Raw genomic sequence first — 115343 nt, 5'->3', positions numbered from 1 at the left:
CAGACTAATTTTAATCCAGCACGTTCTCGCACAATTGAGTTACGACCATCCGCCCCAATCACCAAATCAGCCGTCAGTGGTCGCCCATCACTGAGTATAACACCAGCAACACGCTCATTACTCCAAAATAAATCTTTTACAGAAACACCCTGGATAAATTCAAATCCATCATAGGTTTGAGCTTCCCCAATCAAAGCTTTCAGTAATGGCGGTTGTGAAACCAGTGTACAGGGACGAGTAGACCCCATTGGCTCCTCGACGCGAAATAACTGTTTTCCCTGAATAATAAACTCCCACCCATCGAGTTTTCGAGCCGGAATATCTTCCAACAGCGCAGATAGTCCCATTTGTTCCAGCGCATCTAACCCACTAGGCATTAAACCCTCACCGCGAAATACCCGATGAAAGTCTTTTGCAGCTTCAATGAGTGTGACATTAATCCCAGCTTTTACCAGGAGTAAAGCCAGTGCTGCGCCTGTGGGACCAGCGCCTACAATGATAATTTGTGCCATTCCATACCTCAAATATGTATTGATGTGAAAATGTCAGGACTAAAATCTTGGATAACAACGCTTAACTAACAGGACTTACGCAAATTTATGGAAAAAAAACCACTCCAGGCACAGAGTACACTGAGTCAAGAGGGTTTCAGAGAGTTTTTGCGTAAGTTCTATATTACTATCATGCTATACCAAGTAATATCAAAATTCTGGTTTTGTAGCGAAGGTTACTATCCGCCCCTAAACACAAATATTTTCTCGCCGCATATGACTTGTTAGATACTGATAATTTGTAGCGAATTTATTCAAACAGCTGTAGAGTAGTTGAGGTCATGTAACTCATCCTCACCTTTAAAGCATCCATCTATGGATAGAAAAACCAAGCGCCTGCTAATGCTCGTTTTTTCCTGTAGTCTAACTGGTGTAATTCTAGGCGGTACATCCAGTTGGGCAGAAAGTAATCTTTGCTTGCAATCTGAGACAGTTACAAGCGATTGTCTAAAACAAGAACCCATACAGAAAACTATACAAGGAATGAGTACCGGTTTGGTAGCAGGCGTAGGTGCAGCTGGCGGCGCAGCATGGAATATCCGCGATCAAGATTAATTTGTAACACAGCATTCCTATTTTAGATATAGAATTTGAGCAACGCCTGGGCGTTGCTCTGTTCTGAGAGTAAACAACTTCTAACCTATGGGCATTTTTGCCAAATCAGGGTTAAAAACTATAATTGCGATAGTTACGCTCGTCGAAAGCATCGCGCACCCACAAACTAACGGGTACAGCATTACCTTGAGGATCTACTTTGACTCTCACCGTAATCGGTCGAATTTGTCTTCCTCTATTTCCTCTAGTTTGCTGAACGCTTTGGAAGATATCGTTACTAATTTGCTGCCGTTGTTGTTCTGGAAGGTAATATGTTTCTACCCCATAAATAATGGCATTATCTTGATACACGCCTTTTAAGGCTACTTGATTACTGGGAAGAGATTCGGGCAGAATGCTACTGACTCTGACTGGTCTCCAAGCTCTGGGAACACCACGACCAGAGGAAATTTGTTGCTCTTGCAAAATCACATACAAATTGGTTCCAGATAACAGTTGTCTGTTTCGCCCCTGATTTCTCCTGAGTAAATCATCCCAACCGGGAAGCCTTCGCAAATTTTCCACACGGGATATATTGTATTCCAGTTGTAGGGAAAAATCTTGAACAACATTCTGAGGGTCTTGAGGCACTGTTTCCAAAATTACATTCCTACCCGCTATATTAGTATACATTGCTTGGGTAGGAACTGCTAGAATTATTCCGGCTTGAATTAACAGGGGAACTAATAGCCGCCAAAAAGGTAGAGGTTGGTTAGCTTTTTGTTCAGTAGCAATCAGGTAATCTCGAAAAGTCAGCTTCTCGGAGAATTCGACTTCAGGGGATAATGTTCTAAATGATTGATTTCCACTCGATTCAGAGGAATTACTGCTCATACTCGTAGTCCTAAAATGAAGAGTTATTTATCACAAATGTGTCTGGTTCAATTACCAGAATTAGGACTGACGCAGAGATTCTCTAAACAGAGTAAAACACAGAGATTTTCCTAGTATAAGTCAGCTTAAACAATTCACCCACTTAAAATGTCTCCAACCCTGACATAACTCTCATTGCGAATTAGAATTAGAGCCAGCAGGTAAGCGACGTTCAAACCACAGCCCAGCGCTAATTAATGCTGAACCGCATAGAACAAAGACAAGGGACTGAAAGAGTCGGTCGGTGTCGTATTCTATCGCCCGACTAATAATTTGCAGTGTTAACAATAGCATACCTCCCCAGAAGGTGCTTCTGTTATTTAACTTTAATCCTTCTCGCATTAGCCCGAATGCTAAAAATGCCAAAAGGACATTGAAAATGAAACTACCTAATTCATCAATGCGGGTAATACCTAGATGCCAGAAAGGTGTAATAATGATGAAAGCCAAAAAGGTAGTTACAACAGCAATTGTGAAAATCACTTCCCGGCGAGGCGGGTTATTTCTCAGACGCAGCAGCGACAACCATTGTAATACAGCTAAACCACTGAGAATTCCTAAATCGATCACAGGCAGAGACATGAATAGGTTATTTGTGGTAGTTGGCACAACAGAATTAAATGTTGGGGCTACCCATTGCCAACGAAAAGACAAGGCATAAAACACCAGTCCAAAAAATATCAATGCTAAGTTACGGGCGAGAGGTTGAAATAGCCTGTAATTGATTGTCGGGAACAGCAAATCGTCATAACTCCAGAATAATGCAGGAGGCAGTGCAAAAGCAAAAGATGCCAGCCAAGGAGCCATATTAGCAAAATTCAGCAGTGGTAGAGGATTGAGATTCAACTGCAACGTACCAGTAAAAACTAAGGCTGCTAAGGTGAAAATCCAGCGTGAGCGACAAAAGTATGCTAAGGGTACAAATAGTAACCACGATAACAAGGGCATATGTCGAACTACCAAACGTACCCAATTCCAGTCGCCCGCAGAAACCAAAAATTCTCCTCTTCCTATCCAATAACCGATTTGGATGAGAATAATTGCCATAATTCCCAGGGAACTTAAGGACAGACTATAAGCCATGACCAAAACACCAAATCCCCAGGCAAAAAACAGTCCGGGAGTGGAACCGTTAATATTGAAAATCTGTGCCATTAGCACGATATTTGCGCCTAAAATAAAAGCGCTTAAAATTAGTAGGGCTTCTCCCAGGATGCGTTTGCTTTGTTGCTGTTTATTTTGTTGATTGTTGCCTAATTTACTTTCTCTCCATGTATAAAAACCAGTGATACTAGTTGATAGAAACAAACTCATCATTAAGATGAATTTAACTTCTCGTGACCATAATTGCCAGTTTGCTGCTACAAAGGTAATTATACCTAAACACAAAAGGATACTACCTATAGAAATCACAATTACCACAAAGCGATCGCGTGCAGCAGCTTCGAGGTTATTAAATCGATAACGTTGTGCTAGGTCTTGGTACTGCGAAGCGCTAATTAGTCCTTCATCTCGCCACAATTGTGCTTCTCGGCGTAATTTTTGCGGAAAATTATCTAACATTTATGACCATCTCCGGTGCAGTGGGTTAACTGAGCAATCATTATCAGAATGGCGGTCATTATACTTTTAGTATGCAGCCAAAACCCTGAATAGCATTGTTCTTCTGTAACAGTTTTATTAATGGAAAAACCATCAAATTTATTACTCAAACTCTCGCGGCGTTTGTTTGAAAACCCTGATAAACAAGAAAAATTTATTGATTCATTAATTAATCCTCAGCCTTTTAATCCTGCTATTCTTTGGTGTCAAAATAAGCCAGACATACTGCCTTTTCCCGTAGAATTACCAACAAATTGGCAACCAGATTTTGTAGACCGTTTATTATTAGGAGAAAAGCCCGGTAAACATCCCCTACATCAACAAGGTTATTTTTATTGTTTAGATTTCTCTTCAGTTTTTGCAGCTTCAGTTTTATTAACAATTCCTCAGCCGGTGGGTTTAGTTTTTGATATGTGTGCTTCCCCAGGTGGGAAGAGTGTGTTTGCTTGGAAAGCTTTGCAACCTGATTTACTAATTAGTAATGAAGTGATTGGTAAACGTTTGGGGATGCTGATTTCTAATTTAAAACGCTGTGATATTAGCCCTTGTACTGTGGTTAATCGAGATTCTAGTATTTTTGCCGAAAATATGCCTTTATGCAGCGATTTAGTCATGGTAGATGCTCCTTGTACTGGGCAATCTTTACTGGCTAAAGGTGAAAAAGCTCCTGGATGTTTTCATCCTACAGCTATTAATAGAAGTGCTAATCGGCAAAAAAGAATTATCGCTAATTCGGCTCAATTAGTTGCACCACAAGGCTATCTGGTTTATATGACTTGTACTTATTCTGCTGAGGAAAATGAGCAGGTTTGTGAATGGTTTTTGTCAAAATTTCCTCAGTTTCAAGCAGTGCGTGTGAGTTATTTAGATGAATATCAGTCTCATTTAAGTAATATTTTTTGTTATCGCATTTTTCCCCAAGATAGGCTGGGTGCGGGTGCATTTACGGTGCTGTTTCAAAATACTGAAGTGGGTAAACCGCAGGAGGTAGATTTGGATGCTTTGTCTGGGGTTTGGATGAATAAGAACCACAGAGGCGCAGAGAACACAGAGAATTTTTAAATGAATTAACTAGGGATATACATAGAATATGCTCAAGCGCATCTATCAGGAGAAATAGTCCGTTAGAGAGATTTAAAGAGAAATCGGGAGATTTTTCCGTAAATTTACTGGAGTATATATCTAGATTTAATTTTAGAATACCCTGAGATATTTAGGGTGAGTTTATCATGTCAGATGTGCCTATTCAGTGTGAGAATTTAGCAGAGCAAGTTGAGTCTATATTAAAACTTTTACAACAAGAACCATCTTTACGTTCTCAAGATGTTATCCCTGTGCGGACTTCTTTGGGTAAAGTGATTTCTCCGAAGTTTGAGATTGTGTTTGCTGGTGCTTTTAGTGCGGGTAAGTCGATGCTGATTAATGCCCTACTAGAACGGGAGTTATTATATAGTGCAGAAGGACACGCTACAGGTACAGAATGCAAAATTGAATATGCAGAACCAAATAATGAACGGGTGGTTTTAACATTTTTAAGTGAAGCAGAAATTCGGGAACAAGCTAGTTTTTTATGTGAAAAGTTGGGATTTAAGAAAACCCTTAATATTAATGAATCTGAAGTAATTAATTTATTGCTTCAAGGTTGTGAAACGATTATTCAAAAGGAAGGTGGAGAAAGTAGATCGGAACGTGCAAAACAAGCGAAGGCTTTAATATTGCTGCTTGATGGGTATGAAGCAAATCGTCAACATATTCATACTATGAATAATGCTACATATTCGATGGAGCAATTTAATTTCTCTAATCTCAAGGAAGCTGCTGGATATGCGCGACGTGGTAGCAATAGCGCTGTTTTAAAACGAATTGAATATTATTGCAACCATCCCCTTTTGGAAGATGGTAATGTCATCATCGACACACCAGGAATTGATGCACCAGTGGCAAAGGATGCACAGTTAACTTACGATAAGATTCAAGATCCCGATACATCGGCGGTTGTATGTGTGTTGAAATCTGCTTCTGCTGGTGATATGACGAAGGAAGAAACGGAACTATTGGAAACAATGCGAGGGAATTCGGGAATACGCGATCGCATTTTCTACACCTTCAACCGCATTGACGAAACTTGGTATAATACCCAGTTAAGGCAGCGTTTAGATGATTTAATTAATCAACAGTTTCGGGATACGAGTAGGGTTTATAAAACCAGTGGATTACTGGGATTTTACGGGAGTCAGATTAAACAGACAAGTATCCAGGATAGATTTGGTTTAGATTCGATTTTTGCGGAGAGTATTAAAAGTCTCAATGGTACAGAAGAAACCCCGCAATTTATTCATGAGTTTAACAAATACTGTATTTCCGGTAAGCTGTCATCCAGTCAGTTCGACATTTCTGTCAAAAATGAAGGTCCCAATAAAAATTATGTGCGGATTTTATCTGAGCATGGAACGCCTTTAATTAATCAGCTAATTAAAGATAGCGGTATTGAGGAATTTAGCACAGCTATTACTAAATATTTGGCTGAAGAAAAGCGTCCACAGTTGTTTAAAAGCCTGGCTGATGATTTGCAAGAAATTTGTATTAAATTACAAAAACATTATCAAGATGAACAAAGATATTTAGATAGTCAACCGCGAGAAATTGAGGCGATGAAGGCGCAAGAATTACAACGCCTGAATCAGCAATTACAGCAAGTTGGTAAAGATTTTCACGATCATATCAAAGATGAAGTCAACCAAATAATTAATAATTACTGTGATGCTTTTGAAGCAGATTTTAAACTACTACAATCACGGATGATTAGGCGTTTAGATGAGTTGCTACATACTTTTTCTGCACTTGATGCTCATGGACGCGCTACTCGCAGTCATCCCCGGAATTCCACTGCGCCTTTACTAGCTATTTTAGTGGAAGCATTATATTATTTCGCGAATCAATTAGAAGATATTTTGATAGATTCTTCCCAACAATTAGTTACTAATTTGTTTGAGAGATTAATCGAGAAGATTCGCAGGTCAGAATACTATCGTCAATTGTATCGGTTATTAGGTAATGATGGCGGTATTGAACAAAAGGTAAAAAATGTAGAAAAAATAGTCTCTCAGGTTTTAATAAGTGATGCTCGTGTAGAATGCGATCGCTACGTCAAAGAAAGTCCTAGATTTTATGATGAAGGCACTTTTTCCATATATCAATTTCGTCAGACATTGCTGCAAACATCCCAAGGTTATGATTCCCAAAGCATAGTAGAAGCAGAACCAGCAATTAGACAATTGTTAAAGTTAGATTTTGAACCGAAGATTCAGAAAACAATTCGCCAAACCTTCCGCCAAACCATCAACCAAACTATCAATACTCAGTTGTTACCAATGGTAGAACAGCAAGCAGATGATATTTTGCAGCAGTACCCCCAAGCGCGTGCTTATTTAGAGCAAAGTCTACAACAAGAAGCGGAAGAAAAAATACTCAAAAATCAACGCTTATTGAGTATTGTTGAACAAAAAATCACAGCTTATAATTCAGCCGTTTCTCAAATCAATAATTGCTTACAGTCCATGCATTTATATGAATTATTACCTGTAATTGGGAAAGAAAATGTGCAGCCTTTGGAAACTGATGCAGAAATTATAGAAGACAATGTGAACGTGAACAATATTTGGGATTCCGAAGATTTAATGGATGTTCTAAATTAATTGAACATGGTAAATAATTAAAACCTTGTAGTGAGGACTTTAATCCTCACTCTCTCCTGTAGCCTAATCTTAGAGGTAAGCGCAACTATTTACAAATTCATCTGTGTTTATCTGTGGTTAAATAATCTTCCCGTACCCCAATCAAGAGAGAAATACGATAGATAATTACTGTAGTAATTTTGTAAAATAAAAATTAATATGCCAGAAAACTTTAGCCTAAAAAACTGTAGTGAATAAAACACGCCGTATTCCCATACCACCCTCAGTCAGGAAATATGTATTTGAACGTGACAAATACCAATGTCAAAGCTGTGGAAAAACTAAATTAGAAACTAACCTCACCATTGATCATATTATCCCCCTAGCCCGTGGCGGTCAAAATGATTTGAGCAATTTACACACACTCTGCTTTACTTGTAATCGGCAAAAAACAGACAACCTCGACCCCCGATTCCGGCGACATTTTGAGGATTTCTAATCAGTGCTGGTAAGATAGATAAAGAAATTATGAACCACAGATAAGAGGAAATAAGAGGTAATTTAAGTGGCAGTAAAAAACTAAATCCATTTAATCAAAAAGCATCCTCTCTCTCCCCTCTTAAACCTCCGCGAACCTTTGCGCGAACCTTTGCGAACCTTTGCGTTAAAAAAAAAGGTGCATTGTCTCCACAACAACACACCCTACCAACTTCATACTCAGTTAACCAAACTTACTCAAAACCTTACTGACATCAACAGCTAATTTTTGTCCTAACTTCAGCAATTGACGACATTGATTATTGTCTTCTTTATCAGCAAAAGTAGTAAGACACAATGGCACAATTTGACTTTGCAAACAACTGAAATATAGCTCTTGAGATTTGTGTAGAGAAATCCCAATATTTAGTTGATAGCTAACATCAATTAGCCGTTCTAAGCACTGAATTTCTGTAGCAAAACTGCCGTTGGTATCGTGTAACAATTTCCAAAGTAATCGCATGATCAATTGTTCTAATATCTGCTTACCTTCGGGAATATTCAGCCGACAATGCAGATGTTTAGCTTCAGTAGCGATCGCCTCTAATTCTACAACATGACCTAAGCTTAACGCCGCATCAGTGATATCTTGCTCAAGCGATCGCAATGTGATCATACACCGCGATCCCAAAGCAATCTCCGCAGCTACCTGCAACTCTTGGGGAACCTCTAACTCATCCCGGTGAAACGCCATCAAAATACCGTAATTATTCCGATATACTTGGCTATAAAGTTGATCTAACCGAGTCAGTGTTTCCTGACTAAGTAGGCGCATAATCCGGTGACGTTCTTCAGCAAACAAATTCTGCAAGCTGAATGTTTCCTCTTTAAATAGCTGTGTCATCACCAAGATAGTGTGAGCCGCACTCGCCTGTTCTAAAGAACTAAACAGCTTTTCTTTCAACTTGCTGTAATTACGCCGTCCCGTAAATAATTGAGTACAGCAGTGGAAATCCCAGCCGCCTAAATGCAGCACAGCAAATACTAAACTCTCACTTTCCCAGGTAATTTCTGACACCAACTGTAAATGTCCAACCGCCAGCGTCAATGATCCCATGCGTTGCATCTGGTAATCTATCTCATTGACGGTGTAACAATAAACACGCTTTTGGTCAGGATGAGGATATTTAGCTTTTCCAGGATGAGGATTGGGCTTCTCTGTAGATTTATGATTCCCAAACAGAGAAGTAATAGCATAGTGGGCGGCTACTTGCTTTACACTAACTTGGGCAGTTTGCACCAATTGGCGATAAACTTCCCCACCATGTTTGAAACTATCCACATTACTGGGGGCTAATCCCAAGCGTTTGAGGAAATTCTTTTCCAACTGCACACCAGCCACATCTCCAGCCAATTCCAAAGCACGGGAAGCATAGCGGAGAATTTGCGTACCTTCTGGACGAGAAATTTCTTCAAAAAACCAGCCGCAACTGGTGAACATTAGCAAAGCGTGACGCTGCATTTCTAACAGACGCAAAGCATCTACTTGTTCGGCGGCGGTGAGTTTGTGAGTTTGATGGCGAGAGAGGAAGGAGTTAACATTAGCAGGAGAGCGATCGCGCATCACTTGAATATATTCATCTCGTGCTAACCAGGGATCATTAAATAGCAGCCCAGCATTTTCCTCATACACCAAAATCAGCTGATCCCGCAACCAGTTTAAAGCATCCCGCAGAGGTCGCCGCCATTTTTGATGCCAAACACCACCTTCACCACCACAACCACAATCATCTTGCCACCTATCGACACCGTGGGCGCAACTCCAAGCCGTGGCGGGTTTAATTTCCGCTTCCCAAGTGGGAGTATTTAGACTGAGATAATGAGCAAAATTCGTCACCGTCCAGCCGTGCTTAGGAAACTCACCGATAAAAGCGTAGGCTAAAGTTTTCTCGGTTCCCTTCTTATGGTGTCCGAAGGTTTCCCCATCTGTAGCCACAGAAATTAATTGGGCTGGACGATGATCCCCACGTACCGCCGAACCGATGCGGCCAGCAAAGTGACTGGAATTATAAACCACATCACTAAAACCCATATCCCGTGAAATGGGACCATCGTAGAAGAAAATATCAATGTAAGGGCGGGAGTGGCTATCAGTGCCGCTACTACCTTCTAGATAACAGCGATAAGGACGGGTAGGATCAATTTGACTACCGCCAACTTCTAGCCATTCCGGGTGGGGATCATGCTCAGTTGGTAGAGGACGGCAACGCTGCGCCTGAGATGGTGCGAGGATAATGAAGCGAATACCTTCGGCCACCAAAGCTTCTAAAGTGGCATAATCCACACCTGTCTCGGCTAACCACATCCCTTCGGGATCACGCCCAAAACGAGAGCGAAAATCCTCTTTACCCCAGCGAATTTGGGTGTATTTATCCCGTTCATTAGCCAGAGGCATAATAATGTGATTGTATACCTGTGCGATCGCATTACCATGACCATGCAAGCGCTGACAACTCTTGATGTCTGCCTCCAAAATTCGCTGATAAACCTCAAAATCGTAGCGTTCTAGCCACGACATCAGCGTTGGCCCCATATTAAAGCTGAAATATTCGTAATTATTCACAATCTCCACTATTTCACCCTGGTCATTAAAAACCCTGGCAAAAGCATTGGGGCGATAGCATTCCCAGTGAATGCGTTCATTCCAATCATGGAAAGGAGCCGCACTCGGTTGACGTTCAATCGCGTCTAAATAAGGATTTTCCCGTGGTGGCTGATAAAAATGACCATGCACAGTTACATAAACACCAGTCGCCTGTTTCAGGGGATCAGTCTGGTGAGTATCGTGGGGAGTTGAATGTGATGTAAAACTTGCGCCAGGGCTAACTGGCCTTTCAGCAGCAGAAGTCATGTATATTTATCCAAATAAAAAACTTACGTTTGCGCCGAACACTTGGATTTAAACCTTACTACAGAGGTTTGAACACCAAATCCGGTATACAGCAAAACTATGGGTATATAGTACAGTTAAATTTCCCAAAAAACTGTTTGACTGAAGCCGGAAATCTGCGTTATTGCACAGACATTAGGGTTTTTTATGAGCAGCGTCAGTCAGATATTTTCAGGTCTATGATCTATTAAACCCCATATTTCGCCGAAAATCCTAGCTCTAATTGATATTTTTGCTACGAAAGTTTGCCAAAACTCCATAAATTGCAATTTTTTTTTACATATCTCGTAAAGTCCGGCGTAAATGGCACAACCCATTAAAATCAATGAAAAGTCCATAAAATAAGACTTTTGACTTCATGGCGGTATTGATTAGTGCCAGTCTAAAGACAGTATAATTTCTAAAAAAACCGCAGACACTTGAGAGTATCCTAGTATCTGGTTGCAGATTGCCTCTACATGGCAAATAATCACACAAATCTGTGCATGATACTCTCACCTTAAGGTAGCAAATGTCAGTTAAAAACACCCTCTTTCTGGTTTTATTGCTGTTTATTCCAGTTTCCTTAGCAGCCCACATTCTAGAGTGGGGAGACTTGATAGTTTTTATCACAGCTGGTTTAGCAATTTTGCCCTTAGCCGCCTGGATGGGTACAGCTACAGAAGAAATAGCTGTAGTAGTTGGACCTTCATTAGGGGGATTACTCAACGCCACTTTTGGCAATGCCACAGAATTAATTATAGCTTTAGTTGCTCTGAATGCCGGCTTGGTGGATGTAGTCAAAGCCAGTATTACAGGTTCGATTATCGGCAACTTACTACTGGTAATGGGTTTGTCGATGTTTTTGGGTGGACTGCGTTACAAGGAACAGAAATTTCAATCAGTTGTGGCGCGGATGAATGCTTCATCCATGAATTTGGCAGTAATTGCTATTTTGTTACCAACGGCGGTAAATTACACTTCCATCGGAATTAGCGAAAAAGTTCTGCAAAATCTTTCCCTTGCGGTCGCAATTGTGTTAATTCTCGTCTATGGGCTAACCCTGCTATTTTCGATGAAAACTCACGCCTATCTATATGATGTCGGTGTTGCAGAGATAGAAGGAGAAGTAGACGTAGAAGTAGAAGACACTTCCCATAGCAAACCCAATATGTGGCTATGGAGTTGTGTATTGCTAGTATGTACTCTTTTAGTGGCACTGGAATCAGAATTGTTGGTAGGTTCTTTGGAAGTAGCCACATCTCAACTAGGTTTGACATCACTGTTTACAGGGGTAATTTTGGTTCCCATCGTTGGTAACGCTGCTGAACACGCCACCGCAGTCACCGTGGCCATGAAGAATAAAATGGATCTTTCCATCTCTGTAGCTGTGGGATCAAGTATGCAGATTGCTCTATTTGTTGCGCCTGTTTTAGTGATAGCTGGGTGGGTACTTGATAAACCGATGGATTTAGATTTTAACCCCTTTGAATTAGTGGCTGTGGCGGTGTCTGTTTTAATTGCCAATAGTATTAGTTCTGATGGTGAATCTAATTGGTTAGAAGGGGTTTTACTATTAGCTGCTTATACAGTCGTGGGGTTTGCTTTCTACTTCCATCCAGTCATCGATAGCATAGGGTAGTATTTGACTTACTGAGGAATTTGATGAGACTTTAGGAGGAAGAAAGCAAATACTAGGCTACTGTACATTTAACTCACTTAAATTCAAATATAGTAGTTCTTGCCCACAAAATCTCAGTTTTGCAAATGTATCCTCAATTGATCTCCCCTTAATCCCACGTCAGTTGCTACAAGTCAGCCAAGCCTGATCTTCAGCACACCTCCGGTGATGGCGCTAGCCTCTCCCCCTGGGAGAAGACCGGAGGGACTCACCAAGCCACTGGCTCCCCTGATGAAGATTGGGGTGAGATTTTATAGGGGTTTCTCAAAAAGTGAGAGACTCTGTTTCTCGCCTGAGTAGGTAAGGAACGATGATCTCAATAAACACGCCCCTACTGACTACAAGGTACAGAGATAATTCTGTATTTAGAAGACGAGGAAAGGTTATACTAATGGACTTAAAACTTACTAAATAAATTCATCGGGGAAAAACAATTGTCAATGAGAATGTAGCTTTAATAACAACTGCAAGAGGAGATGTTTATAAATAACACTTGCTCCAAAAATATTACATAACTTGTGGGAATTTCTCCGTACAAACCCTTCCGGACTGACAACAAGATTGTTTGTCAAATTAACAATTAGGTTATTAGTAAAATGAATGACGATGAGTGAAATTGGCCTGCTGATTACGGGTATATTAACCGCAAGACAACTATCTTTGCCCAATAAATTACCGAAGCAGCAACCATTTCAGATGGAAAATAGCTCGGAGAGGTTAACACAGAGTAACGTAACTCAATTAGCTCGCAATTCTCAAATCACACCACCGGAATTTATCCCCACAGATCAAGTTTTTGTCAGGACTTCATCCGCATATCAGCTAGCTAAAGACAAACTTTTGGATAAAATTAGAAAAAAGCATCTGTCTCCAGGTTCTTTAACCCTAGCGAAGAACCACTATACCCAAGCTAAAAGCCAGAATGGTATCAAGGTAGCAGCGAGATCATCGCCCAGGTTTAGCGGTCCTGCTCTACCAACTCTACGTTTTGGTAGTTCCGGTACTTCTGTGAGAGTTTTACAAAGACTGTTAGTTTCTAACGGCTATGCTATTCGAGTTGATGGGGCTTTTGGTCCACTGACTGAAACAGCTGTTAAAGCTTTTCAAAACCAGCGTAGTTTAGGGGTAGATGGAATAGTTGGACCAGTGACTTGGCAACAGTTGACAATATAGTCAGTTGTCAGTAGTGATAATTAACAACTAACAACTGACTAATTATAGTTCTAACGGTGCTGATGTTGCTCTAATAATTCTTGTGCTTTGGGTTTGTAAATTAAATAGAACAAAGCTTCAAGATAGCGCAACAAATCTTCCCGGTTTTCTTTGGAGGTGAAGTTCCAAAAGCCATAAATCCGGGCTAAAGATAACAGCTTTGTAGTATGGATTTTCCAGGTATATGTAGTCAATACCCGCTTAATTGCTTCCTCGGAAACGGCATCCCAATAGTGAGAACTTTGCTCACACTTGGTGACAAATTCTAAGATTTTCTCGGCTGTTTCTTCTAGATTTGTGGGGTTAATGTAAAAGCCATTCACCTTATCTTGAATAATTTCTAGTGGTCCACCAAATTGGGTAGCAAAGGTGGGGATTCCTGAAACCATAGATTCCAAGATTGTCAAACCAAAGGCTTCAAATAAAGCTGGTTGGACAAAGATACCTTTGCGATCAGCAATTACTCGGTAAATTTCACCAGAATCAGATTTGGTTAAGCGGACACCTAACCAACGAATCTTACCGTAAAGATTGTACTGTTCAATGATTTGATAGAGTTTGATAATTTCGTCGCGTTCTTCGTTGTCGCCTGAATCTTCTACACGCAACTTACCCGCTACTAAAATTAAGTTGCAATGTTCCTGTAATTCTGGACTCTTACCATAGCATTCTGCTAAACCTGTGAGGTTTTTAATCCGGTCAAGTCGCGCTACTGAGAACAGAGGGCGCTTTGTGGGATCATCCAGTTTACCAAAGATTTGGTGAGGATCTTCCAAGGTAAACAGGATATCAGCTAGGCGATCGCTATCAGCTTCTACTCGGTCTTCTTTACGTGTGTAAGGGAAGTAATAACTCTCGTTGACTCCAGGAGGTACAACGTTAAATTTGGGACTAAATAATTCAATCCCGTTGACTACGTGGTATAACTCCGGCATGGTGAAGCATTTGTACGATTCGTACTGTCCCACACTATCGGGTGTCCCGACTATTTCTTGATAGGTACTGCTAACTACGAAATTTGCAGCATTCATCGCAATCAAATCGGCTGTAAATTGTAAGGAGAAATGATATTTATCCTCTAATTCTTCCCAATAAAGGTTACTAAACAGGTATTTGGATTTTTCCAAGGCGTGGGCGATGTTACACTGAGTCACATCCATCCGCCGTGCTAAGAGAAACGCTACCAAGTTACCATCAGAGTAGTTACCCACGATTAAGTCTGGTCTACCTTGAAATTCTGCTAAAAGTTCTTTTTCAGAATCAATCGCAAAAGTTTCTAAATAAGGCCAAAATTCAAATCGGGAAATCCAGTTTTGCGTCATATTGGGATTGAAGTCCCGCAGAGGTACGCGCAAAATCCAGGCGTTTTCTGTACCGTGAACTTTTTCTAGCCGTTGATTACACAATGTCCCGTCACTATTGGGAATCAAGCGGGTGAGAATAATTACTTTTGGCTCGACGTTCAGTCCATCTAAACCAGCTAATTGAGCATCTTCTTGGAGTTGTTTTTCTAGATTCTTGGCTTGATCGAGGACATAAACCACTTGTCCACCTGTATCAGGACGACCCAAAACGCCTTCTTGACCGAACCAACCATGCGCCGATACGAGGACGATTCTAAAAATCATCGGGATGCGAGAAATAAAGGCTTCGATGGTTTGGGGGTCAGGAGAATCAATCAATTCATCTAAAATATCCAGGGTATCACCTACCCGCTTGGCTGTGTTACCCCAACCCGGCTCAAAACCGATCATTTGCAATTCAAAGCGGAATTTTTCGTAGGGTTCGTCTTTGGGGCGATCGCTCACAAAGGTGATGGCTTTTTTAATTTGGGTGGAAAGTTGCTGCTGTGTTGTGATGCGATCGTTGATTAGCAGCTGGACACCGTTATATTGGTGGAGACGCAAGAAATTTAATAAGCTGTCCAGCAACTGTTTTGAGTCTTGGAAGATTTTGCTGGATAGATAGCGGTTGAGGAATTGTACCCCTTTACCAATGTTTTTCGGGTCGCGGATGACTGGGGTGTAGTCATAAAACGGACCAAAATCTAGTTCGAGTAAATCACCTTCTAGGGGATGATATTTATTCACGAAGCGATCGCGTAGATCCAGCAGTTCCTGTACTGACATTGGCTCAACATTCAAATCCTCTGTGAGCCGATAAACTTCTTGACTAGCAATTTTAGGACGAATAATAAAGCACAGGCTGGAATCCTCTTGAATAATTTCCTGAGTATAATAAATTAGTTTGCCTAAGCGGGAAGAAGCGGCAGAAGTTTCTGACTTCTCGGACTTGGAACAATAATCAATAAATACATTCAGGATGTCGTTACGCAGCAAGTAATTTTTTTCTTCCTGGCGTAACTGACTCGCAAAGGAACGCAAATCGCTTTTTTCTTCACTATCCAGGATTGCTTGGATCAATTCAGACATGGGAACCCCTAACATTAAATTGGCATTTTTGACTGGCAAGACAAAGCTAACACCTCCCCCTTGCATCTGATTACATATAAACACAGATAAACACAGACGACTTTTCTCTCTGTGTTCCTGGGATCAGCAATGATCAGGCTTCTTAATTAGTGTTTGCCTTTAGTCAGAATATATGCTACTCAGTGTTTTTTCACTCTAACTCAGGAGTGACATTTTCTCTTCCTCTTGACACAAAATATGTAGTCAATTCTAGAAAAATAGTTGTTTGTGATTAATTATACAATTTTCACAATACCTGAGTCAAATTGAAAAAAGCCTTAATTCGTAGGTTGGGTTGAAGCATGAAACCCAACAAATGCCTTGCGTTGCGCTGTCGCTTAACCGAACCTACAAAAAATGGCTTAAATGAAATCAACATATTAAGTTAAAACAGGGCGAACGATGGGAATTGAACCCACGAATGGTGGTACCACAAACCACTGCCTTAACCACTTGGCTACGCTCGCCATTCTATATTGATGATTATAGCACCATCATAAGGAAATAATCAAGACTTTTTTTTCAAGGAACGGATTTTGTTAATTTAGAGTCTTGGGAGTCCAATAACTATAGAGAATCACAGCTAGAAGAAATGAAAGCACTTACCATTATTGCATTTTCGGGAGCAGTCGGACTAGCCGCCTTGGGGGTAGCAATGGCGACAACCAATCCTTCTCAGGTGGAATACGAAGAGTATGCAGCACAACGGCTCACAGAATATTTAAAAAAGGACGTTTGCCAAAAAACAGCAAATTTTTTAGAAAATTTAATCAAATCTCAATGCGACAATCTGGTAGATAAAGCCACGCCGCAAATGCAGGAAATTTTGGGACGCAGTACAGAACAGCAGAATTTCCTGATTTTTAGTGTTTACAAGACAGATTTAAAGCTGAGTTCCTTGATACCTATTTATAAATTTGAAACGGTGGGAGCATTTAATAACTTTTATACTTACACCGCCGAGCAGCAATAAGCCAAAAATCGGGAATACAATCAGTAAGCCTAGTCAAAGCTTAACTTGTAATGATACTCTGCCCCAAAATTCACGGTGTCTTGGAAGCGGTGGTTTTGGCAGAACTTTTTTAGCTGTGGATGAACACCTCCCCTCCAAACCCAGGTGTGTAAATAACTCCAAGCTACCAACCTGCTACTCTAAAAATAGCTACTGAGAGTGAAACTTTTTTCCATGCCATCTGCGTATTTATTAGTATCCCACGGCAGTCGTGACCCCCGTCCAGCAGTTGCTATGCAGCAATTAGCAGAATTTGTATCCCAAAAATTAGGGAATACTAAAAATCCGGTAGGTATAGCTGCTTTGGAATTACAACCTGAGCCTTTACATCAGCAGATTCAAAAATTTGCCAGTGGTGCTTTAGTAGACGGGATTGATTGCTTGCAGATTGTACCCCTATTTCTGCTACCGGGTGTCCATGTGATGACGGATATTCCTGATCAGATTACTTTGGCACAACAGGCTCTTGGTCAAGATATAATGATTAACCTGCATCCCCATCTCGGTAGTCATCCCAGTTTAATTACGTTACTGTGTGAGCAAATGGCGACGATGAAAGCTGAAACCACAATTTTGTTAGCTCACGGTAGCCGTCGTCCTGGTTCCCTGAAGCCAATTGAAACCATAGCTGCCAAATTGGGAGCAGTAACGGCTTATTGGGCTGTAGCTCCTAGTTTAGAATCACGATTACAAGATTTGGTCGCTGCTGGCAAGAGGGAAATTGCAATTTTGCCATACTTTTTATTCACAGGTGGCATCACCGATGCGATCGCTCAGTCCATAGAAAAGTTAAAATTACAATTTCCTACTGTAACTTTCCAACTGGCTGCGCCTTTGGGAGCAAGTGCAGAATTAGCTGAGATCATCGAGGATTTGATACATACATGAGCCGCACAGAGAAAGAAGCGCAAAGCTGTTGGGGTAAGGTTTATTTGCTAGGTGCGGGACCAGGAGATCCAGGACTCATGACCCTTAAAGGTAAGGGTTTATTGTCATGTGCAGATGTAGTGATCTATGATGCTTTGGTCAGTCCGGCAATTCTGGACATGATTAATCCCCAAGCTGAAAAAATCAACGCTGGTAAGCGCATGGGGAGACATTCACTGTTACAAGAAGAAACCACCCATTTGTTAATTGAAAAGGCGCAACAACACGCTGTAGTCGTGCGGCTAAAAGGCGGCGACCCGTTTATTTTTGGTCGCGGTGGCGAGGAGATGGCAGATTTAGTCCAAGCCGGGGTATCTGTGGAAGTTGTGCCGGGAATTACATCGGGAATTGCCGCTTCTGCCTATGCTGGCATACCTTTGACTCATCGGCTGTATAGCTCTTCGGTTACTTTTGTGACTGGACATGAATCTGCGGGTAAGTATAAACCGAAAGTGAATTGGCAAGCGATCGCCCACGGTTCAGAAACTATTGTAATTTATATGGGCATTCACAACCTGCCTTATATTGTGGAGCAATTCAGCCAAGCTGGGTTGGATTTAGAAACACCCATAGCCTTAGTCCGTTGGGGTACAAGACCCGAACAAGAAGAATTAATTGGCACTTTAGCAACCATTATTGAGCAAGTTGAAGAAACTGGATTTAGCGCACCGGCGATCGCAGTCATTGGCTCAGTAGTCAATCTGCATAGTATATTATCTAACTGTCGTCCTGTGTAAATTTTGGGAAGATATTTCCTGGTTCTCTGCCCGTTCAACTGGCAATTTTAAGTAAAAACACTGTAGTCGAACAAGGTTAACTAATTTACCTTAAACAGCAAGAAGGCTCACACTTACCGCGAAGCGGAAGTGTCGAGATGAATTGCGCGTGAGTTGACGACAGTCCTTTGACCAAATTTCCCCGCAGGGGAAACAGGGAAGAGGACATGGAGGAAACGAACATTTTGTATATCTTGACTCACGGCGAGATTTTCTATTATCATGAACACCGAAACACGGTAATAGGTCGATACCATGGTGTTGACCTGGGTTTAAAGAATTTTGCCATCACTTCTAATGGTTCAAAATATGACCTACCTAAGAAGCGATTAGCAAAACTAGAAAAGAACAGAAAGCGTCAACAGAAAAAACTAGCCAGAAAAAAAGATAAGGCATCTAATAAACGTCAAAAAGCTAAACGCTTAGTAGCTAAAATTTCTAGCAAAATAGCTAGAGTCAGAGAGGATTTTCTACACAAGCTATCTCGCAAAATAGCATACGAAAATCAAGTAATTTGTGTAGAAGACCTGGCAGTTAAGAACATGGTAAAAAACCCTAACCTTGCCAAAGCTATTAGTGACCAAGGATGGGGAATGTTTCTCACTATGTTGAAGTACAAAGCCGAGAGATTTGGACACACATACATTGAAATAAATCGTTTCTTTCCATCATCTCAGCTTTGTAGTCAAGCTCTGCTACTTGAGGGGGCGACAAAAATGGTAAAAGTATTACTCCCAGAGGGATTGAAGTAACAGACCCTCTCAAAAAAAACGGTTCTTATTGACAATACTATGTGGTTATTAGACAGCTAATTAAGAGGGACAGTTTGATGGTAAAAAAGAATGGTCTCGTCAAATTAACAAGACCCGAAATAAATGTTACCCTCATTCTATCAACCAATCCTATCCAAGTACCTCAGCCGTACACAATTAATTACTCTAAAAATGCTGGTATGGTTGCTACAAAGTCAGAAACAAGTAAAAATAGAAAGATTGGCTGCTACTATACCTTTACCTTGAGGGGGCGACAAAGAAGTTAAAGAGGCTGCTGTATAAGCATCATAGCCATCACCCCCTGCTGATAAAATGCCTGCTTAATTAGGAATAACACGGTAATGTTTGACATTGAATGTACAAAGTGTGGCACTTCTGCCAACAGCACAAGCAGCAATCAAGGCATCTAACAAGCCTAAATTGTCTGATAAATGGTAGGTTGTAAAGTCTGACAAGGCGCGAGTTAAATCAGCCTCACTCGGCCATACTACAGGTAGGGGTGAAACCAGTTTTAAGGCATTACGCAACTTTTGCTTGTTTTGAGAATCCTGAATTAATTCCATAACCACAAAGCCAGGTACACTAGGCAACTCTGATAGGCTGGCAAACCAATTTATTGAGGGAGAATGACCCCGTTGAATATCAATTAAAATGTCTGTATCTAGCAAATACATTAACGTTACCTATGACCTCTCACGAGTTTCAGCCTCGTGGCGTAACTGTCGAGCGTAGGCTTGACTATCTGTAATGTCGGGTCTTGAATTGATGACACCTTCATTCTGCCAATAGGCTACAAGTTCGGCTCCTGTTTTGGGAGAATTTGCTATAGTCTGTCTTACAGAGAGAAGACGAAGAATGTATTCAGAAAGAGTTAAGTTGATTTGAGAAGCTTCATTACAAAGCTCATTTTCTAGCTCTGGTGGCAAATTAAGATTAATATTCACTTTGGCTCTCCTATTTAGCTTTGATTCTAAGAGGATGTCTGAAAACTTTTTCGTGTTGCATAAAACACTTGTATATCCCCCTAAATCCCCCTTAAAAAGGGGGACTTTGATTAATTTTCCCCCCCCTTATTAAGGGGGGTAAGGGGGGATCTGGATAAAACTGATACTTATCAGACATCCTCTAAGTTTTAGATTGATAATAATTTGGATAATATAAGGAGAATTATTCTGTTAATACCTCGGCTAATCACAAACAGGACTTACGCAAAATTATGAAAAAACGAACCACACCAGACGCAGAGGACACAGAGGAATAAGCGTTTGAGAGGGTTTTTGCGTAAGTCCTAACAAATAACGCATCATGCCAAACGTCGGTAAAGTTCAGCATTTTTTTTCAGTACATAATTAGCTGCATCGGTGAAGTCGCTTTTTTGCTCACTTAACCATTTCTCGATATTAGCACTCAGTAAATCTTCAAGAGAAATGCCATGTAATTTCGCTAGTTCTTCTAGCTTTTCTAATTGGCTATCTGGAATATTGATAGTAATTGCAGCCATAACTATTCATCCTCCGAATTTGTGAGTAGAGTGTAAATTCATTGAGTTATTCCTAAATTATGGACTATTCACACAACAACCGCCTCTGCAACAGCACCTTGCATTTTATTCATTGCATCTAACAAACTTTGTAATTGTTGGTCAGCTTTTAAAACTGCTAAACCGCGCACTGTTACTTTACCAGGAGAGTAAACAAAACGCGTCTTCAAATGTTCTGGTAAATTCGCTGCTAGTAAATTCCAAGCAGGTTCTTCCATTGGCGTTTCTAAAACAATGTGTTGCTTATTCTCTGGTTTAATGCGGCTAAATCCTAACTTTTTCGCTAGCTGTTTAAGTTGCATGACTCGTAAAAGTTGATTCGCTGGAACTGGTAACGCCCCATAGCGATCGCCCCACTCAGCCGTGATATACTTTAATTCTTCTGAAGACTTCGCCGCCGCCACTGCCCGGTAAGCACTCATCTTTTGATCCACGTCGGGAATATAATCGGAAGGAATAAATGCTGTGAGGTTGAGGTCAATTTGTGTCTCATCAACTTTGGGTATTTCTTGTCCTCTAATTTCTCGAATCGCCTCTTCCAGCATTTCCATATACAAATCAAAGCCGATCGCTTCCATTTGACCAGATTGTTCTGCACCTAGCAAGTTACCCACACCCCGGATTTCCATGTCGCGCATCGCTAGCTGATATCCAGAACCGAGTTGGGTAAATTCCTGAATCGCCCGCAGTCGTTGCCGTGCGGCATCTGATAAAGTTCGTTGCTTGGGATAAAATAACCAAGCGTGTGCTTGGATTCCAGCACGTCCTACACGACCACGTAATTGGTATAATTGCGATAAACCGAAGCGGTGAGCATCTTCAATTAAGATGGTGTTGACTCGCGGAATATCTAAGCCAGATTCAATGATTGTTGTACAAACCAGAATATCGGCATCACCATTACTGAAAGTCAGCATGGTTGATTCTAACTCGCTTTCATCCAGACGACCGTGAGCGATCGCAAACTTACCCCCCGGTATCATTTCTCGTAAATTAGCTGTCAGTTCTTCAATGCCTTCCACTCGTGGAACTACATAAAAAACTTGTCCCCCTCTGTCTAATTCTTGACGAATAGCACTGCGGACAATTTCCGGGCTTAATGGCGCAAGGTGAGTTTTAATTGGTCTTCTGGTGGGGGGTGGTGTGGTAATTAAACTCATTTCCCGAATTCCCGACAAAGACATATATAAGGTACGGGGAATGGGAGTCGCGGAAAGTGTCAGCACATCAACTTGAGTTTTCAAGCTTTTAATTTTTTCCTTTTGATTCACCCCAAATCGTTGTTCTTCATCCACCACCAACAGCCCTAAATCCCGAAAGCTGACATTTTTCCCTAAAAGTTGATGTGTCCCCACGACTATATCTAATTCCCCTGTAGCTAATCGCTTTTGAATCGTGCGGCGTTCTTCAGCACTGCGAAAACGATTCAGTAAGCCGATATTTACCGGATAAGGTGCAAAGCGTTCTTTAAGGGTGTGGTAATGTTGCTGAGTCAGAATGGTAGTGGGTGCTAACAGTGCGACTTGTTTACCTGATGTCACAGCTTTGAAAATCGCGCGAATAGCTACTTCGGTTTTACCAAATCCTACATCACCACAAACTAAACGATCCATTGGGCGATCGCTTTCCATATCGCGTTTGACATCCTGCACAGCTTTTAGCTGGTCTGTAGTGGCTTGGTAGGGAAAAGAATCTTCCATTTCTTCTTGCCAAGGCATATCTTGGGGATAGGTATAGCCTTCTTGCTTGGATCTCGCTGCGTAAAGTTTCAGTAAATCCACTGCTAACTTTTTGATGGCTTTACGAACGCGGTTCTTCGTATTCTCCCAAGCCTTACCAGTCATTTTATGCAGTTCTGGGGCTTTATCTCCTGTGCGGCGAAACCGGGATAAAGAACCAACTTGATCAGCTGCAACTCTCAGAATACCATCAGCATACTGTACTACTAAATAATCACGGGTTTCGTGGTTAATCGTGAGACTTTCCAGCTTGACAAATTTACCTACTCCGTGACTTCTGTGAACGACATAATCACCTTGACGCAACTTGTTAGGGTCTACTTGTTTGGAACTGGCTTGGCGACGTTTACGTATATATCCCGGTGTAGCTAAGGAATGCTGTCCGTAAAATTCCCGGTCTGTGACGACTACCAGCCGATATGTCGGCAAAATAAAGCCTTCTAGTTCGGCTAAACCGGAATATTTCAGGGCTACAGGTGTATGGTTAATTTGTAATTTGTCAATTGCTTGGTAGTCACGGGGATTGGGGATAAATTGCGCCGGACAATCGTGTTCTTGGAGGAGAGAGACAGAACGGGAAGGTTGGGCAGAAATGAGCCAAATGGAGAAATTGCGATCGCGCTCTTGTCTAAGTGTTTGCGCGAGTTTATTAAATTGGTGCGGTGTCACAGGTAACGAACGACTCGCCAAATTTATCCCACTGTTTTCCTCAGCTAGTTCTGATAAATATATGGTGGGAAATTTAGTCACATCAACGAGACATTCATCAAAGGAACGGTGAATTTTCGGTAATTCTAAGGAAATAGAGCTAGATTCTTCCCCACTCCCTACTCCCCACTCCCTACTCCCCACTCCCCATTGTTCTTCTGCATTTTCCACCCAGCGATCGCTATGTGCATGACACTGTTCTGGTTCATCCACAGCAATCAGAGTATTTTCACCTAAGTAATCTAAAAGCGAAGCCGGTTTTGCAAAAGCCAATCCCAAAAAACGCCGGCTACCTTCTAAAAGTTCTGAATCTGTAAAATCAGCATTGTCTTTGAGTGCTTCCGAAACAATAGGCGCAAAACTAGTAGGAGTCAGGGTAACTTGGTCAACTTTGTCAAGAGCAGAACGTTGAGTTGCAGCATCAAATTCGCGGATTTTCTCAATTTCATCGCCAAACCACTCTAATCTTACGGGCATTTCCGACGAAACCGGATAAACATCGACAATATCACCGCGCCGACTCCATTGGCCTTCTGTTTCCACCAGTGGAACGCGTTCATAGCCCAAAGTCGTGATTTTTTCGCCGAAGGTATCCAAATCAAATTCCATCCCCCGCTTGACAGTCAGACAGAACGGTATAAAAGCATCTGGCGGTGGTAAATGGGGTTGTAACGCCCCAGCCGTGGCGACAATTGCCAAAGAACGCTTGGTTGTGGGATTTTGGCTTGATTCCCCGTTTTCATTCATCAAATCAGCCAGAACCTGCATCTGTCCCCAAGTCATTTCCGTTTCCGGGTCAAAGGGTTCGTAGGGAGAGGCTTCGGAAGTCGGGTAAAAATGCACTGTGTGCCATCCCATCGCTTCCAACTGTGCAAAAGCCCGTCCGGCTTCCTCCAGAGTAGGAACTACTACCAACAAATTATTGCCAGAATTTTGCGCTAACGCCGAAGCCACAAGACCTTTAGGTAGGCGAGAGATACCATTTAACCGCAATTCTTGTTGGCGATTTAGCTTAGAAAGTAATTCAGTACTCAGAGGCGATCGCGCCAAAGCACGCACAATAGAAGAAAATGCCATAAGCTTTACTAGAGGAGGAAGTCGTTAAAAATAAGAAAAATTAGAGTTAGTTTATATTCACTATTTTAAAAGCCTTATAGCCTTTCCCAATCTTCAGTGACGAATTATCCGTATACCCTACCGTTAAACAATCCATATCTACATCTGTGTAGCCTACGGCAAGCCGAATTTCGCGTCTACATCTGTGGTTAATTAATTCTGGGAATCAATTCTCCAAAATCGCGAAAACACCCACAACCACCTTATGATTACTAGATACAAAAAGGTGAAATACATTCGCTGTGATCAGTGGCACTTCTAAAAAATGTCCTCCATTACGTTTGAAATTTTGATCATTTTGGTGCTAATTATTGCCAACGGTGTATTTTCTATGTCTGAAATGGCAGTTGTCTCGGCACGCAAAGTCAGGCTACAACAGCTTGCGAATCAAGGGAATACCAAGGCATTGACAGCATTGAAGCTGGCTGAGTCGCCAAATCATTTCTTATCCACCATTCAAATCGGAATTACCCTCATCGGTATCGTTACAGGTGCTTTTGGTGGAGTCACAATTGCCACTCAACTAGCAGTATATATACGGCTAATTCCCTTCTTAGCACCTTTTAGTGAGGCGATCGCTTTCGGAATAGTAGTTCTGATTATTACCTATTTGTCCCTGATTATTGGTGAATTAGTCCCAAAACGGCTGGCATTAAATAACCCAGAAGGAATTGCCTCGTTTGTGGCTATTCCCATGAAAGCCTTAGCCGCCCTTGCCTCACCGGTGGTATATTTACTCACTACTTCTACAGATATTATAGTGCGAGGATTGGGTATGACACCCTATCTTCAGCCACCAGTTACTGAAGAAGAAATTAAAATCTTAATTGAACAAGGCACAGAAGCCGGAACCTTTGAGGAAGCGGAACAAGATATGGTTGAGCGAGTATTTCGTTTAGGCGATCGCCCTGCCAATTCCTTTATGACACCTCGACCTGATATTGTTTGGCTAGACTTAGAGGACTCTCTTGCAGAAAACCGCCAAAAGATCATCGAAAGTGCCTATTCCCGGTATCCAGTTTGTCAGGGAGGACTGGACAATGTACTCGGTATAATTGTAGTTACCGACTTATTAGCTAGATGTTTCCGCAACGAACCAATGGACTTAACAATGGGATTGCGGCAGCCCGTCTATGTGCCAGAAATCACTCGTGGTTTGAAAGTTTTAGAATTCTTCAAACAAACCATTACATACATGGCTTTGATTGTGGATGAATACGGTGTAATTCAAGGATTGGTGACTCTCAACGACATCATGAGCGAAATCGTTGGTGATGTTCCTGAAGAACCGGGGGAAGAACAACCACAAGCCGTACAACGAGAGGATGGTTCCTGGTTATTGGATGGGATGTTACAGATAGATGAGTTTTATGAACTTTTCGATTTAGAAGAGTGGGAAATTGGTGAACGAGGTAGCTATCAGACATTAGGTGGTTTTGTGATCAATCATCTTGGTCGTATCCCAGCAGCAGCCGACTATTTTCAATGGCGTGGGATGCGGATTGAAGTCATGGATATGGACGGGAACCGCGTTGATAAAGTGCTAGTAATACCAAGGGAAGAGGCAGGGGGGCAGGGAGCAGGGAGCAGGGGGGGAGAAGAGGCAGGGGGGCAGGGAGCAGGGAGCAGGGGGGGAGAAGAGGCAGGGGGGCAGGGAGCAGGGAGCAGGGGGGGAGAAGAGGCAGGGGGGCAGGGAGCAGGGAGCAGGGGGGGAGAAGAGGCAGGGGGGCAGGGAGCAGGGAGCAGGGGGGGAGAAGAGGCAGGGGGGCAGGGAGCAGGGAGCAGGGGGGGAGAAGAGGCAGGGGGGCAGGGAGCAGGGAGCAGGGGGGGAGAAGAGGCAGGGGGGCAGGGAGCAGGGAGCAGGGGGGGAGAAGAGGCAGGGGGGGAGAAGGCGGTAACTTCCCAATGACCAATGACCAATGACCAATGACCAATGACCAATGACCAATGACCAATGACCAATGACTAATGACTAAGACTTCGATAAGCGCTTAACTTCCTCCCCTGCTAACATTTGATGGGCTTTTGCTAACAGTTGAGGAATTTTCTCGGCGTGGGGACTACTCGCCAGAGATTTACTCAGGTCTAGCTCATCTAGTTGGTCTGCTTTGTTACCGGGGAACCAGTGACTACCATTACCCAATAAGTTGTAGCGCTTTTTGGCATAGTCTACTAAATCATAGGCGATCGCTAAATTCAACAACCACAAAATTACAGGAATATTTACTTCTCCCGGTGTTTCTTCCCAGGTGGGTAAATTAGTCTCCCAAGTTTTTACCCAATCTTCTCCTAAAGTGGCGATCGCTTCTTGTTCTAACTTACTCAAAATTGGCGGCAAAATTTCATCTGCCCGATCTAAATATTCTAAAGTTTTGAGATGTTCATCAAAATCTTCCGGTCTGGCTGCACCCAAACTTAAAGTATGTACGTTTCGATGACTGAGACAAAACAAATCATTAAACACCATCGGACTCAAGGGATCGCAAAGATTAACTAACTTTTGCGGTGGTTTATATAGCATCCCTCCTTTATCTGAGGGACTAATAATAAACACCCCCATATCATGATTATTAGCTGCTGTAATTGCTTCCCAATTCCATTGATTAATATAGTACCAATGTAAGTTTACATAATCAAATTGGTTAGTATTAATTGCCTTTATAATCACATCTTTAGAACCGTGAGTAGAAAAGCCGATAAATCTCACTTTTCCCTCGGCTTGCAACTGCTGCGCCACTTCTAAACAGCCACCGGTACGCATAGTATTGTCAAAAGATTCAGCATTATTGATGCCATGTATTCCCAGTAAATCAATATAATCTAACTTGAGATTTTGCAGTGATTGTTCAAATGTTTCGCGAAATTTCTGATCATCTGCAACCGGGTTAACTTTCGTCTGCACAATTAATTTTTCACGGGGAAACTTAGGCAATATTTGCCCCAATTGCATTTCCGATGTACCATAACCACGAGCAGTTTCAATGTGATTAATTCCCACTTCCAAAGATCGGCGAATAGTCGCTTCTAAATTTGCCTGATTATCCGCCGGAATTTCGGAATTAGGAACATCTTGCCATTTGAATTGGTATCTCATACCGCCACAAGAAAAAACAGGAATCTGTAACTCTGTGCGGCCAAATCTTCTATAAAGCATAAACACATAAATATAGTGAATTTTGTAGAGATACGATTAATCGCATCTCTACTTACCAAATAAATCTCACATTCCTAAGCAGGATCTTCTAACTCAGCCGTGCGGATGGAAAGCAGCTGTATCTGATTACCGCGTTGGACTTTCACTTGTAACAACTGACCCAGGCGACTATTTTCTACAAGATTCTGTAATTTATCGGCACTGGTGACAGGTTCGCGATCAATTTGCACAATTACATCACCACGGCGCACACCAGCAGATGCAGCTGGGGAATTAGGTACAACTCGCATCACCAAAACACCATTGATTTCTGGTATTTGAATCGGAGAGTTAGGATCAGTATTATTTTGTTTTGCTAGTTCGGGTGTTAAAGTTATCATCTGTACACCTAAATAGGGGTGAATAACTTTACCGTCACGTTGCAATTTCAAGGCGATCGCTTTAGCCTTATCAATAGGAATCGCAAAGCCAATACCCATCGCATCAGGACGAATCGCCGTATTAATCCCAATGACTTCGCCACGTTCATTTAAGAGCGGTCCCCCGGAATTACCAGGATTAATCGCCGCATCGGTTTGAATGAAGTCTAAGCGTTTATCAGCAATTCCCACTTGGGCGCTAGAACGTTTCAGGGTGCTGACAATTCCCAAAGTCACAGTATTATCAAATCCTAACGGATTACCGACTGCGATCGCCCAGTCTCCCACTTGTACTGTATCGGAAGAACCCAAAGGCGCAACAGGTAAATCTTTATCAGGGTTAATCTTCACCACTGCTAAATCTGTGACTTCATCAATACCTTGAACTTTACCTTCATAGGTGCGACCATCTTTCAGACGGACTGTGACTCTATCAGCTTTATCAACTACATGGGCATTGGTCAAAACCAAACCACCTTTGTCAATAATAAACCCCGAACCTAGACCGCGCAATTGTTCAGAAGGCATCTGTTGCGGGAAACCCTCACCAAAAAATCGCCGAAAGAATGGGTCTTCCATAAATGGGTCCATACGACGAGTCACGGTGCGTTCAGTATCAATCCGGACTACTGCTGTTCCCACCCGATTTACGGCTGCTGTGACAAAGCTAGTGCTACCTATAGCCGCATTTGCTGGTGATTGTTGGGCGACAGCATTCTCAGAATAGGGAGCGGGTTCTGCTTGAGAGGGTAATACCTGGAAAGTGCTGACGGTTAGCGTCACTCCGATAATTAGGGCTAACGCATATGAACTGAATTGACGTATAGAACTTGATATTTGGGAGAATCGCATCATTACAACCTAATATGGAAGTCTAGTTTTTGTCTAAAAATCTATTTACACTTATTTTTACCGAATCCAACATTATCCGTCGTAAACTACCTGTAATAAAAATTAATCTAATATTTAATATAATAGCTATTAAGGAGATTCGCCCTTTAAAGGTTCGGGTTTCACCCTGGAATCATTTAACCAAAGCTATCGTTAATTGGCAGCAATAGTTTTTCCATTACCAATTATCTTCTAGGCTAGGATCTTAATACTACCAGTGCTTTGGCAAACCATAACCATGAACGGATCAAACCGATTAGCTAAAAAATCTTTGCCGGTATCCCCGCAAGTAGAACACGCCCACCATCATGATGCAGAGGATCTGACAAATCATACTCATGAGCATGGAAATTCTGCACATCCTCACGTTCATAGTCAAGAGTCAATCCGGAAAATTGTAAATCGGCTGTCACGGATAGAAGGCCATGTTCGTGGAATTAAAACAATGGTGCAGCATGATAGCCCTTGTCCTGATGTTTTATTACAAATTGCGGCTGTGCGGGGCGCTTTGGATAAGGTGGCGAGAATTGTTTTAGATGAACATTTAACTGAGTGTATTGCAAGAGCAGCTCAAGAAGGCAATATGGAAGTGGAAATTCAACAGCTAAAGGCTGCTTTAGATCGGTTTTTGCCTTAAGACTCTAGAAAGAACAAGCGATCGCTAATTCCGCGTGTTGCTGTAAAATATTTTTATCCAGAGCATGGATCATATATTGGGGAGTTATAGCCAGTAGTTTCTCAATTCTGTCTCTAGCTGCGGTTACTACTGATTCATCCAGGCTACCTTTGCTTAAAGAATCAGCAAAATCTTCAGCCATCTGATAGGTACGTTCAATAGATAATGAATTAATATTCCGCGAGACAATAAATAAGTCACAGCCAGCATCAAAGGCTTGTGCTACTGTACCACTTTGGGTAAACATATCTGAGACAGCCTTCATATCCAAGTCGTCAGATACAACCACTCCTTCAAAACCCAATTCTTCCCGGAGTATCTTCTTCAGGATAGCTGGGGAAAGTGTCGCCGGAAAATGGGGGTCTATCAGGGGAAACAGGATATGCGCTGTCATGATTAAAGGAATTTGCTCAGATATCAGCGCTTTAAACGGTATCAATTCCCGCATCCGTAATTCTTCTACCGTAAGATTCAGTATTGGTAATTCAATATGAGAATCTTTGCTGGTGTCTCCATGTCCCGGAAAATGTTTAGCACATCCTAAAATTCCCCCTTCCCGAAGTCCTTTGTAGTATTCAAGGACACCTTCAGCTGTTGTTTCCGGGGTGCGACCAAAGGCACGAAGCCCGATAATGGGATTTTGAGGATGGGAAAAAATATCTGTGACAGGAGACCAGGAAACATTTATTCCGAGGGATTTCAACTCTAATGCTGTAGCTTCTGCTACTTGTTTTGCCTGTGATCTGCACAACAAAGCATAAGGAAATCGAGTAATTGGTAAGGGTGTTCTCACGACCCTTCCCCCTTCGTGATCTAATGTCATAAACATTGAGTCACGTTCAGTATATTTTCTAATTTCGTCGTTCAGATTTTTGAAGCTTTCCAGCCAAACTTCATAAGGCGTACCATCCCGAAAGTTTTTCGCAAAAAATATTACTCCCACTGGTTTTAACTCACTCAGTGTTCGTTTATCGTCATCACTTAAAGAAGTACCTGAAATACCAAGTATCAAGTGATGACCAAAGCGCTCTAAATTTTGCGATTTCACCATAATACTTCACCTATATTTGTCTTTTAAAAAAACTGGAATTTTTAACCAGGACTTACGCAAAAACCCTCTCAAACCCTTATTTCTCTGTGTCCTCTGCGTCTGTGTGGTTCGTTTTCCTATAAAAATGAGGCTTCTTAATGCCATTTTTAAAGATTTTACGCACTATATTTCGGAGGCTAGCGTCTCCTCTCAATATTATGTCTCTTAAATTCTGCTCTGGGCGACCTCGAAAGGAAGTAACATGATAATACTTCTCTTTATCAGCAGGTTTTGGTGAAAAGTAGTAGTTAGACACACAACAGCGCCGACCATGATGATTAATTGGGCTAACCGAATGCAAAGAACTTTTATTAGTAACCATAATAACTAGCCGATTGAACTTGCTGTGAATAGTTCTACAAGGCTGCTTTAAACCTTGATCCCAAATTTCTAGGTTACCACCATAATTTTTTTGCCAATTGGGAGTGACATAATACAGTAAATTCAAAACCCGATAGTTATTAATATCTTTATCATGAGAATTATCCAGATGAGGATTTAAAAAACAGCCATATTCCATCAGGCTAACGCCACCAGCATATAGGTATTCATCTGGCATCAATTGCTCTAATCCGGTTATTTCGGCAATTAGCTGAACTACTCTGGCATCCTGAAAAGCATAGATAATTTCTTCTAAAATAGGATTGAATTTATCTAATTGTATGCCAACATATTTATACTCTCTCAGGTCTTTTAACTGCAACAAGTTTTCTTTTTCGGGAAATACCTGATATATTTTTAATACATCATCTACATTTAATAAATCATCTAAATAACAAGTATTTATCCGATTTTCCCTGCTAAATTCTTGTTTTAAAGCCGATTTGCAATCTTGGAGTTTATTGACTATTTGCTCGGCATAATAATGTCTCGACGTTGTTTCTAGCATTTATCATTAATTCCATGTGTATTAAAAAAACCTAAGTGGTAAGGAGCGCCAAGTAAGTATAAAACTTAACTCTAAACCCTAGATATTACCTTAAGTAATTTTACTCTACAAAAATATTAATTATTTGTGTATACTTCTGGTAAATTTATCTTAACTTTATATGGCTAAGTATAAATATACATCAAGTAATGGTTTTTTGAAAATAAATAATCGCTCAAACAAAGCGTAATTTGTTATAATTTTTATTATGAAAAACAAACTTTTAAGTAAATACACGCTTAAAATTTTCGTAAATGTTAAAAGAAGTAAACACAACCTGTTATCAGTATTTTGCGCTACCAAACACAATTGATAGATGGGATGAAGATACTATTATCTGCCAGATTTCCAATCCCACACCAGCTATCCAAGCCAACAGCTACTACTTTGGGCATGCAGAATGGGGATTAAATTATTTTCAATCCTGTCATAGAGATGACAAGTTTATAGAACTTTGGCAAGCCGTGATTGGTAGTTGGCAAGATAAAGTAGTGGTGGATATTGGTTGTGGTCCGGGCAATGTGTATGCCGCTCTCAAACAGTTTTGTGGTGAACCACAGTTGTTACTGGGGGTAGATGTTTCCCTGGGCGCACTGAAAATGGCTCGTCAACTCGGATATACAACAGTGCTAGCAGATGCTCAAAATCTGCCTTTTGTCTCTGGGTTTGCTGATCTTGTCATGCTTAATGCTAGCTTGCATCATTGTGACGATATGCCAAAAGTTTTGCAAGAGGCAGCTAAATTGGTACGTCCTGGGGGGATTTTAATCACAGATCACGATCCCCAAAAAAGTGCTTATCAGTTCAAAGGTTTAGGTTCACTATTGTGGAAAATACGGTTGCCAATTTATAAGTATATGAAACGGGGGGGACATTCCACCGCAGAGGAGCAATTCTGGTCTTTAGGAACAGAGGTACATCACAAAGAGTTTGATGGTGTGACATCAGAGATGTTCGATGAAATCCTCACACCAATGGGCTTTGCAGTTAAGGTTTACCCCCATAACCATACTGTAGGTGCAGAAGCATTAAAGGGTAATTACGGTAGGCCATTTTGGAAGTATCGTCTAGCTCAGAGATTATCAGGTATAGATCCCAACTCTGTAGAAGCGGCATTGTCGTTGATGTGTGTTGCCACACGCCTGGATTGATTCTAAATATGGGTATGCTAACTTCATTAATCACGTTTTAATTTCTCCGCTTCAATTATCCGAATCGCCAGGATAGTTTCTGCTAAAACACGATGAAATACGTAATACCAACCATGCCAACCATTGAAAATCCAGCCTTCGATCATCAAGCAATAGATAAAGATCATCCAAGGTGCTAAAACTTTTTTTCGGCGGATACGATCCACCCAATCGAGTTCGTTGATGGGAGTTTCTAGTATTTTCTTGGCTTCTAGAACTGTATAGCGTTCTTGTGACCATAACCAACGACTAAATGGTTTGCGATCATCGTGGTAGAGATAACCAGAGAGTAGCGCTGATTTACCAGTTAATTGTAAAATTTGTGTATGTCCATCGTCAATATAAATAGCTTTGCTGTTTTGAAATAAAACTTGGCGGGGAGGGAGTATTCTGGTGTTGCGAACGGGTTTCCCAAACACACAATACTTGAACCTGACAAAGTAGCCATCAATTTCTCCATCCACAGGTAAGGCGGCCATTTCTGAGATTAAATCATCTGTAACTAGATAATCTGCATCTAGAGAAAGTACCCAAGGGGTTTTTACTTGTTCCAAGCCATAGTTCCATTGTTTACCGTGGGTATCAAATTCTCGTTTAAATACCTGGACTTGTGCATAAGAGTCAAGAATTTCCAGGGTTGTATCAGTACTATAACTATCAATAACTATGATTTTTTTTGCCCAAGTGAGACGCTCAAGCGTGCGTTCAATATTGACAGCTTCATTATAAGTAAGAATCAGAGGAGTAATGTGTTCTAACATGGATACAATTTTGGTGTCAGAATTATGCCAATTCTGTGTATTTGGTGTTTGCATAAGAGATGAGATAATTTATGTAGTTTGTCATTGATTCTGGCTCTTGTTAACATACATCAGTGGGAATTTGTCAATTTTTAAGCAATCATTCCGATGATTTTTATTAGTTGAGATAGTAATTTTGGTTATAACAGGAATCCTCTCTTATTAACCACTGATAATTATGGGGCATTTTGGGAGTAAGTGCTAATATCGAACTCGTCTCCATTGAGGAAAAGTATTTTCTTTGTTGACTGTAATTTGACTATATTGATAACAATAAAAACTCCTCATCATAGCACTAGATCATAAAATATACAAAATTTTACTTAAAAAGTTACATAAATTAACGTGTAATTTTCAGGATATTTGAGACTGCTGACCAAAAATTAGGATATAACTGACGAATCATGGGGTGCTTGAGTGGTAATGATGCTGGCGTTCTGCCGTTGTTTGTGTATGTCAGTAAAATTGCCTTGGAGAGAAGTTTTTGAAGAAGCGATCGCACAATCCCTGCCAAATGTAACGGATTGCAACGTATAATGAGAACGACAAAACGATCAAAAAATATTGAAAGGCAGTAAGTTTAAATGCGAGTAGCGATCGCGGGTGCTGGACTAGCAGGATTATCCTGCGCGAAATATCTCACAGACGCAGGTCACACTCCCATTGTCTTGGAGCGCCGGGATGTATTGGGTGGCAAAGTGGCGGCGTGGAAAGACTCAGATGGAGACTGGTACGAAACAGGTCTACACATCTTCTTTGGCGCATATCCCAATATGTTGCAGCTATTTAAAGAACTGGATATTGAAGATCGATTGCAGTGGAAAGAACACTCAATGATTTTCAACCAGCCCGAAGCGCCAGGAACCTACAGCCGCTTCGATTTCCCGGATTTGCCAGCCCCCTTAAATGGTGTAGTGGCAATTCTGAGAAACAACGATATGCTGACATGGCCAGAAAAAATCAAATTTGGCTTAGGTCTGATTCCCGCAATGGTTCAGGGTCAGAAATACGTCGAGGATATGGACAAATACTCATGGACAGAGTGGCTACGGAAGCAGAACATTCCTGAACGAGTCAATGACGAAGTGTTTATTGCGATGTGCAAATCACTTAACTTTATTGGCCCTGATGAAATTTCTGCCACCATCTTGCTAACTGCCCTCAATCGCTTCCTCCAGGAAAAAAACGGCTCCAAAATGGCGTTTTTAGATGGTTCACCCACAGAGCGATTATGTCAGCCCATAGTAGACCACATCACCCAGGGTGGTGGTGAAGTCCGCCTCAATGCTCCGTTAAAAGAGATTTTGCTCAATCCCGATGGCACTGTCAAAGGATTTTTGCTCAGAGGGTTAAATGGGGCAGAAGATGAAGTGTTGACGGCTGACTTGTATGTGTCGGCTATGCCAGTTGACCCCCTGAAGGTGATGCTCCCAGAACCTTGGAAGCAATTAGAGTGTTTCCAGAAGCTAGAAGGCCTCGAAGGTGTACCTGTAATTAACGTACATTTATGGTTTGACCGGAAACTCACAGAAATTGATCACCTACTATTTTCGCGATCGCCCCTCCTCAGCGTTTATGCTGATATGAGCAATGCTTGTCGTGAATATGCTAATTCTGAGCGCTCGATGCTGGAATTAGTTTTAGCTCCGGCAAAAGATTGGATTACCAAATCGGATGAGGAAATTGTTACCGCCACGATTGCTGAGTTGGAAAAACTCTTCCCTGACCATTTTGGCGGCGAAAATCCCGCGAAATTGCTGAAATTTCATGTGGTGAAAACACCGCGTTCAGTTTACAAAGCGACCCCAGGCCGCCAACAGTTCCGCCCTTCGCAAAAAACCCCCATAGCTAACTTTTATCTGACTGGGGATTACACCATGCAACGCTATTTAGCCAGTATGGAAGGTGCTGTACTTTCTGGTAAGCTGACAGCACAAGCAATTTCTGAAGCCCGCCCGGTAGCAAATTCCCCAGACGACCTGCAAACGCCAACCCGACCGCCCGCAACGAATGCTGCAACTGCCTGATTCCCCTCCGCGCATGAAAACGCTGGTCTCTGTAGACGAGTCCTACAAACTTTGTCGGCAACTTATAGCCAAGTATTCCGCGACTTTTTACCTAAGCACTTTGCTCCTGAGCGAAGAAAAACGCCCGGCTATTTGGGCGATTTACGCTTGGTGTCGCCGCACAGATGAACTGGTAGATGGCCCAGGATCTGCCATGACTACCCCAGAAACCCTAGATTTATGGGAAAAACAGCTCGAATCAATTTTTGCTGGACAGCCAGTCGAAAATTATGATGTAGCTTTGGCTGATACTGTTCGACGCTTTCCAATGGACATTCAGCCCTTCCGGGATATGATTGCTGGTCAGCAAATGGATTTATATCGTAGTCGCTATGAAACCTTTGAGGATTTATACCTCTACTGTTACCGGGTCGCTGGTACTGTCGGCTTAATGTCAACTTCAGTCATGGGTTTGGATGAAACCAGAAATACAGCCCCGTGGAACTGTCAACAACAGCCTTATATGCCCACTGCTGAAGAAATTGCCTTGGGAATTGCCAAGCAACTCACCAACATCCTTCGAGATGTGGGCGAAGATGCACAACGTGGGCGCATTTATATTCCTCTGGAAGATTTGGCGCGATTCAATTACACTGAGGAAGATTTGTTTAAAGGTGTAGTCGATGACCGTTGGCGCTCCCTGATGCAGTTTCAAATTTCCAGAGCTAGACAGTTTTATACTAAAGCCGAAAGAGGTATTACTTACCTATCTGGTGATGCTCGTTGGCCTGTATGGGCGGCTCTCATGCATTACAGTCGAATTTTAAGCATAATTGAACGCAACGATTACAACGTGTTTACTCGGCGTGCCTACGTACCCCAATGGCAAAAATTACGTTCTTTGCCAGTAGCGTGGATGCGATCGCAAGTGCTGTAATTTAAACTTGTAATTTTGAATTTTGAATTCAAAAATGGGCATGAGTTTTTTGGTACATACAGAGTGGAATTATGGAACCACTGCTTTGCTTTGGTTCCCCCCGTTGTAGCAAGTGACGTGGTGAAAAAACTCCTAAATTTTGGACTAATTCCAACCACGTCCCTTGTGGACATAGTAATGCAAAGACTAATGACTCCGGAAAACAATTTTAAAATTAACTGTTGACAAACTCTAAACAGTTTGCTATCGTTAATATCTGTAGCACACCTGGAGAGGTGGCTGAGTGGTCGAAAGCGACAGATTGCTAATCTGTTGTACGGCAGGTAACTCCGTACCGAGGGTTCGAATCCCTCCCTCTCCGTTTTTAGGATAGCAAGTGAATCCTGTATAGGGCGCAGAAGCCAACACTCTCGTCTTTGTGAGCAAGTCCTAAGTTGACAATTTCATAGACAAAACTATACTTATATTGACAAAAATCAATATATATTTTAGGAAAAAATCAACCAATAAATTTTGATGTGTTGGTAAAAGTTTTACTCCTCTGGGTAGATGCTATTATTTATCCCTGGGAGTCTGTTTTAGACCGGAGAGTGTCAATTTTGGACTCCTAAATATTTGAGGAGTAAAAGTAAACCATGCCAAAAATTTATCCTGCTTTAGGACTGAGTATAGTTACCCTAGCAACAAGTTTGCTTTTGGGAGCTTGCGACAATGCTAATAACACTAATACTACAACCGATACTAATCCGGGGAACACAACCGCAGGGAACACAACCGATAGTAGTCAAGGACTAAAAATTGGTTATTTACTACCAGCAACTGGTGACTTAGCTTCCATTGGACAGCAAATGTCAGGCTCAGTTCCCTTGCTAGTGGAGACTGTTAACGCTTGCGAAGGTGTGAATGGGAAACCAGTCAACCTTGTAGCAGTAGACGACCAAACCGACCCCAGAGCAGGTGCGGCTGGGATGACCAAATTGGCTACTCTGGATAAAGTCGCGGGTGTAGTTGGTTCCTTTGCGAGCAGCGTTTCTACTGCGGCTGTGTCAGTTGCTGTACCAAATCAAGTTATGATGGTTTCTCCTGGTAGTACCAGTCCAGTGTTTACAGAAAAAGCACAAAAAGGAGACTTTAAAGGCTTTTGGGCGCGCACAGCTCCTCCTGATACCTACCAAGCATTAGCATTAGCTCAACTAGCAAATCAAAAGGGCTTCAAGCGAGTTTCCACAGTTGTGATTAATAACGACTATGGGGTGGGATTTGAAAAAGCATTTATAGAAGCTTTTGAAAAATTGGGTGGAACTGTCATTAATAAAGATCAGCCTGTCCGCTATGACCCCAAAGCTCAAACATTTGATACTGAAGCTGCTGCTGCTTTTGCGGGAAAACCAGATGCAGTTATCGCGGTTCTCTATGCTGAAACAGGTAGTCTGCTCCTCAAAACTGCTTACGAGCGAGGTTTGACTGAGGGTGTGCAAATTCTACTCACAGATGGAGTTAAAGCCCCCACTTTTCCTGAGCAAGTAGGTAAAGGCGCTGATGGAAAATATCTCTTAGCTGGGGCGCTGGGTACAGTACCCGGTTCCGATGGTAAAGCATTAGCAGATTTTAACAAACTGTGGCAAGAGAAAAAAGGCGGTTCCCCTGGGGAATACGCTCCCCAAGCTTGGGATGCTGCTGCTTTATTGGTACTCTCCGCACAAGCGGCGCGGGAAAACACAGGGGTGGGGATTTCTAATAAAATCCGTGAGGTTTCCAATGAACCTGGGACAGAAGTGACTGATGTCTGTGAGGGGCTGAAGTTACTTCGAGAGGGTCAAGACATTAACTATCAAGGGGCTAGCGGTAACGTCGATGTTGATGCTAATGGTGACGTTGTAGGTGTCTACGATGTTTGGGATGTAGCCGCCGATGGTAAGATTCAGGTGATTGACAAAGTGAGTCCTCAACCTCAATAGCAGGTTCCACCGGCTGGAAGTTTGGACTGATAGTAGCTACATAGCCCACAAAGGTGGGCTAAGGCTCATTTACGCTGGCTTCGAGAGTTTTCACCTGAGTTTGTAATTCGACAATTCTTTGCATATGCGATCGCTCTAGGGAAGAACCTAACCAGATAAAGCTACCACCGAAAACAGTCACCACTCCCGCTAAAATCCCAGTGAGTAATGTCACCTGGGAGCGAAGATGCTTGACTTCCTGAAGCTGATATTGAGGTTTGGGAGGATAATTCAGGTTGATTTCGGGATTTTCCAGCACAAATTCTGCTTTCGCTGCTTGCGGTTGCTCTGTGCTTTGGAAAGTCACCTGGCTTTGCAGCCAATTAGTAATTAATTGAGAACCATTCTTGTTAAACCAGCGCCAAGCAAAAATTCTAAATACTGGCTTGGATGTCTTGGAAATTAGTTTCAGACTTCTATTGAGAGTCCGAGAACGAAACTTCTGGTTAATTAGGTTAATTGATCCTACTTGATAGAGAGCATCTAATACTAGCTTTACTGTCACTTCTTCTCTAGCAATCAAATTTTGCAGCAATAAAAGAACATCATGTATGAGTTCTTCTTCTTTTTGCTTTTCTAGCACAAAATTTGTGGTATGATTTGATGGTTTATCGGGTTTATTCATATGTATAAACTCTAGTTTTGATTAAAGATTTATGTGTTATTATTCAAACTGAAATAATTCCTCGCAAAAGCCAGACCCTATCCCAACCTAAAAAGTGGTATGATTTGGCAAATTGTTCGGTTAATTTTGCCCAGTTTAGCCGTGATAGTATAGCGATTTCCACCGAAATCAGGTATAGCAAAAACTATTTGTCCACAGATAAACACAGATAAACACAGATAAATCTGTACCTCAGCCGACTAGGGAATGCTATATATATGATAATTATTATCGCATAATTTAGGCGATCGCAACAAGACAAGCAACTATAAATTTAACGTAATATGCAAGATTTCACCCATATAACGATTATCTGACTTCAATAATCTGTCCAATATTATAAAAGTTGCAAAATGTAAAAGGCAAAAGATATTTGCACTTTTGCCTTTCAGGTTTTATGTTATGGGATTAAAAGCCACTGAAATTGTAACCAACGCCTAACAACAGACCGATATCAGTTTCGTCAAAAAAGCCAGCATTCACAGAAGCGGTGGCTGTAAATCGAGGGTTTAGAGGAAAGTCAATACCACCAGATATTAACAAAGCAGTTGTTGAGTCACTACCAGTTTTAATCGCTGCACCTACTCCGACATAAGGCGAGATCGCTAATGGTTCGTCAAATGGATCGGCTGACTGCAAGTTGAAGTCGTAGGTAATGGGAACTAGGACTGTGGTATTATTGCCAAACACGGCTGATGGTCTTAACGATAAGGTATTTGACAGTGAGACTTTACCGAAGACTGCAACATTGCCATCACCTAAAGATGAATCACCACCACCTAAACCAAGATTACCCGCAACACCGATATAGCTTTGAGCGCGACGAGTCGGTGTACCAAAATTAATATCTGCTTGTGCTACCTGAGTAGTAGAAGATGGAAAAGTGGCGTTTGATTCAGCAATTAGGGCGTATGATGAAGTTACTGCAGTTCCGGGTACGGGCGTAAGTGTTGCATCAGCCATTTCCTGGGTACTAGGGTTGGGAAACTGCTGTAAACTAATGGCATCAGAAGATGTTGCATTTACAGGAGATTCACCTGTGATTTGAGTATCTACTGTTTGAGCAACAGCAGACAAACCAGTAGCCAAAACTGTCAGAGCAGCTAAACTGGGTAAGTAAAACCAACTTTTGCGTTCGCATAGTGTGGCGTAGACAAGGGAAATAGTATTCACATTCACTCCTAACTAAAATGTTACCGCTATCGCAATTTGGTGATTTTTATTCCATCAAATTCGGCGATATTCAAACTTTAACATCAGAAAATGAGTTATCACATCCTTAAGTAGACGTAAGTCTGGTTAAAAATACTGGGGACTGGGTAGTAGAAATAAGGGGAAAACAAGCGATCGCACTCGATAATAAAAGGTATCTGCTGCTACTGGTCGAACATCGCTGGGTAATTTCTCGATGCAACAGAGGATAAAAAATTCACTGCACAATTTGTGAAAATATGCAAGTAATATTTCTCTATCTCTAGGAGGAATGAAAGTAATGGCAATTAATACTAAATAAATAGCTATTCCGATCACCTGACGAACTTTAACTGTAAATCTCCTCTCTGCTATTTTTTAGCGGGGGGAGGTTTTTTCCCTTTACCATTCAGCCAGAGCGATCGCAATTCCTTGTTGCAAATCTGGTGTGAGTGTGGAAGTATTGGCTAATTGCTGTAATTGTTGATATGCAACTTCCCCATCCAGTTTTTTGAGTGCCGAAATCACATTTAATTTGACAATTTGGTTAGCATCTGATAGCAATAAAATCAATGGTTCAACAGCTTGGTTATTTCCTAATTGTCCTAAACCCAAAGCGATCGCACTTTTAATTTTAGCCCCAACAGGATTTGCCACTGTGACTAGATGCTGTGAGTTTAAAACATCCAATAAAATTTCAGCAGATGGTGTCATTAACTCCGGCTTTTGCACTTGTCCCAGAACTGTGATAATCTCCTGCCAGAGTGCCTCTGATGTGGTTTCATAGAGTGCTTGTTGTAAATATGCCAAACCGGATAGAGTCTCCACCCAGATTAAAGCCCGGATAATTTCTAATTGCAGCTTCAGTGGTGTGTTGGGTGAAATTAACACCTGAAATAAATGTTTCGCCGCTTCATCAGTACCCATGCGGGAAAGAGCGATCGCCGCCGCACAACAAACTTCAAGATTAAAATCGGACAATCTGGGTTGCAATCTCGTCACTAAATCCAGTTCTGTAGATAAATCAGGGCGAAAACCTAAACCCTGCACTGCTGCACGTCTGACTGTGGCTGCAACGTCCTCCAAAGCATTTAATAACACAGGGGGTAGACGTTGGTCATGAAAGCTGCTGAGGGCTTCTAGAGTGGCGCTGCGGACTGCTGGTTGTGCATCTTCAACAACACTTAATAGAGGTGTAATCGTCTCCTGAGTGCGAATATAAGCAAGCGATCGCACTGCTAAAAGTCTTGTTTCTGCCGCAGCCAGAAGTTCAGTCAGCGCCGTAATCGCCAGACTCCCCATTTGTCCTAAAGCTGAAGCAGCCATAGTCTTGAGTTCTTCATGTTCACTGGTTTTCAGCAAATCCACTAAAGAGACTATGGCTTCTGGGTGCTGAAACTCCCCCAAAGTCCGAACAGCATACCAACGTAAATCTTCTTCAGCATCTTCATCTTCGAGAATATCAATCAACGGGGGGATGGCAATATTTCCCAATTGCTTCAACACTTTGGCAATATCCCAACGTTGCTGAAAATCTCCCATTTCTAAAATCGACAATGCTAATTCCAGCAGATATTGCCGATGTTTAACTATTTCTGGATGGGTAGAATCTAGCGAGAACATCAACTGTTGGAGATATTGAGTCAGCAATGACCAATCTGCTGCATCGGATGCTGCTTGTGCTTGGGCTAAAAGCTGGTTGATATTATTCACCATGCTTGCTGGAAAATAGAGAGTGGGGAGAATGCCAAATTAGCTAATTTTGCTTAACTAAAACTGAATTATTCTCAATCTTCGCTGTGTAAGTTTTGAGTGGTTTTGTCGCCGGGCCTCTTTGCACCTGACCATCACTGCCATATTCTGCACCATGACAAGGACAGCCAAATTTATTGCCTTTAGTTTCCCATGCCACAGTACAACCTGAGTGAGTACAAGTAGGGTTAACAGCAATGAGATTTTCGCTTTTCGATGTACCCACCACTAAAACATTGACAGATGGCAAGTTTTTGACGGACAATTGACCATTTTTATCTAACTCTGCCACAGTCCCCACAGTTTGCCAATCTTCAGATGCAGTTGTTTGGTCAGAACAAGCTGCGATAGCTATAGGTAAACTACTAGCTATCGCACCCAAACCGACCCAATTGATAAAATCGCGCCGTTTCATTTAACAACTCCCAAAACAGGCGCTGCTTCGGAGGCTGGGATAGTAGGAACTAAGAACCCCTGAGCATAGATGTGGGGATTTGTTTGTGAGATAGTCATGAGAGATTGGCGCACCTGAGCATTTACCGCCACAGTTTTCACATCGTACATTTGCATAGCCAGCTTGGGGTAAAACCCAATACCGATTATCAGCACTAAAAAACAGGCAGCAATAAACACTTCACGCGGTCTAGCATCACTATAAATTGTTTGGTTGGGCAGCAGACAGTCAGTACCAAAACAAGCTGTACCCTCATCTTCCTGATTCTCTAACGCGGCATTATTCACGTCACACATGACGGATGCGCTACTCCCGTAAAATACCTTTCGCAGCAAATTGAGCAGATAAATTGGCGTGAGGATAACTCCTACTGCGGCCAGGAAGACCGTCACAATGGAGAAGGCGGAACTATAGACATCGCTGGTAGTTATTCCAATAAACACCGCAAGTTCGCCCACAAAGCCACTCATCCCAGGAAGAGCCAGAGAAGCCATCGCACTGATTGTAAATAATGCGAATACTTTCGGCATCACCTGACCAATACCGCCCAGATCATCCATGATCATAGTGCGAGTGCGGTCATAGGTAACACCTGCCAAGAAAAACAGCACCGACGCAATTAAACCGTGAGAAATCATCTGTAACATTGCGCCACTAATGCCCAAATCAGTAAAAGACGCAATACCCAGTAGTACAAATCCCATGTGAGAAATCGACGAATAAGCCAGGCGACGCTTCATATTTCCTTGGGCGAAGGAATTCAACGCACCATAGATAATATTCACAACCCCCAGAATAGCCAGAACTGGTGCAAAGTAAATATGTGCATCAGAAAGGATTCCCAAATTCAGGCGAATTAGTCCGTATCCACCCATCTTTAGTAGCACACCTGCCAGAATCATCGATACCGGAGACGAAGCCTCTCCATGAGCATCAGGTAACCAAGTATGCATGGGAAACACAGCCAACTTGACACCAAAGGCAATCAGCAATCCTGCATATAGCAGCAATTCTAAATTAAGCGGGTAATTCTTCAGTCCCAAAGCCGCTAGATCAAAAGTGACATTACCGCCACCGTAAAGCCCCATTGCCAATGCTGCCACTAGAATAAATATAGAAGCCGCAGCTGTATATAGTAAGAATTTGGTAGCGGCGTAACGTCGCTTCTGCCCACCCCAAATACAAATGAGTAGGTATACGGGAATTAGCTCTACTTCCCACATAATGAAAAACAGCATCAAGTCTTTGGCAACAAATACCCCTACCTGCGCTGAGTACAGCACCAGCATCAGGAAATAGAAAAGGCGGGGTCTGCGGTCAACTTGCCAAGCCGAAAAAATTGCCAGTGTCGTCACCAGTCCGGCTAGAAGTACAAAGGGAAGAGATAACCCATCCACAGCCACTGTCCAATTTAGACCTAACTGAGGCATCCACGTATAATTTTCTTCCAGTTGAAAACTAGCATTGCTGGCATCGTAATTATGCCAAAAGGCGTAACACATCAAGATTAAGTCTGCAACTCCCACACCCAGTGCATACCATCTTACCCACTTGCCGTCTTTATCGGGTAGCACAGGGATAACCAGAGCAGCAATGAATGGTAGCAGGACAATCGCGGTTAGCCAGGGAAATTGGTCTGCCATTATATCACTAAGAAATAATACCTATTTTTTCATCATCTCATATTATTAAACTTTTTAATAATTTCTTAATAAGTATTTATTCCCGCAAATTATCCTACCACAACTCACAGCATTAGCACTCAGCACTTTTGATCAGGGGCTTTCCTTCATGAGCAAAAACTCCTTCTCATGCAGAAATTGCATTCATTTGATGCGCTTTGAACAAAAAATTCAAAAAAAGGTAGCAATGTATACTATTTTAACTATAAACTCACCTTAACCTGATAAGTTAGGACTTACCCAAGAACTCTCTGAAACCTTCTTAACTTCGTGTCCTTCTCCCTTGGCGCTAGCCTCTCCCTTTGGGAGAAGGGGAGAGGCTAGCGCCAACGTGTCCTTCTCCCAAAGGGAGACGCTACGCGAACGTGGTTCGTTTTTCCATAATTTTGCGTAAGTCCTGTAAGTATCGAAATCGTTACATAAGTAGGTAACTAAACCAGCTTGACAAATTCTCTAAATGCCAAAGATTACAAATTTTCCCCACTAACTACAACTTGAGTTAAGTTGATAAACTTGCATCTTGCTTGTTATCGAGTAGCAGATGAGTCTCCTGGAAAGGCTCTGGAGTACGAGAAATTAGCCACAAACAAATATACGTGTTAAATCACTAAACCTCGTAGACTGAGACATAAAAAGACTACGTGTTAATTGATATTGGGCAACTAACGTCCAAAGTTCTCACCTGATTAGCCATTTGCAATGAGAGTCAATTCATGACAGATACAGTAACTACTACCAAAACTAACCTGAATAAGTTTGAAAAACTCAAGGCCGAGAAAGATGGGCTTGCTGTCAAGGAGGAGATAGCAAAATTTGCCTCTCTCGGCTGGGAAGCAATGGATGTAAACGACCGCGACCATCGCCTCAAGTGGATGGGTGTATTTTTTCGCCCAGTTACCCCAGGTAAGTTTATGATGCGGATGCGGATACCTAACGGTGTTCTTACTAGCCATCAGTTGCGTGTTTTAGCGTCAGTATTACAGCGTTACGGAGATGATGGTAGTGCTGATATTACTACCAGACAGAATATGCAACTGCGGGGTATCAGACTTGAAGATTTACCAGATATCTTTGAGAAATTGCACTCAGTTGGTTTAACCAGCATCCAATCTGGGATGGATAATGTCCGTAATATCACAGGCAACCCTGTAGCTGGTTTAGATGCGGATGAGTTATTTGATACTAGGGAACTGGTGCAGCAAGTTCAAGATATGCTGACCAATAAAGGGGAAGGAAACCCAGAGTTTAGCAACTTACCACGAAAATTTAATATTGCGATCGCCGGAGGTCGTGACAATTCAGTTCACGCAGAAATTAACGATTTAGCCTTTGTTCCAGCCTTTCAAGAGGGGAGTGGGGAATGGGGAGTGGGGAGTGGGGAATGGGGAGTGGGGAGTGGTGAAAAACCAGAAGCATCAGTCTTCGGCTTTAACATCCTTGTCGGGGGTTTTTTCTCAGCTAAACGCTGTGAAGCTGCAATTCCGCTTAATGCTTGGGTGTCTCCAGAGGATGTGGTAGCTGTATGTAGAGCAGTTTTAGAAGTTTATCGTGACAACGGTTTACGGGCTAACCGTCTTAAGTCTCGCTTGATGTGGCTACTTGATGAATGGGGTGTAGAAAAATTTCGTGCTGAAGTAGAAACGCGTTTGGGTAAAGCACTGTTACCCGCAACTCCTAAAGACGAAATTGACTGGGAAAAACGCGACCATATTGGGGTATATAAACAGAAACAAGCAGGATTAAACTACGTAGGTTTAAATATTCCTGTGGGGCGGCTGTATGCTCAAGATATGTTTGAAATTGCCAGTCTAGCAGAGGTTTATGGCAGTGGTGAAGTTCGGTTGACAGTTGAACAGAACATCATTATCCCCAATATTCCTGACTCGCGGTTGGCAACATTTTTAACAGAGGCGCTACTAGAAAAATTTGCCATTAACCCAGATATGTTAACGCGATCGCTTGTTTCTTGTACAGGCGCACAGTTTTGTAACTTTGCCTTAATTGAAACCAAAAACCAAGCCCTGGAAATGGCTCAAGCCTTACAAGCCGAGTTAACCCTGACTCGTGCCGTGCGAATTCACTGGACTGGTTGTCCTAATTCCTGCGGACAGCCTCAAGTTGCAGACATCGGCTTGATGGGAACTAAAGCCCGTAAAAATGGCAAACCTGTAGAAGGCGTAGACATCTATATGGGTGGCACAGTTGGCAAAGACGCGCATCTGGGAAACTGCGTACAAAAAGGCATCCCCTGCGAAGATTTACAACCAGTATTGCGAGATTTACTCATTCAGCACTTCGGAGCAGAACTGAATAATTCCTAATTAGGGACTGACAAATAAAAATCCATATTTTCCTGTGGGATGGGTGTCCCCACCCGTCCCCTCATCCTGAAGATTAAACACGCGATTCATCCCGTGTCCACAAGAACATATTTAACAAAGGAATATTAAATGCTGACAGGATTATTTTCCTTCAACGGTCGCTACCGCATCTTGCATCTGACTTGGTTTGCATTCTTTTTATCATTCGTGGTTTGGTTTAACTTTGCCCCGTTTCAAACAGCCATCAAAGAAGCACTGAGCTTAACAGAAGGACAAGTTAGAACCATCGCTATTTGTAATGTGGCTTTAACTGTGCCAGCCCGGATTATTATTGGTATGGTTTTAGATAAGTATGGTCCACGGATTACTTACTCAATCTTGCTGATGTATGCGGCTATTCCCTGTCTGGCCTTTGCTTCAGCCCAAAACTTCAGCCAGTTGATTATCAGTCGCTTGGCGCTCAGTATAGTCGGTGCTGGGTTTGTAATTGGGATTCGCATGGTTGCTGAATGGTTCCCCCCCAAAGAAATTGGGATTGCAGAGGGAATTTATGGAGGTTGGGGTAATTTTGGTTCCGCAGCTGCGGCGTTTACTTTACCTTCACTAGCGGCGGCGACGGCTTTGTTCACTGTTGGTCAACTTAATTGGCGACTGGCGATCGCATTAACTGGGATAATAGCTGCTATCTATGGAGCTATCTATTTTTTCAACGTTGAAGATACTCCCACTGGCAAAGTTTATCAACGTCCTTCCCGTCACGGCGGCATAGAAGTTACTACCAAGAAAAGCTTTTGGCTGCTGATGTTAACCAATATTCCCTTAGTGGGCATCTTAGCCGTATTAGCTTGGCGCATCTCTAAAATTGGTTTACTTTCTCCAACACAGTTATTTATTGTCTACCTTTTGTTAATTGGTCTGTACCTCTTCCAAGCCTATAAATGCTGGGATGTAAATCAAGAATTAATGACCGGTAAAAAACAATATGCTGCTAAAGACCGTTATCAGTTTTCGCAAGTAGCAATTTTAGAACTAACTTATTTTGTCAACTTTGGTTCAGAGTTAGCTGTTGTTTCCATGCTACCAGCATTTTTTGAATCAACTTTCAGCCTCAGTAAAGTATTAGCAGGAATGATTGCTGCTAGTTACGCATTCATGAACTTATTTGCGCGTCCCGGCGGCGGTTGGGTTTCAGATACAGTCGGTAGTCGTAAATGGACAATGACCATACTCACTGGTGGTATGGGTCTTACTTATTTAATCATGAGTAGTGTCAGTAGTAATTGGTGGTTACCCATAGCAATTATACTGACTATGAGTTGTTCATTCTTCGTTCAAGCTGGGGAAGGTTCTACTTATGCCATTGTGCCTTTAGTAAAGCGGCGAATTACTGGTCAAATTGCTGGGAACGTCGGCGCATACGGCAATGTTGGCGCTGTGGCTTACCTGACCTTATACAGTCTTTTACCAGCAGGTGATGTTGGGAACCAAATCTTTTTTCAGACTCTTGGTGTTACCGCGTTGATTGTAACTTTCCTTTGTGCCTTTTTGCTGAAAGAACCTCAAGGCTCATTTGCTGAACATCATGAAGGTGATGAACCAGAATTGATAGTAGAAGAATTTCCTGCTTTTACGGAGGATTAAAAGTAGTCATTGAGAGCATCCCAATTTGGTAAAAACATATAGCCCTGCTATTTGAGTTATGAATTTATTGAACCGCCAAGTCGCCAAGGTCGCCAAGTGAAGAAGTTCAGAAATGATTTAGGACTGATGTAAAACACCTATTAAACCCTCTTATCTTGGCGTTCTTTGCGTCTTGGCGGTTCGTTTTTCCATTCTTCTGTATCCCCACTCAAAGCAATCTACCATGACTGAATTTACTAAAACTCTTTGTCCTTACTGTGGTGTGGGCTGTGGACTGGAGGTTTCACCGCCGGCGCAATTGGCAAAACCAACTAATCGAGATAGTCAGGGAAATCCGATTTGGCGGGTACGGGGTGATAAGGCTCATCCGTCAAGTAAAGGTATGGTTTGTGTTAAGGGTGCAACTATTGCTGAATCTTTAGATAAAAATAGATTACATTACCCAATGGTGCGGGATTCTTTAAATCAGGAGTTTCGCAGAGTTAGTTGGGATGAAGTTTTTAATATTATTACGCAACGTATCCAAACAATTCGCAGCAACCAAGGTTCTGAAGCTATTTGTATGTATGGTTCTGGTCAGTTTCAAACTGAAGATTACTATATAGCTCAGAAACTTTTAAAAGGATGTCTGGGTACTAATAATTTTGATGCCAATTCGCGTTTATGTATGTCTAGTGCTGTGTCTGGATATATTCAAAGTTTTGGCTCGGATGGACCGCCTTGCTGTTATGAAGATTTAGATTTAACTGATTGTGCATTTTTAATTGGTACGAATACGGCGGAATGTCACCCCATTGTTTTTAACAGGTTGGTAAAACATCATAAAAAGAATCGCCACGTCAAAATGATTGTGGTTGACCCTCGGCGCACACCAACGGCTGAAGCTGCTGATTTACATTTAGCTATTCGTCCGGGTACAGATATTGATTTGATGAATGGGATGGCTCATTTATTGATGCGTTGGAATTATATTGATATCGGTTTTATTGATGAGTGTACAAGCAATTTTTCGGAATACGCTGAGGTGATTCGTCATTACCCTCCAGAAGTTGCGGCTCGTCAATGTGGTATCAGTATTGAAGATTTAGAAACCGCAGCTCGGTACTGGGGAGAATCTCAACGGGTGCTTTCTCTGTGGTCAATGGGTGTAAATCAATCCAGTGAAGGGACGGCGAAGGTCAGAACTATCATTAATCTGCATTTAATGACTGGACAAATTGGTAAACCAGGAGCGGGACCTTTTTCCCTTACGGGTCAGCCGAATGCGATGGGAGGTAGAGAAGCCGGGGGTTTGGCGCATTTGTTACCCGGTTATCGTTTGGTAAAAAATCCCCAACATCGTGCGGAAGTTGAGCAGTTTTGGGGATTAGAACCTGGGCGAATTTCACCTCATCCCGGTTTAACTGCTTGGGATATGATTACTGGTTTGGAAAATGATGCTGTAGGTTTACTGTGGATTGCAGCGACTAATCCGGCTGTGAGTATGCCAGATTTAGAAAGAACTAAAAAGGCTTTATGGCGATCGCCTTTAACAATTTACCAAGATGCCTATTATCCCACAGAAACCTCTGCTTACGCTCACATTCTTTTACCCGCAGCCCAGTGGAGTGAGAAAACTGGCGTGATGACTAATTCTGAAAGAACGGTGACTTTGTGTCAAGCCTTCCGCCAACCGCCCAGAGAAGCCAAAGCTGATTGGGAAATTTTCGCGGAAGTGGGGCGCAGGTTGGGTTTTGAGAAAGAATTTGCTTTTGCTAACTCATCTCAAGTTTATACCGAGTTTGTGCAATTGACAGGCGATCGCCTCTGCGATATGACTGGTATTAGTCACGAACAATTACAAATAAACGGTCCCACTCAATGGCCTCATCCAAAGCAGGGGAGTGGGGAGTGGGGAGTGGGGAGTAGGGAATCTGCTACTTCCTCAAAACGTCTTTATACTGATTTACGTTTCCGCACGCCAGACGGAAGGGCGCGTTTTGGAGCATATTATTCTAAGGGTTTAGCAGAACCACCCGATCCTGATTATCCTTTTGTCTTGACAACTGGACGACTTTATGGGCATTGGCACACCCAAACGCGCACGGGACACATTGAAAAAATCCGGAAAATGCACCCCGAACCATTTATTGAGATTCATCCCCGTGATGCTGCTAGGTTAAAAATTACTGAAAATCAAATAGTGGAAGTGCGATCGCGTCGGGGTAAAACGAAATTTCCTGCTAAAATTACGAAAGCGATCGCACCAGGGACTGTATTTATCCCCATGCACTGGGGGGCTTTATGGGCAGATGATGCCGAAGCTAACACCCTTACCCATCCTGAATCTTGCCCAGATTCCTTACAACCAGAATTAAAAGCTTGTGCTGTACAACTAACCCCAATCAATGCAGAGTTACTACCAGCACAGCATCAACTACAAGGTTCACAACTGACCCAAAATTATGAAAAAACGAACCACAAAGGACACAAAGTACACGAAGTCAAGAGGGTTTCAAAGAATTTTTGCGTAAGTCCTGAGTAAATTCACCAGTTTCAATACGATTAACAGCAATATCACAATAGTCAGATCAGACTTTACTCCTGAGAATCAGCCAACTTCCCCCATTTATCGGCGTGGGAAACTGAAACCTGATTTTGCGACTCTAGCCAACGTTCAGCATCAATAGCCGCCATACAGCCAGTTCCGACAGCAGTCGCGGCTTGTCGATATACATGGTCTTGAGCGTCACCACTGGCAAACACACCAGTAACATTTGTATATGTTGAACCAGGAAGGGTGCGGATATATCCTGTGTTGTCCATGTCCAGCCATCCCTGAAAAATCTTTGTATTTGGCTGATAACCGATGGCGACAAATAAACCCGCTACGGATAGGTTAAATGTCTCTTTAGTTTCTATATTTTTTAGTAGTAATCCTTCTACTTCCTCTTCTCCCAAAATATCTTCGACTAATGTATTCCAAATAAAGCTGATCTTTTCTTTGGCAAAAGCACGCGCCTGTAAAATTTTAGAAGCACGCAATTTTTTGCGTCGGTGAATAACATAAACTTTGGCACAAAAGCGTGTTAAGAAGATAGCATCTTCTATCGCCGTATCCCCACCGCCAACAATTGCAACTTCCTGTTCTTGGAAAAAAGCTGCATCACAGGTGGCGCAGGATGACACACCATGACCCAGGAGCCTTTTTTCGTTTTCCAAACCCAGATATTTGGGACTAGCACCAGTAGCGATAATTACAGCATCAGCCAACAAGGTTTTTTCATCATCCAAGATGAGGCGAAATGGTCGCTGTGAAAAATCTACAGATGTAATCATCCCATAACGCAATTCTGTACCAAAGCGGGCTGCTTGCGCTTCAAAATGCTGCATTAATTCTGGTCCGAGAATCCCATTGACAAAGCCTGGATAGTTTTCCACCTCTGTAGTAGTAGCAAGTTGACCCCCCGGTTCAAGCCCCCTAATTACTAATGGCTTCAGGTTAGCCCGTGCTGTATAAATCGCAGCAGTTAATCCAGCTGAACCAGCACCGATAATAATTATTTGACGATGCTCGGAATTCACAAGATTCATTTTCTGTGTTTTTTCTCTCCAGAGCTTTGGGAGTAGATAAATTTGATGTTTATCCGGTTTAAAGGATACAGTTCAAAACTATCAATTCTCAAAAAGCTTGACCTCCCTCCTCTGCAAGACTATGTAGCATCTGTGTGGGGTAATTTACACTACCTAATATACATCTAGAGAGTGATGCTGATTTCTCGATATAGCCAACGATTTGCACCTTAAATCTTGCACCATTTGAAATCAGCGACAAAACCCGCTCTTAAATCAATTAGGACTTACGCAAATTTATGGGAAAACCAACCACTCCAGGCACAGAGTACACCGAGTCAAGAGGGTTTAAGAGAGTTTCTGCGTAAGTCCTATCAATTTCGACGCTGATCGCTAAAATTCATTAAAATGGACTAAAATCTTTTCCCAGTCGTCTAAAGACGACTTTCGCTATCAGACAAGGGTTTGAAGCTCCGGCTAGTTATTGCGACTAAGTTCTTGTAGGAATTGTAGTCAATGATGCCATTGTCATGGTAGAAACAATGAATACTCCCTCACAAGTGATATGAAGCATCTACTCAGAAAGATTGTGAATTTGGCTAAGGACGAAAATTTTATGCGCCTGATAGAAAATATCGAGGTGCTTGTTTCTAAGATCCTATCACTGGCTATGGTAGTGGTGATTTTAGCCGCAATTTTTGATCTAGGAGTTTACCTAATCAAGGAATTATTTACTAATCCTTATGGTAAGTTCAATGAAGTATTATTTACGATTTTTGGATTATTCTTAAACATTTTAATTGCTTTAGAAATATTAGAAAATATTACAGCTTATCTCCGCAAACACGTTGTTCACGTTGAGTTAGTTATTGTTACTTCTTTAATTGCAGTTGCACGTAAAATTATTATTCTTGATTTAGGCAAAATTACTGGCGTTGAGATCATTGGTTTAGGAGTTGCCATTTTAGCTCTATCGATTAGTTATTGGATTATTCGTAGCAGCAATATTAAACATTAAATATTGTCTTGGGCAATAGGTCTTTTTTTGCAGAATTTATCAATATTTTAAATGTTGTATAGCTGGGGAGTGGGGAGTAGGGAGTAGGGTAAAATCCTTTCGGTGTCTAACTTTTATGATCAGTTTATGTCCTAACGTCCTTGGCGGTTGCTATACCTCAAAAAATATCCTCTCGCGTTTTCTCTGCTGAAAACTTCAATCCCTAATAAGGATTAATCAACTAAAATTCTCTCCTGGTAAAGCTTTGGGCTGTTAGCGTCAACTGCAAATTTAGTTCTAGAGGCTTCAAAGCTAGAATAGGTAGGCTTCTGAACAATAATTCATCTACTCAACTAAAAATATGGCAGATTTTTTTGAATTTGAAGCAGATTTTGTAAACTCCTTGCGCTGTATACCTATGCAGGTGCGGTACAAATTAGATACATCTGGTATCAAGCTAAAATTGTCTCATTGGCATCAAATGACTCAAGATGAACGTGCAGCTTTAGTAGAATTACCTTGCAATACACAAACGGAGATTCAAGCTTACCAAAACTATCTCCAGCAGCTAATTTTAGAACGCACGGGGAACCCAGTCGCAAAACTACCCATTGAACCCAATCCTTTATGGATGGATTCTCAAACTGTACCCGCGAGTATCCAGGAAAAAGCTCAAGAAATGGGAATTACCCTGACCTTGCAACAATGGACAGCTTTAACTCCCTTACAGCGCTTTGCTTTAATTAAACTCAGTCGTCCAGGACATGAAAATAAAAACTTTTCTAGAGCTATAGCAGAATTTCATCTACTGGCTTAAATTATGTAGTCACAGTTACACTTTATTAATAGTAAATTAAAACTTACTTGAAATTGATCAAAGATGTGAGGATATCAAAACATGGCTGCTAAAAAAATCTTAATGCTCGTTGGGGACTACGTGGAAGACTATGAAGTTATGGTTCCCTTCCAGGCTTTGCAAATGGTAGGACACACCGTTCATGCAGTTTGTCCAGACAAAAAAGCTGGTGACAAGGTGCGAACATCTGTTCACGACTTTGAAGGCGACCAGACTTACAGTGAAAAACCTGGACATAACTTTATTTTAAATGCCACATTTGCCGAAGTAGAAGCCGCAACCTATGATGCTCTGGTTATCCCCGGAGGACGAGCGCCAGAATATATCCGATTGAATCAACAAGTAATAGAAATCACCCGTTATTTCGCCCAAGAAAATAAGCCAATTGCTGCTATTTGCCACGGTTTACAGTTATTAGCTGCGGCTGATATTTTACAAGGTAAGAGTTGCACTGGCTATCCAGCTTGTAGTCCAGACATCCTTATTGCTGGCGGGATCTACGTAAATATTCCTGTTGATGAAGCAATAGTTGATGGTAACTTGGTGACAGCGCCCGCTTGGCCGGCTCATCCCCGTTGGCTGGCAGAATTTCTGAAAGTACTGGGAACGAAGGTTGAGCATTCAGAGATTGCTACGGTCAGATAAGCAATAATTTTTTGGGGAGGCGCAGCTTCAGACAGCTAAAATATTGCTCATGCTGTGCCTCTACAAAAGTTTGTATATAATTGAAAAACCAGAAATCATTAGTAGTAAAAAACAACTAATAGTAGAGTTTTAAGGATTTTATAACTTTTCAACTTAACTAAATGTGGCATATACTACTAATATTTATTAATTTGTTGTCATTGAATGGTCAAGACTATAACATCCATAGAGTTGAACTAAGATAATTGACAAACAAAGCACAGAAAATTATTTTATTGGCTAGAATGCTTGTCACTATTGAGTTAGGTAGTTTAAATTTTGAATTGGCAAATTTAAAATTTCTTCGCAGTAAGTAAAGCTATAGTGTATTTAGGAATGCTGCTGTGGGCGTGGCTAAGATTAAGTTCTACGGCTCAAGTATTTTTTATGAATTTGTTTGGAAAGAAACTCTAACTAGATGACAGGCAAAAACACAAGACATAATGCATTTCTGCGGCTAGTGTCTGGTAATGTAGCAGCTTTTGGATCTGATTCTCGCTATTCGCTGCTCACCAGTAAAGAGGTAGTAATTGGACGCGACCCCACCTGTCAAGTTGTCTTGGATGCCATGATGTATCGGATGGTGTCTCGCCGTCATGCTGTGGTTCGTCCCCTTTCTTCATCTACCGATGGCAAATTTAGCTGGGTACTTTGTGATTTAAATAGTGCTAATGGCACTTTTTTAAATGGAAAAAGTTTGTCTGAATGTCAGGAATTACACGCAGGCGATCGCATTTCTCTAGGTTCTGATGGACCGCAATTTATTTTTGAGTATGATTTGATATCTCAGCCTACGGTGATGACACAACAAGTCAAGCCATTACCATCAGCTTCCAAAAATCACGGTCATACCTACTTAAAACAACCAGATTCCGTCAGCTTCACTCAACTGTTTCCGATTATTTCCACGGGTAAGGATTTAACTCGTAAAGCTTACCTGATACCGGGAATACTCACTGTCATATTTGTAGTGCTGATGTTTGCTACGGTCGGTAATTCCCAAGCTAATCAAGTCATAGTCGCAACTTACATCGCATCAGCTGCATACTATTTTGTTTACCAACTTTGCGGGAAACAGAAGCCTTGGTGGGTGCTAATGGGCGCAGCATTGACTACAACGTTGATTTTGCTGAGTCCCCTGTTGGATTTATTTATCTTCGTGTTTCGGGATATTTTGCCTGGTAGCTTACCTTCACCTCAAGAGCGTATCACTTTTACAGAATTGCTGGTACGAATGTTCTTTGGTGCAGGGTTGATGGAGGAGTTACTTAAGGCGTTACCCTTAATGGGAGCATATTTCATGGGTCAGGGCTTACCTTCACCTTGGCGGGAACGCATCGGTATTTGGGAACCTTTAGACGGGATTCTCCTGGGAACGGCTTCGGCTATCGGTTTCACTCTCTTGGAAACTCTTGGACAGTATGTGCCAAACATTACTCAACAGGTGGGAATAGGGGCTGCTGGTCAATTGGCGGGGTTTCAACTGCTGATTCCCCGAATTTTAGGCTCTGTAGCCGGACATATGGCTTACAGTGGCTACCTGGGCTATTTTATCGGTTTGGCTGTCCTCAAGCCCCGGATGCGTTGGCAAATTCTCTCTATTGGTTATCTTAGCGCCTCTGCACTCCATGCTTTGTGGAATGCGACAGGATCTATTAATGCTTTACTGTTGGTGGTGGTTGGGGTGTTATCTTATGCCTTCTTGATGGCTGCAATTTTGAAAGCACGGGTGTTGTCACCAACGCGATCGCAAAATTTTGCTACCCGCTTTATTGGCCCCAAATAAGCAATGAGAATATACGGGACATGAGGCTACTAATCCCAATCCTTGCATCTTACTTAGGCTTTTAAACACAAATTAATTGGTAGAAGTCAAAAGGCAAAATTGAATGTCAAAATTTGCTCATCTCTGCTTCGTACATTGTTTTGCCTTTTAGCTTTTTATTCCCAAGTCTCACACCAGAAAATTTTAATTTATGTCTTAGGATAGATGACATTAGTCTGTCCACCAAAATATGCTTGAATTTATGCTGCTATAGTTATGTCTTAAGAAGGATTTAAAATTTTCCAACTCACACAATGAGTATTGTCTGTAAGCAAAACTATTTTCTGCCTAAATCAAACCAAAGCCTTGAAATTTGAAAATCAGAAAAAATTAAGATTTTTCTGGAGACTGATAACTGTTTAATTCCCTGAAAGCATAGTAAGCGATCGCCACACTCACCTTAGCTTGTTCCACTTCCGATAAAGTTATCCAATCTCGATTTTTCACCTTACTAAGAGAAGAAATCACCTCTGGGGATTCGCTGCTACGCATAGCATAGGCAAAAGGACGGGCTAAAACGAACAGATCATCTACATCCCAAGCAGGTAATACAGATTGAACACAATGCACCAGTTGTTCGCCTATTGATTGTTGAGAAGCAAAGGTTTCAGCAGCTTTATTGGCGATCGCAATCAGCCAGCCTTCAGGTACACTATGAGCAAAAGCGGAATTTAAAGCCACTTGCAGATTATCTACCACCGAAACTGACTGATGTGGATGACATTCGTAATTTGAGTTAGTTGAAACCTCAGACCAAAGGCTATCGAGTTTGTCATAAAAAGCTAGGGATTTTGTAGTCAGTTCCTCATCTAGCTCATCCTGCATAGTAAACTGTTGTTCTAATTCGCTAAAATAAATTTCAGACTCTTCATCAGCCGGATTCCAAGGATAAGCAGCATCCTCTGATTCTAGTAACGCCTCTAATAACTCTAATTCTACTTGAGATGGTAAGGCGTTGAAAGTGTCTGAGCCATTAACATTATTGTTAGTCATTTGTTGTCTCTGGATAAATTATTTAGCAATACTGAGAGCTACAATTGCCCAAATGAGATTTCCGCAAAACAGTTAATTTTATCTAAGGTTGAAAATAGGTCTTTGGATTGGTACTAGCCAAGAAAATTGAATTTTTACTGGAAGAAAAAAACAAAGAATAAATACCGTTTACTTCCCCATTCCCCAGAAGAAGCAGGGGAGCAGGGAGCAGGGAGCAAGGGGGAATTTGAAACAAAATGCATTTATCTCTGCCCCCTGCCCATTTTCCTTTTCTCCCCTGCCCCCTGCCCCCTGCCCCCGTTCCTCTTCTCCCCACTCCCCACTCCCTAAGCATCTTCAATCACAAATTGCCAAATTTCACCTCTAGAACTGCCAAACCTTAACTGCATACCCGATTGTAAGGAAACTTCCTCACGGAGGATTTGTTGCCAACCATTAGCGCCTAAACACCAAGTTGTACCGTAGGTAGAGAAATCTTGCAGGTAATAAGTTCTAACGGTGGTAGTACCAGTCAGAGTACTGCGACATAAAATTTCGGCGTGACGGTTAGAAACAGAAGGTTCTGGAATCACAATATCATTATCTTTCCTACGACCGATGCGGGTGACTCCAGGTTGTAGTACCCAAGTTTGCCCTCCCGATGAAAGCGATCGCAAAAAAGCTATGGGAATCGGGGAATTTATATTGGGGATGACACTATCTGGTAATTCGGTAATTCCTTCATCAAAACTTTTAATCAGTTCACCATCAAAATCTGGATGGAGATAAAGAACAGGCAAAGTCCAAGCAATTTGATTGAACTTATATAGTGTTAACAGTTCTTGCCTAGCTTCAGCAACTGCCTCATCAATTGACTTGCGCGATCGCAAAGCCTGGGTAAAAGCTTGAATAAAACTGTGGCTTTCGTGGTCAGCAATTTGATCACGCATTCCCAAAACCGCAGGTACACCATGACGGATCAACACTTCTGCCAAACTGCTAGCGGGGATAGCTTGGTGATTGATCGCGGCGGGTTGTGCGCCCCAACAAGCATTAAAAACCGCTAGTTTCAGACCACTACAGGTTAATACTTGTGCTAATTCAATACCATTGAGGGTCATCCCCGGACGCAAAAAGAATAACCCGCCATCTGGCCCTGGTAGCCCATGACCAGCATAAAAGAAAACGTTATATCCGGAGGTTTGTAACTCTTGAATTAACTCCTGTGGTGTAGGTTGCAGGAGTGTCTTCACCGTGCAAGGTGCAGATCCCGGAGAATTGCTACTTGCCAGAAATTTTTCTAAAATATCAGCTTCTTGTGACAATTGCAGGTTTTCATCATGTCCTAAAACCAACAAAATATTTAAAGCCTGGTCGGTTCGCAAATACGGTAAAGGTTCAACTTGACTAGTGGTGCGACTAAAGAGCAAATCTGGAGAGAGGGACATTGCTGATTGTCCAGCTTGGCGCTGCATAATTTCCCAAGGTAAGGCAATCAGATCCGGGTCACGAATTTCTAAGCGAAAACGCAAACGTGTATGCTGTCCCATCGCTATGCCCCGACTGCGTTCCAGACTACCAAGGATTGGCCCGGCGAAGATCCATTTCCAGAGATTAATCCCCAAGTATTGCATCAGACGACTACTGTAACCAGCCGTTTGTCCTGAAGGGGGTGAAACTAAGTTGATGGAGAGTGCGTTAATTGACTGCGGCTGGAAACCTGGAAAAATATCTAAACCACTGTGGCCAGCAAACATCTGTTGCCATTCTTGCCAAACTTGAGTGAGTTCAACAGGCCAAACACAGTCATGTAAAACATAACCACTGGGATAGGGAGCTTTGACGACCCAAATGGCGAAGTTATCTGTGCCAGTGTTGATGAGACGGGCGATCGCCAAGTTTAGGGATGGCATGGATTCATTAAAAGGTAAAAACTAATAATTTCCAATAACAATTTTTTTATGTAGCTATTACCTGTATTATTCCAGGTTTTTACCAATTTAACGAGTATTTTACTTACTTAAAGGGGATTACTTGGTTTATTTGGTCCTAGGGGTGGAATGAAGTCAGGATCGCAGGGAGTTCCAGTTTTTGATTGCAAGACCTCCACTTTTAACTTTTCTAGTTGAGACAATTTTATCGTTACTGTTGTTACTATTGTTACTTTTGAGGGTAAACTTTCGGTAGATGTGGAGCAAAGCTGTAGATTTACCAAGGAATCTTCTGGAGCTAAATCGGGATTTGGTTCATCTCTTGGGATAACTTCCCAATGACTGTCTTGGGGAAAATTTACGTCATTCAAAGTCTCTTCACTCTGAAATTTCATCACCCATCCAGGCTTGAGTTCATTGACTCGGAAAGGTGGCTTTATTGCTGGAGCAGTAGAACTTGACTGTGCAGTCTTAGGGGGCAGAATACCGACTGATCTCGCAAATTCTTCTAATGAACCTTTGAGCGAGTATCCTACTGAACCAGCCAAGACAACCAACACAAAGGGAACTATGAAATTTAAGGGCAGTTTAGCAATTGCGGTAGACTTTTGTTCTGATAGGACTTTCGTTTTTTGGTTAGGGCTACCCTTTAGTAGGGTTGGTTGTAAGCCTTTAGTTACACCATTGGCAGATGGGAAGGAAGAAATATCTGGAATGACTGCTTTGAGGGTTAACTCTGGTTCGCAATATTGGACTTGATGGTGTAATAATGCCAAAGTGACATTATCATGTCCATTTCTGGTGTTAGCAAGTTCCACCAACTTGTCAGCAACCTGGACTATATCGTCTTGACCATGAAGAATTGGTAAAATTTCTGTTTCCCAATAATCTTCCACCCGGTCAAAATCACTCAATCCATCTGATGTCAGTAAAAAAATCGCATCTTCATCCAGGATAAACCTCTGGGAAGTAGGATGTAATGAGTCACTAGGACTCATGCCTAACGCTTGCACCAGAGAGCCAGCACCACCCTGTTGTACCGCTTCACGATAGATAGCATAGCCCAGTCGTACCTCACGAGAAGCCACATCATCATCTAGAGTAACCTGGTAACAACCGTGGCGTGTAATCCAGTAGGCGCGACTATCTCCGACGTGAGTAATGTACATTTCGTGGGCAATAGGTAACGCCATCACTACGGTTGTACCCATACGTTGACGCGCTTGGCGGTTTTCGCTGTCATTGCGTTGGCTAATTTTGTCATTAGCAATTGCCACTGCATGATCTAAATCAGCCAGCAGTATTGAAGGTTCTATGTGATCATAAGAAACCGTGGTTAGTTGCTGTACCTGATGATAAATTGTTTCAATCGCTAAATTAGATGCGACATTGCCTCCTTGGTGTCCGCCAATGCCGTCACAGACAATTGCTAAGGAGCCGACTGCCTGTGGTGGTTTGTTCACAACTGTTCCACTGGCTGGGTAGCAGGCATCTTCGTTCCGTTGACGACTCGGCCCCGTCTCTGTTTTCGTGACAATTTTAATCGTGGGAGTTTGTGAGCGTCCTAATTCTGCCAAACCTTTATCTAAAACTGAAATGAGTATTTCCGGAGAATTAATCTTTCCCTGAATGAGAAAGTTGCAAATTTCGTGAACAAATTCCGATATAGCTGGTTTAGACTTTGACTCTAATTTTTGCCAAAATTTACCTAATTCGGCTAACGCTGGTGCTTTTGAAGCGTCAGAACGCAATTCTAACAACCGGACTAATGAACCTTCTACCCGGAGTAAATAAGGATCGATTAAGCTATTAGCCACGCCTTGACTGTGCAAAGGTTGCCACAAATTAGCTATCTGCCATAACCAATTAAGTTGGCGCATTGATGTCGCATCGCGCCAAGCATTATCTAACTGGCTACATAGCTGCACTTGTAGTCCTGAACTATCTACGTACAAAGGCGGCTGTTCTAAAAGTAATATTTCTTTGTGAGACTTACCTTCAGATAGAGGAAGTATTCCATATACCTGTGGTACGTTTAAGCTGTAGGGAATTAGTCTGAGATAAGCTTTAATACTCTCTAAATTATCTAATTCAGGAGATTGGGGTAGTAATCCTGGCTTTCTATCTAAAACAACAGATTTACTAATTACTAAATAGCGATCGGCTAATACATCTCCAGGGCTACCCACACTCAAACCATCCCCTACAGCCCAGAGGTAACGTTTGGGTATGGGTGTAGAGCATCGCTGGCAAAACTTGTGAGTTAAGGGGTTGGCAGCCAGACAAGCTTCATTTGGGCAGTAGAGCGTTGCCGCATCATTTTCCATAGTGTTCGCAGTGATCAGCGATTGGCAATTTTATCAAAAGCATTGGTAGCGGCAATCGAAACCGCCGAAATTTCTTCAACTCAACATATCCAATTTTGGATCATAATTCTCCTTGTCAGATACCAAGGTATGTTAATTATTAATTTACCTATGCCAATAACTTACTCCTTAATCAACTCTACAGCCTCATCATAGCTTCTATTTATTTTTGATTCTCATTATTACAGCAGCCAACCCCAATCTGTTATCAAAGCATAACCTTGGTTAGTTTACCAGATTGCATATACTAAGTTATATATTTTGTCAATGCTTTTTAGTTAAAATTGCCAAAATCAAAAATAGCCAATTGGTGACGTACTCCACACACTCCCCTTTCAGGGTGAATGTGGGCTTCTCAGCGACTCTTCTATGAAGACATTAACTGAGCTTTAAGACCGTGCGACCCACGGTTCTTTATGTTTAAAGCCGCATTTAAATCTCTGCACAAACTTATGTGGCATACAGGGCAATTGTGCATCCTTTGAAATAGCGGCTTTTTAACCTTGTGACCGCAGCTAGAACATTCCTGACTAGTGCCATTTGGATTAACAGTTATTACCTTCAAACCAGCATTCTCGGCTTTGTTTGAAAGTATATTTATGAACTGTCCCCATCCGGCATCGTGAATACTTTTAGCCAATCTTGTTCTAGCGAGTCCCTTGATATTTAATCTTTCAACAGCTACTACGTCATACTTATCGAGCAATGCTTTAGCTGTTTTGAAATGAAAATCTTTGCGGGTGTCGGCAACTTTTTTATGCCGGACGGCTAGTTTCTTGATCGCTTTCTTGCGGCGGTTAGATCCCTTCTTCCTGCGAGAAACACGACGCTGCGCTGATTGTAATTTACGTTCGGCTTTTCGTAAATGCTTGGGTGCAGCAATTCTGGTATTGTCCGAGGCGACGTAAAAATCTATCAAACCGACATCAACACCAACAATATTTTCAGCATTAAAATCAGGTTTAATTGTCGGAACTCTTTTATCGTCAAGACTTAGGGTTAGATAATAACCATCTGCTTTTTTGGTGACGGATACGGTCTTGATATCAAACTCTTCAGGTATTAAGCGGTGAGCAATTACCTTAACATCCCCAATCTTTGACAGCGTAATTTTATCGTTGGCAAAATTGTGTTTCTTGAATTGAGGGTAGGTAAACGTCCTGTAGTGACACTGACCTTTAAATCTAGGTCTGCCAGATTTTTTTCCGTTAGCGTCGCCTTTCAACCATCTATCAAAAGCCTTATCAACTTTTTTAGGAACTTCCTGTAGCACCTGAGAATGGATATCTTTGTACCAAGGGCGGTCTTTTTTTAGTTGAGTGAGTGAGGCTTTTTGGTTGTAGTAATTGGGTTGATGTTTTAAGTCCGGTAAATAGCAAATTAAGGGGCATCTATCAATAGGGCAACGGTTCTGTTCATACCAATCAAACCTCTGACAAAGTAGATAATTATATTGACAACGCAACATTTCGAGCGTCTGATCAATTTTTTCTGCTTGCTCTTTAGTTGGTTTGATTTTGTATTGGTATGAAGTCCTCATTGCTTTCCTGTTTCGACCTGAAAATAGTATAACATTAATGTACAGACATTGTATAGGCACTCATGAAAAATAAATCACTGAATCTGAGGATATCCGAGCGCAGATTAAATAAGCTTCGCCTGTACTCGCTTCAAAACGAAAAAACCATGACTCATGTACTTGAAGATTTTATAGATTCGCTAGAAGTTAAAAATGGCGATTCCTCACTGACCCACCGTCCTGTCAATCCTGTGGATTGATTTGGTTATGGCTCAATTTGTCATCGCCCAAAAATTTATCTTTTCGCCTCCTTTCGGGTAGGCGAGAGGCTTCTTTTTGTTCAAGCTAATTTCCCAACAACTAGCAATTAGCTATTTATCAATACGAAACAATGAGCAATTCCTTAAGTTAGTGCTTCAGCACCACCCACAACTTCTAACAGTTCTTGGGTAATAGCGGCTTGTCTAGCTTTGTTGTAAGACAACGAAAGACTCTTAATCAAATCACCGGCGTTGTCGCTAGCGTTGTTCATCGCTGTCATCCGTGCGGCTAGTTCACTGGCTGCTGATTCTTGTAACGCCCGCAATAACTGATTACTCAGATATAGGGGTAGTAAAGAATCCAGAATTTGCACAGGATCTTGCTCAAAAATCATGTCACGGGGTAAAGGACGAACTTGGCTAGTCACCTTTTGCCGTTCTACTTCAAATTGACCGCCACGGGTTGTCAGGCGGAAAATTTCATCGTCTGCTGCTTCTAAACCTTGAGGATCTAAAGGAAGCAGGGTTTGTACCACTGGGCGGGAGCTAACCAAAGAGACGAATTTGGTATAAATTAGCTCAATTCGATCCACACTTTCTGAAAGGAACAAAGAAAGTAGTTGATCTGCAACTTCCGTAGCTTCGCTTGCGGTCGGAATTTGTTCTAAACCAGTATAAGTACCGTCAATGGGTTGTTCACGACGTTGGAAATACTGGATGGCTTTGCGTCCTACCAGTACGAATTTGTAATTTACGCCTTCTGCTTGTAGTTCTTTGGCGCGGGTTTCTGCCCGACGGATGATGTTACTGTTGTAACCACCACACAAACCCCGGTCGCCGGAAATTACTAATAGCCCAACTGTTTTAACTTCCCGTTTTTTCAGTAGTGGGAGGTCTACATCTTCAAACCGCAGACGAGTTTGCAAACCATATAGGACTTGTGCCAAGCGGTCAGCAAAGGGACGGGTAGCAGTTACCTGTTCTTGGGCGCGACGTACTCTCGCAGCCGCAACCAGCCGCATGGCTTCTGTAATTTTCTTGGTGTTTTTGACCGACTGAATGCGATCGCGTATTGATTTGAGATTAGCCATATTTTTAAGTTCTGAGTCCTCAATCCTGAGTCAATAGTCAACTGTCAATCAATTCTAGATTTTAGATTGACGTTAGCGAAGCGTACGCAGCGAGGATTTTAGATTTATGAGCAGCCATAGCGGCCTGGCTCGAACAAAAAAAACAATCCAAAATCCAAAATCCAAAATCCAAAATCTAAAATTGGTACGGTCAATAGCCATTAAGCGTTTCCCAATGACTAATGACCAATGACTAATGACTAATTACGCTGTTGCTTTGAAGGTCTGTTTAAATTCAGTTAGCGCTTCCTTCAAAGCTTTTTCTTCTTCGTCACCGAGTACCTTTTTGGTTTTCACGGAGTCGGTGTACTCAGGTTTGCCGGTTTTTAAGAATTCCCGCAGACCCTTAGTGAAGGTAGTTACTTTTTCTACAGGGACATCATCCAAGTAACCGTTAATCCCCGCATACAGAATTGCTACTTGCTCGTATACTGCGAGAGGAGCATTTTGTGGCTGCTTCAGTAGTTCCCGTAACCGTTCACCACGCGCCAATTGGTCTTGAGTGGCTTTATCTAAGTCAGAAGCAAATTGGGCGAATGCTTGCAGGTCATCAAATTGGGCTAATTCCAATTTAATCTTACCAGCAACTTTTTTCATGGCCTTGGTTTGTGCCGCCGAACCCACACGTGATACCGAAATACCGGGGTTTACTGCGGGACGAATACCAGCGTTGAACAGGTCAGAAGAAAGGAAGATTTGACCGTCGGTAATAGAAATTACGTTGGTGGGGATGTATGCCGAAACGTCACCAGCTTGGGTTTCGATGATTGGTAGGGCAGTCATGCTACCTTTACCCAATTCATCACTTAATTTAGCAGCGCGTTCCAACAAGCGGGAGTGGATGTAGAATACATCTCCAGGATATGCTTCCCGTCCTGGTGGACGACGTAGCAGCAAGGACATTTGGCGATAAGCTTGGGCTTGCTTGGAAAGGTCATCATAAATCACCAAGGTAGCTTTGCCTTTGTACATAAAGTACTCAGCAATGCTGGCTCCGGTGTATGGTGCTAGGAATTGTAGTGTAGCTGGTTCACTGGCACTAGCGGCGACGACTACGGTGTAGTCCATTGCGCCTTTTTCTTGGAGGGTTTGCACCACGTTAGCAACGGTGGATGCTTTTTGACCAATGGCAACGTAGACACAAATTACATCTTCACCTTTTTGGTTGATGATGGTGTCGATCGCGATCGCAGTTTTACCTGTTTGACGGTCTCCAATGATCAATTCCCGTTGACCACGACCGACAGGAATCATCGAGTCAATAGCTGTAATCCCAGTTTGCATGGGTTCGTGTACAGATCGACGAGCGATGATACCAGGTGCGGCAGATTCAATCAAACGACTTTCTGTCGTGTTAATATCTCCTTTACCGTCGATCGCACGACCCAAGGCATCTACTACCCGGCCAACCATCGCTTCACCTACGGGAACCTGGGCAATTCTACCAGTAGCAGTAACGGAGCTACCTTCTTGAATTTCCAGACCTTGACCCATAAGCACAGCGCCCACGTTGTCTTCTTCTAAGTTCTGGGCGATGCCAATTGTGCCATCTTCAAATTCCAATAGTTCCCCAGCCATAGCCTTTTCTAGACCATAGATGCGGGCGATACCGTCACCCACTTGAAGAACTGTACCAACGTTAGCAACTTTGACTTCTTGGTCGTATTGCTCGATTTGCTGCTGAATAATGCTGCTGATTTCGTCAGGTCTGATTGAAATACTCATTGTGTCTATGTTTTTTGCTTTTCAGAGTAGGGAGTAGGGAGTGGGGAGTGGGGAGTAGGGAAAGCATTTTCCTTAATTCTCCAATTATTTCATCCCCTGCCCAGTTACCTTGCCAGACTATCAGCACAGCAAGGAAACTCAAGTAGGATCGCAATTACGAATTACTGGTTAAGCGCAAGGAAAGGCGGCGCAACTGACCACGTAAACTAGCATCAATTACTTGGGAGCCGACTTTAATAATCACACCACCAATTAACTCGCTATCTATTTTAGATTGCACTTCTACCTGGCGAGCATTAGTGATGGCCAGAACTTTTTCCACTACTGCTTGCTGTTGAAGCTCACTCAGAGGAACTGCTGAGATCACTTCTGCTAATACGGTTTGATTTAGCTGCCGCAATAAAGCCAAATATTGCTGTAAAACTGCTTCTAGAAAAACGATCCGCCGTTTATCTACCAGTAACAACAAAAAATTGCGTAAGTAGGCGTTACCACTTTCACCCAGGATTGTTCTAATCAGAGCCTTTTTGTTCTCACCCGTAATAAAGGGGTTGCCAATAAAGTTCTGTAGATCCTGATTTTCTGAAAGCAGGCCTAACAAACTCCGAGCATCTTCGCCAAACTCTTCGGTCAAGTTTTTTGCTTGCGCGAGTGACAACAGAGCCTGTGAATAAGGGGCGGCTATTTCAGCTGTTGCTATGTTACTTGTCATACCTCGCCTCCCAATTGTGCGATGCTACGTTCAATTAAAATTTGTTGAGCATCGTCGGCTATGCCGCTTTTTAGTTCAGATTCGACCTTTTGCAATGCCTGAGCAACTACTCGTTGCTGTAACTGGGCGATCGCTTTATTTAGGTCTGCATTTAAGTCAGCTGCACCTGCTGCTTGCAAGCGTTCAATATCTATAGCAGCCTGCGCCAAGATAGCTTCGCTCGCAGCTTGGGCGTTTTCTTGCGCTGCTTTTTTGATTCTTTCGGCTTCTGCTTGAGCTTGCTCTAGCTTTTGCTGTGCTTCTTTGAGTCGCTGTGCAGCTTGAGAAGCACGTTGCTCTGCATTCTTAATTGCTGTTTCAATTGTATCCCGGCGGCCTTTCAGGGTTTTACCCAAAACTTTCCGCCCGAACACTAACAGCACAGTAATAATAATGGCCAGATTAATCAGGTTGGTGTCAAATATATCTGTATTTAGACTAAAACCACCATGTCCCGCTTCTTCTGCCAAGTCACCTCCGACGGCGCTGGCTTCCGCCATCAACAGTAAAAAAGTCCCCATGATTTTTCGTCCACAACTCGCTGCCAAGGCTTAACGTGACCCACGCCGCCAACAAATGTTACTTGGCGAGTGCGTCTTTACAATGTCGCTTAATGATTCCAAGCTAAATTTTCATTAGCGCCGACTTACTATATCTGCTCCTAAAAGCTTTTCTAGTATTTGGCGACTGAGTGAATCTACTTGTTGCTCTAATGAAGCAAAAGCGGCTTGTTTTTGCTGCTCAATTTCACTAGCAGCCTTTTCTTTTTCTGCCTGGGCTTGTTTCTGCACTGCTGCTATTTTCTCAGCCGCGATTTTTTGAGCTTCGGCTTGAGCATCAGCAATGATTGTTTGAGCTTGTCGTCTAGCACCTGCTAAAGATTGCTCATATTCCTCTGCCAATTTTTCGGTTTTTGACAAGCGTTCCTGAGCTTCTAATTGATTGCTACGGATATAATCATTCCGGCCATCAATCGCATTGCCCAGTGGCTTGTATAGTGTTGCGTTCAACACTAGAGCTAAAACTAGAAACTGAATTGCCATTAAGGGCAGGGTAGCATCTAGATCGAACAGCCCCCCTTCCTTGGCAACCTCTTCTACTGCTAATAAGGTAATCCAGTGTGTCATGGTTGCTATTTTCTATCTAATATATTAGTCCTGAGTCCTGAGTCGGTGAGTTATGAGTTATGAGTTAATTGTCTAACTCCTAACTCCTAACTCCTAACTTTTTGTACTCAGTACTCAGTACCGATTATGCGAAGGGGTTAGCAAACAGTAGCACTAGAGCAACTACTAGACCGTAGATGGTTAGCGCTTCCATGAATGCCAAACTTAATAGCAATGTACCGCGAATTTTGCCTTCAGCTTCTGGTTGACGAGCAATACCTTCTACAGCTTGTCCAGCAGCGTTACCTTGACCAATACCAGGTCCGATTGCAGCCAAACCAACAGCAAGAGCAGCAGCGAGAACGGAAGCAGCAGCAACTAATGGATCCATGATCTTATTTCCTTAATTTGTGAGTTGAGTGGATTTAGACGTTGTTGTGTGTCAGTTGCCATTTGTTCTTGATTATTGTTAAATAACCAATGACTCATGACTTTTGAGGGTATTTAATGCCCCTCATTCATGATGCTCTTCGCCATGATCTTCCATCGCTTCACCGATGTAAGCGGCGGCTAAAGTCGCAAAAATTAGTGCTTGGATGGCGCTGGTAAATAGTCCCAATGCCATAACTGGCAGAGGTACAAACAAGGGTACTAGCAATACAAGTACACCTACTACAAGTTCGTCTGCCAAAATGTTGCCGAATAAACGGAAGCTTAGGGAAAGAGGCTTGGTGAAGTCTTCAATAATCTTGAAGGGCAACATAAACGACACTGGTTGGACGTAGTTGCCAAAATACCCTAAACCCTTTTTGCTGAATCCAGCGTAAAAATACGCCAGCGATGTCAGCAACGCTAAGGCAACTGTTGTATTGATGTCGCTTGTAGGTGCTGTTAGTTCACCTTCTGGTAAATGTATCAGCTTGAAAGGAACCAGCGCCCCTGACCAATTTGACACAAAAATGAACAAAAACAAAGTGCCAACGAAAGGCACCCAAGGGCGATATTCTTTTTCGCCAATTTGGTTTTTAGCCAAATCCCGAATGAATTCCAGGGCGTATTCCATGAGGTTCTGCAACCCACTGGGAATTCTTTTGATGTTACTGCTTGCGGCTAAGGAAACTAGCACTAGCACAGCAATAACAAACCAGGACGTGAGAAACACCTGACCGTGTAGCTTCAAGTTGCCTATTTGCCAGTACAGATGTTTACCCACTTCCAATTCGGCAAGTGGAAGAGAGTAGAAGTTCAGAAAATTCAGCATTTTCTTTCCATATCAATCGTTTCTCCAATATTACCTGGAGAATAGGAGCTTTCTTTGCAGTGTGGATATTCCTCACGCAAGGCTTAGTTTAGCTTTTTCAGGTTGTCCGCGCTTTGGCTAGTCAGAGACAAAAGCCATCCTAATTACGTAGAAGATGAGTGTGGCTTTGTATGTGAGAAATCCCAAAAATATGGGTAATATTTGTAGTTGATTCCACCGCGATGCTAGGAAAATCAGAGCTACTAATAAGGCTAACCGGGTTTTACTCAGCGCCTGTTTTTCTCTACCTAAACGCTCAACATCTTTTGCCAACAGCCTCAAGTAAAGCACACCTGCACACGCCCCTAATAGATAATTTAGGGCAATGTTCAGCGAGTAAGCAATCCACACAGAGATAAAAACAGTCACTGTTAAGGCAAGTGTAATTATCAACAACTCCTGGTAGAGTTGATAGAACTCCTGCATGGAGGCGTTAACTGGTTCTGTGTCTTCAGAACCAGATTGAGTTTCTTGTTGTGTTGTCGGAGTGGGGTCAATTGAATCTTCTGACAAGCTCACGAGACTTGAAACCAGTACAGCTAACTTATAATGACTGCACATTCAGTCAGCTGAATCATATCACGATCAGGTAACAATACTTTAGAAAAAAACAATTAACTTCTTGCCGGGATCAGACTTAGGGTAGAAGCCCGCCCTGTAACGGAAAATCGTAGGCGAGGGGGTGAGGGAGAACGGGGATAAAAAGCCGAAATTCCAGCTGATCAAATTCCAACTTTCTTCAAATTTCGCCTTTTTATCGTTATTGCCTGTTTTATATTATTCGGCTGTGAATTTGCACATCCAGGGCAGTCAGTCCTTGCCCTCCCCCACAAGGTTTATATTAAATGATGGTATGCAAATAATGGGATGTTCAGCTGATTGGGTAATTCTATAATCAGCTTGTTGGTCTTGGTAATTTAATTAACTCAGTGACAATAAAATGATCTGCTGTTCGAGGAGTGACCTGATTTGATTCAAGTCGATTTGCACCGTTGCCAAAATCTCTGCCACGGTTAAATGTCCATCACATTTTTGTAAAAATTGCAACTCTAATTCTGACAAGTTAACAATCTGATAATTGTAATTAAATAGACATTGGCTGGGAAAACCATCAATACAAGGGTTAAGATCGGGAATGGCTGGCAATAGGTCTTTATCCTCTGACCAGTTGGATTTAATTAGGGGAAGACGACCGAGGAAAAATTCATAATGAGTAACTTCAGGATCTAGTAATTCTATCAGGCGGTAGCGCTGGCGATCGCTCAATTCTTCTGCTCTCTCAATTAACTCTGGTGCTTTCGCCAAGAGTCTTGACAACTCCCAAAAATCAGGATTAGAAAAATTAATAAACTCCAAGCCAGAAGCATCAATTAATTCAAACAGCGTTTCAATGTTGTAGTCAATTTCTTGGGGATGAACGTACATATCAGCAAAGCATTCATCCTTATGGTTTTCTAAAGACCAAAGTTCCTTATCTCGCTTGACAATGCGGTTATTTTCTGGTAGGGAAGAGAATAGTTTTCGTCCGACTTGTACCCCATCACGATAATCGCCTTTTTTGTCACCTTGGAGAAGTGCGATCGCCTTTTGCATGAGTTGAATTTCCCAGCGTCCCAATTCACCATAGACAAAAATGTGCATTAGTCCACCAGGGGCTAACTTCTTGGCTAAAGCTTGAATACCACGGATAGGGTCAGGTAAGTGATGCAACACACCCACGCAATTAATTAAATCAAACTCCCCTGGTAGCTGTTCCACATCGTACAAACTCAGGTGATGAAACTCCACCCTATCAGCACCGGAACGTTTACAGCGTTCTTTGGCTACCTCCAAAGTTCCCGCACTTAAATCAATTCCTACCACCTGGGCTTGAGGGTTGAGATGTACCAAATATTCAGTACTCACACCAGAACCACAACCAGCATCTAAAATGCGGATATCTTGCTTTGGTGGTTTGCGTCCAGTGCAGAAATTGTAAGCGGCTAACCAATTCCAGCGCCAATTGTACCCAGGAGGGGCTTCATCTAGTAGAGGTTCTGGCGGGAAGGGATAGGTATCGTAGAGTTTCGCAACAGCAGCACTAACAGTTTGGGAGTCTGACATGATGAGGAAGAACGCAGCATTTCTGAGTTTAGCGGATTGGGAGAATTATTCACCATTTGGTAAACTGATTCCTTGTTGTAGTGGCGTGACAAGCTTAAAACAGTGCAATAGATAAAACTATTGTGGGGGAGGGCAAGGACTGCCCGCCCAGAACAGGCAAGATGCCTGTTCCACAAGAGAAACATAATGCATCATTTTAGCCTTGTCAGTCCAGTAGGGTGGGTTAGCGCAGCGTAACCCACCATAAACCAATACAATTCAGTTAAGCAATTTTTTTTCACCTTCTTCTCTTCATTTCGCGTAAGTCCTGACTTTAACTCAACCGTATTGCATAAACGTAAGGACAATGGTGGGCTACGGACTAACCCACCCTACAATTTAGGCATTTTATTCCTTTGTCTAATGACCATTTGGTAAACTGATTCCTTGTTCAAGTAACAATTGCCGCAACTTAGCGTTTTCTAACTCCGCAGAGTCAGCCCGTTGTTTTTCCTGTTCTGCACGCTGTTTTTCCTGTTCTGCACGCTGTTTTTCCTGTTCTGCACGCTGTTTTTCCTGTTCTACACGCTGTTTTTCCTGTTCTACACGCTGTTTTTCCTGTTCTACAGGTGTGAGTAACCAATTATTGTCTCGATCATACCAACGCAACCACAGTCTTTTTAATCCTTGATATTCGCCATCCCATAACCCTAAACCTAACTCTGCTGACTCTAACCAAACCCCCAGCCCATTTACAGACAGAGGTTGATAGCGGTTCATCATTAAACCAAAACAGTGAAACTCATTAGTGTAACGGTTGAAGGCAAAATAATAGGGTACTCTCAAAATTCGCTCATACACAGACCATTTATTAGGCGGTTGATTAACCTCCCGTAAACTTCGCCCTAAATCTTCCGCTTCTGTCCCTGGTGATATTAGTTCAACTACTACAAAAGGATCAATTCCTTCTTGCCAAGTAACATAACTTAACCGCAATTCTGTTTGGTTATAAAAACGCGATGCTCCCAACACTGCAAACCAATCGGGTCGTTTATACCATTGGGGATGATGAGGATCATAGTATAAGTTTAAATCACTAGCTGTAAAAATCTGATCCTCCGCATAACTAGGCGGGCGAAAAGTGATGCGGAGTAATTCAGGTTGGAGAAGGTGAAATTCATCTGGCAAGCCTGGTTCCTCCGGATTTTCGCTGGGTAAGTCATACATGGTTGGCAGTGTTTCTGTAGGAGGTAAGGGCGGGTCTACTTGATACATTTGGCTCAACTCCCCATATTTTTGTTCTTGAATAATTTTAACTTTCTGTTTTCACTGCGAATAAATCTCTGAAGCTTTATTAATAATTGCTATTGATTATGAATAAATTAAATATTCGTTGAACCCCACCCCCAACCCCCTCCCCGCAAGCGAGGAGGGGGCTATGATATAGCTTCTATGATGTTGATAATTTTTGCACAACGAGACTCATGAAAGAGCGCTAATTCCATAGATTTATACGAAGGTTTATGTTAAATTATACACAAACAGGTAAATTATTCATTAAATATTGAGCATCTAATTGTGCTTAACCAGGAGTATCCAAATGCCAGTAGGACTGCCTGAATTCGTTGAAAATCCGGAAACTCGTTGCCCAGTAATTCTATTGCTAGATGTATCTGGCTCTATGTCAGGACAACCCATTCAAGAGTTAAATCGCGGGTTGGCTGCTTTCAAAAAAGATGTAGTAAAAGATTCACAAGCAGCACTGAGCGTAGAAGTGGCTATTGTCTCTTTTGGACCGGTGCGACTCACACAAGACTTTGTAACTATTGAAAATTTTACACCACCTGAATTAAAATCTGATGGTTTAACGCCAATGGGTGAAGCCATTGAATATGCTTTGGACTTATTGGAAAGTCGGAAGACAGCATACAAAGATAATGGCATTTTATATTATCGTCCTTGGGTATTTCTAATTACAGATGGAGCGCCTACAGATGACTGGAAGTATGCGGCGCAACGGGTGAAGGAAGCTGAAGCTAGTCGCAGATTATGTTTTTTTGCCGTAGGCGTACAGGGTGCTGATTTTGACACGCTCAAACAAATTGCCCCAGAGCGTCCCCCAGTCATGCTGAATGGTTTAGACTTTCGCTCACTGTTTGTTTGGCTTTCCACTTCCATGAAACGGGTTTCTAGTGGGAAAGTTGGGGAAGCTGTAGCATTACCTGCTGTGGGATGGGGACAAATTACCACTTAGATTTTTGAGGATTTATCGTGCGTTGGAAAGCAATTGCTCGTTATGACGTGGGAACGAGTCATCAAAGCCAAGAATTACCTTGTCAAGACTACGGGGATTATGGCATCTTTCAGGATGTGATTGTGGGAGTGGTGGCTGATGGTGCTGGTAGTGCTAAATATTCTGATGTGGGTTCTGAATTAGCGGTAAAAACTGTAATTGATTGGTTTGAGCGTGTTAATAAAAGTTCTGAGCAGCAAGAATTTTCTCAGTCACTTTCCCAAATAGAAACTGAGAAGGTGTTTGCTAGAATTGTGCAAGAAGTAATTGCAGAATTACGCCAATTAGCATCTGAAAAAGATTATGCTTTCAATGATTTAGCTTGTACACTCTTGGTTTTTATAGCTACTCCCCATTGGTTGGGTGCTATGCAAATTGGGGATGGATTTATAGTGGTGCGTCCCCAAGACTCAGAAGATTATCAATTGTTGTTTCAGCCAGATAAAGGTGAGTTTGCTAATGAAACCACTTTTATTACTTCCAAAGATGCACTAGCAGAAATGCAGGTAAAGGTAATTTCAGAGCCGCAAAAGTTTATTTGTGCTTCTACTGATGGACTGGAAAAATTAGCAATTCGCATCAGTGACTGGAAACCTTTTCCACCATTCTTTAAGCCTTTTGAAGAATACTTAGAAGAAACAGCTAATCCAGAAGATGAAGCGGAATATCTCGTTAATTTCCTCAAATCTGAACGGCTAAATGCTCGCACTGATGATGATAAAACTTTGCTGTTGTGTCTTTGGGAAAACAATTAATATTCCATGACGCGTCTCATTTGTGGTAGTACGGGTAAATCAATCACTCTTGTGGGTGAACCTCTGGCTGATAGTGGTGAAGGTAAGGTTTGGCGAACTAATGACAATGGTTATTTAGCCAAAATTTACCACTCGCCCACAGCTGAACGGGTGCAGAAATTAGCGGTGATGACAGCACACCCACCCACAGAGCCAAATTCCCACCTCAATCATATTTCTTTTGCTTGGCCTAAGTCATCGCTGAAAAATGCTCAGGGTGATTGTGTGGGCTTTTTGATGCCAGAAATTAAGGGTGCAAAAGAACTAGTTGATATATATAATCCCAAGCGTCGCAAGACGTTAAAACTTCAAGTTGATTGGCGTTTTCTGCACACAACAGCACAGAATATCGCCTCAATTATTGCTGCACTTCATAATTCTGGTTATGTGTTGGGTGACATCAAGCAGCAAAATATTCTGGTTAATAATCAAGCTCTACCTTCAATTATTGATACCGATTCTTTTCAGGTGCGTCATCCCCAAAATGGTAAAGTTTATCGTTGTTTGGTAGGTTCTGAGGGATATACACCACCGGAACTAATTGGTAAAGACTTTTCTAATATTGACCAAACGGAAATACATGACCGTTTTCGGTTAGCAGTAATTATCTATCAATTATTATTTGGTGGTCAAAGTCCTTTTGGGGGAAAGTGGATAGGTGCGGGGGAAACTCCAGAAATTGATGAACTTATCCGTCAGGGTTTATGGCTGTATGCAGTAAACAGTCCATTTCAACCTGTGGATAGAACAATTCCGATTGAAATTGTACATCCAGAGATTCAGCGATGTTTTCTGAGATGCTTTAATGATGGGCATAAAAATCCTCATTTACGCCCTACGGCTAGGGAATGGTTAGCGGCGTTAAAAGTTGCTAGTAATAGTCTGATGCCATGTGAAAGGATAGATGGTCACTACTATAGCCAAACTTATGGTAAATGCTATTGGTGCGATCGCTCTACAAATCTTGGTGTTGATATATTCCCTGGTACAGCAAGGACGCTTCTGATTTGTGGTAGTACGAGTCAATCAATCGCTCTCTTGGGTGAACCTCTGGCGGATAGTGGAGAAGGTAAGGTTTGGCGCACTAATCAGAATGGTTACTTAGCCAAAATTTACCACTCGCCCACAGTTGAACGGGGGGAAAAATTAGCCTTTATGATAACACATCCACCCACAGAGGTAAATTATGGTCTTAATCATATTTCTTTTGCTTGGCCTATTTCATCGCTGAAAAATGCTCAGGGTGATTGTGTAGGCTTTTTAATGCCAGAAATTAAGGATGCAAAAGAACTTCTTGATATATATAATCCCCAGCGTCGCAAGAGGTTAAAACTTCAAGTTGATTGGCGTTTTCTGCACACAACAGCACAGAATATCGCTTCTATTATTGCTGCACTTCATAATTCTGGTTATGTATTGGGTGACATCAAGCAGCAAAATATTCTGGTTAATAATCAAGCTCTACCTTCAATTATTGATACAGATTCTTTTCAGGTTCGTCATCCCCAAAATGGTAAAGTTTATCGTTGTTTGGTAGGTTCTCAGGGATATACACCACCGGAACTGATTGGTAAAGACTTTTCTAATATTGACCAAACGGAAATACATGACCGTTTTCGGTTAGCAGTAATTATCTATCAATTATTGTTTGGTGGTCAAAGTCCTTTTGGGGGAAAGTGGATAGGTGCGGGGGAAACTCCAGAAATGGATGAACTTATCTGTCTGGGTTTATGGCTGTATGCACCAAACAGTCCGTTTCAACCTGTGGAGAGAACAATTCCGATTGAAATTGTACATCCAGAGATTCAGCGATGTTTTCTGAGATGCTTTAATGATGGGCATAAAAATCCTAATTTACGCCCTACGGCTAGGGAGTGGTTAGCGGCGTTAAAAGTGGCTAGTAATAGTCTGATGCCATGTGAAAGGATAGATGGTCACTACTATAGCCAAACTTATGGTAAATGCTATTGGTGCGATCGCTCTACAAAACTTGGTGTTGATATATTCCCTGGAGTTGTGAAACCGAAACCATCTGTGGTTGTGAAATCAATATCACAGCCGCAAGTTATTAAAACAAATCAAAGTCTAAAAAATTCCACTACAGGAAAACTACTCCAAACCCTCTCAGAGCATTTTGACTCAGTTTCTTCAGTAGCATATAGCCGCGATGGTCAAACCCTTGCTAGTGGAAGTTGGGACAAGACTATCAAGATATGGGATGTGACTACAGGAAACCTACTTCAAACCCTCACAGGTCATTCCAACTCGATTAATTCCGTAGCATATAGCCACGATGGTCAAACCCTGGCTAGTGGAAGTTGGGACAAGACTATCAAGATATGGAATGTGACTACAGGAAACCTAGTTCAAACCCTCACAGGTCATTCTGAAAATATTTGGTGTGTAGCATACAGTCCCGATGGTCAAACCCTGGCTAGTGCAAGTGTTGACAGGACTATCAAACTGTGGGATGTCAGTACAGGAAAGCTGCTTCAAACCTTCCCAGGTCATTCCCACTCGATTAATTCCGTAGCATATAGCCACGATGGTCAAACCCTTGCTAGTGGAAGTAGTGACAAGACTATCAAACTGTGGGATGTCAGTACAGGAAAGCTACTCCAAACCCTCTCAGGGCATTCCGAAGCGGTTGTTTCTATAGCATTCAGCCCAGATGGTCAAACCCTTGCTAGTGGGAGTGCAGACAACACTATTAAACTGTGGGATGTAGCCACAGCAAGGCTACTGCAAACTCTGTCAGGGCATTCCTACGGGGTTAGTTCAGTAGCATTCTGCCCAGATAGTCAAACCCTTGCTAGTGGGAGTGGTGACAACACTATCAAACTGTGGAATGTCAGTACAGGAAGGCTAGTGCGAAACCTCTCAGGGCATTCCGACTGGGTTTTTTCTGTAGCATTCAGCCCGGATGGTCAAACCCTCGCTAGTGGGAGTAAAGACAGGACTATCAAGATTTGGCAAATGGGAGCATCTCCTACTACTTCATCTTCAGTCAAGCCAACTCAGCCTCAAGTTTCCCAACCAACAACTTCTACATCTCAATCCTTGTGGATAGACCTAGCTTGGAACTTGTTTTTGATCCTATTGTCGTGCCTATCTTTTGGTATCATTTTGTTCGGGATTTTGAATGATAATTTTGTTATGGTTACGCTGGGTTTGATCGGGATTGTGTTTTCTTGGCTCAAAGGTTTCCAACTAGCAATTACAACATTAAAAGAACTATTCAAGCATTGAAAATAAGAGAATTACTTGGCAATATTTTGTGAAAAAGAAGGTACAAATCCATGAATCAAAATGATTTCCTGGCAATTCTAAAAGAAAATTGTTTAATGCGAACAGAAGAACAATTTACCCAATTTGAAAATGCTTTAAATGAAATAGCTGCTCATCCAGATGATGACAATTTATCTGCATATCATCTGATTTTAAATGACCAATGTGAACAGCCAGAAGTGATGTTTAGCTTAATTCATTTTCTGGAATGTTTTGATGTAAAAAAACAAATTGCAGCATTTATTAAAGTTGTACCCCAATTAATGATAACTGCACCGGAATGGACAAGAATAATTCATAACCGGATTTTAAATGATCAAGTAGCTTGTCACGCTTATCAAGAACTATTACATTCAGCTAATTTAACAACGCCTCATTTCCTGTATCCTCTTTTGGAGGAAAGTATTGTAAACAAACTCAAAATTAAAGACGGTTCTTTAAGTATGAAATAAGAAAGCATAATATTATGTTTGCACACTTTTTTATTCTATTGAAAGTTTTAGATATAAAAAGTTGGATAAAACTTGTTATAAAAATTAAGATATAGTCCAATCTTCTAAAACTAAGTTAGGAACATTTTGAAAATCTTGTCGATTGCGGGTTACTACAATCCCATTTACAGATTTTGCAATTGATGCAATACGTAAATCCATTGTCCCTATACGTTTAAGTTTTTGAATAACTAATAATTGATAAATTTTGTAAGCACGATCATCAAAAGTTAATAATCGAATACTTTTAAAAAACTCTATTTCATCTGCCAAACCTTTATAAGCCCATACCAATTTATTGTTAGAATTGAAAGGTTGACTATTATACTTATTGATTTCTTTGAGCCATCCTTTCATTTGCTCCTGTAATGTAATTACGGTTAGAGCTATATTTTCAGGATTTTCTTGACTTATACGTTGTGTTACTATTGGGTCTTTATTTTGAAAAAGAGATAAATGATCTGTATCTAATATATATAAGTTAGCCACTATAAATTATTCTCTACATTATTTTTTGTGCTGGCTCGATGACGCTGACGAAGATGAAAGGCTTTCGTGACATAGTTAGCATCAGTCAGTCCTAATTCTTCAAGCTCATTATCAATTTCATTAATGAAATGTTGATGATATTCCTCCATTTGTAAATCAAGTTCCTTTCTGTCTTCTTCTATATAGCTAATTACTTCATCAAAAAGAGGATTATCTTTGTGCATTCCTGCAAATTTTATCCAAGGATTTTCTGATGGAGGCGCTGCAATTTCTAAAGTAACTATCTTGGCGGTTTCTAACCGAGTTTGCAAACTTTGGCTGAGTTTTTCTATAGCTTCTGTTTCTGTATTTCCTAAACCTTGACAGTCTGGTAAACCTAACAATGTAGCTTTAACTGTATTATCTGGTTGATTTTCAATCAGTACATCATAAGTTAACTTAGGTGCATTCGTGTTGGGGGCAATTTTTACAGATAATAAATTCATGATATTTTACCCGTTTCAGTTTTATGTTGATTATATCCCTAAAATTAATAAATTTCGTTCATAGAGATCCCCGACTTCTTGAAGAAGTCGGGGATCTGAGCCTCTCGCCGACTTACTTAGCTAAATATTAAATTATATTAAAAAATACTAATTTTGTTACAAAGTATGATTACAACTTTGTACGATATGATACAAAACAATAGTGAATTTTCGCCCAGAGAGAATATGTACTCATTCCGGCAAACCCATTTGGATTGCAGATTGTACATACTTCTTAATAAATCACCAGCGTCAACGCAAAACGTTTTAATCTAAAGCTAACTGGGTTAACTTACTGGCAGTTTTGCAGGTAGCACTCTTAGTCCATGCTCACACCAATGTGTCAAGCCTCAAAACAACCCAGATTTAACACATAGATAAATTAAAGGAGTTTTACAAATCTAATGAGCATTAAGGCAAGTGGTGGAAGCTCCGTTGCACGTCCGCAACTATATCAAACTCTGCCGGTGGCGACGATTTCTCAAGCCGAGCAGCAAGACCGCTTTTTGGGAAACGGTGAACTCAGCGAACTAGCAAGCTATTTTGCCTCTGGCGCAAAGCGTCTGGAAATTGCTCAGATGCTGACGGATAATTCCGAGATCATCGTTTCTCGCGCTGCTAACCGGATTTTTGTGGGTGGTTCTCCTATGGCTTTCTTAGAAAAGCCTCAAGAACGAGAACTAGCGATGGCTGGGGCGGTTGGTGCATCTGAGGCAAGTGTTGCAGAAGGAATGAAACTAGGAACTGTCACCTACGTTGAAAGTCGTGGTGGTTTCCTAGAAAATTTACGGTCAATATTTAACTCGTCTCCTAGCGGCCCCATACCTCCAGGTTTTAGACCCATCAATGTTGCCCGTTATGGTCCTAGCAACATGGCCAAGAGCTTACGGGATTTATCCTGGTTCTTGCGTTATGCGACTTATGCAATTGTGGCAGGAGACCCCAATATTATCAGTGTAAATACACGGGGTTTGCGGGAAATCATTGAAAATGCTTGTTCTACTGAAGCAACTGTGGTAGCTTTGCAGGAAATCAAAGCAGCATCACTTTCCTACTTCCGCAAAGATACTGTGGCTACAGAAATTGTGTCTCAGTACATGGATGTTTTGCTGAATGAGTTCAAAGCACCCACACCTTCTAATAAAGTTCGTCAACGTCCCTCTGGCGACCAACAAGGGCTACAACTGCCACAAATTTACTCTGTAGCAGCAGAACGTCGTCCTAAGTTTGCCATGAAGCCTGGTTTGTCAGCCAGTGAAAAAATCGAGGTTGTAAAAGCAGCCTATCGCCAACTTTTTGAGCGCGACATTACCCGTGCTTATAGCTTGTCGATTTCTGACTTGGAATCTAAGGTGAAAAATGGCGATATCTCCATGAAGGAGTTTGTTCGCCGTCTCGCTAAATCTCCCCTTTACCAAAAACAGTTTTATCAACCTTTTATTAACAGCCGAGTTATTGAACTCGCTTTCCGTCACATTTTAGGACGGGGACCAAGTAGCCGTGAAGAAGTACAAAAATACTTTGCGATTATTTCTAACGGCGGTCTACCAGCTTTGGTGGATGCTTTGGTTGATTCTGACGAATACGGCGATTACTTTGGCGAGGAAACAGTACCTTACCTGCGTGGTTTGGGTCAAGAAGCTCAAGAATGTCGTAACTGGGGACCACAGCAAGACCTGTTTAAATTCAGTGCGCCTTTCCGCAAAGTACCTCAGTTTATTACGACTTTTGCGGCTTACGATCGCCCACTCCCAGACCAACATCCTTACGGTTCTGGTAATGACCCCTTAGAAATTCAATTTGGGGCAATTTTCCCGAAAGAAACTCGCAACCCCAGCAGCAGCCCGGCTCCTTTTGGTAAGGATACCCGCCGCATCTTGATTCACCAAGGGCCTGGTATTAATAACCAATTGAGTAATCCCCAAGCACGGGGGGAATTCCCTGGTTCTTTAGGTCCCAAAGTGTTCCGATTGGATCAGGTTCCTTCGACTCTCAGCCGCAAGGGTGGTAAGGGTGTTAGCGTTAAGTTCTCAGAAAGCTCTACCCAAGCGGTAATTAGAGCGATTTACCTGCAAGTCTTTGGTCGTGACGTTTACGAAGGTCAACGCCTGAAGGTGGCAGAAATTAAGCTGGAAAACGGCGAAATTACTGTCCGCGAGTTTGTCCGCATTTTGGCGAAGTCGGATTTATTCCGCAAGATGTACTGGACATCGCTGTATGTTTGTAAGGCGATTGAGTATATTCACCGTCGCTTGTTGGGTCGTCCTACCTACGGTCGTCAAGAAAACAACAAGTACTTTGATATTGCTTCTAAGAAGGGTTTCTATGCAGTTGTAGATGCCATTCTAGATACCCCAGAGTACAGTGAGGCATTTGGTGAGGATACAGTACCTTACGAACGGTATTTGACTCCGGCTGGTGTGTCGTTGCGTCAATTGCGCGTTGGTAGTATTCGCGAAGATGTGGGGACTGGGAAGGTTGAAAAAGTTGAAACACCTCGCTTTGTGGAACTGGGTACGGTAACAGAAAACCGCACCGAACCTGATATCCAATTCCGCATTAATCAAGGCGTTACCAAGCAACGCGAACAAACCAAAGTCTTTAAGCTGGTAGCAAATACTAGCGATAAAGTAGCTGTCCATACTTTGATTAGTGCTGCTTATCGCCAGATTTTTGAGCGTGATGTTGCACCGTACATCATCAAGAATGAGTTTTCAGCTTTAGAAAGTAAGCTGGGTAACGGCGAAATTAGCGTTAAAGAATTTATTGCTGGTTTGGGTTACTCGAACTTGTACCTGAAAGAATTCTATACACCCTATCCCAACACTAAGGTGATTGAGATGGGAACTAAGCATTTCTTGGGACGTGCGCCCATAGACCAAGCGGAAATCCGTAAGTATAACCAGATTTTGGCTACTCAAGGGATTCGCGCTTTTATTAATGCGATGGTGGAAAGTGTGGAATATAGCCAAGCTTTCGGTGAAGATACGGTTCCTTATCGTCGCTTCCCCACTCTACCTGCGGCTAATTTCCCCAATACTCAAAAGCTTTACAACCAACTGACTAAGCAAAATAAAGATTTGGTTGTGCCTAGCTTTGAGACTGTGAAGCCCCGCATGAACTCAGCGAATATGCCTATTTTAGCGAAGGCGATCGCAGATTTGGCAGCCCAAGCCCGGCAAATGGATAAAACCAAGCCATTGTTTATTGAGTTGGGTCGTTCTTTCAATGATGGTCGTGGTCAATCTGTGGAAGTGGGTGTAGGTACAAGTCGCCGCAAACCTGCACGCATTCACCGCATGACTTTAGGTGCAAATCAAGCAGAGAAGCAATTAGTAATTAATGCTGCTTACTGTCAAGTGTTGGATATATTTAGCGGTCAAGTTCCCCAAGACTTCCGCCGTTCTAACTTAGACAGCAAACTGCGGAACGGGGAAATCTCTGTGCGCGAGTTTGTTCGGGAACTAGCTAGTTCCGAAATCTACCGCAAACGGTTCTATACGCCTTATCCCAACACCAAAGTGATAGAGTTCCTATTCCGTCACATATTGGGACGCGCACCAGCTACACAAGGCGAAATCCGCCAATATAACAAGTTGCTGGCTGATAGCGGTTTAAGGGCTGCTGTAGAGGCAATTGTGGATAGTCAAGAGTATGCCCGCTTCTTTGGTGAAGATGTCGTACCTTATCCTCGTTACCCATCACTACCTGCTGGTAACTACCTCGGTAGTGTCCAAGCTGCTGCTGACTTGGTGAAGCAATCTTGGTCTAGTTTATCACCTGCTGTACTGACAGGCCGACCAAGCGATCGCTAGGAGTTAACGCTTGTAGGGGCGGGTTCACAGATATCATTCAAAATGAACGAGGATCTTAATAAACCCGCCCTTACCGAGGTTTGGAAATTGGCTCTTTATTCGGTTCGGTTAAAGATGAAAGTCATTTTTTTTTAACGAACCGCCAAGTACGCCAAGAGCGCCAAGGGAAGAAAGAAGAGGAAGAAATGCTTAATTGAAGTTTTCCCCCCTGCTCCCTGCTCCCTGCTCCCCTGCCTCTTGCCCCCTGCCTCTTTTCCCTCATATCCTTGTGTAATAACGCTTTCCGGCAAAAAATGGCTGTTAAATCTAAGAATTAATATTACAAAGTATTAAGAACAGTCATAAATGCTCAACAGAATGCCGGAAAATGTTTTGCGGAAGGTAGTTTAGTTTTCTCTCTAACTCGTCATGCGATAGCTATGGCAATTATTTGATTGTTTTCTCTCAACCGACGAGAACAGAAAGCTACTGCTACACCAATTAAAGTCTCACCAGTTTCTTCAAATTCTGGTTTCATTAGTACTGGAGGAATCCATTAATGAGTATCGTCACGAAGTCCATCGTGAATGCTGATGCAGAAGCCCGCTACCTTAGCCCCGGCGAACTGGATCGGATCAAAAGCTTTGTTTCGGGTGGTGAACGTCGCCTCCGCATCGCTCAAGTTTTGACCGAAAACCGCGAGCGCATTGTTAAGCAAGCTGGTGATCAGTTGTTCCAAAAACGCCCTGATGTTGTTTCTCCTGGTGGAAACGCTTACGGCCAAGAAATGACCGCTACTTGTCTGCGTGACCTAGACTACTACCTCCGCCTTGTCACCTACGGAATCGTTTCCGGTGATGTTACCCCCATCGAAGAAATCGGTGTTGTGGGTGTGCGTGAAATGTACAGATCCCTCGGTACTCCTATTGACGCTGTGGCTGGTGGCGTTAATGCGATGAAGAATGTTGCTGCTACCTTGTTGTCTGCTGAAGACTCTGGTGAAGCTGGCGCTTACTTCGATTACCTAGTCGGTGCGATGCAGTAAGCTGAAGCTGTTTTTACTGCTGCTGAAACACAACTATTGCAATCAAGTTGGAAATAAGGAAAGAACAACATGCAAGACGCAATTACCTCTGTCATTAATGCTTCAGACGTTCAAGGTAAATACTTGGATAATGCGGCTCTAGAAAAGCTCAAAGGCTACTTCGTAACTGGTGAACTACGCGTGCGCGCTGCTACAGCTATTAGTGCTAACGCAGCTGCGATCGTTAAAGAAGCAGTAGCTAAGTCTTTGTTATACTCTGACATCACCCGTCCCGGTGGTAATATGTACACCACCCGTCGCTATGCTGCTTGCATCCGCGATTTGGACTACTACCTACGTTATTCTACCTACGCTATGCTAGCTGGCGATCCTTCGATCCTAGACGAGCGCGTATTGAATGGCTTGAAAGAAACCTACAACTCCTTGGGTGTTCCCGTAGGCGCTACTGTACAAGCTATCCAAGCTATCAAAGAAGTAACCGCTAGCTTAGTCGGTCCTGACGCTGGTAAAGAAATGGGCGTTTACTTAGACTATATCTCCTCTGGCTTGAGCTAAGAGTTAGTTTGCACTTAATACATTAGGTGCGGCTTTATTAAGGTCTGGAAATCAATTGTGAGTGTTAGAACGTTTTATTGCTTATGTTGTGAATGAGTGTTAACGGTCTAGTATTGATAGTTGATTTCCAGACTTGGAGTGACTAATTTAAATATTTTGCATAGAATATACACTCCCATTTTTCTTTGAAATAAAAAACTTTTCACAATCACCGTAGGAGATTTAAGATATGGCGCGTTTGTTTAAAGTTACTGCTTGTGTACCTAGTCAAACTCGCATTCGTACTCAAAGAGAGTTACAAAATACTTACTTTACCAAGCTAGTTCCTTACGAAAACTGGTTTCGCGAACAGCAACGCATTCAAAAAATGGGTGGCAAAATCGTGAAGGTAGAACTAGCAACCGGTAAGCAAGGTACTAATGCTGGGTTGATGTAATTAATATATAACAAACATCATTCTAGGGAGTTGTCAAGAGGTCAAGATCGGCCTCTTTTTTGTTGGCTCTATATTGGATAGGAATAATTAAACGCGGATAAACGCGGATAAACGCGGATAAATTAAAATTGTCAAGTCGAAGTTTGAATGAAGCGTCTTTTATTGATTACAGAACGGTTTGCACCAGATTTAGGAGGTTTGGCTAGTAGTGCTACGCGTCTTGTCACTACGCTTTGCCAATTGGGTCTAGAAGTTGATGTTGTTACCTGGAGTCGTTTTTTACAACCTGGGGAGGTTTTACCCCCGGAAAGTTTAGAGGCTAAGTATCGAGTCTATCGTATAGGCTTATACCGTCATTGGGATATGACCATGCCTCATACTCTGAATCTCCTGGATTGGTTGCAGCAGACTCGTGGGTATGATGCTGTATGGGGTCATTATCTTTTTCCAAGTGGTTTTTTGGCTACTTGGTTTGCTGGACTGAAAAAAATCCCGTGTACTGTTAGCGCCCGTGGTAATGATATTGACCGACAAATGTTTCCGCCGGGTGATTTTGCCCGTCTACAATGGACGCTAAAAAACGCTAATGTGATTACGGCTGTAAGTGCTGATATGTGTCGCAAAATTCAGTTGCTGAGTGGGCGCGATGATGTGTTGGTGCTGAAAAATGCGGTGGATACGGATATATTTTGTTTGTCAAAATCAAGTAAAATTACGCGGGAGCAGTTAGGAATTGCGCCTGATGAGGTAGTTTTGGGTTTTTGTGGGGAGTTGCGGGAAAAGAAGGGACAGCAATTTCTGTTAAATGCTTTGACAACGGTTCGCAGTCAGCGTCCGGCTTGTTTGTTAATTATCGGTGAGGTACGGGCTTCTCAGGATGCTGTACTACAAGTTTATAAAACTCAGCAGCCAGAAAATGCCCAGCGAATTATCGTTACGGGACATTTATCTAATTCTGGTTTGGTGGCGCAATATCTCCGGTTGTGTGATGTTTATCTCCAGCCTTCGCTGTGGGAGGGAATGCCAAATGCGCTACTGGAGGCTATGGCTTGTGGTTGTTGTTGTATTGCTAGTGATGCGGGTGGAATTCCAGAGGTGATTTTACATGGTGAGAATGGTTTTATACTACCGCGTTCGCAGTTGCATAAATTAGGTGAGGCGGTGTTGGAATGTTTGACTATGCCGGTAGAAGAAAAAAATGGCATTGTTCGAGCAGCAGGCGATCGCATCCTCAATGAATATTCTATCGCTCAAGAGCAACAACAACTTCAAATCTTACTTAGCCGTTTGATGCCCAATTGAGCATAAGCCGCCGTTAAAGCTTTACCAGCTAGTTTCCAGGTGTAATACTTTTCAATGCGCTGGCGGGCATTTTCGGCGAGTTTGGTGGCTAATTCTCTATGTTCATGTAACTGCAAAACGGCATCTTTAATGGCTTTGGCTGAACCTGGTTTGACTAATAAAAAATGTACTGTGTCTTCTCCTAGTTCGCGGACTACAGGTAAATCACTCGCAATTACAGGGACTCCCGTGGCCATACCTTCTAAAATCTTTAGGGGACAACAACCTTGAAGTAAGTTGCGATCGCTGGGCATTAATGGTGCCACAATCATATCTGAAGCATGGATATATTCAACTAACTGTATTTGTGATGTGGGTTCTAAAATAGTTAGTTTATCGGCTATTCCTAACTTTAACGCCAACTGCTGCAATTTTTTGATTTGATCATCTTTGGCTTGTCCAATGACTGTTAAATAAGCAGGAACATCTTTATTTATGAGTTCTAAAGCTTCAATTGCCAAATTGACACCTTGCCAAGGTGAAAGTGTACCAAAGTATATAATTTGTAAACAGATATCCATCCCACAATTATGATTATAGGTAAACACATCTAAATCTACCCCATTGGGAATCACTCGAATTTTATTGGCTGGGACATCCCGACTTTGCAAATATGCAGCCGTCACATGGCTGGGTGTGATGATTAAATCTGCTGCTGTTAAACAAATTTGTTCCTGGGAGTTTAATTTGTGCAGTAGTTCTCTATCCTCTACTACTCCAGGATAACGGTATTTTAATTCTATGGAAGGTAAACCATTAACTTCAAAAATTAATTGATCGCAATATTGCTTTTTATTAAGTGCTATGACAAACCCTTCATAAATTGAACGAATATGAATTGCTGCAAAGTGGCGATTTTGCAACCATCCCCGCAGCAAATTTTGAAAATACAAAACTCTAGAAATCAAATTACGACCTACAGCAGGTAACATGATCTGCATGACTTGTGGGAAGAGTTCATGGTTCTCTATGTGTTCTGTGGTAGGAGAAACTGTAACTAATTGAATATGGCCAAAAGCTGCTGCTAAGGACTGAGAAAAAGCTGCAATATGAATGGCTGCGCCTTTTGGTGCGGGGACAATATCAAAGGATATATAGGCTATCTGCGGTTGATTCATGAATTTTATATACCTCATTGACACTTGTTTTTTTACTTTGCTATACTGAGAAATTATATTGGTAATCGCATATGGTTTGCGTTGGAAAATAATTGAAATCAAGTTAGTAAAATTAATTCATGGAGCGCAGATTCAAATGCCTATTGAATTACGGCAACTACGCCAGAAATTAATCTATGAAGACACAGCAGGTTTTGACAGTATTACAACTGATTTAGATGATATAGCTGCACTTTCTCAACTAGCGGAAATTAAACAAAAGAAATTTGGCAATCAAGCAAAGTATTATTTTGTATGTGCAGCAGTTTTAGGTTTAGTCACCTTTAGTATATCTAGTGTGACTATAGCATCTGGGTTCCTAAATATAGCAGTTTTTTTGTTATATGTAGGTTTAGTTAGTTTAATCATAGCCGGGATTTATGCATTGTTCAGGATGTTTAAATTCCAAAGATTAAATTTAATTAATTATCGCCATAATCTCATACGTCAAGTTATGCAAATGCTGGGTAGAGATTTAGAAGATACACATTCAATTTATCTAAAATTATCTTTTCAAAAAGGTGAGAAGAAAGAGTATAAAACAAATACTTTAGCACATCCTTACAAGAGTGGATGGAAGATTGATATCTTTGAAAATCAATGGTTAAACATTAAAGGACGGTTTTTAGATAAAACTCGCTTTGTGTTAACTATTACTGAGCTATCTAAAAGACAATATGGTTGGAAACGTAGCAGTAGTGGCAAAAATAAGTATAAATCAAAAGTTAAATCAGGAGGATTAGAGGTGAACTTATATTTAACCTATTCTCAACGCCGCTATGGGGCTGTGAAATTATTGCAAAATGATGTTAGAGATGCGATAAAAATTCCTCTATTCTCTAAGCTGAGAGGGTTAAAAGTTACAGATAGAAATATGAATTTGACTGTGAGAATTTCACCACGGGTTGCACAAAGTCAAGAAGAAATATATCAAACAATTGTAGCAATGTTTTTAAGTCTTTATCAAGTTCTTAACTTAGCAAAGATGCTTTCTAAAGAAATAGTATGAAGCAGAAAATTGGTAAAGTCTTAGCTTGGGGATTTGTAATTACTGCAATTTTAAGCTGTAGTAACAACCAAACAAAAAATGATATTTCTCAACAGAATATTCCCCCAACAGCAGTTACAACAACTAATGTTGATAATCAAACTGAAAAAATTAAGTTTAAAACAGAGTTTGGCGCAGAATTATTTTCTCTCAAACAGCAAGATAATGGGGTTAAGTTAGTTGATGCAAATAACCAAGAATTAGCCAGAATTAGAGAAAATACTCCAGGTAAATTCAAAATAAAGAATGTTTCAGAGGAAGTTTTGGGTTACGTAGTCAGGGAAAAAAGCCTGTGGAAGCTAGAAAATCCAGACGAAAGTCAAGGGTTATATATTCTGAAACGACAGAATGATAGTCACTACACTTTAGAGGATGCTGCTAATAAAGCAATTTATCAAATTCAGGGGCAAAATAATAGTTGGGATATTAAGACACCAGAGAATAGTTTAGTTTACCAGGTGAGGATTAAAGATGGTAAAACTTCTTTGATAAATTCATCTGGAAATACCGTTTTTTCTACAAGATCAGAAATTTCACCCATTGCATTTGCTTGTTTTGGTTTGGATGTTCTCACCCGTGAACAACAGGCGGGTTTAGCTTATGCGGTAAATTTAACAGGAGGGTAGTAAAAGTTGCAGATTCAACTTTTTTGGATAGATCCTAATACAGAAGAACGCCGAGAACCATTATTAAACACTCCCGTGGCTATTGGCAGCAACTTTCAAGAAATGCCACAAGAAATTAATGGTGAACCAGTTTCTAGAGTGGTGATTCTAGATGATTTAATTGCAGATTATCACATTTTAATTACCTGGGAAAGTCAAAAGTTAATTGTAATTGCCCAAAATACACAGAGGGGAGTGAAAATTAATGGCTTGCAGAGGAATAATGGTAGGCTGAAAAATGGCGATCGCCTGCAAATTGGGATCTGTGAAATTATGGTAAGCTTGGTAGGAACAAATGTATGCGATCGCATGGTAGGCTTCTTGTTTAAACGACGCTGCGATCGCACTGATAAAACAGACTGTCCCCACTGTGATCAGTCTTATGAAGAAGACTATGCTTTTTATGCCAATTATGGTAATTATGACTCTGGAGGTTGGGGTAATAATTATTATGATGACCGCAATTCTTATTTCTCTGAACCGTACACTGCTAATGTCAATTTTACAGAGGCTGATTCTGTGAGTTTGGAAGGTGAAAGTGATGCTAGTTTTGAGTATGATATGGGCGCAAGTTGAAGCAATGATTTAAGAATAATTGTCCACAGATAAACACAGATAAACACAGATGAATATGGATTTGATTTAGGCTTTTTGAAATTATTTATTTTTGACTTTTGAAGAAAACTTGGTTAATTTACGCCCTCGGTGGCGGTTGGGGACATTTAACTCGTGCTTTGTCTTTGGGTAGAATTGCTGCACAATTTAGAACAGTCAAGATTATTACTAATAGTCCTTATGCACAGCACGTCAGTCATGAGGGCTGTTTATTACATTGGATTCCTGATAATGCTGGTTTTTCGGCAACTTGTATAAAAGTACGAGAAATTTTACTCAATACTCATTATGATTGCTTAATTGTTGATACTTTTCCTCGCGGTTTGGGTGGTGAGTTGGCAGATATCCTACCTCAGTTACACTCTATACCTCGAATTTTAATTCATCGCGATATTAACCCTAATTATATTACTGCCAAGAATTTACGGTCTTTTGTAGTCAAAAATTTTGATACGGTGATTGTACCGGGAGAAGGTAACGATTTAGGTTTGTGTGATTTGCCTGGGGTGCATTATACCACACCTTGGTTGATTCGCAATGCTGAAGAATTACCAGAAAGAAATACGACGCGATCGCATATCCTGAGAGTGGATAAATCTGTGAAAATTATCCTAGTATGTGCAGCTGGTCAAGCATCAGAATTAGATATTTTTAGTCAAATCACCCTGCGACTACATCAAGATTTTCCCGAATGTGCTGTGAGAATTTTAGCCCCTCATTGTCCTGTGAATTGTCCAGAAGCCTTGTGGGTATCTCACCATCCCGGTATTGAATGTTTAGCTGCTGCTGATGTCGTTATCGGTGGGGGGGGATATAACACAGTTTATGAATGCGCCTCGGTCGGTGTACCTTTAGTAGCATTAGCATTTGCGCGACTGTACGACCGTCAAGAAAAAAGAGCTAGTAAAAGTTATTATGTCCCAGATATTGAACAAGCAATCGCCACTGTGAGAATATTGCTAGACCAAGTAAAAACAGCACAAAAGCAGTCTGCATCAGCTTACATTAACGGTGCTGTACAAGCAATGTATCAGATTATGAGTTATAAGTTGTGAGTTATGAGTTTTACCTAACTTTGAATTTATTACTGTAGCTAATCGTGAATCTACGTCGCCTGATTCCATTTTTTGATGATTCCGTCTCCACCTGGGCGTTAGAGGCGCGGTTACTGCGCTGGCTAACATTGATGTGGCTATTTGTCGGATTAATTATGCTGTTTTCAGCATCCTATCCCGTGGCTGAATCGAGTTATGGAGATGGACTTTACTACATTAAGCGCCAACTCGTTTGGGTCTTCGTTGCCTTGATTGGCTTCAATATAATTGTAAATCTTCCCTTACGGAAAATATTGGGCAATACTCATTGGTTTATAGCAGTGTGTTTGCTGTTAATCTTCGGTACACTCATCCCAGGACTAGGTAAAGAAGCTTTGGGCGCAGCACGTTGGATAGCCGTTGGAACAATCACCCTGCAACCTTCAGAATTAATTAAACCCTTTTTGGTGCTGCAAAGTGCGCGACTGTTTGGACAATGGGAACGGTTGAATTGGTCAGTTCGCTTAACTTGGTTAGGTATTTTTGGTTTAGTCCTTTTAGGAATTCTCGCACAGCCGAACTTAAGTACAGCCGCACTCTGCGGGATGACTATTTGGTTAATTGCTTTAGCAGCTGGATTACCTTACAAATATTTGGGAGGAACAGCATTTGGTGGGGTAATGTTAGCCCTCATGAGTATTAGCCTTAAAGAATATCAGCGCAGGCGTGTAATGTCATTTCTCGATCCTTGGGCTGATCCTAGAGGTGATGGTTACCAACTGGTACAAAGTTTACTCGCAGTAGGTTCTGGTCAAACTTGGGGCGCTGGGTTTGGGCTTTCTCAACAAAAACTATTTTATTTACCAATTCAGGACACCGATTTTATTTTTTCTATCTTCGCGGAAGAGTTTGGCTTTGTTGGCAGCATTGTACTGTTGATACTGTTAGCTATATTTGCTACTCTCGGATTAATCGTGGCATTAAAGGCCAAAAACTTAGTCAATCGACTCGTAGCCATTGGGATCACAACTGTGATTATAGGACAATCATTGCTACATATTGCCGTTGCCACAGGTGCATTACCTACTACAGGCTTACCCCTACCCATGTTTAGTTATGGTGGAAATTCCATGCTTTCCAGCCTAGCGAGTATGGCTTTGCTAATTCGGGTAGCCCGCGAAAGTAGTGAAGCCGAGGTAGTACCATTGCGAAAACCCCAGTCTGAGAAATTGCGTCAGCGCCGGATATTGCAAAAAAAGTAAAAACCCTATATTCGCAGTCCCATAATTATTAAATCCCGTTCCACGCCGTCAAGTTCTGCAACTTGCGGCAAATATCCCCATTGTTCAAACCCAAATCTGGTAAACAGGTTTAAACTGGCTTGATTGTGGGCAAAAATAAAGCCCAATAGTGTTTTTATTCCTAAATTTGGACTTTCCTTAATTGCTAGGGCGAGAAATTGGCTTCCTAAACCACGTTGATGAACAGAGGGGGAAAGATAAATACTAATTTCGGCGGTGGAATCATAAGCTGGCCGCCCATAAAATGATTTAAAACTCAGCCATCCCACAACTATACCTTCTATTTCTATCACCCAAATCGGTCTTTGTGAAGGCGATCGCCCTTGAAACCAACCCAGGCGACTTTGTACAGAAACTGGTTTTAAATCAGCTGTCGCCTTACGGCTGGGAATTGCTGCATTATAAATCGCCACTATTGCAGGTAAATCAGTTTCATTCGCATGGCGGATGGTCATTGCTGCGGTTTAGGAAAATGTTGTGAGAAAATAATATTTAAATCATACCAAAATAATCAAATTTGCGGTTAAATTTGGACAAATGTAGTCTGTTTGTTTATTTATCGCAATTCTCAAGGATTCATCAAAGCTGATAACCCTGGTTTCTCAAATAAACTGGGGTTTTGATCTGTTTGCGTAGATTTTCATAATTCATCCTAGAGAAACAGATGGATATCTGATATTAGGAATCATAAATATATTAGCTAATTTTTGTAGCCATAACTACAAATAAATATTGGAAATTTAAAACTTTTGAAAAATTTATATGCACTAAAGGTAGAGGTTGTTTCTATTAGCTATATCTACGATTAATGTAATCTAGAAAATTCTAACCTACATTTTTATGTCTAAAAATTTAGTTGAACATCCTGAAATGTCTGAAGACAACAGTCAGGAAGATGCGACTTTAGAATTAGAATTAGCTGTATTTATCAGTAAATTTAAAACTGGGATTTGGCTGTTGGGTATTCCTGTTTGGATTTTTGGAATAGCTGATAAGAGTTTGGATGCATTTGCTAACGGTTATTTATCTAGTGTCGAATTTTTCCATCTGTTGACTACAAGCTTGTTTTTTGTAAGTTGGCTGTATTTAAAACCTGATATTAAAGATCACCCATCTCAGGGAAATTTATGCCCAATGCAAACTAACAAGTTTGCGTTAAAAAAGCGACATATGATCAGCCAAGAGTATATTTTACCTTTCCCTTACCTTTGCCAAATTTATCATCTGTTGAACTTAAAACATTTAGAAACAGTTCATCACTTCAGCTTGAATAATTTAAAAATTCTCAATGTTAGCCATTTTCAGCCCACAAACATCGGTGGAATCATCAAATTTCAAACAATTTTAGATTCTCCAGCCAATCCTCTGAGAATTTGGAGAAAACCGATTGTAGAGGTAGATTTAATTTTACACACGCCCTATACAATTGAGTTGAGTATTCCAGTTTATAATAATAAAAGAATAGTGGTAATCTTTCAAGCTTTCCCATTAACCGATAAGGAACATCAGTTATTTATAGATATTTACAGCGATCTAAATTGGCCTAAACCATTACTGCAAATATTGTTACATTTTGCTTCTTGTTTGACCTTATTTGAAGACTTACCTTATCTCCGCAACTTAGCCGACACGAATGTTGAGCGTTTATTCAAATTAGGTAAATTTTCTAATAATGCAAGTATGCTACTGTTTAAACGATTTGTTGAGCTTTATGGGACAAATGGAAACACACATAAATTAATTGAAGAAAATAATTAATTCTGTGAAACCTCACCCCAACCCTCTGGTTGCTAAGGAGAGGGAGTAGGAAGTTATCGGAAGGATGTCACTTTTTGGCGTTGCTGAAACCAAGTATGAATTAGTCTGCAAAAGATCCGGATTTATCTGTGTTTATCTGTGTCCATCTGTGGTCGAATAATTCTTGTAGTACCTATTGAGGTGGGAATCGCTATATTATTTTCCTCCCTACTAAGAACGCGCCAGCAAGGGGGCGGCTGCTAGTAAACTTTTAGTGTAAGAGTGTTGAGGATTGGTAAAAATCTGCTTTGTATTACCCAGTTCCACAATTTTACCACTGTGCATTACGGCAATGCGATCGCACAAAAATCTCGCTAACCACAAATCATGAGTAATAAACAAGTAAGTTAATTCAAATTCTACTTTTAATTCTAACATTAAATCTAACACTTGTGACTGAACACTAGCATCTAACATACTCACAGGTTCATCGCAGATTAAAAGTTTGGGACGAGTAATTAAAGCACGGGCGATCGCCACTCGTTGCTGTTGTCCCCCAGATAAATCCGATGGATAACGTTGATAATAAAGTTCTGGCGGTGTTAATCCCACCTTTTCCAGCATCCATAAAACCTGTGATTTTGCCTTTTCTGCATCAGCCAAATTGTGGATAAATAACGGGTCTGCAATGCTTTGTCCCACTGTCATTACTGGATTTAAACAAGCATGAGGATCTTGAAAAATCATTTGCATTTGTCGCCGTGAAGCCCGAATTTCTTGGCGCGATAAACTAATTAAATCTTGTCCTAAAAATTCAACTTTACCAGCAGTAGGACGAATGAGTTGTAATATTGTCCTGGACAGCGTACTTTTACCACAACCTGATTCCCCAACTAATCCCAAAATTTCTCCTTGATATAGTTCTAAATTAATTCCATCTACGGCTTTAATTGTTTCCCCTTGTTTTTTCCATAATCTTTCTATAAAATTAGGTTCTATAGAGTAGTGCTGCTGTAATTCTGTAATCCGCAATATTGGAGATGAGGAAGTTTCTTGGTGATTCTTTTCATCCACTGCTTGAATATGCAAAGCTGCTTTTAAGAGCGATCGCGTGTATTCATGTTGAGGTTGTTTAAATACAGTTTCAGTCGCACCCATTTCTACCATTTTCCCCTGATACATCACACCGATGCGATCGCAATATTCGCCCACCATGGCCAAATCGTGAGAAATCAACAACAGCGCCATATTTTCTTGGCTACATAGACGGGTTAATTCTTGTAAAATCTGTGCGGAGACGGTGACATCTAAACTCGTGGTGGGTTCATCAGCGACAATTAACTTGGGATTGAGAAGTAAAGCCAAAGCGATCGCTACCCGTTGGCGCATTCCACCGCTAAACTCATGAGGATACTGATCCCAACGATTCGCCGGAATATTTACTTTTTCCAAAGTGGCGATCGCTTGTTTTTTAGCTTCCCTGGTGGATAATGTTGGAGAATGCGCCTGAAGAGTTTCGATACAGTGCTTACCAATAGTCATCAAGGGATCAAGCCGTGTCATGGGATCTTGAAAAATTAAGGCGATCGCCTCTCCCCGAAATTTCCGCAACTGCTGTGGCATCAAATCAAACACCGATTCTCCCTGAAACGTCACCCGACCCTCAACGCGACTATCAGGGGGTAACAAGCGCATTGCAGCCCTCCCCAGAGTGGATTTACCACAACCCGACTCACCCACCAAACCCATTCTTTCCCCAGATTGCAAAGTAAAAGATACATCATCAACAGCCCAACTTACCGCTTCCTCGTGACGCTGAGGATAAGCCACACGCAGATTCTCTATAGAAAATAAAGCTTCACTCATATATATTATTAGTTTTCAACTATAGCGATCCTAAATAAGACGTGAACATTTCTCTTCTTTCTCTTCCTCTGTGATCTCTGTGTCTCTGTGGTATGGCTAACGCCACGCTCCGCGAACGTAAAAAAAATCCCGTTCAAAACTCAAATAGGATTCCTATATATATTATTAGTTTTCAACCGTAAGCTAATATCTGGGATCAGAAAATACAGAACCTCACCCCCAACCCCTCTCCTTACTAAGGAGAGGGGAGAGTTTGACCGAAAAACGAGACGCAAGCCCCTGACTTTAGGCATGGGGAGAAGGCGGTAAGAACTTTTAAGTTCCGTCAAACGATTGCGTGGCTTTAGCCACAGTGTTAAAATAGATTAGCGAGAAAACAAGTAGGAATAACCTTCAGCGCATTGAAGTATCCTAGTACGGAGCAATCCCGGCAACGGACATATCCGACTCGATTCGGAATAGTTAAAGGGCGAATAATGGCAGGATATGGAGCGTTCATCTTTAAAATATGAAGGACTCAGAAAGTATGCGCGAATGAGAGCAAAAGCTCTTTGAGTGAGTAGAGGGATACTTGAATGTCCCGTTGTCGCCTTTTTCAGGTGGGCAAGAATCCCCTGGCTTTAGACGTGGGGAGGTTCAAGCAGGTTCCTTATCTTCGCGTAGCGTCTCCCTTTGGGAGAAGGAGAGGGGAGAGTTTGACGCAAGTTCAAAGCGGGGTGAGTTGAAAAACGAGATTTACATCTTATTTCATTGATTTTACAAATTGTCTCCCAAAACTTTTCTGATGGTTTCAGTATCCAATTCTAATAATTCTGCTATCTCTTGAATGCTGAGTCCCCGTTGCACAAGTTTAGGCAAAATATTTAATTTGGCTTTTAATTCGCCTTCTTGTTCACCTTCTTCTTTTGCTTCTTGATAAACTCTAGTTTCTTTCAGCAAATTTAAATTCAGCATGGCTTCTATTTCCTCGCGGCTTAAATTAGGAAACTTGTAGACAACAATTGTCTCTATAAATTCTATAACTTTTCTTTGGATGAAAGTATCTGTCAATTCCTCCTTAGCTTTGTCAATCAGAGTTTTGGCGAGTTCTTCAGCTTTATTTTCACTTTCTACAACTAAGCGGACAATTCCTACTCCCAGAGAATTAGCTGCTAAATCTTCAAGTTCGTCTAGGTAAAAGCGACGTAAATGAGGTGAAAGCAAAGAACGATAACGTAGGGGATAGCTACGTTCATTGCTGCGTTTGTCATAAATAACTATAGCCAACCAATCAGGGTTAGGTGGTTAATACTGGCTGAAATAAAGGAAAATACTGGTAAACAGTCGATCATAAAATTCCTCATCTTTGTAAAATTGAATTTCTACAAAGTACAGGGGTTAATTATGGAATGCTTCCAGGGGAGAAAATAACCCATCTAATCGAAAGCTTTTTTGTTTAATTTCTGGGGCTGTAAATTCATAGGTATTGATGTTAGTCTCAGGCTCACCAATAATTTCAAAGAAGATATGGGGGAATTCTTTAAATATTTCGTAGAAAATTGCATCTGTTTTCATGATTACGAATTACTAAATATCCCCACATTTTACCTCCCAACCTGTTCCCCACTCCCCATTTCCCACTCCCCACTCCCCACTCCCCATTCCCCATTCCCCAACTTGTTACAAAAATAACTTTCAATTACCAGCCGAAAATGAGATGATGTCAGAAGTAGAGCAAAAGGTAAAGAATTGTTATTTTTCCTCCTCTGGTTCTTGCTGGAGAATAGCTTCACAGTATTGAATGAGAGTAGACAGGCGATCGCCTATGGTCTTCAGCCTCGCTTCGGCAGTCGCTGCTTGCCGCGATCCTTGGAGAAACATGACATCAATTTCCAACAAACGCATCTGTTTACTGATCTCTGTCCGATAGGATTGTACTCGCGAACTTCCATCAGGCAAAGGGACAATCTCCTGGCGAAACACTTGCTGCAACAAGGTTACACCCTTTCGCAGTTCAGGTGCATTGACTTGGGTAGCGGTGGTATCAGAGCGTACTTGCTCTAGCAAAGTTGCTAGAGTCTGATATTTCTCAAGATTTAGAGACATTCAGTGCTAGTTAAGATAGTATTAATTTCAAGAAAATTATCTTTTACAATAAACTTTTTCAACTTGTTATTAAAACTATAAGCCTCAAGTTACGTTTTGAGGTTTGATTTGCAATAAATGGATTTTTCCACCTATGATTTTTTAATCCCAGTATGGATGACTACCATAGACCATTAGAAAATCATTCTCATTTTTTAACTGATCTCTTGCAGATAGCATTGTCTGTCCACGATGCTATCCGTTGCGTACATCTCTGACTTATCTACCGATCCTTTAAACCGTAATTGTATGAGCAGCATACTTGTAAATTCCACAACCGAACTAGCCCTTCCGGAATGGCTTCACAAATGTTTAAGAGAGTCGTCAGCATATAAAGGCGAAGCCGAAGCAGATCGAAGGTATAGTGATGCAGTATTAATTGGTAAGGCATTTGAATTTGCTTATCAACTGCATGAGGGACAATACCGCAAATCGGGAGAACTGTATATTAGTCATCCCGTAGCAGTGGCTGGATTGCTGCGAGATTTGGGGGGTAGTCCTGCTATGATAGCAGCTGGATTTCTTCATGATGTAGTTGAAGATACAGATGTCACAAGCGAACAAATAGAAGAACACTTTGGCCCAGAAGTCCGGCAATTGGTCGAAGGTGTCACCAAGTTGTCTAAAATAAATTTCACCAGCAAAACTGAAAGCCAAGCAGAAAACTTCCGGCGGATGTTTTTGGCCATGGCGCAGGATATTCGGGTAATTGTGGTGAAACTGGCAGACCGTTTGCATAATATGCGAACTTTACAATATATGTCAGAATCCAGTCGCCGCCGCAGCGCGCAAGAAACCAGAGATATTTTTGCTCCCTTAGCAAATCGTTTGGGAATGTGGCGGATAAAATGGGAACTGGAAGATTTGTCTTTTAAATATCTCGAACCCGAAGCTTTTCGCCAAATACAGGATCATGTTTCCGAAAAACGGGCGGCGCGGGAAGAGAAATTGGCGAAAACTACAGATATGTTGCGGGAGCGTTTGCAGCAAGCCGGCATTCACTGTCAGGATATTAGTGGTCGTCCTAAGCACCTGTATAGCATTTATCAAAAAATGCAAAGGCAGCAAAAAGAATTTCACGAAATTTACGATTTGGCAGCCCTGCGGATTATAGTCCAAACCAATGAGGAATGCTATCGGGCTTTGGCAGTAGTTCATGATGCTTTTCGCCCGATTCCTTCTAGATTTAAGGATTACATTGGATTGCCCAAGCCTAACCGCTACCAATCGTTGCATACTGGTGTAATTGGGCTGAGTGGCCGTCCTTTGGAGATCCAAATTCGTACTGTAGAAATGCATCATGTTGCTGAATATGGGATTGCAGCCCATTGGAAGTATAAAGAAACAGGTGGTTCTACTAGCCAATTGACCAACGCAGATGAAAAGTTTACTTGGTTAAGGCATCTGCTGGAATGGCAAAGTGATCTTAAGGACGCTCAAGAATATCTTGATAGTGTCAAAGACAATTTATTTGAAGATGATGTCTATGTCTTCACCCCAAAGGGGGATGTTGTACCTTTAAGTCCTGGTGCAACGTGTATAGATTTTGCTTATCATATTCATACAGAAGTCGGCAACCACTGTGCAGGGGCGCGAGTGAATGGTCGCATGGTTCCTTTGTCAACCAGGTTGCAAAATGGCGCGATTGTGGAGATTATTAGCCAAAAGAACAGTCATCCCAGTTTGGATTGGTTGAACTTTGCCAGAAGTTCAGCAGCGAAGTATCGGATTAAACAATGGTACAAGCGATCGCGCCGCGATGAAAATGTAGCTCGTGGACGAGAGTTGTTAGAAAAAGAACTGGGTAAAACAGGTTTTGATAACTTGCTCAAATCAGAAGCAATGCAAACCGTAGCGGAAAAGTGTAACTACCACAGCGCCGAAGATTTACTAGCCGGTTTGGGTTACGGTGAAATTACTCTCAACCTGGTGCTAAATCGCTGGCGAGAAGTAGCTAAAGGACAACAACCTGCTAACGTTGTTCCTCTATTTCCCGGAAAAGAACTACCAACGACATCAAAAACTGTCCGCGATGCACCTCCCCACAGCACACGTCCTTGTGATTCACCCATTATTGGCGTAGAAGGATTGGTGTATCATATCGCTGGGTGTTGTACCCCCATACCCGGTGAACCGATTATTGGTGTGGTGACGCGCGGTAGGGGAATTTCCATCCATCGCCAAGGCTGCAATAATCTCGAAACTGTGGAGTATGAGCGTTTAGTACCTGTGAGTTGGAACTTAGCGACTGAACATATTAGCCGTCCTCTGACTTACCCGGTGAATGTGCAAATCGAAGCCCTTGACCGGGTGGGAGTATTAAAGGATATTTTATCCCGCTTGAGTGACCAGGGGATCAATGTGCGTCATGCACAGGTGAAAACTTCTATTGGTCAACCAGCGTTGATTGATTTAGGAATAGATATACGCGATCGCTTGCAACTAGAGCAAGTGTTTACTCAAATTAAAAAAATGAGCGACATTTTAAATATCCGTCGTCTTGGTCAAATTGACGAATAGCCGGGTTTTAAGAGTCTTATATATGCTTCAACACTTGTGGTTGTTGATAGATTGTACCCCAGTTATAAAACTTGTTCTAACTGTGGGACTAAAAAAGAAACGCTCACACTCAATGAACGTGTTTTAAAATGTGCATATTGTGGCTTTGAGTGTGACATCCTTCAGCTTTGTTTGTGAGTTGCTTGTGGTTAATGATTGCGATCGCCTTCTTAATAGCCGTAGCCGAAGGGATGAGCAGGAGAAACATTTATACATGAAACTGCCATTACCTACCTTGATTCTGTGGGCGATCGCCGGAGGTGGGGCTTTGCCCATCGCTCTCTTTGTCACAGCCATTTTTTGCTGGATTTTAGGCGATATAATTTGGCATAGTATCGGGCAAATTTCTGGGTAATTCTTGACAACAGAACCGCGAAATGCTGGGCGTGAGAGGGTAATTACCCCGATTCTGATTTCTACTTGTTTGATATATACTCTTAATTTTATTACTACTAGTAAATGGTATTCGCGGTTAGATCCTTTTTAGCTTCAGCTTCGTATTAATCTACAAAGCCCTAATTCAGACCTTGCTTCTTTGCGCCTTTGCGGCTTTGCGTGAAACTAACTCACACGTTTGTCATACAACCAAAAAATTATCATGACTTATCTTGAAACAACCGCTAACTTTTATAGTGAAGTCGCCGAAACACCACAAGTAGGATTATGTTGCGTCCAAAGCAGTCCGTTACAACTACCAGGACTCAAAATTTCCTCCCAGATGCAGGAAATGAACTATGGTTGCGGTACAACCGTACATCCCACAGAACTAACTAACGACCCCACAGTACTTTATGTAGGCGTTGGTGGTGGCTTAGAAGCACTGCAATTTGCTTACTTCTCCCGTCGTCCAGGGTCAGTAATTGCGATTGAACCAGTGGAGGCTATGCGGTCAGCAGCGACTCGTAATTTAGAACTGGCTGCTCAAGAAAATGACTGGTTTGAGCCTAATTTTGTCGAAATTCGCGAAGGAGATGCCTTTGCTTTACCGGTTCCTGATGCTTCTGTCGATGTGGTAGCACAAAATTGTCTATTTAATATATTTAAACCCGCAGATTTGCAGTTAGCTTTACAGGAAACCTTTCGAGTTTTAAAGCCCAACGGACGCTTACTGATGAGTGATCCCATTGCGACTCGTCCTATTCCCGAACACCTGCAAAATGATGACAGGTTACGCGCCATGTGTCTATCGGGAGCAATGACCTACGAACAGTATATTGAACATTTGGTAAATGCGGGCTTTGGTCAAGTAGAAATCCGGGCGCGTCGTCCTTACCGTCTCCTGAATCGCCAAAATTATAATTTAGCAGAAAACTTGCTGCTAGAAAGTCTCGATTCTGTAGCTTTTAAAGTCGCAATTCCTGAAGATGGTGCTTGTATTTTTACAGGTAAAACAGCAATCTACACCGGAATAGCACCCTTCTTTGATGACCAAGCCGGACATATTCTGCAATCGGGAGTACCTGCGGCGGTATGTGATAAAACTGCTAGTAATTTAGGTAAAGCCGCTCCTGAAGAAATCCTGATTACAGATTCAAATTGGCATTACAATGGTGGTGGATGTTGTTAGTAATTATTCCTGAGTTAGTTTTTTTGTAGCACAGAATGAAGATTAAGAATGGTTCAGCAAAAAGTAAATCCTTTATCTTTAAATTCAGACATCACACCTTTTAGAAAAAAGCTAAATTTACCCCTAACAAAAAACCCAATTACTGTTTTACAACTTAATTTGGGCAAACGTTGTAATTTGGCTTGTAGCCATTGTCATGTAGAAGCCAGTCCCAAACGCACTGAAGAACTTTCTCCGGAAATTTGCCAGCAATTAATTCAATTAATTGAGAAATTTCCCCAAATCAAAGTTGTAGACCTGACAGGTGGCGCGCCCGAAATGCTCTATGGCTTTAAACCAATTGTAGAAGCAGCGCGATCGCATGGGAAACAGGTAATTGTGCGCTCTAACTTGACTATTTATTTTGAAACTGGTTTTGGGGATATTCCCGAATATTGCGCTCAAAATCAAGTCAGAATTGTAGCTTCTCTGCCTTGCTATCTCTCAGACAACGTTGATCAAATGCGAGGAAATGGTGTATATGATGCCTCAATTCTTGCTCTGCAATGGCTGAACCGTCTTGGCTATGGTCAAGACCCCAATTTAATCCTTGATTTAGTTTATAACCCGCAAATTCCCACTTCTGAGAATTTTTCCCTCACACCCAATCAAGCTAAACTTAAACAAGATTATAAAATGTTCTTACAAGAACATTTTGGTATTAGTTTTAATGACTTGTTTGCAATTACCAACCTACCCATTGGACGCACAAAGTTTTCTTTAGAACGCCAAAAGCTATACAGACCTTATCTCCAGTTTTTAGAATCTCATTTCAACTCTACGACCATTGAGCATTTAATGTGTAGAGATGAACTTTCCATTGATTATTTGGGTAATGTCTATGACTGCGACTTTAACCAAATGGAAAATTTGCCTTCAAAAACTGATGCTGGCGAAACCTTAAATGTTGCTAAGTTATTGGCTGCTGGCACATTAGATTTAATTACAGAAATCAGGACTGCACATTACTGTTATGGTTGTACGGCTGGCTCAGGTTCTAGTTGTGGCGGCACTTTAATTTAACCCAAAAACTTTTATGTAGGGTGTGTTGTCGCGTAGCGCAACGCACCATTAGTTTGTAGTAGGGACTTCAGTCCCTAAAACAGGACTAAAGTCCTGACTACGAGCAAACATTGAGACGATACAAAGTATTTGGCATCAATATTTGTGTATAAATATATAAATAATAGAGTCAAAAAGCACAGAAATTGTTAACCTCGAAAATTCGTAATATTGCTATTAATAGGGTTTTCAGCTAGTCCATCTGATGAATTTTGCATTTATCAATTTTCAGTAAATCCATTTTGATTTTAGCTTCGTATTATTAATGAAGTCTGTAATCACCAGATAATTAATGAAAGACATGAAATCACCAAAAAGTCTTCGCGTTTAGACTACTTTTGAAACCAGAGATTTCTTGCTCCAATAGATATTGTGATTAATTCAGCTTAATACCTCATGCTGGCAATTTGGGTGAGGTCAAAATTCACACAACTTAATGATTGAATCAGGAGTTTTAAATATGAAACGTCTAATTTTTGGTAGCCTATCTATGCTTGTCATCTCTACTGCTGTGTTGCCTCCTGTCAAAGCAAATCAGATTGAAACTCAGCAAAAAGGATTGACCAACAATAACAACACTTCGCAAATTCTCATAGCACAAAATCAAACCGCATCGGGAATGTTAATGCCGACATCTAATGACGGTACTCCAAATGGTATTACCAAAGAAAAGTGGCTGAGTGCTAACGCTAAAGTTTCCGCATCACCCATCAGCAATTCTAGAGGCAGTTACAGAGTAACACTCAAAGCCAGCAACCTAGTACCTAATGGACTTTATACCTTCTGGTGGGTGAATAAAAAAGTTATAGGCATGGATATGGGGCCAGCAGGAGGCATTCCCAGTAATGAGTTCAGAGCAGATAATAGCGGCAACGTCACTACAACTATTACCGTACCCACCAATAATAATTATCAAATGCTAGGAATTGCCTACCACGCAGATAACAAAACTTATGGTCAAATGCCTGGTGAATTCGGCAAAGTTACCTTCACTCACCTCATGGGTAAATTCCCAAAACTCCAATAGGTAATACCAATTTTATTTGACACATTCCCCCGCATGAATAACGGGGGATTCTGGGTTAGTACTTGCATTTGGATGTGATTTCCAGGATGATGGAAATAATACTAAATTTCCAGCAATTGACAATTTAACACACTTAGCTAAAAAAGCTTTAAACACAACTATTTTATAGAGAGAAATTACTTATGTTAAAATCTGCAATAACTAATTTGTTCTTTCCCCAACGTCAAAAGCCCACTATTGCAGATATCTTTACGAAGAATTGGCAAAGGCTGGTTAAATATGCTTTTCTGATGCTCATGGCATTTAGCGTTGCTTTGATATTTACCGCCGAACCAGCTTGGGGACAAGAATCTGCTCAAAATGCTTCAGGATTTAATCCCCAAATCTGGTTGCGAAATGCTTTGCAGTGGATTGATGGTTTGGGTGCTGTAGGAGCATTGGCATTTATCCTACTGTATATCGTTGCTACTGTCGCCTTTTTACCAGGGTCAATTCTCACACTCGGTGCGGGTGTCGTCTTTGGCGTGGTTATGGGTTCACTTTATGTCTTCATTGGTGCAACCATCGGAGCCACCGCCGCTTTCCTCGTCGGGCGTTATTTGGCTAGGGGTTGGGTGGCGAAGAAAATTGCAGGAAATAACAAATTTCGGGCGATTGATGAAGCTGTGGGTAGGGAAGGATTAAAAATTGTCCTGCTAACGCGACTTTCTCCTATCTTCCCCTTTAACTTATTGAACTATGCTTATGGCGTAACGGGTGTTTCTCTCAAAGATTACTTTTTGGGTTCCGTTGGGATGATTCCCGGCACAATTATGTATGTTTACATCGGCTCCTTAGCTAGTAACATTGCCACAATCGGTACTGAGGCTCAACCCGATAACCCCGGTGTACAGTGGGCAATTCGCATCATTGGTTTTATTGCTACAGTTGCGGTGACAGTTTATGTTACTAAAGTTGCTCGTAAGGCTTTAGAAGATGAAGTTTTAGAATCTACAGACAATGACGAAAATCAACAAATTAATCTGAATTAAAGCTGCACTGATTACTAATTTGAGAAGTGAGAAATAAATAATAATGACAAATACAACAAAGACAACCAAATTGCTGACTGGTACTCAAGTTCCCGAATTGGAAGTAAAAACCCTGGATGGTAAACTTTGGCAACTTTCTCAGCAGCAACCCCAAAACTTCACATTAATTATTTTTTATCGGGGGTGGTTCTGCCCAATTTGTCAAACTTATCTTGCAGAACTTGAACGTCTCCTTGAAGATTTTACTAAACTTGGGGTAGAAGCGATCGCTATTAGCGGAGACAGTCAAGCAGACGCTCAAAAGTCAATCTCAGAATGGGGAATTAAGAATCTCACCATTGGCTATGAAGCCAGCATAGATTTATTTCGTAGTTGGGGGCTTTATATTTCCAAAGGTGCATTTGAGAAAGAACCCCCCTTATTTTGTGAACCAGGTTTTTTCTTAGTTAAGCCTGATGGCACACTTTCCTATGCTGCTGTCAATAGCGCCCCTTTTGGTCGTCCACCCATATCAGATATGCTTTCTGCCATCGATTTCGTGTTGAAAAACAATTATCCTGTGCGGGGAACAGATTAGTTTGTAATTCGTAGTTCGTAATTTGTAATTAGTAGTAATGTCTCTTAAATTACCATGCGTTTAAAAAAGTGCTGCAAAGCAGATTTCTAAATCAATTATTAATCGTTAAAGGAGTTTATTAATGTCAAATTCTGCATTTCAAAAAGTTACTCTTCCACCAATGGACGAGTATAATCAAAAATTAATTTCCTATGTTCATCCACCTGATTGGGTTAATCCTAAACCTGTTGATTGTTATGATTTAGTTGTGATTGGTGCTGGTACGGCGGGATTAGTCGTAGCCGCAGGTGCAGCAGGTTTAGATGTGGGATTAAAAGTTGCTTTAATTGAAAAGCATTTAATGGGTGGGGATTGTTTAAATGTCGGTTGTGTCCCCTCAAAATGTATTATTCGTTCATCTCGCGTTGTCGGCGAAATGTGGGAAGCGAAGGCTTTGGGAATTAACCCCCCAAAAAAAATAGACGTTGATTTTCCAGCAGTAATGGCACGGATGCGCCGTTTAAGGTCGGGTATTAGCCATCATGATTCTGCACATCGGTTTCAAAAGCTGGGAGTGGATATTTTCTTAGGTAGTGGTCGTTTTGCCGGTGATAATATCATTGAAGTTGGTGAACAAAAACTTCGCTTTAAAAAAGCTGTGATTGCTACTGGTGCTAGGGCTGTGCGACCATCGATTAAGGGACTGGAAAAATCTGGATTTCTGACTAATGAAACAGTATTTTCTCTCACCGAACTTCCCAAACGTTTAGCTGTAATTGGTGGTGGACCCATTGGTTGTGAATTGGCTCAAGCTTTCCAACGTTTGGGTTCTCAAGTCATCTTGTTTCATAAGGATTCTCACATCTTAAATAAAGAAGATAGCGAAGCCGCAGAAATTATTCAAAATAGGTTAATTCAAGAAAATATGCATTTGGTTTTGAATAGCCAAATCCAAAGTGTAGAAAAAACCCCAGAAGGAAAGCTAATTAACTTTCTCAGCAATGGTTCTCAAAGGTCAATTGTTGTTGATGAAATTTTAGTTGGTGCGGGACGCGCACCGAATGTGGAAGGCTTAAATTTAGAAGCTGTTGGGGTGGAATTTGACCAAAGAAAGGGGGTGAAAGTTAATGATTATCTTCAGACAACCAACCCCAAAATTTATGCCGCCGGCGACATCTGCATGAACTGGAAGTTTACTCACGCAGCTGATGCAGCAGCGCGAATTGTAATTAAGAATACTTTGTTTTCTCCCTTTGGCTTTGGAAAATCCAAACTTAGTAGTATAGTCATGCCTTGGGTGACATATACTGACCCAGAAATTGCTCACGTGGGAATGTACGAGCAGGAGGCTCAGAAACAGGGTTTTGAGATTAATACAATTAAAATTCCTTTTAGTAGTGTAGACCGAGCAATTACAGATGGGGAAGAAGACGGGTTTGTGAAAATTATCCACAAAAAAGGTTCCGACCAAATTTTAGGAGCAACAATTGTCTCCCGTCATGCTGGAGAAACCATTAGTGAAATAACTACAGCAATTGTCAATAAAATTGGTTTAAATGGGTTATCTGGTGTAATTCATCCTTACCCAACTCAAGCAGAAGCTATTAAAAAAGCCGCAGATGCTTATCGCCGTACTTTGTTAACACCAACATCAAAAAGAATTTTAGAACTGCTTACGAAGTTGTCTTAAGACTTTCGAGATGAAAAATCAATTTTTGCCAAAAGTTCATCAAGTTATGAGCTAATTTTATCCTGAAAAATCTCTCTTGATTCCAGATTTTCATGAATCAACAATAATCAACAATTAACTAGCTATTTTGTTTCTTCTTTGCTATTACTGCCTTCCCGGTCTTAAAATATGGAAAATAACCAGTAAATTTGAGCCAGTATTCTACAAGGAAATGCTACCCTTCATCACAGTTTCTCCAGTTGGTTGGGGAATTTTTTCTATGGGTTCAATAGTAATCACAGCCTCAGAAGAATCTGTCATAAACTCATCTAAAGGAAGTTGCATTAATACTGTCCCTTGGGAGTCAGAATTAAATTCTCCGCAATATACTTTTTCATTATCAACTATAGCCCACAAGCGATAAATTTGACCCTTGGGCAGTGGGTCTAAATTTTGCAGGCTAAGTAGCGCCACATCAGACTTAGGTGCAATTACTAAACTACCAGAAGCTACAGGAGTTACATTAGTTCCTGTTAGTGTTAGCAAACGGTTATTAGGTTGACGAAGTAAGGCTATTGTTTCCTTATAACGGGATAGTTCAGCCTGAGCAATAGTAACTTCTTGTTGTAGACGATAACTATATAGGCTGAGGCTAATGACAACAGAAGCCGCAACACTCCCCAGAACACCAAACCAAATTTTAGGTTTTCTCCAAATTCGGTTGGATGTGGAAACTACAGAATTAGCAGGAGATGCAGCCGCAGCCTGTAATATTTTAGAACCCAAAGATTTAGGGGGCGAAGTTTCCGGCAAAGCCCAAGGAAGTAAAGCTAAACTATTCTGTAAACGGTTTACCTCAACTTTTAATTCTGGACGCGTTTCTAATAACTGATTAACCTTAGCAACCTCTTCTGGAGTTAGGTCGCCGAGGACATAACCTGCCAAAAGTTCTTGTAATTCGTCAAAATTTTGAAAGTTTGTCATGATTATTCCACCAAATCTTGTAATATTTGCCTTAGTTTTAACAAAGCCTTGCGTTTATAAGTTTTCACTGTTCCCAAAGGCATTTTTAAGTCCTCAGAAATCTCTGATTGACTCAAACCTTCGTAGTAAGCCATTTCTAAAACCTGTCGCTGTTGATCAGGTAACTCAGATAATGCTTCACGAATCCGGTTGGATGTTTCTTTGATTGAAGCTTTATCCATCAAACTATTCCTATTGTCTTCGGGAAAGCTGTGATTCCATCTTTGCAAACGTTGCCATCTGGCTTGTATTTGACGGAGGCGGTCTATGGATTTTGATCTGGTGAGAGTGGTCAAAAAAGCCTGCATAGAGCCTCTCTTGGAGTCATACGCACCACTACGCCAAAGGCTGAGAAAAACTTCTTGTGTGAGGTCTTCAGCTTCTTGGGCGTTTTTTAACATTCGTAGCGCGACTCGGTAGACTATTTCTCCATAACGCTCATAAAAGATACCTAAAGCTGACAGGTTTCCCGAACGCAAAGCCTGAAATACTTCGGTATCTGTCTCATTAGATAACATCATTTAGAACCCAAATATTGACACAATATTTAAAGCATGATATTCGTATTTGTGACTAAAAGTAAATTGAGTCAATCTTGTTTCAATAAATTAATACGAAGCTAAACGCCAAAAAGGATTTAGTTTACTAAAAATTATTGGATCCAGTAAAATCATAGACGAAATAGTGGGAATATGATGGGGGAGAACAAGTTAAGTTAACTTGAGGCGTGTGGTTTCCTAGATATAACAATCCTGAAAAGATATGTTAAGTCAAGATTGGTTAGTGACAGATGATGGTAAGTGCGAAGCTTGGGAAGAATCGGCAGACAATCTAGAATTATGGACAGGTCAATATCGACTTTATCGGTTTTTAACTGATCTGGAAAATATTCTCCATAACTTAAAGAGCGATCGCCTTCGACTCCAAGCAATTTTTCCCCTAGTGCGGCGATTATTAACCAGTTCGGAATGGTTACAAGGTGAATATCTCGAACCAAATCCAGAAACAGGTTGGTCAGTCCTCACCCTATATGATGAGCCGGATTTTCCCTTGACGGTGCAGACAGTCGCTTGGTTATCGGGAAGAGTTTCACCAATTCATAATCATGCTACTTGGGGAGTTGTCGCACTGATTAGTGGAGAAGAAAAAAATACTCTTTGGAGACGGACTGATCAAAACGGTAGTATTGAAAAGTCTGGAGATGTTATTTTAACTCCCGGCGAAATTATTGGCTTAATGCCTGATGCTATTCATCATGTTGAAGCCCTGGGTGATGAACCGACAATTAGCTTCAATTTGTATGGTGAAACTAACTATGAACAGCGATTTGAATTTAATCCTGTTACCGGGACTGTGAAAATTTTTTGATGTTGATTTTAGGCAGATTAGCGTTTTCTAGAACAACTGATATATTGAGCGTCAAGTAGGTTATACCAGCAGAAATTCAGCGATGGGCTACGCCCCGCCTTTGGCGCGATTCATTTCACCTTTGACTTTCAAAGCTGGTAAAAACGCAGATAAACTTTATGGAGTCCGGGCAAAGATGTCCGCCCTTGTGTACAGTTCAGATTATTAATGGGAATTACTAACATTAATAGACTGTAACATTTTTTCTCGCTTTTTCCGAGCAATTTCTTGTAAATCAACTGTTCTATCAGTTTCATCGACAATTTCACCGGTTATTACTTCCAGGACATCTTCCAAAGTGACAACACCGGCCACATCTCCATATTCATCAACCACTACAGCTAGATGTTCACGGGCTGCTATAAAATTCTTCATAAGTTTATCGGCTCGAATGATCTCCGGAACAAAGTGAACTTTCCGAGCTAAATTAGCCATTTTTTCCTGGTTATTGCCTTCAACCATCGCTGTCAGTAAATTCTGCTTTAAGGCAAATCCAATTACTTGATCAATAGATTCATCAACTACAATAATTCGGGTATGTTGAGAAGCAATAATATCTCTTTTTGCTTCTTCCAGAGTCAGATGACCTCGGATATATGTCAACATGATGCGCGGTGTCATCAAGTCTGCTGCTGTTACATCATTTAATCTAAACACCCGTTGGATCATTTCTGCTTCATCGCTTTGAATAATCCCCTCTTGTTGACCAATATTAGCTAGCAGCTTAATTTCAGCCTCATTTGTTGTTGGTCGTTTTTTGGTTTTAAAAAAGCGTGCGGTCAAATTTTCTATAATCCAAACTAAGGGTGTAAAAACTAGAGAAAGTCCAGTGACAGGTAAAGCTGCCAGCATGGCGATTTGTTCAGAATAGCGCTCTCCAATTGTCTTAGGAATGATTTCAGCAAAGATGATAATCAAGAAGGTAAACATTCCCGAAAATATCCCCAGCCAAGTATCTCCTAATACTTGACTAGCAATGCTACCTGTAAGAATACTGCCAACAATATTAAAAATATTGTTCATGATGACAATGGTTGCAATCGGTCGATTCATATTTTCCCGAATCGCCAAAAGTGCCACTGCTGAAGGGTTATTTGATTGTGCTAGTTGTCTGACTCTGAGGGGAGAAACAGAAAACAGCGCTGTTTCTGTACCAGAACAAAGCGCTGAACCTAAAATCACAACAAACACAATTATTACAAGCTGGAACATATAGTTTCCCAAGTCTGGGAATAAAATTTTGGGGTGAGTACCGCAGGGCGTAAGTCAAAAATCAAAACAATGGTATTTTAGCCTGTTTTACGGTTTTGTATCTGGTTTTTTTATTTTATCAATATCCGGGAAGACCTGCCAAAGCTATTTTCTTTTTCTTCCCGGCTCCGCAAGCTACTGTTTACAGACTAGGGAGAGTGGAATTATTCGATATGCGTCATGATAATAGAGGATCTATTTATCTGTTCAAATTCTCATGCAACAAATATTTCCCGGAGAAGTATTCGCCAACACTGCGGATTTTGATGATGGCATTCGCCAACTGTTACCCCGATATGATGAAATGTTGGAGGTGGTTACCCGATGTCTCCCTAGCACAAGTCGTCGCATTTTAGAGCTAGGGTGCGGTACGGGGGAACTGACTCTGAAAATCTTCCAGCGTTTTCCTGATGTTGAAATCATTGCTTTAGATTACTCACCGCGAATGTTGCAATGTGCCGGCAAGAAAATTAAATCTGCTGGATATCAACAAAAATGGACTGGTATCCAAGCTGACTTTGGTGAATGGGCAGATAATCCAGAAAAGTTCGATATTGGTAGCGAATTTGATGCCTGTGTTTCATCTTTGGCAATTCACCATCTCGATGATCAGATGAAGTTGAAGTTATTTCAACGAATTGCTATGAGTCTTAACCAAGGCGGTTATTTTGGCAATGCAGACCCCATATTACCAGAATCACCTGTGCTAGCAGAAGTTTATCAGAAGGCGCGAGAGGAATGGACAGCCCAACAGGGAACTACTTTAACAGAGGTTCGGGCTAAACTTGGTAGTAGTAGTCAGTCAGGATATTCTCGTCAAGACCAACTCGCTACTTTAGATACTCATTTGCAAATGCTGACCACATCAGGCTTTAAGACGGTGGCTGTACCTTGGAAATATTACGGTTTAGCTGTATTTGGTGGTTGGATTTGAAAATTGCTTCAAATAACATCCCAGGCGGTTCCTTTATAGCCATAATCGAAAATTTCGGGGTGCAAAATTTCTGCCAAAATTTCTAAAGAATCTGCGAGTCGTGGCCCTGGACGATTGAAGAAGGCATTACCATCAGTAATATAAACTCTGCCACTTTTGCTAGCGTGAAGTTTTTGCCAATCTGGACGTTGAATGAATAATTTGGCTTCTTGACGAGTCCGATTTAAATCAAAGCCACAGGGCATAAAAATGATGATATCTGGATTGCTTTTTAAGAGTGTTTCCCACGGGACAGTAGTAGAGGGCTGACCGATAACGCTAAACTGTGACTGACCTCCAGCTAAGTTAACGAGTTCGGGAATCCAATTGGCCGCTGTCATTAAAGGATCTGTCCACTCAATACAAGCAACTGTGGGTAGTTCTGTTAAGGAAAGCCCTTGGATTTTTCGCTGACAAATGGTCGCGCGAGCTTCTAAATTTTCTAAAATCTGAACTGAGTCTACACCAAAGATATTACCTACTCGCTCGATATCTTGCCAAACATCTTCAAGGGTATTAGGTTTTAAGGAAACAATTTGAGGTGAGTTGTGGACGATACTAGCAACAGCTTTTTCTACATCTGCTAGGCTGACTGCACAAACATCACATTGGTCTTGAGTGATTATGTGGGTGGGCTGTAATTTCTCTAAAATATCTGTTTTGATTTCATAGATACTTAAGGCCGATTGTAGCAACTCGTTGACATCATCATGAATTTTGCGGCTAGGGTCATGAGAGTTCAAGCGTGCTTGGGTACAAATGGGGCGATTATGGATTTCTGGTGGGTAGTCACATTCATGCGATCGCCCCACAATTTTATCACTCAATCCCAGGGCTGCCAAAATCTCTGTTCCACTAGGAATCAAAGAAACAATCCTCACACTATTATTTGCCATTGAACTACCTCCAGAATATCTGTTATTATTTCAATTCTTACAAATTTTAATCATTAGGGTATCTTTCTCTAGGTGAATGCGCGGCGGCTCTGGTAGTCAGTATTTACATGGTTAAGTAGTATTTATTTATTCAGCAATATGAACTTGAAGTTTTGGGTGAATAGGTTGCAGCACCTTGTTTTCTGCCACTTCTGGGGTCAAGCAGCGCCATAGGCTCCCAGTCCGATGGTGCAAAATTTACTGTTTTATAATAATCATACAAAAGTTAGAGCATCAACCTGTATAGATATACTCCAGAGGGATGATGCTATTTTAGTGATTTTAATATGGGACTTCCAAGAAATAACTAATTAAATACGTGATTGCGAGAATATTTAGGTAACGAATTTATAGTAATGAAGACAATCTGATGGTAATAGTCTCAGAATAAAATCTTTATCTTTATTCTGATTAGAGATTTGAATTTGGTCATTAGATGTAACTAAATGAATCGACTGAAAGCATTGAAATATCCAGCGTAAAGTCGGTTTTGCAGTTGGTTTACCTAACTGATTTCTAATTGTTGATTTATTTTCTCGTAAAGCGGCTCGTATTTGTCTTTATGCCAGGGTATATACCAGCAAGCATAAACCCATAATCATTGCTAGGGATTCAATTCTCTCAGGGCTTTTGAGAAAGATACTATCTGCAAAAAATAATGGGTCTTTGAGAAAACCAAATCCCCGTTCACATGATTGCTGTGCTTTATATTCCTTTAACATTGAGTCGTTACTGAGTACACTGCCTAAATGATATATATTTGGGATTTGGATTTTTTTTACATTCAACATCACAACAGGATTCTCCATGAATTCTGTTTTGATTTTCTCATTTCTATTTTGGTTAACAATTAATTTTTTTAAACTTTTTCGGGATTTTCATATTCCGCCTGCAATCCTGGTTTTTACCTGAAAGCTTTACTAATTGACAGTTGCTTAGGTTTCTAAGACTATTCTCATTAAGCCCCTTTCCTCTTAATTTACTTTAGTTCTTACGTACTAGTTAATCGCTCTTTTCTTGATGTGTGACAGTATTGGGTGCGGAATGTGGGTTGTAATTCTTAGAATCCCCCAGCTTTAGCCGGGGGCGTAGCTAGGGGAATATTCAAATACTAAATGCCCAAGTTTGTAGCAGCAGCACTGATTAAGGAATCAGGATGAGTGATGGGCAAATCACCTGTGATTTCCCAGAAGAACGCACCACCAATTCCCTGCTGTTTAACGTAATCAGTATCTCCATTGAGTCCATCTGCATATAGACTAACGTTACCGTCTGGATCTACATCTGCAAAAGCGTAGAACAAATGGGTGAGTTGATTAACCGGAATTTCCTCTGGGTTAGTATTGCCATCAATTCGCCAAGAGGGTATGTATCCACCCAGAATATAATCTGGACTAACATCATAATGCCTCATTAAGTTGGATATTGCGGAACTGACCATTACTATCAGGATTAAGTACATCATGGTCATTGGCAAAGGTGAGATAGTTGAAATTGCCCGTGAAGTAATCTCCTACGGTAATACTGTAAGATTGCCAACCAGAACCAGTGCTATAGTTTTTAAAGTTATTCAGTCCCCAATTTTGAGTTCCACTAAGTTGGAATAAGTTTTGGGGGTTATTGATGACATCATTGTCAGTATCAAAACCAATTCCGTGAATTTCTCCTCGTTTGCTGCTTTGGAATTCAAATTCCAGGATGGTGTTGTTGGTAATATTGTAATTACCAATGTCCAGTTTTTTCCAGGTGTTACCGGATAGTCCTAGTTGAGTTTTATCAGCCGAGATAACGTATTCATCTGTGACATCTTGGGAGGCGGCGGAAAGAGCGTATTCGTTGCTACTACCGTTGATATTGACGCTGAGGTTGTTATTCTGATTCTCGTAGAGTTGGATATTGCGGAACTGACCATTACTATCAGGTGAGGCTACATCATGGTCATTGGCAAAGGTGAGGTAGTTGAAATCTCCGGTGAAGTAATCTCCTACGGTAATACTGTAAGATTGCCAACCAGAACCAGTGCTATAGTTTTTAAAGTTATTCAGTCCCCAATTTTGAGTTCCACTAAGTTGGAATAAGTTTTGGGGGTTATTGATGACATCATTGTCAGTATCAAAACCAATTCCGTGAATTTCTCCTCGTT

General features: G+C 41.5%; 95 protein-coding genes, 2 tRNA genes and 4 pseudogenes (1 of these 101 only partly in view). 51 read left to right on the top strand and 50 right to left on the bottom strand.

What is annotated here, in order from left to right; genetic code table 11:
- Positions 1–512, bottom strand: the beginning of a protein-coding gene (locus NSP_RS10985; RefSeq protein ID WP_006198843.1) for an FAD-dependent monooxygenase. It extends 688 nt beyond the left edge of the window; only the first 512 of its 1200 coding nucleotides appear in the window; the start codon lies at positions 510–512; the stop codon falls past the left edge of the window.
- A gap of 354 nt (positions 513–866) precedes the next feature.
- On the opposite strand from NSP_RS10985, the gene NSP_RS10980 reads away from it, so the two are divergent.
- Positions 867–1106, top strand: a complete 240-nt coding sequence (locus NSP_RS10980) for a hypothetical protein (RefSeq protein WP_006198844.1) — start codon at positions 867–869, stop codon at positions 1104–1106.
- A 111-nt stretch (positions 1107–1217) separates the two neighbouring features.
- Here the strand turns inward: NSP_RS10980 and NSP_RS10975 are convergent, their stop codons facing one another.
- Together NSP_RS10975 and NSP_RS10970 are read right to left on the bottom strand one after the other, a co-directional pair.
- Positions 1218–1979 (bottom strand): GDYXXLXY domain-containing protein, encoded by a 762-nt coding sequence (locus NSP_RS10975; protein ID WP_006198845.1) that lies wholly within the window; start codon positions 1977–1979, stop codon positions 1218–1220.
- 171 nt (positions 1980–2150) lie between these two features.
- Positions 2151–3581, bottom strand: coding sequence for a DUF2157 domain-containing protein (locus NSP_RS10970; protein WP_006198846.1), 1431 nt, complete (start codon positions 3579–3581; stop codon positions 2151–2153).
- A gap of 120 nt (positions 3582–3701) precedes the next feature.
- On the opposite strand from NSP_RS10970, the gene NSP_RS10965 reads away from it, so the two are divergent.
- The 3 genes from NSP_RS10965 (at position 3702) to NSP_RS24095 (ending at position 7793) form a co-directional block, all read left to right on the top strand.
- The gene (locus NSP_RS10965) at positions 3702–4682 is read left to right on the top strand and encodes an RsmB/NOP family class I SAM-dependent RNA methyltransferase (protein ID WP_006198847.1); all 981 of its coding nucleotides are present in this window, start codon (positions 3702–3704) and stop codon (positions 4680–4682) included.
- 167 nt (positions 4683–4849) lie between these two features.
- A complete protein-coding gene (locus NSP_RS10960; protein ID WP_017804071.1) occupies positions 4850–7315 on the top strand; it encodes a dynamin-like GTPase family protein in 2466 nt (821 codons plus the stop codon).
- A gap of 229 nt (positions 7316–7544) precedes the next feature.
- A complete protein-coding gene (locus tag NSP_RS24095) occupies positions 7545–7793 on the top strand; it encodes an HNH endonuclease (RefSeq protein ID WP_017804070.1) in 249 nt (82 codons plus the stop codon).
- A 222-nt stretch (positions 7794–8015) separates the two neighbouring features.
- On the opposite strand, the gene NSP_RS10950 is transcribed toward NSP_RS24095, so the two are convergent.
- Positions 8016–10682: a DUF3536 domain-containing protein gene (locus NSP_RS10950; protein ID WP_006199217.1), complete on the bottom strand. Its 2667-nt coding sequence runs from the start codon at positions 10680–10682 to the stop codon at positions 8016–8018.
- A gap of 550 nt (positions 10683–11232) precedes the next feature.
- Between NSP_RS10950 and cax the strand changes: the two genes are divergently transcribed.
- Complete coding sequence (cax, locus tag NSP_RS10945; protein WP_017804068.1) at positions 11233–12342, top strand: calcium/proton exchanger; 1110 nt, start codon at positions 11233–11235, stop codon at positions 12340–12342.
- A gap of 645 nt (positions 12343–12987) precedes the next feature.
- Positions 12988–13554 carry a peptidoglycan-binding domain-containing protein gene (locus NSP_RS10940; protein ID WP_006198212.1) on the top strand — a complete coding sequence of 189 codons (567 nt, stop codon included), beginning with the start codon at positions 12988–12990 and terminating at the stop codon, positions 13552–13554.
- 50 nt (positions 13555–13604) lie between these two features.
- On the opposite strand, the gene NSP_RS10935 is transcribed toward NSP_RS10940, so the two are convergent.
- Both NSP_RS10935 and NSP_RS10930 read right to left on the bottom strand, forming a co-directional pair.
- Positions 13605–16025, bottom strand: coding sequence for a sucrose synthase (locus NSP_RS10935; RefSeq protein WP_042202802.1), 2421 nt, complete (start codon positions 16023–16025; stop codon positions 13605–13607).
- Between the two features lie 433 nt (positions 16026–16458).
- A tRNA-His gene (locus tag NSP_RS10930) sits at positions 16459–16531 on the bottom strand.
- A 125-nt stretch (positions 16532–16656) separates the two neighbouring features.
- Here NSP_RS10930 and NSP_RS10925 point away from each other — a divergent pair.
- The 5 genes and pseudogenes from NSP_RS10925 to NSP_RS26885 all read left to right on the top strand — a co-directional run bounded on the left by NSP_RS10925 (position 16657) and on the right by NSP_RS26885 (position 19798).
- Positions 16657–17037 carry a DUF4359 domain-containing protein gene (locus tag NSP_RS10925; RefSeq protein ID WP_006198214.1) on the top strand — a complete coding sequence of 127 codons (381 nt, stop codon included), beginning with the start codon at positions 16657–16659 and terminating at the stop codon, positions 17035–17037.
- Positions 17038–17250: 213 nt separating this feature from the next.
- Positions 17251–17964: a sirohydrochlorin chelatase gene (locus NSP_RS10920; protein ID WP_006198215.1), complete on the top strand. Its 714-nt coding sequence runs from the start codon at positions 17251–17253 to the stop codon at positions 17962–17964.
- Positions 17961–18740 carry a uroporphyrinogen-III C-methyltransferase gene (gene cobA, locus NSP_RS10915; protein ID WP_006198216.1) on the top strand — a complete coding sequence of 260 codons (780 nt, stop codon included), beginning with the start codon at positions 17961–17963 and terminating at the stop codon, positions 18738–18740. The genes NSP_RS10920 and cobA overlap by 4 nt, the downstream gene beginning before the upstream one ends.
- Before the next feature lie 206 nt (positions 18741–18946).
- Positions 18947–19477, top strand: a pseudogene (locus NSP_RS10910) (RNA-guided endonuclease TnpB family protein); the annotation flags it as partial.
- 177 nt (positions 19478–19654) lie between these two features.
- The gene (locus NSP_RS26885; protein ID WP_198138103.1) at positions 19655–19798 is read left to right on the top strand and encodes a hypothetical protein; all 144 of its coding nucleotides are present in this window, start codon (positions 19655–19657) and stop codon (positions 19796–19798) included.
- Between the two features lie 74 nt (positions 19799–19872).
- On the opposite strand, the gene NSP_RS10905 is transcribed toward NSP_RS26885, so the two are convergent.
- From NSP_RS10905 to mfd, 4 genes are all read right to left on the bottom strand, one after another.
- Positions 19873–20226, bottom strand: coding sequence for a PIN domain-containing protein (locus tag NSP_RS10905; RefSeq protein ID WP_006198218.1), 354 nt, complete (start codon positions 20224–20226; stop codon positions 19873–19875).
- Positions 20227–20235: 9 nt separating this feature from the next.
- Entirely contained in the window at positions 20236–20496 is a 261-nt protein-coding gene (locus NSP_RS10900; RefSeq protein ID WP_006198219.1) for a hypothetical protein, read from the bottom strand.
- A gap of 359 nt (positions 20497–20855) precedes the next feature.
- Complete coding sequence (locus tag NSP_RS10895; protein WP_006198220.1) at positions 20856–21053, bottom strand: hypothetical protein; 198 nt, start codon at positions 21051–21053, stop codon at positions 20856–20858.
- A gap of 68 nt (positions 21054–21121) precedes the next feature.
- Positions 21122–24616 (bottom strand): transcription-repair coupling factor, encoded by a 3495-nt coding sequence (gene mfd, locus NSP_RS10890; protein ID WP_006198221.1) that lies wholly within the window; start codon positions 24614–24616, stop codon positions 21122–21124.
- Positions 24617–24920: 304 nt separating this feature from the next.
- On the opposite strand from mfd, the pseudogene NSP_RS10885 reads away from it, so the two are divergent.
- Positions 24921–26213: pseudogene (locus tag NSP_RS10885) on the top strand (hemolysin family protein); the annotation flags it as partial.
- Positions 26214–26627: 414 nt separating this feature from the next.
- Here the strand turns inward: NSP_RS10885 and NSP_RS10880 are convergent.
- Both NSP_RS10880 and NSP_RS10875 read right to left on the bottom strand, forming a co-directional pair.
- Positions 26628–27809 carry an aldo/keto reductase gene (locus NSP_RS10880; RefSeq protein ID WP_006198223.1) on the bottom strand — a complete coding sequence of 394 codons (1182 nt, stop codon included), beginning with the start codon at positions 27807–27809 and terminating at the stop codon, positions 26628–26630.
- Between the two features lie 74 nt (positions 27810–27883).
- Complete coding sequence (locus NSP_RS10875) at positions 27884–29080, bottom strand: HhoA/HhoB/HtrA family serine endopeptidase (RefSeq protein ID WP_042202804.1); 1197 nt, start codon at positions 29078–29080, stop codon at positions 27884–27886.
- A gap of 277 nt (positions 29081–29357) precedes the next feature.
- Between NSP_RS10875 and NSP_RS10870 the strand changes: the two genes are divergently transcribed.
- Positions 29358–29756 carry a metal-sensing transcriptional repressor gene (locus tag NSP_RS10870; protein WP_006198225.1) on the top strand — a complete coding sequence of 133 codons (399 nt, stop codon included), beginning with the start codon at positions 29358–29360 and terminating at the stop codon, positions 29754–29756.
- A 4-nt stretch (positions 29757–29760) separates the two neighbouring features.
- Here the strand turns inward: NSP_RS10870 and nagZ are convergent, their stop codons facing one another.
- Together nagZ and NSP_RS10860 are read right to left on the bottom strand one after the other, a co-directional pair.
- Positions 29761–30846, bottom strand: a complete 1086-nt coding sequence (nagZ, locus tag NSP_RS10865; protein WP_006198226.1) for a beta-N-acetylhexosaminidase — start codon at positions 30844–30846, stop codon at positions 29761–29763.
- Positions 30847–30922: 76 nt separating this feature from the next.
- The gene (locus NSP_RS10860) at positions 30923–31774 is read right to left on the bottom strand and encodes a 2OG-Fe(II) oxygenase (protein ID WP_006198227.1); all 852 of its coding nucleotides are present in this window, start codon (positions 31772–31774) and stop codon (positions 30923–30925) included.
- Positions 31775–32067: 293 nt separating this feature from the next.
- Between NSP_RS10860 and NSP_RS10855 the strand changes: the two genes are divergently transcribed.
- Positions 32068–32964, top strand: coding sequence for a class I SAM-dependent methyltransferase (locus NSP_RS10855; RefSeq protein ID WP_006198228.1), 897 nt, complete (start codon positions 32068–32070; stop codon positions 32962–32964).
- A gap of 26 nt (positions 32965–32990) precedes the next feature.
- On the opposite strand, the gene NSP_RS10850 is transcribed toward NSP_RS10855, so the two are convergent.
- Positions 32991–33818, bottom strand: coding sequence for a glycosyltransferase family 2 protein (locus NSP_RS10850; protein ID WP_006198229.1), 828 nt, complete (start codon positions 33816–33818; stop codon positions 32991–32993).
- Between the two features lie 569 nt (positions 33819–34387).
- Between NSP_RS10850 and pds the strand changes: the two genes are divergently transcribed.
- From pds to NSP_RS10830, 4 genes are all read left to right on the top strand, one after another.
- Positions 34388–35830: a 15-cis-phytoene desaturase gene (gene pds, locus NSP_RS10845; protein ID WP_006198230.1), complete on the top strand. Its 1443-nt coding sequence runs from the start codon at positions 34388–34390 to the stop codon at positions 35828–35830.
- Positions 35814–36746 (top strand): 15-cis-phytoene synthase CrtB, encoded by a 933-nt coding sequence (crtB, locus tag NSP_RS10840; RefSeq protein ID WP_006198231.1) that lies wholly within the window; start codon positions 35814–35816, stop codon positions 36744–36746. The genes pds and crtB overlap by 17 nt, the downstream gene beginning before the upstream one ends.
- 269 nt (positions 36747–37015) lie before the next feature.
- A tRNA-Ser gene (locus tag NSP_RS10835) sits at positions 37016–37107 on the top strand.
- Positions 37108–37381: 274 nt separating this feature from the next.
- Positions 37382–38704, top strand: a complete 1323-nt coding sequence (locus tag NSP_RS10830) for an ABC transporter substrate-binding protein (protein ID WP_006196181.1) — start codon at positions 37382–37384, stop codon at positions 38702–38704.
- 58 nt (positions 38705–38762) lie between these two features.
- Here NSP_RS10830 and NSP_RS10825 read toward each other — a convergent pair whose 3' ends face one another.
- The 6 genes from NSP_RS10825 to NSP_RS10805 all read right to left on the bottom strand — a co-directional run bounded on the left by NSP_RS10825 (position 38763) and on the right by NSP_RS10805 (position 44450).
- On the bottom strand, positions 38763–39368 hold the full coding sequence (locus tag NSP_RS10825) for a hypothetical protein (protein WP_006196182.1): 606 nt from the start codon (positions 39366–39368) through the stop codon (positions 38763–38765).
- 447 nt (positions 39369–39815) lie between these two features.
- Positions 39816–40580 (bottom strand): hypothetical protein, encoded by a 765-nt coding sequence (locus tag NSP_RS10820; RefSeq protein ID WP_017804066.1) that lies wholly within the window; start codon positions 40578–40580, stop codon positions 39816–39818.
- 126 nt (positions 40581–40706) lie between these two features.
- Positions 40707–40937: a hypothetical protein gene (locus NSP_RS25340; RefSeq protein ID WP_144360531.1), complete on the bottom strand. Its 231-nt coding sequence runs from the start codon at positions 40935–40937 to the stop codon at positions 40707–40709.
- 63 nt (positions 40938–41000) lie between these two features.
- Positions 41001–42314 (bottom strand): HEAT repeat domain-containing protein, encoded by a 1314-nt coding sequence (locus tag NSP_RS10815; RefSeq protein ID WP_006196186.1) that lies wholly within the window; start codon positions 42312–42314, stop codon positions 41001–41003.
- A gap of 40 nt (positions 42315–42354) precedes the next feature.
- Positions 42355–42765 carry a QcrA and Rieske domain-containing protein gene (locus NSP_RS10810; protein ID WP_006196188.1) on the bottom strand — a complete coding sequence of 137 codons (411 nt, stop codon included), beginning with the start codon at positions 42763–42765 and terminating at the stop codon, positions 42355–42357.
- Complete coding sequence (locus NSP_RS10805) at positions 42762–44450, bottom strand: NAD(P)H-quinone oxidoreductase subunit 4 (protein ID WP_173403336.1); 1689 nt, start codon at positions 44448–44450, stop codon at positions 42762–42764. Before NSP_RS10805 ends, NSP_RS10810 begins: the two co-directional genes overlap by 4 nt.
- A 749-nt stretch (positions 44451–45199) precedes the next feature.
- On the opposite strand from NSP_RS10805, the gene NSP_RS10800 reads away from it, so the two are divergent.
- The 3 genes from NSP_RS10800 (at position 45200) to NSP_RS10790 (ending at position 50972) form a co-directional block, all read left to right on the top strand.
- Entirely contained in the window at positions 45200–46807 is a 1608-nt protein-coding gene (locus NSP_RS10800; RefSeq protein ID WP_006196192.1) for a ferredoxin--nitrite reductase, read from the top strand.
- Positions 46808–46936: 129 nt separating this feature from the next.
- Positions 46937–48448, top strand: coding sequence for an MFS transporter (locus NSP_RS10795; protein WP_006196195.1), 1512 nt, complete (start codon positions 46937–46939; stop codon positions 48446–48448).
- 223 nt (positions 48449–48671) lie between these two features.
- Positions 48672–50972, top strand: a complete 2301-nt coding sequence (locus NSP_RS10790) for a molybdopterin oxidoreductase family protein (protein WP_006196196.1) — start codon at positions 48672–48674, stop codon at positions 50970–50972.
- 53 nt (positions 50973–51025) lie between these two features.
- Here NSP_RS10790 and trxB read toward each other — a convergent pair whose 3' ends face one another.
- The gene (gene trxB / locus NSP_RS10785; RefSeq protein ID WP_006196197.1) at positions 51026–52021 is read right to left on the bottom strand and encodes a thioredoxin-disulfide reductase; all 996 of its coding nucleotides are present in this window, start codon (positions 52019–52021) and stop codon (positions 51026–51028) included.
- A gap of 544 nt (positions 52022–52565) precedes the next feature.
- On the opposite strand from trxB, the gene NSP_RS10780 reads away from it, so the two are divergent.
- The 4 genes from NSP_RS10780 (at position 52566) to NSP_RS10765 (ending at position 56323) form a co-directional block, all read left to right on the top strand.
- The gene (locus NSP_RS10780; RefSeq protein WP_006196198.1) at positions 52566–53018 is read left to right on the top strand and encodes a phosphate-starvation-inducible PsiE family protein; all 453 of its coding nucleotides are present in this window, start codon (positions 52566–52568) and stop codon (positions 53016–53018) included.
- A gap of 340 nt (positions 53019–53358) precedes the next feature.
- Positions 53359–53814: a nitrate reductase associated protein gene (locus NSP_RS10775; RefSeq protein WP_006196199.1), complete on the top strand. Its 456-nt coding sequence runs from the start codon at positions 53359–53361 to the stop codon at positions 53812–53814.
- Between the two features lie 81 nt (positions 53815–53895).
- A complete protein-coding gene (locus tag NSP_RS10770; protein WP_006196200.1) occupies positions 53896–54498 on the top strand; it encodes a DJ-1/PfpI family protein in 603 nt (200 codons plus the stop codon).
- A 457-nt stretch (positions 54499–54955) separates the two neighbouring features.
- Positions 54956–56323, top strand: coding sequence for a PrsW family glutamic-type intramembrane protease (locus tag NSP_RS10765; RefSeq protein WP_006196202.1), 1368 nt, complete (start codon positions 54956–54958; stop codon positions 56321–56323).
- A gap of 369 nt (positions 56324–56692) precedes the next feature.
- Here NSP_RS10765 and NSP_RS10760 read toward each other — a convergent pair whose 3' ends face one another.
- The 14 genes from NSP_RS10760 to NSP_RS10690 form a co-directional block, all read right to left on the bottom strand.
- Positions 56693–57355, bottom strand: a complete 663-nt coding sequence (locus tag NSP_RS10760; RefSeq protein ID WP_006196204.1) for a hypothetical protein — start codon at positions 57353–57355, stop codon at positions 56693–56695.
- Positions 57356–57681: 326 nt separating this feature from the next.
- Positions 57682–59247 (bottom strand): CHAT domain-containing protein, encoded by a 1566-nt coding sequence (locus NSP_RS10750; RefSeq protein ID WP_006196206.1) that lies wholly within the window; start codon positions 59245–59247, stop codon positions 57682–57684.
- Between the two features lie 107 nt (positions 59248–59354).
- Entirely contained in the window at positions 59355–61592 is a 2238-nt protein-coding gene (locus NSP_RS10745) for a PP2C family protein-serine/threonine phosphatase (protein WP_006196208.1), read from the bottom strand.
- A 406-nt stretch (positions 61593–61998) separates the two neighbouring features.
- Complete coding sequence (locus NSP_RS10740) at positions 61999–63171, bottom strand: RNA-guided endonuclease InsQ/TnpB family protein (protein WP_006196210.1); 1173 nt, start codon at positions 63169–63171, stop codon at positions 61999–62001.
- A 382-nt stretch (positions 63172–63553) separates the two neighbouring features.
- Positions 63554–64501: a F0F1 ATP synthase subunit gamma gene (locus NSP_RS10735; protein WP_006196212.1), complete on the bottom strand. Its 948-nt coding sequence runs from the start codon at positions 64499–64501 to the stop codon at positions 63554–63556.
- Positions 64502–64744: 243 nt separating this feature from the next.
- Positions 64745–66265: a F0F1 ATP synthase subunit alpha gene (gene atpA, locus NSP_RS10730; protein ID WP_006196214.1), complete on the bottom strand. Its 1521-nt coding sequence runs from the start codon at positions 66263–66265 to the stop codon at positions 64745–64747.
- A 154-nt stretch (positions 66266–66419) separates the two neighbouring features.
- Positions 66420–66977: an ATP synthase F1 subunit delta gene (gene atpH, locus NSP_RS10725; RefSeq protein ID WP_006196215.1), complete on the bottom strand. Its 558-nt coding sequence runs from the start codon at positions 66975–66977 to the stop codon at positions 66420–66422.
- Complete coding sequence (locus tag NSP_RS10720; RefSeq protein ID WP_006196220.1) at positions 66974–67537, bottom strand: F0F1 ATP synthase subunit B; 564 nt, start codon at positions 67535–67537, stop codon at positions 66974–66976. Before NSP_RS10720 ends, atpH begins: the two co-directional genes overlap by 4 nt.
- 114 nt (positions 67538–67651) lie before the next feature.
- On the bottom strand, positions 67652–68143 hold the full coding sequence (locus tag NSP_RS10715) for a F0F1 ATP synthase subunit B' (RefSeq protein WP_006196221.1): 492 nt from the start codon (positions 68141–68143) through the stop codon (positions 67652–67654).
- A gap of 124 nt (positions 68144–68267) precedes the next feature.
- Positions 68268–68513, bottom strand: coding sequence for an ATP synthase F0 subunit C (gene atpE / locus NSP_RS10710; RefSeq protein ID WP_006196223.1), 246 nt, complete (start codon positions 68511–68513; stop codon positions 68268–68270).
- Between the two features lie 123 nt (positions 68514–68636).
- Positions 68637–69383 carry a F0F1 ATP synthase subunit A gene (gene atpB, locus NSP_RS10705; protein ID WP_006196225.1) on the bottom strand — a complete coding sequence of 249 codons (747 nt, stop codon included), beginning with the start codon at positions 69381–69383 and terminating at the stop codon, positions 68637–68639.
- A 117-nt stretch (positions 69384–69500) separates the two neighbouring features.
- A complete protein-coding gene (locus tag NSP_RS10700; RefSeq protein WP_042202124.1) occupies positions 69501–69941 on the bottom strand; it encodes an ATP synthase subunit I in 441 nt (146 codons plus the stop codon).
- A gap of 402 nt (positions 69942–70343) precedes the next feature.
- Complete coding sequence (locus NSP_RS10695) at positions 70344–71525, bottom strand: class I SAM-dependent methyltransferase (protein ID WP_006196228.1); 1182 nt, start codon at positions 71523–71525, stop codon at positions 70344–70346.
- Positions 71526–71924: 399 nt separating this feature from the next.
- A complete protein-coding gene (locus NSP_RS10690) occupies positions 71925–72779 on the bottom strand; it encodes a Uma2 family endonuclease (protein WP_006196230.1) in 855 nt (284 codons plus the stop codon).
- A 325-nt stretch (positions 72780–73104) separates the two neighbouring features.
- On the opposite strand from NSP_RS10690, the gene NSP_RS10685 reads away from it, so the two are divergent.
- From NSP_RS10685 to NSP_RS10670, 4 genes are read left to right on the top strand one after another with little or no spacing between them, the layout of a single operon-like run.
- On the top strand, positions 73105–73758 hold the full coding sequence (locus tag NSP_RS10685; protein WP_006196231.1) for a vWA domain-containing protein: 654 nt from the start codon (positions 73105–73107) through the stop codon (positions 73756–73758).
- A 17-nt stretch (positions 73759–73775) separates the two neighbouring features.
- Positions 73776–74552: a PP2C family serine/threonine-protein phosphatase gene (locus tag NSP_RS10680; RefSeq protein ID WP_006196233.1), complete on the top strand. Its 777-nt coding sequence runs from the start codon at positions 73776–73778 to the stop codon at positions 74550–74552.
- Between the two features lie 6 nt (positions 74553–74558).
- Complete coding sequence (locus tag NSP_RS10675) at positions 74559–77840, top strand: WD40 domain-containing protein (RefSeq protein ID WP_006196234.1); 3282 nt, start codon at positions 74559–74561, stop codon at positions 77838–77840.
- 50 nt (positions 77841–77890) lie between these two features.
- On the top strand, positions 77891–78331 hold the full coding sequence (locus NSP_RS10670) for an Imm30 family immunity protein (protein ID WP_006196236.1): 441 nt from the start codon (positions 77891–77893) through the stop codon (positions 78329–78331).
- 84 nt (positions 78332–78415) lie between these two features.
- Here NSP_RS10670 and NSP_RS10665 read toward each other — a convergent pair whose 3' ends face one another.
- Together NSP_RS10665 and NSP_RS10660 are read right to left on the bottom strand one after the other, a co-directional pair.
- A complete protein-coding gene (locus NSP_RS10665) occupies positions 78416–78859 on the bottom strand; it encodes a type II toxin-antitoxin system VapC family toxin (RefSeq protein ID WP_006196238.1) in 444 nt (147 codons plus the stop codon).
- Positions 78859–79344, bottom strand: coding sequence for a hypothetical protein (locus NSP_RS10660; RefSeq protein ID WP_006196239.1), 486 nt, complete (start codon positions 79342–79344; stop codon positions 78859–78861). The genes NSP_RS10665 and NSP_RS10660 overlap by 1 nt, the downstream gene beginning before the upstream one ends.
- Positions 79345–79787: 443 nt before the next feature.
- On the opposite strand from NSP_RS10660, the gene NSP_RS10655 reads away from it, so the two are divergent.
- The 5 genes from NSP_RS10655 (at position 79788) to NSP_RS10635 (ending at position 86515) form a co-directional block, all read left to right on the top strand.
- Positions 79788–83198 (top strand): phycobilisome rod-core linker polypeptide, encoded by a 3411-nt coding sequence (locus NSP_RS10655; RefSeq protein WP_006196241.1) that lies wholly within the window; start codon positions 79788–79790, stop codon positions 83196–83198.
- Between the two features lie 538 nt (positions 83199–83736).
- Entirely contained in the window at positions 83737–84222 is a 486-nt protein-coding gene (apcA, locus tag NSP_RS10650; RefSeq protein WP_006196243.1) for an allophycocyanin subunit alpha, read from the top strand.
- A gap of 69 nt (positions 84223–84291) precedes the next feature.
- A complete protein-coding gene (gene apcB / locus NSP_RS10645; protein ID WP_006196244.1) occupies positions 84292–84777 on the top strand; it encodes an allophycocyanin subunit beta in 486 nt (161 codons plus the stop codon).
- A 229-nt stretch (positions 84778–85006) separates the two neighbouring features.
- Entirely contained in the window at positions 85007–85213 is a 207-nt protein-coding gene (locus tag NSP_RS10640) for a phycobilisome linker polypeptide (RefSeq protein ID WP_006196245.1), read from the top strand.
- Positions 85214–85360: 147 nt separating this feature from the next.
- Complete coding sequence (locus NSP_RS10635) at positions 85361–86515, top strand: glycosyltransferase family 4 protein (protein ID WP_006196247.1); 1155 nt, start codon at positions 85361–85363, stop codon at positions 86513–86515.
- On the opposite strand, the gene NSP_RS10630 is transcribed toward NSP_RS10635, so the two are convergent.
- On the bottom strand, positions 86482–87672 hold the full coding sequence (locus NSP_RS10630; RefSeq protein ID WP_006196248.1) for a glycosyltransferase family 4 protein: 1191 nt from the start codon (positions 87670–87672) through the stop codon (positions 86482–86484). The two genes, NSP_RS10635 and NSP_RS10630, sit on opposite strands and share 34 nt — an antisense overlap.
- A gap of 58 nt (positions 87673–87730) precedes the next feature.
- On the opposite strand from NSP_RS10630, the gene NSP_RS10625 reads away from it, so the two are divergent.
- The 5 genes from NSP_RS10625 (at position 87731) to NSP_RS10605 (ending at position 92335) form a co-directional block, all read left to right on the top strand.
- Entirely contained in the window at positions 87731–88720 is a 990-nt protein-coding gene (locus NSP_RS10625) for a hypothetical protein (protein WP_006196249.1), read from the top strand.
- Positions 88717–89385 carry a hypothetical protein gene (locus NSP_RS10620; protein ID WP_006196251.1) on the top strand — a complete coding sequence of 223 codons (669 nt, stop codon included), beginning with the start codon at positions 88717–88719 and terminating at the stop codon, positions 89383–89385. The genes NSP_RS10625 and NSP_RS10620 overlap by 4 nt, the downstream gene beginning before the upstream one ends.
- Positions 89386–89391: 6 nt before the next feature.
- Positions 89392–90000, top strand: a complete 609-nt coding sequence (locus NSP_RS10615; protein ID WP_006196253.1) for an FHA domain-containing protein — start codon at positions 89392–89394, stop codon at positions 89998–90000.
- 98 nt (positions 90001–90098) lie between these two features.
- A complete protein-coding gene (locus NSP_RS10610; protein ID WP_017804062.1) occupies positions 90099–91094 on the top strand; it encodes a hypothetical protein in 996 nt (331 codons plus the stop codon).
- Between the two features lie 44 nt (positions 91095–91138).
- On the top strand, positions 91139–92335 hold the full coding sequence (locus tag NSP_RS10605) for an FtsW/RodA/SpoVE family cell cycle protein (protein WP_017804061.1): 1197 nt from the start codon (positions 91139–91141) through the stop codon (positions 92333–92335).
- A 5-nt stretch (positions 92336–92340) separates the two neighbouring features.
- Here the strand turns inward: NSP_RS10605 and NSP_RS10600 are convergent, their stop codons facing one another.
- Positions 92341–92829, bottom strand: a complete 489-nt coding sequence (locus tag NSP_RS10600) for a GNAT family N-acetyltransferase (RefSeq protein WP_006195227.1) — start codon at positions 92827–92829, stop codon at positions 92341–92343.
- A gap of 385 nt (positions 92830–93214) precedes the next feature.
- On the opposite strand from NSP_RS10600, the gene NSP_RS10595 reads away from it, so the two are divergent.
- Positions 93215–94132, top strand: coding sequence for a hypothetical protein (locus NSP_RS10595; protein WP_006195228.1), 918 nt, complete (start codon positions 93215–93217; stop codon positions 94130–94132).
- A gap of 210 nt (positions 94133–94342) precedes the next feature.
- Here NSP_RS10595 and NSP_RS10590 read toward each other — a convergent pair whose 3' ends face one another.
- The 3 genes and pseudogenes from NSP_RS10590 to patD form a co-directional block, all read right to left on the bottom strand.
- The gene (locus NSP_RS10590; RefSeq protein WP_006195229.1) at positions 94343–95977 is read right to left on the bottom strand and encodes a dipeptide ABC transporter ATP-binding protein; all 1635 of its coding nucleotides are present in this window, start codon (positions 95975–95977) and stop codon (positions 94343–94345) included.
- 756 nt (positions 95978–96733) lie between these two features.
- Positions 96734–97531, bottom strand: a pseudogene (locus NSP_RS10585) (Rpn family recombination-promoting nuclease/putative transposase).
- A 177-nt stretch (positions 97532–97708) separates the two neighbouring features.
- On the bottom strand, positions 97709–98062 hold the full coding sequence (patD, locus tag NSP_RS10580; protein WP_006195232.1) for a heterocyst frequency control protein PatD: 354 nt from the start codon (positions 98060–98062) through the stop codon (positions 97709–97711).
- Positions 98063–98350: 288 nt separating this feature from the next.
- Here patD and NSP_RS10575 point away from each other — a divergent pair, with 288 nt between their 5' ends.
- The 9 genes from NSP_RS10575 (at position 98351) to NSP_RS10545 (ending at position 107632) form a co-directional block, all read left to right on the top strand.
- The gene (locus NSP_RS10575; RefSeq protein ID WP_006195233.1) at positions 98351–100621 is read left to right on the top strand and encodes a RelA/SpoT family protein; all 2271 of its coding nucleotides are present in this window, start codon (positions 98351–98353) and stop codon (positions 100619–100621) included.
- Between the two features lie 36 nt (positions 100622–100657).
- Positions 100658–100798 (top strand): transposase, encoded by a 141-nt coding sequence (locus tag NSP_RS24085; protein WP_231859577.1) that lies wholly within the window; start codon positions 100658–100660, stop codon positions 100796–100798.
- Complete coding sequence (locus NSP_RS25335) at positions 100761–101015, top strand: hypothetical protein (protein WP_144360529.1); 255 nt, start codon at positions 100761–100763, stop codon at positions 101013–101015. The genes NSP_RS24085 and NSP_RS25335 overlap by 38 nt, the downstream gene beginning before the upstream one ends.
- Before the next feature lie 243 nt (positions 101016–101258).
- A complete protein-coding gene (gene arsM / locus NSP_RS10570) occupies positions 101259–102227 on the top strand; it encodes an arsenosugar biosynthesis arsenite methyltransferase ArsM (RefSeq protein WP_006195235.1) in 969 nt (322 codons plus the stop codon).
- Positions 102228–102275: 48 nt separating this feature from the next.
- A complete protein-coding gene (gene arsS / locus NSP_RS10565) occupies positions 102276–103289 on the top strand; it encodes an arsenosugar biosynthesis radical SAM (seleno)protein ArsS (protein ID WP_006195236.1) in 1014 nt (337 codons plus the stop codon).
- Between the two features lie 499 nt (positions 103290–103788).
- Positions 103789–104355, top strand: a complete 567-nt coding sequence (locus tag NSP_RS10560; protein ID WP_231859576.1) for a hypothetical protein — start codon at positions 103789–103791, stop codon at positions 104353–104355.
- A 182-nt stretch (positions 104356–104537) separates the two neighbouring features.
- Positions 104538–105386, top strand: a complete 849-nt coding sequence (locus tag NSP_RS10555) for a TVP38/TMEM64 family protein (protein WP_006195238.1) — start codon at positions 104538–104540, stop codon at positions 105384–105386.
- Positions 105387–105429: 43 nt separating this feature from the next.
- On the top strand, positions 105430–105963 hold the full coding sequence (locus NSP_RS10550) for a peroxiredoxin-like family protein (protein WP_006195239.1): 534 nt from the start codon (positions 105430–105432) through the stop codon (positions 105961–105963).
- Positions 105964–106084: 121 nt separating this feature from the next.
- Complete coding sequence (locus NSP_RS10545; protein WP_006195240.1) at positions 106085–107632, top strand: mercuric reductase; 1548 nt, start codon at positions 106085–106087, stop codon at positions 107630–107632.
- 201 nt (positions 107633–107833) lie between these two features.
- Here the strand turns inward: NSP_RS10545 and NSP_RS10540 are convergent, their stop codons facing one another.
- The gene (locus NSP_RS10540; RefSeq protein ID WP_006195241.1) at positions 107834–108595 is read right to left on the bottom strand and encodes an anti-sigma factor; all 762 of its coding nucleotides are present in this window, start codon (positions 108593–108595) and stop codon (positions 107834–107836) included.
- Between the two features lie 2 nt (positions 108596–108597).
- Entirely contained in the window at positions 108598–109155 is a 558-nt protein-coding gene (locus NSP_RS10535) for a sigma-70 family RNA polymerase sigma factor (protein ID WP_231859575.1), read from the bottom strand.
- A gap of 241 nt (positions 109156–109396) precedes the next feature.
- Here NSP_RS10535 and NSP_RS10530 point away from each other — a divergent pair, with 241 nt between their 5' ends.
- Positions 109397–110002, top strand: a complete 606-nt coding sequence (locus NSP_RS10530) for a cysteine dioxygenase family protein (RefSeq protein ID WP_006195244.1) — start codon at positions 109397–109399, stop codon at positions 110000–110002.
- A gap of 204 nt (positions 110003–110206) precedes the next feature.
- Here NSP_RS10530 and NSP_RS10525 read toward each other — a convergent pair whose 3' ends face one another.
- Positions 110207–111253 carry a hemolysin family protein gene (locus NSP_RS10525; protein ID WP_006195245.1) on the bottom strand — a complete coding sequence of 349 codons (1047 nt, stop codon included), beginning with the start codon at positions 111251–111253 and terminating at the stop codon, positions 110207–110209.
- A 256-nt stretch (positions 111254–111509) separates the two neighbouring features.
- Between NSP_RS10525 and NSP_RS10520 the strand changes: the two genes are divergently transcribed.
- On the top strand, positions 111510–112226 hold the full coding sequence (locus NSP_RS10520; protein WP_006195246.1) for a class I SAM-dependent methyltransferase: 717 nt from the start codon (positions 111510–111512) through the stop codon (positions 112224–112226).
- Positions 112227–112234: 8 nt separating this feature from the next.
- Here NSP_RS10520 and NSP_RS10515 read toward each other — a convergent pair whose 3' ends face one another.
- From NSP_RS10515 to NSP_RS10500, 4 genes and pseudogenes are all read right to left on the bottom strand, one after another.
- The gene (locus NSP_RS10515) at positions 112235–113161 is read right to left on the bottom strand and encodes a cobalamin-binding protein (RefSeq protein WP_006195247.1); all 927 of its coding nucleotides are present in this window, start codon (positions 113159–113161) and stop codon (positions 112235–112237) included.
- Positions 113162–113535: 374 nt separating this feature from the next.
- Positions 113536–113937, bottom strand: a pseudogene (locus NSP_RS25330) (IS1634 family transposase); the annotation flags it as partial.
- 374 nt (positions 113938–114311) lie between these two features.
- Positions 114312–114614, bottom strand: a complete 303-nt coding sequence (locus NSP_RS10505; protein ID WP_006195249.1) for a hypothetical protein — start codon at positions 114612–114614, stop codon at positions 114312–114314.
- A partial coding sequence (locus NSP_RS10500; protein ID WP_044482756.1) for a hypothetical protein occupies positions 114601–115343 on the bottom strand: 743 nt, incomplete at its 5' end. The genes NSP_RS10500 and NSP_RS10505, both read right to left, overlap by 14 nt.

This window comes from Nodularia spumigena CCY9414 (assembly GCF_000340565.2).
Lineage (GTDB): Bacteria > Cyanobacteriota > Cyanobacteriia > Cyanobacteriales > Nostocaceae > Nodularia > Nodularia spumigena.
Note: the sequence above shows the minus strand (reverse complement) of the source record. Positions and strands in the feature narration are given on the sequence as shown.

Coding starts and splice junctions, on each gene's coding strand:
- NSP_RS10555 (WP_006195238.1), top strand. CDS start 104,538: ATGTTAAAATCTGCAATAACTAATTTGTTCTTTCCCCAACGTCAAAAG.
- NSP_RS10760 (WP_006196204.1), bottom strand. CDS start 57,355: ATGACTAACAATAATGTTAATGGCTCAGACACTTTCAACGCCTTACCA.
- NSP_RS10770 (WP_006196200.1), top strand. CDS start 53,896: ATGGCTGCTAAAAAAATCTTAATGCTCGTTGGGGACTACGTGGAAGAC.
- NSP_RS10550 (WP_006195239.1), top strand. CDS start 105,430: ATGACAAATACAACAAAGACAACCAAATTGCTGACTGGTACTCAAGTT.
- NSP_RS10830 (WP_006196181.1), top strand. CDS start 37,382: ATGCCAAAAATTTATCCTGCTTTAGGACTGAGTATAGTTACCCTAGCA.
- NSP_RS10850 (WP_006198229.1), bottom strand. CDS start 33,818: ATGCAAACACCAAATACACAGAATTGGCATAATTCTGACACCAAAATT.
- crtB (WP_006198231.1), top strand. CDS start 35,814: ATGCTGCAACTGCCTGATTCCCCTCCGCGCATGAAAACGCTGGTCTCT.
- NSP_RS10940 (WP_006198212.1), top strand. CDS start 12,988: ATGAGTGAAATTGGCCTGCTGATTACGGGTATATTAACCGCAAGACAA.
- NSP_RS10870 (WP_006198225.1), top strand. CDS start 29,358: ATGAACGGATCAAACCGATTAGCTAAAAAATCTTTGCCGGTATCCCCG.
- NSP_RS10675 (WP_006196234.1), top strand. CDS start 74,559: ATGACGCGTCTCATTTGTGGTAGTACGGGTAAATCAATCACTCTTGTG.
- NSP_RS10800 (WP_006196192.1), top strand. CDS start 45,200: ATGACAGATACAGTAACTACTACCAAAACTAACCTGAATAAGTTTGAA.
- apcB (WP_006196244.1), top strand. CDS start 84,292: ATGCAAGACGCAATTACCTCTGTCATTAATGCTTCAGACGTTCAAGGT.
- NSP_RS10775 (WP_006196199.1), top strand. CDS start 53,359: ATGGCAGATTTTTTTGAATTTGAAGCAGATTTTGTAAACTCCTTGCGC.
- NSP_RS10640 (WP_006196245.1), top strand. CDS start 85,007: ATGGCGCGTTTGTTTAAAGTTACTGCTTGTGTACCTAGTCAAACTCGC.
- atpB (WP_006196225.1), bottom strand. CDS start 69,383: ATGCTGAATTTTCTGAACTTCTACTCTCTTCCACTTGCCGAATTGGAA.
- cax (WP_017804068.1), top strand. CDS start 11,233: ATGTCAGTTAAAAACACCCTCTTTCTGGTTTTATTGCTGTTTATTCCA.
- NSP_RS10735 (WP_006196212.1), bottom strand. CDS start 64,501: ATGGCTAATCTCAAATCAATACGCGATCGCATTCAGTCGGTCAAAAAC.
- NSP_RS10545 (WP_006195240.1), top strand. CDS start 106,085: ATGTCAAATTCTGCATTTCAAAAAGTTACTCTTCCACCAATGGACGAG.
- NSP_RS10935 (WP_042202802.1), bottom strand. CDS start 16,025: ATGTCTGAATTGATCCAAGCAATCCTGGATAGTGAAGAAAAAAGCGAT.
- NSP_RS10855 (WP_006198228.1), top strand. CDS start 32,068: ATGTTAAAAGAAGTAAACACAACCTGTTATCAGTATTTTGCGCTACCA.
- NSP_RS26885 (WP_198138103.1), top strand. CDS start 19,655: ATGTTACCCTCATTCTATCAACCAATCCTATCCAAGTACCTCAGCCGT.
- NSP_RS10515 (WP_006195247.1), bottom strand. CDS start 113,161: ATGGCAAATAATAGTGTGAGGATTGTTTCTTTGATTCCTAGTGGAACA.
- NSP_RS10745 (WP_006196208.1), bottom strand. CDS start 61,592: ATGGAAAATGATGCGGCAACGCTCTACTGCCCAAATGAAGCTTGTCTG.
- NSP_RS10540 (WP_006195241.1), bottom strand. CDS start 108,595: ATGACAAACTTTCAAAATTTTGACGAATTACAAGAACTTTTGGCAGGT.
- arsS (WP_006195236.1), top strand. CDS start 102,276: ATGGTTCAGCAAAAAGTAAATCCTTTATCTTTAAATTCAGACATCACA.
- NSP_RS10655 (WP_006196241.1), top strand. CDS start 79,788: ATGAGCATTAAGGCAAGTGGTGGAAGCTCCGTTGCACGTCCGCAACTA.
- NSP_RS10685 (WP_006196231.1), top strand. CDS start 73,105: ATGCCAGTAGGACTGCCTGAATTCGTTGAAAATCCGGAAACTCGTTGC.
- apcA (WP_006196243.1), top strand. CDS start 83,737: ATGAGTATCGTCACGAAGTCCATCGTGAATGCTGATGCAGAAGCCCGC.
- NSP_RS10810 (WP_006196188.1), bottom strand. CDS start 42,765: ATGAAACGGCGCGATTTTATCAATTGGGTCGGTTTGGGTGCGATAGCT.
- atpE (WP_006196223.1), bottom strand. CDS start 68,513: ATGGATCCATTAGTTGCTGCTGCTTCCGTTCTCGCTGCTGCTCTTGCT.
- NSP_RS10925 (WP_006198214.1), top strand. CDS start 16,657: ATGAAAGCACTTACCATTATTGCATTTTCGGGAGCAGTCGGACTAGCC.
- NSP_RS10575 (WP_006195233.1), top strand. CDS start 98,351: ATGAGCAGCATACTTGTAAATTCCACAACCGAACTAGCCCTTCCGGAA.
- atpH (WP_006196215.1), bottom strand. CDS start 66,977: ATGACAAGTAACATAGCAACAGCTGAAATAGCCGCCCCTTATTCACAG.
- patD (WP_006195232.1), bottom strand. CDS start 98,062: ATGTCTCTAAATCTTGAGAAATATCAGACTCTAGCAACTTTGCTAGAG.
- mfd (WP_006198221.1), bottom strand. CDS start 24,616: ATGGCATTTTCTTCTATTGTGCGTGCTTTGGCGCGATCGCCTCTGAGT.
- cobA (WP_006198216.1), top strand. CDS start 17,961: ATGAGCCGCACAGAGAAAGAAGCGCAAAGCTGTTGGGGTAAGGTTTAT.
- NSP_RS10750 (WP_006196206.1), bottom strand. CDS start 59,247: ATGCCATCCCTAAACTTGGCGATCGCCCGTCTCATCAACACTGGCACA.
- NSP_RS10875 (WP_042202804.1), bottom strand. CDS start 29,080: ATGCGATTCTCCCAAATATCAAGTTCTATACGTCAATTCAGTTCATAT.
- NSP_RS10660 (WP_006196239.1), bottom strand. CDS start 79,344: ATGAATTTATTATCTGTAAAAATTGCCCCCAACACGAATGCACCTAAG.
- NSP_RS10505 (WP_006195249.1), bottom strand. CDS start 114,614: ATGAGGCATTATGATGTTAGTCCAGATTATATTCTGGGTGGATACATA.
- pds (WP_006198230.1), top strand. CDS start 34,388: ATGCGAGTAGCGATCGCGGGTGCTGGACTAGCAGGATTATCCTGCGCG.
- NSP_RS10635 (WP_006196247.1), top strand. CDS start 85,361: ATGAAGCGTCTTTTATTGATTACAGAACGGTTTGCACCAGATTTAGGA.
- NSP_RS10980 (WP_006198844.1), top strand. CDS start 867: ATGGATAGAAAAACCAAGCGCCTGCTAATGCTCGTTTTTTCCTGTAGT.
- NSP_RS10630 (WP_006196248.1), bottom strand. CDS start 87,672: ATGAATCAACCGCAGATAGCCTATATATCCTTTGATATTGTCCCCGCA.
- NSP_RS10740 (WP_006196210.1), bottom strand. CDS start 63,171: ATGAGGACTTCATACCAATACAAAATCAAACCAACTAAAGAGCAAGCA.
- NSP_RS10520 (WP_006195246.1), top strand. CDS start 111,510: ATGCAACAAATATTTCCCGGAGAAGTATTCGCCAACACTGCGGATTTT.
- NSP_RS10600 (WP_006195227.1), bottom strand. CDS start 92,829: ATGACCATCCGCCATGCGAATGAAACTGATTTACCTGCAATAGTGGCG.
- NSP_RS10950 (WP_006199217.1), bottom strand. CDS start 10,682: ATGACTTCTGCTGCTGAAAGGCCAGTTAGCCCTGGCGCAAGTTTTACA.
- NSP_RS10695 (WP_006196228.1), bottom strand. CDS start 71,525: ATGTCAGACTCCCAAACTGTTAGTGCTGCTGTTGCGAAACTCTACGAT.
- NSP_RS10825 (WP_006196182.1), bottom strand. CDS start 39,368: ATGAATAAACCCGATAAACCATCAAATCATACCACAAATTTTGTGCTA.
- NSP_RS10780 (WP_006196198.1), top strand. CDS start 52,566: ATGAAGCATCTACTCAGAAAGATTGTGAATTTGGCTAAGGACGAAAAT.
- NSP_RS10620 (WP_006196251.1), top strand. CDS start 88,717: ATGAAGCAGAAAATTGGTAAAGTCTTAGCTTGGGGATTTGTAATTACT.
- NSP_RS10590 (WP_006195229.1), bottom strand. CDS start 95,977: ATGAGTGAAGCTTTATTTTCTATAGAGAATCTGCGTGTGGCTTATCCT.
- NSP_RS10715 (WP_006196221.1), bottom strand. CDS start 68,143: ATGACACACTGGATTACCTTATTAGCAGTAGAAGAGGTTGCCAAGGAA.
- NSP_RS10535 (WP_231859575.1), bottom strand. CDS start 109,155: ATGATGTTATCTAATGAGACAGATACCGAAGTATTTCAGGCTTTGCGT.
- NSP_RS10880 (WP_006198223.1), bottom strand. CDS start 27,809: ATGCTTTATAGAAGATTTGGCCGCACAGAGTTACAGATTCCTGTTTTT.
- NSP_RS10720 (WP_006196220.1), bottom strand. CDS start 67,537: ATGGGGACTTTTTTACTGTTGATGGCGGAAGCCAGCGCCGTCGGAGGT.
- NSP_RS10920 (WP_006198215.1), top strand. CDS start 17,251: ATGCCATCTGCGTATTTATTAGTATCCCACGGCAGTCGTGACCCCCGT.
- NSP_RS10960 (WP_017804071.1), top strand. CDS start 4,850: ATGTCAGATGTGCCTATTCAGTGTGAGAATTTAGCAGAGCAAGTTGAG.
- NSP_RS10765 (WP_006196202.1), top strand. CDS start 54,956: ATGACAGGCAAAAACACAAGACATAATGCATTTCTGCGGCTAGTGTCT.
- NSP_RS10905 (WP_006198218.1), bottom strand. CDS start 20,226: ATGTATTTGCTAGATACAGACATTTTAATTGATATTCAACGGGGTCAT.
- NSP_RS10690 (WP_006196230.1), bottom strand. CDS start 72,779: ATGTATCAAGTAGACCCGCCCTTACCTCCTACAGAAACACTGCCAACC.
- NSP_RS10560 (WP_231859576.1), top strand. CDS start 103,789: ATGAAACGTCTAATTTTTGGTAGCCTATCTATGCTTGTCATCTCTACT.
- NSP_RS10860 (WP_006198227.1), bottom strand. CDS start 31,774: ATGCTAGAAACAACGTCGAGACATTATTATGCCGAGCAAATAGTCAAT.
- NSP_RS10670 (WP_006196236.1), top strand. CDS start 77,891: ATGAATCAAAATGATTTCCTGGCAATTCTAAAAGAAAATTGTTTAATG.
- atpA (WP_006196214.1), bottom strand. CDS start 66,265: ATGAGTATTTCAATCAGACCTGACGAAATCAGCAGCATTATTCAGCAG.
- NSP_RS10965 (WP_006198847.1), top strand. CDS start 3,702: ATGGAAAAACCATCAAATTTATTACTCAAACTCTCGCGGCGTTTGTTT.
- NSP_RS10895 (WP_006198220.1), bottom strand. CDS start 21,053: ATGGCTGCAATTACTATCAATATTCCAGATAGCCAATTAGAAAAGCTA.
- NSP_RS10525 (WP_006195245.1), bottom strand. CDS start 111,253: ATGTTCCAGCTTGTAATAATTGTGTTTGTTGTGATTTTAGGTTCAGCG.
- NSP_RS10530 (WP_006195244.1), top strand. CDS start 109,397: ATGTTAAGTCAAGATTGGTTAGTGACAGATGATGGTAAGTGCGAAGCT.
- NSP_RS10795 (WP_006196195.1), top strand. CDS start 46,937: ATGCTGACAGGATTATTTTCCTTCAACGGTCGCTACCGCATCTTGCAT.
- trxB (WP_006196197.1), bottom strand. CDS start 52,021: ATGAATCTTGTGAATTCCGAGCATCGTCAAATAATTATTATCGGTGCT.
- NSP_RS10970 (WP_006198846.1), bottom strand. CDS start 3,581: ATGTTAGATAATTTTCCGCAAAAATTACGCCGAGAAGCACAATTGTGG.
- NSP_RS10790 (WP_006196196.1), top strand. CDS start 48,672: ATGACTGAATTTACTAAAACTCTTTGTCCTTACTGTGGTGTGGGCTGT.
- arsM (WP_006195235.1), top strand. CDS start 101,259: ATGACTTATCTTGAAACAACCGCTAACTTTTATAGTGAAGTCGCCGAA.
- nagZ (WP_006198226.1), bottom strand. CDS start 30,846: ATGGTGAAATCGCAAAATTTAGAGCGCTTTGGTCATCACTTGATACTT.
- NSP_RS10595 (WP_006195228.1), top strand. CDS start 93,215: ATGTCTAAAAATTTAGTTGAACATCCTGAAATGTCTGAAGACAACAGT.
- NSP_RS10975 (WP_006198845.1), bottom strand. CDS start 1,979: ATGAGCAGTAATTCCTCTGAATCGAGTGGAAATCAATCATTTAGAACA.
- NSP_RS10815 (WP_006196186.1), bottom strand. CDS start 42,314: ATGGTGAATAATATCAACCAGCTTTTAGCCCAAGCACAAGCAGCATCC.